Origin of the sequence: Actinomadura sp. NTSP31, from assembly GCF_041951385.1 — a bacterium.
Taxonomy (GTDB): domain Bacteria; phylum Actinomycetota; class Actinomycetes; order Streptosporangiales; family Streptosporangiaceae; genus Spirillospora; species Spirillospora napierensis.
Genome location: NZ_JBGNUT010000009.1, coordinates 1 through 112,073, shown reverse-complemented (window position 1 = coordinate 112,073; position 112,073 = coordinate 1). Strand labels below are relative to the sequence as shown.

The following is a 112,073-nucleotide window of genomic DNA, read 5'->3' as shown; positions in this document are numbered from 1 at the left end:
GCGCGACGCCTTCGGCGCGCACGCGGCGATCATGCCGCTGACGCTCACGCACCGGCACGACTCGCGGGGGTCGCTGTGCTGGGGGGAGACCGTCGCCGGCATCCTGCGCGACGCCGGCATCACCGGCCCCCGGGCCGCCATCGCGCTGCGGGCGGTGATCGCCTACATCATCGGCGCGATCCAGCTGGAGCACCTGGGCCCGCTGGAGGGGGAAGGGACCGTCGCCATCGCCGCCCTGCCCGCCGACGAGTTCCCCCACATGGCCGAGACCGCGCGGCACGCCCGCCACATCGGCCCCGACGAGGAGTTCCGCGGGGGACTGGCGGCCGTGCTGCGCGGCCTCGGAGGCGGCGGCGCGGGCTAGTGCACCAGCAGCGACTGCTGCGCGGTGATGGCGCCCACGGCCTGCTCGACGATCCCGTCGATCAGCTGGGCGCAGCTCGGCAGGTCGTCGATGACGCCGACGACCTGGCCCGACGCCATCACGCCGAGATCGGGACGGCCGTCCACCATCGCCGCCTTCAGCAGCATCGGGGTGTTGGCGGCCATGAGGACCTGCGACCAGGACAGGTCCTTGCCGTGCTTCATCGCCTTCCCGTCGGCGAGCATCGCGCGCCACGACATCCCGGACAGCTTCTTGAACCGGGCGCCGTTGCGCAGCGCCCGGACCAGCCCGCTGACCCGGCCGGACGACTCCAGCTCGTCCACCAGCTCGCTGCGCAGCACCCGGTGCGGCATCCCGTCGACCTGGCGGGTGACGATCGTCTCGCCGGTCCCGAGGTACACCTGCTTGACCGCGTCCGGCACCGAGCTGTCGGACGTCAGCAGGAACCGGGTGCCCATCGCCACGCCCGCCGCCCCGTAGGACAGCGCGGCGGCGAGCCCGCGACCGTCGAAGAAGCCGCCGGCCGCGATCACCGGAATGTCGACCGCGTCCACCACCTGCGGGAGCAGCAGCGTGGTGGCGACGGCGCCGGTGTGCCCGCCGCCCTCGCCGCCCTGCACCAGCACCGCGTCCGCGCCCCAGCCGGCGACCTTCTCGGCGTGGCGCCGCGCGCCCACCGACGGGATCACGACGAGGCCGGCGTCCTTGAGCTTGGCGATCAGCTCCTTCTTGGGCGCCAGCGCGAAGGAGGCGACCTTCACGCCCTCCTTGATCAGCAGGTCGATGCGGTCGCCCGCGTCCCCGGCGTCGGCCCGCAGGTTGACGCCGAACGGCGCGTCCGTGCGGTCCTTGACCTCGTGGATCGCGTCCGCGAGCTGGTCCAGCGTCATCGTGGCCGACGCCAGGATCCCGAGGCCGCCCGCGTTCGCCACGGCGGTGACCAGGCGCGGGCCGGCCACCCAGCCCATGCCCGTCTGGACGACCGGGTGCCGCACGCCGGTCAGGCGGGTCAGCGCGGTGTCGAGCAGCTGCTCCATCAGGCCGGGACCTCTCGCTCGCGCAGGCCCTTCGGGTCGAGCACCTCGCGCATCACCCGCAGCTCCTCGGCGTCGGGAAGGCGCGTCTGCGGCACCTCGTCGGGGACGACCAGCTCGAAGCCGGTGGCGGCCACGACGTCCTCGACCGTCACGCCCGGGTGCACCGAGCGCAGCCGCATCCGGTGGTCGGGGGTGTCGAAGTCGAGCACCGCCAGGTTGCTCACCACGGCGCGGATCTCGTGCGCGCCACGGTCCCAGCCGACCCCGCTGACGAAGTCGACCTTGCCGGTGAACACCCGCGTCGAATGCTTCGGCACCCAGTAGCTCGTCGGGTTCAGCAGCGTGTTGCCCGGCCCGCCGCGCGACCCGAGCAGCTGCCGCGACGGCCGCTCCCAGTCGCCGATGCACGAGATGTTGGTGTTGCCGTACCGGTCGATCTGCGACGGCCCCATCACCACGTGCCGGCGCGCGTTCAGCACCAGCCACAGGTGGTCGCGGAACGGCAGCCAGCCCTCCGCCACCTCGGCCGTGCGGCCCAGCGGGACGGGCTCGGCGCTCAGCGTCGGCCCGCCGTCGGTCGTCAGCAGGTCCGGCTCGAACGTGGCCCGCGCCAGCCGGGAGCCCAGCATCGGCACGAACCCGGCGACCGCCGCCGCGACGATCTCGCCGTCGCCCCGGAACAGCTCCGCGCAGGCGACCGCGCAGACCTCGGCCCTCGTCACGTCGCTCATCGAGCCTCCTCCTGCCAGGTGCGGACGGCGTCCTGGTACGCGGTCTCGTCGCCGGACAGGAACCGGTCGCGGAACGCCGCCCAGGCGTCCGGGTCGGCCGCCGACTTCGCGTACAGCTTCTGGAACGCCTCGTCGCGGCGGTGGTCGGGCTCGCAGTCGGTGAAGTGCGCGCCGTTCGGCGTCTCCACCACGCCCGCCACCTGCGTCCGGCTGATCAGCATCGACTGCGGCGGGCCCTCCTTGGCGAAGTCGGCGGTGTCCACCAGCCGCTCGCAGGAGACGTACGTCCGGTCCGCGGCCTTGGCGAACAGGTCGTCCATGTACGGGTCGGCGCCGAGGTACTGCGCGTTGCCGCGCGCGTCGGCGCGGTTCATGTGGATCAGTGACACGTCCATCGTCAGAGCCGGGACGGCCACGAGTTCCTGGCCGTCCTCGTACGGCGACCGGACCGTCTTCAGCTCCGGGTTGACGCGCATGATGTCCGAGCCGAGCCCGACGGGCGTGGGCAGGAACGGCAGGCGGTGCGCCGCCGCGTACAGCCCGAACATGAACATGCCCTCGTCGTACTCGGTCAGCTCGATCGACCCGGACTGGCGCGCCTGCCGGAAGTGCGGCTCCAGCGGGATCGAGTCCATGGTCACGAACGCGGTGACCAGCCGGCGGATCTTGCCGGCCGCGCACAGCAGCCCGACGTCCGGCCCGCCGTAGGTGACCACGGTCAGGTCGGTGACGTCGGAGCGGCACAGGGCCCGGACGAGGGCCATCGGCTTGCGCCGCGAGCCCCAGCCGCCGATCCCGATCGTCATGCCGCTCTCCAGCGACCCGACGATCTCCTCGATGGAGAGAACCTTGCTCACTCGGCCCCCTTCGCGACGAAGGCGTCGCGGTGCTCGTCGCCCGCGCCCATGAGGTTCAGCTCGAAGGTGAATCCCTGCTCGTAGCGGTAGCTGCGGCGGACGTCGACCGGGTCGATGCCGTTCAGCGACTCCTTGGCGCGGCGGATCACGTACTTGTCCTTCGCCGCGATGTTCCCGGCCACCTCCAGCGCCTTGGCGCGCAGTTCGTCCTTCGGGACGACCTCCAGCACCGAGCCGTGGTGGTGCAGCTCGGCCGCGGTCACGTTGCGGCACGTGTAGACCATCGCCCGCATCAGGTGCTGCGGGACGAGCCGGGCCAGGTGCGTCGCGGCGCCGAGCGCGCCCCGGTCGACCTCGGGCAGGCCGAAGAAGGCGTCGTCGGACGCCACGACGACGTCGGCGTTGCCCGCCAGGCCGATGCCGCCGCCCAGGCAGAAGCCGTGCACCGCGGCGACGACCGGCACCTCGCAGTCGTAGACGGCGGCGAACGCCGCGAAGCAGCCCCGGTTGGCCCCCACCAGCGCGGTGTGGCCGTCGGTGCGCTGCATCTCCTTGATGTCGACGCCCGCGTTGAAGCCCCGGCCCTCGGCCCGGAGCACGACGGCGCCGACCTGCGGGTCGCGGCCGGCCGCGAGCACCGCGTCGGCCAGTTCGAACCAGCCCGCGACGGTCAGTGCGTTGACCGGCGGCGCGTCCACGACGATCTCGGCGACCCCGTCCAGGGTCGTGGTGGAGACTCCCATGCGCTACCTTTCCACCAAACATTTGTTAGAACAGACCGTAGCAGAGGGCTCGGAGGAGGCGGGATGTCACTGACGCTGGACCTGGCGGGGAAGACCGTCGTGGTCACCGGGGGCGTGCGCGGTGTCGGCGCGGGGATCAGCCGCGCCTTCCTGGAGGCCGGCGCCGACGTGGTCGCGGTGGCCCGGCACGAGCCGGACGCGCTGCCCGAGGGCGGCGGCCGCACGGCGTCGTTCGCCTTGCTGGACGTGCGCGACGGCGACGCCGCCGAAGCGTTCGCCGCCGGCCTCGACCGGGTGGACGTGCTGGTCAACAACGCCGGCGGCGGGCCGTTCCTGCCGCTCACCGAGGGCCCGCTGCGCACCCATCTCAAGATCCTGGAACTGAACCTGACCGGGCCGCTGATCATGGCGCGGGCGCTGCGCCCGCTGATGCCGGACGGCGGCTCGGTGATCAACATCGGCAGCGTCAGCGGGGTCCGGCCGTCGCCCGGCACCGCCGCCTACGGCGCCGCCAAGGCCGGGCTGCACAGCCTCACCCGGTCGCTCGCCGTCGAGTGGGCGCCGCACGTGCGGGTCAACACGCTGATCCTCGGCATGATCCGCACCGAGCTGGCCCACCTGCACTACGGCGACGAGGCGGGCGTCGAGGCCGTCGCGAGGACCGTCCCGATGGGCCGCCTCGGCAGCCCCTTCGAGGTCGGCGCCGCCTGCGTCTACCTCGCCTCGGACCTGGCGTCCTACGTCACCGGGTCGGAGATGCTGATGCACGGCGGGGGAGAGCGCCCCGCGTTCCTGGACGCCGCCACCGCGAACAAGGAGGAGTCGCGATGATCTGCAAGGACCGCGTGGTCGCCGTCACCGGAGCCGGGCGAGGGCTCGGCCGCGCGCACGCGCTGGAGTTCGCCCGCCAGGGCGCCCTGGTCGTGGTGAACGACCTCGGCGTCGCCCGCGACGGCACCGGCGACGCCTCCGGCGGCCCCGCCCAGGACGTCGTCAAGGAGATCGAGGCGCTCGGCGGGCGCGCCGTCGCCAACACCGACGACATCGCCACCGACGCGGGCGCCGCCGCGCTCGTCGCCACCGCCGTCGAGGCCTTCGGCCGCCTGGACACCCTCGTCAACAACGCCGGGTTCCTGCGCGACCGGATGCTGATCAACCTGTCCGAGGACGAGTGGGACGCGGTGATGCGCGTCCACCTCAAGGGCCACTTCCTGCCGCTCAAGCACGCGGGGCAGTACTGGCGGACCGAGAGCAAGGCGGGCCGCCCGGTCGACGCCCGCGTGATCAACACCTCGTCCGGCGCGGGGCTGCTCGGCAGCGTCGGCCAGGGCAACTACTCGGCGGCCAAGGCCGGCATCGTCGGGCTCACCCTCGTGGCGTCCGCCGAACTCGGCCGGTACGGGGTCAACGTCAACGCGATCGCGCCCGCCGCCCGCACCCGGATGACCGAGGACGTCTTCGCGCAGACGATGGCCGCGCCCGCCGAGGGCGAGTTCGACGCGATGGCGCCGGAGAACGTCTCGCCGCTGGTGGTCTGGCTCGGCTCCGCGCAGTCCAAGGACGTCACCGGCCGGGTGTTCGAGGCCGAGGGCGGCAAGATCTGCGTGATGGACGCCTTCCGGCACGGCCCCACCGCCGACAAGGGCGCCCGCTGGGACCCGGCCGAGGTCGGCGAGGTCGTCTCCGGCCTCCTCGCCGAGGCCCCCGCGCCCGAACCGGTGTACGGCGCGGGCTGACCGCCCCCGCGCCCCCGCCCGCCCCACCGTCCCCGCCCGCGCCCGGCACGCGGCCGGTTCCGGACGCGACCTCGGTGAACCCGCCCTGACCTGCCACCATCCGGTTAACGGCGGGGACGGGGGACGGTCGTGTCACCGAACCGGTACGGGGTGAACACGCGTCGTAGTGACCGGGGGATTTCCCGGACGACGCGAAAGGCAGGGGGTGCCGCCATGGCTCCTGAGGGGCCGCCACCAGGGGACGCGCCGCGCCGCGGCCCCGCCCACGAGATGACCGGCGCGTTCCTCGCCGGGCCTGGCGGTCGCCCCCGGGCCGTACCGGCTCCGGCGGCGGTCGCATCGCCGCGGCGGGGACGGATCGGCGCACACCGGGGCCGCATCGCCGCGGGGGCCGCCGCGGCCGTCGCGGCGGGCGCCCTCCTCGGCCTGGCCGCCGCGTCCGGCGGGCCGGCGTCCGTGCTGCGCCCGGTCGGCCGGTTCCTCGACCTCTACTGCGGGGTCTTCGCGCTGGTCGCGCTGTCGCTGACGGTCATGATCGGGCTGCTGGCCACCGACCGTGCCCTCCTCGCCTCCCGGCACCGGCTGCGGGCCCAGGCGGTGCACCGGGCGACGGCGTTCCTCGCCGTGGCGATGCTGGCCGTCCACATCGCCTCGCAGCTCGCCCAGCACCGGGTCGGGATCGCCCAGGCGGTCCTGCCGCTGCCCGGCCGGCACGCCGCCGACTACAGCCTCGGTGTGATCGCCCTCTACCTGCTGCTCCTCGCCGTGGCCGGCGGTGTCGCGCGCGGCCGTTTCGCCGGCACGAAGCACCCGTGGGCCTGGCGGGCCACGCATCTCACCGCGTACGCGGCATGGCCGCTCGGGATCTGGCACGGCCTCACCTCCGGCCGCGCCCCCGCCGTGTGGGTGACGGCGGGTTACTTGCTGTGCGTCGCCGGGGTCGCCCTCGCGCTCGCCGCCCGTCCCGTCCTGCGGCCCCGGGAGAGGACGCCGTGACCGCGCTCGCCGTCCGGCACGTCGGCCCGGCGCGCCTCACCAAGGGGCTCGCCGACGGCGGGCGCCTCGGCTGGGACGCCCACCGCGCCCTGCACCCCGACCCGCGCCCCCTCACCACCGGCCAGCTCGTCGCGCTGTGCGAGGAAGGGCGGCTGCACGGCCGCGGCGGCGCCGCGTTCCCGTTCGCGCGCAAGGTGCGGGCGACCGCCGACAGCGCCGTCCGGCGCGGCAAGCGGACGATCGTGGTCGTCAACGGCACCGAGGGCGAGCCCGGCAGCGCCAAGGACAAGGCGCTGCTGCGCGGCGCGCCGCACCTGATCCTGGACGGCGCCGCCCTCGCCGCCACCGCGCTCGGCTCCCTGGAGATCATCATCGCCGTGACGGACGAGGCGGCCGCCGGGTCGGTGCGGGACGCCATCGCCGAACGCGACCTCGGCGGCCGGGCCCGCGTCGCGCTGCTGCCGGAACGGTTCGTCACCGGCGAGAGCGGCGCCCTGGTGCGCGGCATCAACGGCAAGCGCCCGATCCCGCCCGGCCGCAAGGGCCGCGCCTCGACCCGCGGCGTGGACGGCCTGCCCACCCTGCTGTCCAACGCCGAGACCTACGCCCAGCTCGCCGTCCTCGCCGGGCTCGGCCCGGCCGGGTACCGCAGGATCGGGACGCCCGACGAGCCCGGCACGGTGCTGCTGACCGTGACCGGCTCGGCGCGCTTCCCGGCCGTGGTGGAGACGCCCGCCGGGGCGCCGCTCGCCCACCTGCTCGACCTGTGCGGCGCGCGGGCGGGCGAGGGGGTGCTGGTCGGCGGCTACCACGGCGCCTGGCTGAAGGGCGAGGTCGCGACCCGCACCGCGGTGTCGCGCGCGGGGCTCGCGGCGGCGGGCGGCACGCTCGGCGCCGGGATCGTCATGCCGATCGGCCGCGGCACCTGCCCGCTCGGCGAATGCGCCCGCGTCGCCGGATACCTGGCCGCCGAGTCGGCCGGGCAGTGCGGGCCCTGCCGGCTCGGGCTGCCCGACATCGCCGGCGCCATCGCCGACATCGCCGCCGGCCGGGGCGTCGCGTCCGCCGCCGAGGCCGCCCGCCGCGCCGTCCGGATGGTCGACGGCCGCGGCGCGTGCGCCCACCCCGACGGCACCGGCCGGTTCGTGCTCTCCGCGCTGGAGGTCTTCGCCGCCGACATCGCCCGGCACGCCTCGGACGGCGGCTGCGGGCGGCCCGTCCTCGGGGTGCTGCCCGCCGCGGCCGAGGCGGCCGAGCTGCGGCTGGAGGTCGACTGGAGCCGCTGCGACGGCCACGGCCTGTGCGCCGACGTGCTGCGCGGCACCGTCCGGATGGACGAGTACAACTACCCGGTGATCCCCGCCGGGCCCATCCCGGCGCGGCTGGAGGCCGACGCGCGGCGCGCCGTCGCGATCTGCCCCGGCCTCGCCCTCCGGCTCGTCCCGCGGACGCCCCACGAGAAGGCCGGGCGGGCCTCCTAGCCGCGCAGGAATGCCGGGCGGGGCGGCGGGCGTTGTAACCGCCGGAAAATGGATCGCCCGGTGCGGGCCGATCCGGCTACGGTGCGAAGGTTTGAGGGTGAGCGGGGCCCTGCGGGCCTGGAACCCTATCCTTGTCGATGGTTATGAGGACGTCTGTGAGATCGCCGCTCGCCGACCTGCGTGCGCGCCTGCCCGAGCTGATGCTGCGCGACCAGCAGCGGCTCCGCCGCCGCATCGACGGCACCGAGAAGATGCGGGACGCGGCGCGCCGCGCGAAGGTCGCCGAGGAGATCACCGCCGACATCGAGGCCGCCGGACGGCGGGTCGAGCGGCGGCGCCGGGCCGTGCCCGCGATCACCTATCCGGAGCAGCTGCCGGTCTCCCAGAAGAAGGACGACATCCTCGCCGCGGTCCGCGACCACCAGGTCGTGATCGTCGCGGGGGAGACCGGGTCCGGCAAGACCACCCAGATCCCGAAGATCTGCCTGGAGCTCGGCCGGGGCGTGCTCGGCTCGATCGGGCACACCCAGCCGCGCCGGCTCGCCGCCCGCACCGTCGCCGACCGGATCGCCGAGGAACTCGGCACCGAGCTCGGCGAGGCCGTGGGCTACAAGGTCCGCTTCACCGACAGGTCGAGCGACGACACGCTCGTGAAGCTGATGACCGACGGCATCCTGCTCGCCGAGATCCAGACCGACCGGCTGCTGCGCCAGTACGACACGCTGATCATCGACGAGGCGCACGAGCGCAGCCTGAACATCGACTTCCTGCTCGGCTACCTCCGGGAGATCCTGCCGCGCCGGCCCGACCTCAAGGTGATCATCACCTCGGCGACGATCGACCCCGAGCGGTTCTCCCGGCACTTCGGCGACGCCCCGATCGTGGAGGTGTCCGGCCGCACGTACCCCGTGGAGGTGCGGTACCGGCCCGTCACCGACCCCGACGACCCGTCCGCCGACCCCGACCGCGACCAGATCCAGGCGATCATCGAGGCCGTGGACGAGCTGGGCCGCGAGGCCCCCGGCGACGTGCTGGTCTTCCTCAGCGGCGAGCGGGAGATCCGCGACACCGCCGACGCCCTCGCCAAGCACTTCACCCGCCACAGGCGCGACACCGAGGTGCTGCCGCTGTACGCGCGGCTGTCGGCCGCCGAGCAGCACCGGGTGTTCCAGGCGCACCGGGGGCGGCGCGTCGTCCTCGCGACGAACGTCGCGGAGACCTCGCTGACCGTCCCCGGCATCAAGTACGTCGTCGACCCCGGCACCGCCCGCATCTCCCGCTACAGCCACCGGCTGAAGGTGCAGCGGCTGCCGATCGAGCCGATCTCCCAGGCCTCGGCCAACCAGCGCAAGGGGCGCTGCGGCCGGGTGTCCGAGGGCGTGTGCATCCGGCTGTACTCCGAGGAGGACTTCGAGTCCCGCCCCGAGTTCACCGACCCGGAGATCCTGCGCACCAACCTCGCGTCGGTCATCCTGCAGATGACCTCGCTCGGCCTGGGCGACATCGCCGCGTTCCCGTTCGTGGAGCCGCCGGACCGCCGCAACGTCAAGGCGGGCGTCGACCTGCTGCACGAGCTCGGTGCGATCGACCCCGCCGAGAAGGACCCGCGCAAGCGGCTCACCCCGCTCGGCCGCCGGCTCGCCCAGCTGCCGGTCGACCCGCGGCTCGGCCGGATGGTGCTGGAGGCCGACCGCAACGGCTGCGTGCGGGAGGTCCTCGTCATCGCCGCCGCGCTGTCGATCCAGGACCCGCGCGAGCGCCCCGCCGAGCACCAGCAGGCCGCCGACGACAGGCACCGCCGGTTCGCCGATCCCACCTCCGACTTCCTGGCATACCTGAACCTGTGGAACTACCTGCGCGAGCAGCAGAAGGAGCTGTCGGGCAGCGCGTTCCGCCGCATGTGCAAGAACGAGTTCCTGCACTTCCTGCGCGTCCGCGAGTGGCAGGATCTGCACGGCCAGCTCAAGCAGGTCGCCAAGTCCCTCGGCGTCACGCTCAACACCGCCGACGCCCCGCCCGACCGCGTCCACGTCTCGTTGCTCGCCGGTCTGCTGTCCCACATCGGGCTCATGGACACCGACGGCGGCGAGAAGAAGGACGGCAGGCAGCGGCGCGGGCAGGAGTACCTCGGCGCGCGGGGCGCGAAGTTCGCCGTGTTCCCGGGGTCGGCGCTGTTCAAGAAGCCGCCGCGCTGGGTGATGTCGGCGGAGCTGGTCGAGACGTCCCGGCTCTGGGCGCGCGTCAACGCCAGGATCGAGCCGGACTGGATCGAGCCGCTGGCGCAGCACCTGGTCAAGCGCAACTACAGCGAGCCGCACTGGTCGAAGAAGCAGGCCGCCGTCATGGCGCACGAGAAGGTCACCCTGTACGGGGTGCCGATCGTCGCCGACCGGCGCGTCAACTACGGCTCCATCGACCCCGCGCTGGCGCGCGAGCTGTTCATCCGGCACGCGCTCGTCGAGGGCGACTGGGAGACCCACCACAAGTTCTTCCACGACAACCGGGCCCTGCTCGAAGAGGTGGAGGAACTGGAGCACCGCGCGCGCCGCCGCGACATCCTCGTGGACGACGAGACGCTGTTCGACTTCTACGACGAGCGGATACCCGAGGACGTCGTCTCCGGCCGGCACTTCGACGCCTGGTGGAAGACGGCGCGGCGCTCCGACCCCGACCTGCTCGGGTTCGAGAAGTCGATGCTCATCAACGAGACCGCCGGCGGCGTCAGCGAGGCCGACTACCCCGACGTGTGGAAGCAGGGGCCGCTGCGGCTGCGCCTGACCTACCAGTTCGAGCCCGGCACCGACGCCGACGGCGTCACCGTGCACGTCCCCGTCCAGGTCCTCAACCAGGTCCGGCCGGACGGGTTCGAGTGGCAGGTCCCGGGGCTGCGCACCGAGCTGCTCACCGAGCTGATCCGGTCGCTGCCGAAGCAGCTGCGCGTGAACTTCGTCCCGGCCCCCGACTACGCGCGCAAGGTGCTCGACCGCGTCGCGCCGCGCACCGAGCCGCTGCTGGACGCGTTGGAGCGCGAGCTGACCGCGATGACGGGCGTGCCGGTCGCGCGGGAGGCGTGGGACACCGCGCGGCTGCCCGCGCACCTGCGCATCACCTTCCGCGTCGTCGACGACCGCGGGCGCACCCTCGGCGAGGGCACCGACCTCGACGAGCTGAAACGCCGGCTCGCGGGCAAGGTGCGCGGGACGCTGTCGAAGGCGGCGTCGAGCGTCGAGCGGTCCGGCCTCACCGAGTGGACGATCGGCGAGCTGCCCCGCACCTACGAGCAGAAGCAGGCGGGCTACGACGTCAAGGCGTATCCGGCGCTCACCGACGAGGGGGAGAGCGTCGCCGTCCGGATGTACGAGACGGAGGCCGAGCAGCGCCGCGCCATGTGGCTCGGCACCCGCCGCCTCGTCCTGCTGAACGCGCCGTCGCCGGTGAAGCTCATCCAGGGCCGCCTGACGAACCAGGGCAAGCTGGCGCTCAGCCACAACCCGCACGGCTCCGTCGCCGCGCTGTTCGACGACTGCGTCACCGCCGCCGCCGACCGGCTCATCGCCGAGGCCGGCGGGCCCGCCTGGGACGAGGACGGGTTCCGCGCCCTGTACGACCGGGTCCGTGCCGACCTGCACGACGCCACCGTTCAGGTCGTCGCGCTGGTCGAGCGGATCCTCACCGAGTCCCACGAGCTGGACCGGCGGCTGCGCGGCACCACCAGCCTCACGCTCGTCCCGGCACTGACCGACATCCGCGCGCACCTGGCGGCGCTGGTCCACCCGGGGTTCGTCACCGAGACGGGCTGGGCGCGGCTCGCCGACCTGCCCCGCTACCTGCGCGCGCTGCGGGTCCGGCTGGACAGGCTTCCGGAGAACCCCGGACGCGACCGGATGCTCGCGCACCAGGTCGAGGTGCTGCGGCAGGAGTACGAGCAGACGCTCCAGCGGCTGCACCCGGCCCGCCGCGACGAGGAGCCGGCCCGGCAGATCCGCTGGATGCTGGAGGAACTGCGGGTCAGCCTGTTCGCCCAGCAGCTCGGCACCCGGTTCCCGGTGTCGGACAAGCGGATCCGCAAGGCGATGGCCCAGCTCTAGGCCGTGCGGGCCGACGGCGGGACGCCGCCGCGTCCCGACCATGATCGCTTGTCGGGTAGGACTGGGGTCATGGCCTTGAGGGTGTTCTATCCGGAGATCGAGCCCTACGACTCCGGGCTGCTGGACGTCGGCGACGGGAACCGGATCCACTGGGAGACCTGCGGGAACCCCGACGGCAAGCCCGCGGTGTTCCTGCACGGCGGGCCCGGCGGCGGGCTGCTGCCCGGCTTCCGGCGCTTCTTCGACCCCGCCGCGTACCGGATCGTGCTGTTCGACCAGCGCAACTGCGGACGGAGCCGGCCGCACGCCGGCGACCCGGGCGTCTCCCTCGCCGGCAACACGACGCCGCACCTGGTCGCCGACATGGAACGGCTGCGCGAGCACCTGTCGATCGACCGCTGGCTGGTGTTCGGCGGCAGCTGGGGGAGCACGCTCGCGCTCGCCTACGCGCAGGCCCATCCGGAGCGCGTCACGGAGATGGTGCTGCGCGGCGTGTACCTGGTCCGCCCGTCGGACGAGGCATGGGGGCTCACCCCGACCGGCGCCGCCCACCTGTTCCCCGCCGAGTGGGCCGCGTTCCGCGACGCGGTCCCGCCCGCCGAGCAGGACGACCTGATCGCCGCCTACGGCCGCCGCATCGAGGACCCGGACCCGGCCGTCCACCTGCCGGCGGCGCGGGCGTGGATGGGCTGGGAACTGAGCGCCAACACGCTGCTGCCCGTCGCGCCGCCCGACCTGGCCGACGCCGAGGTCCTCGCGTTCGCCCGCATCACCCACCACTACATCGCCAACGGCGGGTTCCTGCCCCGAGGCGGCCTGCTCGCGGGCGTCGACCGGATCCGGCACGTCCCGGCGGTGATCGTCAACGGCCGCTACGACATGAAGACCCCGCCGGACCAGGCGTGGGATCTGCACCTCGCCTGGCCCGAGGCGGAGTTCCACATCGTCGAGGACGCCGGGCACGGCGGGTCCGAGCCCGGCACCCTGGACCGGCTCATCGAGGCGACCGACCGGTTCGCCGGGCGCTGACGCGGGACCGCTCTACTCACTTCCGTACGACGTGGGAGGCCCCACATCTACCTCGCAAGTCACTGCAGTACCGCCTACTAGTGCGTATGGTTCATACCATGCCTAACAGCGAAGAGCGCGACAATAGCGGCCCCGAGGGGACGGCCGCGGCTCCCCAGGGCGCGGTCTCCGAGGGCGGGCGTCCGCGGGACGCCGCGCCCGGGGAGCAGCGCGACGGGGGCGGCGGGCAGGGCTCGCCGGGGCAGCAGGGGGCCATGCGGCAGGGCATGCCGCAGCAGGGGGCGCAGCAGCAGGGCGCGCCGGAGACGGGCGGCGACGTCACGAGGACCGCCGCACCGGAGACCGCGGTCGCCCGGATGGGCGACCCCGTCACGGTCTGGCCGTGCGCGAACTGCGGGCGTCCCGTCCCGCAGCCGGTCGGGGCCGTCCGCGCGGTCCGGTACTGCCAGGACAACGAGGGCGCCTGCGCGCGCGAGGCCCGCGACCGCCGCGAGCGGGGCCGGGACGCGCCGGGCCTCACCGGCCAGGTCGCCTCCACCTGGGAGATGGTGGAGCGGCTGGAGAAGGCCGCCGACCTGCTCGCCGACTCGCTGACCTCCGAGCTGAGCGTCGCCGGCGTCGAGCGGCGCGTCGCCGAGGTGCGGGCCGAGGCCGCCCGCGAGCTGGCCATCGCGCAGAGCGAGCGCGACGCCTCCCAGCGCAAGGCGGAGGAGGCCTGGCACGAGGCCTCGTCCGCGCGCACCCGCGCCGACGAGGCCGAGAGGGACGCCGCGGGCGCGCGCGAGGAGGCCCGGCTCGCCACCGCCAAGCGCGACGCCGCGCAGCAGGCGTGGGAGGAGGCGCACCAGATCGCGCAGCAGTCGATGACCGCCAAGCTCGCGGCCGAGAGCGAGCGCGACCGCATCGCCGCCCGCGAGACCGAGCTGCTCGCCGCGCTGGAGTCCGCCCGCGCCGAGATGGTCACCCTGCATGCCAAGCTCGCCGAGGCCGAGGGCTCCGCCGAGTCGCAGCGGGTCGAGGCCGCGGTCGCCAAGCAGGGCGCCGAGGACCTGCGCAACGCCATGCGCGACACCGAGGCGCAGCGGCAGCACGCCATGCAGGCCGCGAGCAAGGCCGAGGCCGAGCGCGCCACCGCGCTGCGCGCGCAGTCGGAGGCCGAGGCGGAGCTGGTCCGCGCCAACGCCCGCGCCGAGGAGGCCGCCAAGGACCGCGACGCCGCCCGGGCCCGGGCCGAGGCCGCCACCGGCGAGCGCGACGAGCTGAACGCCAAGATCAACGACCAGGCGGTGCAGCTGCGCCAGCTCTCCCAGTCGGTCGCCGAGCAGCAGGCCGCGCTGTCGGCCCTCGCCGAGGAGCGCGACGCCGCCCGCGCCGAGGCCGACCGCGCGCGCCGCCAGATAGACCAGCTCACCCACAACACCCTGTCGTCCAACATCCCGCCGGGCGGCCGGCTGTCGGGCGGGAGCCCGGTCCCGCCGCCGGGCTTCGCGCCCGCCGCGGGCGGCGGGCGGCCGCCGGCGGTGCCCACCGGACCCGTCGGCGGACCGGGCGTCCCGTTCGGCGCCCCCGTCCCGCCGATGGCGCAGGGACCCGGCGGAGCGCCGGGTGGTCAGCCGCCCGCGTCCGGGTCGTCGCACTCCGGCGGGCACGCGCTGCCGCCGCCCCCGGCCGGCGGTTCGCCGTCCGCCGCGGGAGCCCCGCCGGCGCAGGGCGGCCGGCTGAACGGCGCCGACCGGGAGGACCCGCTGTTCACCGGCCCCTGACGGCGGCTCAGCCGTACTTGACGACGATGACGAGCACGACCAGCGCCGTCGCGACGATCATGGTGGCCTGGCCGCGCTCGCGCACCACGGTCCGCCGGAGGGTGATCACTCTCCGGCGGCTGAGCCGCATGTCGGACGCGGCGCGCCGGGCGCGCTCCCAGTGCATGCCGGTGTACACCGCGAGCGCCGCCACCCCGAGGAGAAGTAAGGCCGTTCCGCTCATCTGACCCGCCTCTGCTGTCGCGGAAAGTCAGATTGAACAGCGTACGCCGGTGCCGAACCATGTCGCCTGACATATTTCCGGCATCCATGTGGAAACGGTCTGGCGGGCGGCGGTGCCGGATCACCGGCCCGCCGCCCGCCGGGACGATCAGCGCGCGAACGCCTCGGGATCGATCTCGATCCAGATCTGCTCGGAGCGGCCGAGCAGCCGCCCGTCCGCGCCGTACAGCGCGGACGCCGCGTGCATCTTGCGGCCCTCGCGGCTGCGCGCCAGGCCCATCACCACGCACTCCTCGCCGGCCGCGGGCACGTCGGTGACCTGCGCGGTCATCGTGCCGAGGACGGCCGGGCGGCCGGCGACGTCGAACGACCAGCCGCCGGGGCAGTCCAGCGCCGCCCACACCAGCGTCCGCTCCGGGACCCGCTCGGGCACCCACGGCGCCGCCACGGTGCCCTCGGCGACCTGCCCGGGTTCGAGCCGGAGCCCGTCGCCGGGCTCGCGCTCCGGCCCGCACACGAAGCAGCGCGGGAACGGATGGTTCTCGATCGCCCGGAACTTCTCCGCCGCCTCCCGCGCCGCCGCGAACGCGACCGGCGGCACCGGCGGCACCACGATCGCCCCCGCGAGCGCCTCCGCGACCAGCGTCTCCCCGTCCCACAACCGCGCGCTGTGCCCGCGCTCGTCCTCCAGGGTCACGGTCAGCTCGGTGTCCAGCGGCGGCGGCCGCCGCAGCGTCACCGTCACCGTGTCGATCGGCACCCGCCCCGCCAGCAGCCCCGCCGTGTACCCCCCGTTGCCCGACCCGTCCGGGCCGTGGAACCGCCTGTCGATGATCACTGGGTCCCCCGCAATCACATCCGCCGCACGAAAACGGCACCGATCATAATGAGCCGCACCGACACTCCGACCCGTCGCCCCCCGCCCTCCGACTCCAGGTCGCCGCCGGTGAGAGCCCCGGACCGGTGGCTTGAGCCGCAGCCGAACGGCTGGAACCTCAGCCCGGGACGCCCGTCACGTTGCGATCGCGAGCGAAGCCGAGTTCGAGCTTGCGAGAACTCGATCGCGCAGCGAGGCCCCCCAGGGCCCGACCGCCAAGGGCAATGCAAACTACAGCGCTTGGGAGGGCTGGGGGCGGCCCGGGCGGGTGGTGAAGAACACCGACAGGGAGCCGCGGATGCGGGCGCGGACGGTGTCCTCGTCGACGACGGCGTCGTCGGGCACGGGGGTGCGCTCCAGGGCGCGCGTGATGAGCACGTCGACCTTGCGGTCGGCGACCAGGACCGAGCAGGTGTCGCAGGCGTACCAGGGGTACAGCATGTTCAGCACGGCGACGGCGGTGTCGTCGTCGGACAGGTGCGTGGTGTCGAGCTCGACCTCGAACATGTCGGTGTCCTCGGGGTCGAGCGTGGGGTAGTAGAGCCACGTCGGCCCGGCGGCGCCGCAGAAGTCGCACGCCGGCTCGCCGGGGGACGGCTCGCCGACGGCGAGCTCCAGCTCGTGGTCCCACGGCTCCACCCGGCGGTTGTGCCGGTAGCCCACCCCGTCCAGCGAGCCCTCGCGGTTGTGGGTGACGTCGTGCACCTCGCCGCCGCAGCGGGCGCACATGAAGCCGATCTCCTCCATGTCCCTCCCCTGATCGCTGAGGCACCGGCTCTCACATTATCCGTCCGGGCACGTCCCTCGTACCGGGTGGCGCGAACGCTGGGGTACGTTGAAGATCTTCCGCCGCCCCCGGCGATCCCGGCCCGGCGCCCCGACGCATACCCCGCGCGCCTCTCCGCATGTCCACGGTGCTCCTTCGCGAGCCCGTCCCGCCGAGCCTTCGAAAGGGAGGTTCCCTTGTCCTTCCCCGCCCGCACCGACATCGTGCTCAACGCCGACAAGATCGACCTCGTCCGGGACCGGCGGCCCCTGCTCGACCAGGTCACCATGACGGTGCTGCGCGGCGAGCACTGGGCGCTGATCGGCCCGAACGGCGCCGGCAAGAGCACGCTGCTCGGCATCCTCGGCGCCTACACCCACCCGACGCGCGGCACGGCGGAGATCCTCGGCCGCCGGCTCGGCCGGGTGGACGTGCAGGAGCTGCGCAAGCTGATCGGGCAGGTCAACCCGCGGCACCCGCTGGAGTCGGCGCGGACCGTCCGGGAGATCGTGCTGACCGGCGTGACCGGCACCATCGAGCTGGTCCCGCGCTGGACGCCGAGCGAGGACGACCTGCGCCGCGCCGACGAGCTGATCGCGCTGCTGGGGCTGACGGCGCGCACCGACGCCCGCTGGCCGAACCTGTCGCAGGGGGAGCGGGGCCGGGCGCTGATCGCGCGGGCGCTGATGCCGGACCCGCCGCTGCTGCTGCTCGACGAGCCCGCCACCGGCCTGGACGTCGCCGCGCGCGAGCGGCTGCTGGCGAGCATCGACCAGCTGCGCGGTGAGCGCCCCGACCTGACGACGGTGCTGGTCACGCACCACCTGGAGGAGCTGCCGACCAGCACCAGCCACGCGCTGCTGCTGCGCGAGGGGCAGGTCCTGGCGTCGGGGCCGGCGGCCGAGGTGCTGACGACCGAGCTGGTCAGCGCCTGCTTCGACCACCCGATCACGATCACCCGGCACAACGGCCGCTGGGCCGCCACCGCAGGGCCCGCCTAGCCCGGGTCGCTACTCCGCCGCCACGCGGTGGCGCGCCAGGTGGGCGAGGACCGACTGGTTGGCCTCCCACCCGTCCGGGAACTTGACCGGCACGCCGAGGTGGACGGGTTCGGTGGACGGGTGGGCGTCCAGCAGTTCGGGGATGCCCGCCCGCGCCACCACGATGCAGGCGTGCCGGTGCCGGGACGCCAGGACGCACAGCCGCCCCGACTCCAGGTGGAAGGCGGTCGCGTCGCGGCGCCCGGACAGCGGGTGCAGCATCACGGTGACGTCGTACTCGCGTCCTTGCAGCCGGTTGGCGGTGTCGACGGTGATGCCCGCGCCGTGCTCGCCGAGCGCCGCGCGGATCGCGGTGACCTGGTCGCGGTGGGCGGCGCCGATCGCGACCCGGGTGGCGTCCACCGCCTTGGTGCCGAGTTCGGAGTGGGCGACCGGGCCGCGCTGCAGCAGCCGGACGGCCAGCACCGCCGTCGCCCGGACGGCCTCCGCGTCGGTGCGCAGCGTGTGCCGGGCGGGCAGCTCGTAGAGGGACCATCCGGTCGCGGCGGCCTCCTCCAGGGCGTGGTCGTAGCTGGTTCCCATGCCGCGCGCCCCGTACTCCAGCCGCCGGTCGCCCTCGCCCGTCCCGGCGCGGAAGCCGGTGAACGGGTAGAACGCCTCGGACACGACGGGCGCGGCGGACGCGGGCAGCCGCCACGACACCGGCAGCCGGTGGACGGGCAGCTCCGGGTTGTGCGCGAGCAGGACCGACACCGCACTGCGCATCGGGTCCCACGACAGGCCCGCCCAGCGCTCGACCTCGACGGTCGAGAACGGGTCGAGCTGCCCGGGGTCGCCCACGAACAGCGCCCGCTCGAAGCGGCCGGCGATGCGCAGCAGCATGTCCGAGCGCATCTGGTACGCCTCGTCGACGATCGCCCACGGCCACGACCCGTCCGGCAAGGTCGCCCACTTCGCCGCGGTCGCGATGACGATGGTGTGCTCGGCGAGGTCGTCGGCCTTCTGCGCGACCCGCACCGAGGGATGCGCCAGCACCCGCTCGGACGGCACGTACCCCGACGCCGACAGCCGGCCCAGCGTCAACTGCGGGTGCTTCGCCGCGATCCGCTCGATGAGGTCGTCGACCTGCTCGTTGGTCTGCGCCACGATCATCAGCCGCTCGCCCGCCTCCGCGAGGTGCGCGGCGGCGCGGACCACGAGCGTCGACTTGCCCGCGCCTGGCGGCGAGTCGACCACCACGCCGCGGTGGCCGCCGCCGAGGTCGGCGAGCACGCCGTCCACGACCCGCGCCGCGGCCACGGCGGGGGCGAGCGCGGGGGCGGGGGCCGGCTCCGGCTCGGTCAGCGCGACGAGACGGCGTTCGGTCATGACCAGTCCTCTTCGGCGTCCTCGTCGGTCGGCACGTACTCCTCGGGCGGCCCGCCGTGCGTCCAGGGCGTGTCCTCCCGGTCGGGGAACTTCGCCGCCCCGAACGAGCCCTCCGTGAGCGAGGTGAAGCACACCCGGTCGCCGACCTGCGGCACCGCGCCCGGCTCCGGGGTGAGCTTGCGGCCCATGCCGCCGGTCAGCTCCAGCAGCACGCCGCCGTCGCCGATCTCCACGATCCTCCCCTTCAGCGCCGGGCGCGCCGCGTTGCACACGGTCGTCCCGATGTCGAGCCGCACGGGGTCCTCGGTGCGGACCCGCAGCAGCGGGCGCAGCTTCGGCCGTTTGCCCGTCTCGTCCAGCCGGGCCGGGTCGCACTCGGTGACCGGCCCGCCGAACGCCTGCCCGGCCAGCCGGTGCTCGGCCATGACCAGGGGGTCGTCGAACGCCCGCTGCGCCTCGTAGGCGTCCTGGGCGCGTTCGAGATCGTGCAGCCGCCGCGCCGCCCGGACGGGCGGGTCGCGGCGCGCCTGAGGATACGCCTCGCCGAACGTCTGGTGGTAATAGGTGAAGGCGTCCCGGTCGCGCTCCCAGCGGCGCGGCACGCCGGCGCCCTCCGGCATCGCGCGCAGCAGCTCGACCGCCCGCCACATCAGGTCCCACGTCGGGGTCAGCTGCCCGGCGATGAGCGCGCGGAGCCGGTCGCCCGTGCGCGGGTCGCCGCCCGACCGGTCGTAGGCGGCGATCGCCGGGGCGAGCACCTCGTTGTCGAACGTCGGGTCGGTCGCGGGGCCGGCCGGCGGGCACGTCACCGGGTCCTCGGCGCGCGCCGCGGCGGCGGGGCCGTCCAGACCGTCCGGCGGGTCGATCCAGCCCATGAGCGCGGCGAGGTTGCCGTCCTCCAGGGAGCTCTGCCCGGTCGCCCAGTGCAGCCGCAGTACCTCCGTCATCGCGCGCAGCAGCGACGACCCGGGATGGTCGTGCCGGTCGGCGAACCACGTCAGCCACCGGCCGAGCACCGGCACCGCCGGGTCCACCGCGTAGGGGCCCTCGGTGCTGCGGAACCGCGTCGAGCGGCCCATCAGCCGCAGGAACGCCACCCCGCCCCGGTTCGGCACGAGCAGCTGCGGCGCGTTGCCGTACCGGATCCGCTCGTCGCCCTCCTTGCCCGGCGGCAGCTCCTCCACCTCGCCGCGGCTGGTCTCGATGTGGTTCAGCACCAGCTTGGCCAGCTCCGCCGCGAACGCGAACCGCAGGTCCCGGTTGCGCGGCTGCGGCACCACCAGCAGCGACGGGTCGTCCGGCGCCGCCCCGATCATGACGGCGAGCGGCGCCGCCGCCTCGCCCGCGAGCTTCAACGGCACCAGGACCAGCGGCGCCTCGGACACGTGGCAGTGCCGGACCGTGGCGACCGGCTGCGCGATCCCGGCCCGTACCGCCTCCAGGCGCGCCAGCGAACCGAGCGCGCTCACCGGGCCGTCACCCGGTCTCCGGGAGACGCGCCCCGAGGGCCTCGGCGCGCAGCCGGGCCGCGGCGCGCAACTGCTCCGCCGTCTCCGCGAGGTCGTCGGACGGGTCGATCGAACCGTCCGCGAGCCCCAGCGCCGTGCCGATCGAGTCGACGCCGCCGAGGTCGTCGCGGACGGCCCGGCCGAGCGCGCCGGTCGCCCCGCACGCGCGCGCCTCGTCCCGGCAGAACAGCGCCATCTCGCAGCCCGCCATGCACTCGGGCGCGTAGCGGGCCTCGACCGTGCGGACGGACTCGGCGAGGTGCTCGCCGGGCTCGAACGTCAGGTCCTCCGGAAGCGCGTCCAGGATCTGGTCGACGCGGGTCAGCCGCGCCAGCTGCCGTTCCAGCACGGCCAGCTGCGGGCGGACGTCCAGCGGCGTCGCGGTCGGCCGGTTGGAGAAGTTCTCCGGGCACACCAGGAACACCTCGTGCGACACCCGCTCCGGCTCGTGCCCGAGCTCGGCGACCAGCCGGCGCAGCGCCAGCACGTACACCGCCGACTGCCGGGCGGCCGCGGCGACCTGCTCCGGCTCGGCCTGCCCGTCCACCACCGCGAACGACTTGATCTCGATGACGTGCAGCCGGCCCGCGATCTGGAACGCGATGACGTCCGGTTCCAGGTAGGCGAGCCGCCCGCCGATCTCCAGCCGCAGCAGCGGATGGTCGAACAGGGTGCCCTCGCCGCTGTCGAGCGCGCGGGCGAGCAGCCGCCGGGTGCGGGTGTGCCGCAGCTCCCGGCCCTCGTTCCCGGCGACGACCTCCAGGTCGTCGTAGGCCACCTCCGACACCGCAAGGCCCATCCGGTCGCGCAGGAGCGTCAGCAGCTCCGCGCACCCGTCGGCCTTCACCTGCGCCTCGAACACGTTGCCCCGCGTGATCGCGAACTGCGACTGGCCGAACGGCGCGGGGAACCCGAGCGCGCGCGCCACCGCGTCCTTGTCGACGCCCGCCGCGTCCATCAGCCCGCGGCGGGCGCAACCGGGATTGGCGGTCAGCGCCGCGATCGTGCGGGCGTCGTGGTTGCGCGGCGGTGCGCTCCCGCGCAGCCGGTCCAGGTCCGGCGCGGTCTCGGTCATCGGTCCGTTTCTCCAGAGCTGGCACGTCGCCGTGCGGAATCCTGCAGGGCCCGCAGCCGGCTGCCGAACAGCCGTTCCGCGTCGTCGAGCTGGGCCCGGGCGCGCCCGGCGGCCGACGCGCGGCGCCGCCGGTCGGACTCCCGGTGGACGTCCAGCTCGGCCCGGGCGGCCTCGGCGAGCACGGCCGGATCGACTGTACCGACCGTACCGGCGACCGCACCGGGAATGTTGGAGGCGAACCGCCACAGCAGTCGCTGCGCGTCCGCGGAGGGCGCCGAGCGCCCGGCGTGCTCGGCGAGGCGGACCGCGGCGGCGAGGAAGTCGGTGCGCGGGCTCAGCGGCCCGACGATCCGCTGCTCCAGCGGCCACGTGCTCACCGTCAGCAGGCCCCGTGCGGGCGCGAGCAGGTCGGCGGTCAGCGCGGCGCACAGGTAGTACGGCCGCGCGTAGGGTGCGGTCCGGAACGAGCGCTCCTCGTCGCGGCGCAGGCTCGTCAGCCGCGTCCCGGGGATGTCGCCGGGGAAGAACGCCGCGTACACCGACCCGATGAGCTTCGGCGCCGAGGGCACCCCGAGCAGCGTCAGCGCCTGGTGGACCTGCTCGCGGACGGGCAGCAGACCGCGGCGCGCCTCGGGCGCGGCCGGGGCGGGCGCCTCCGGCTCGCCGGCGTCGCCGAGGACCGCGGTGTCCCAGTCCTGCTCGGCGCGGCGCAGGTCGGCGCGCAGCTCGCGGGCGGTCCGCCGGTCGCCGGACGCCATGGCGCGGCGCACGCCGGCGCGCAGCTCGGCGATGCGCGCCTCCAGCGCGTCGGGTGCCGGGACGCCGGGGGACGGGGGCATGCGGCAGACAGTACAGGAGCTTCCAGACAGTTCCAGCGTTTTCCAGTTTCGCCGGCGGGCGTTCCCGGTCAGCGCGGCCGGTGCCAGACGATGGAGTACCGCCAGAGCAGACGCCGGCGGAACACCGCGCCGGGCAGCAGGCGCAGCGCCTCGTCCCGCACCTCGCCCCAGGTCATGTCGGGGTCGGCGAGCGGCGCGCCCGGCTCACCGGCGTGCTTGCGCCTGAGGACGCGGCTGTACAGCAGGTGCGCGGGAACGCCCGCCGCTCCGTACACGAAATCCTTCGGCCCCGCGTTGTCGGCGAGGCCGATCACCACGAGCGCGCCGCCCGGCCGGACGGCGTCGCGCATCGCGGCCATGCCCGCGGTGAAGTCCATGTGGTGGATCGCGGCGACGCTGCAGACGAAGTCGTAGTGCTTCGCCGGGAGGTCGTACTCCAGCAGGCCGGCCTCGACGAAGTCGACGTTCCCGACGCCCTCGCTCAGCGTCTTGGCCTTGACGACCATCTCCGCCGAGCGGTCGAGCCCGGTGACGTGCCGGGCGCGCGGTGCCAGGCGGCGCGCGAGCAGCCCGTCCCCGCAGCCCACGTCCAGGGCCTCGCCGCAGCCGCCCGGCACATGGCGCAGGACGAGGCCGTGGTAGTGGGTGTTGTGGTTCCAGTACTCCGCCGGCGTCTCATGTGCGGTCATGGTCGGCTCCGTCATGAACGGGTGTCGCGGCGCAGGGGATGCCCCTCCGGGACCTCCACGATAACGATCTTCACGCCGTCGGGGTCCTCGATCCACATCTCCACCAGGCCCCACGGCTCCTCGCGCGGCTCGCGGGTGACGCGCGCGCCCGCCGCCGCGAGCCGCTCGTGCTCGGCCCGGACGTCGCGGACCTGCAGCCAGAGCATCGGTGACGGGCCCGCGCCGCCTGGCCCGTGTCCCGACACCTCCAGGAAGCCGGGACCGAGGAAGAACACGACACCGGGGGAGCCGGGCGGGCCGAACTCCCGGTACACCGCGAGGCCCAGCACGTCGCGGTAGAAGCGCTGGCTGCGCTCGAGGTCGGCGGGGCGCAGCAGGACGCGGCTGCTCAGTACCTCCATGGCACCATCCTCGCCCCGCGCCCGCCGCCGCCGTGCACCGCCACGCCCACGGCCGGGAGGATCAGCCGCCGAAGCTCGCGCGGTAGGTCGCGGCCATGTCCTCGTCGCCGTGCCCCTGGTCGATGACGCGGCGGAACCGGTCGCCCGCGGCGTCGTTGACGTCGACGCGGACGCCCGCCGACGCCGCCGCGTCGTGGATCAGCCGCGTGTTCTTCTCCGCGTTGCGGACCGCGAAGCTCGGCGTGAAGTCGTCGGCGAGCATCGCCTTCATCTTGGTCTGCAGGTAGGCGTTGTCGAGCGGGCCGCCGGTGAGCACCTCGCCGAGCAGGGACGGGTCGAGCCCGAGGCCCTCCGTCAGCGCCACCGACTCGGCGATGACGGAGGTGAGGGAGATGGCGTAGCTCACCGCCGCGAGCTTCAGCCGGGTCCCGGCGCCGCTCGCGCCGTCCTCGTCCAGCCAGAGGGTCCTGCTGCCGATCGCGCCGAACACCGGCTCCAGCGCCGTCCGGGCGTCCTGCGGCCCGGCGGCCAGGACGACGAGCTTGCCCTGCTCGGCGGGCTGCTTGGTGCCCTGGACGGGGGCGTCCACGAACGTCAGCCCCTGCTCGGCGGCGAACGTCGCGAGCTGCGGCACGTCCGCCACGCCGACCGTGCCCATCTGCGCCCAGACCTGCCCGGTCCGCAGCGCGGGCGCGGCGTCGCGCATCACCGCCAGGGCCGTGTCGCCGTCGTTGAGCATCGTCAGGACGACGTCGGCGCCCGCGACGGCCTCGGCGGGGGAGTCCGCGACGGTCGCGCCGTCGGCGGCCAGCGGCTCGGCGCGCTCGCGGGTGCGGTTCCAGGCGGCGACCCCGTGGCCGTTCTTCAGCAGGTTCCGCGCCATCGCGGCGCCCATGATCCCGGTGCCGAGCATTGCGATCCGCGTCATTTCCGGCTCCTCTTGGACTGATCGATACATATTGCCCGGGACAAGGCCGGCACACAGCCGCCCGGTGCGCATCCCGAAGGCACATTGTCCCTACCCGACGGCGGGCGCGGATCGCGGAGCCACGCCATTCGATCGGCGCACGGTGCGAGAAAGCGAGGCCTGGGCCGTGATCAGCCGTAGGCGGGGCTGTCGCCCGGAGCCTCGGTGTACGCGTCGGTGTAGGGGGTCGCGAACGCGTCGAGCGTGTACTCCAGGTGCGCCGACCACCAGGACACGAGCGCGGCCGCGCGCCGCTCGCCCGCACCCTCCTCGCCCAGGTACCGGTACCGCAGCGGCGCCACGTCGCAGAGCCGCTCCCACCACTCGCGGTGCACCGCCGACTGGATCTGCCCCGCGTCCAGCGGGAACGCCGCGCGGTGCCCCCGCACGAACGCCTGCACCCGGTCCAGGTCGAGGCCGCGCTCGTCCTCGCAGGCGAACAGCCGCGCCGCCGCCCGCACGACCTCCCCGGCGACGGGCCCGGTCGTCAGCGAGTCCCAGCCGAGCACCGCCGTCACGTTGCCCGCGCCCGCGTACCGCAGATGCCCCGCGTGGAAGGCGCCGTGCAGATGCCCGACCATGCTGACCTCGATCTCGGGCGGCTGGTGCCCGGCGAACTCGGCGAGCAGCGCGCGCCGCTCCCGCAGCCGGCGCCCGGTCAGCGCGTCGAAATCGGTGCCGCCGCCGGCCGGCACGGCCTCCAGCATCTCCTCCACGGTCGCCGCCGCGTCCGCGGCCCGCGGCGTCGGCACCAGCAGGCTCTGCTGCACCGGCGGCGTGATCCGCTCCAGCTCGGCGTGCAGCCGGCCGAGCAGCTCCCCGAGCTCCTCGCACTGCCGGAACGTCAGCTCGAGGCCACCGCGCTCGCGCCCGGCGACCCAGGGGTACAGCGCGTAGCCGTGCCCCGAGGCGGTCACGAGCGTGCGCCCGGTCCGCGCCGGCGACGGCGCGAGCACCGGGAGCCCCGCGGCGTCGAGCGCCCCGGTCACCTCGTGCTGGAACAGGACCCGCCGCCGGTCGGCCGGGGCGTACTCCTTCAGGAGGAACGGGCCCCCGGACGTGCGGACCCGCCAGCACCGGCCGCCGGACCCGCCGGCCAGCGCCTCGGGCACCTGCGTCGTGTCGAGCCCCCAGCGTTTCAGCAGGCGGGGCGGCGGCCCCTCCTGCGAGGGGCGCCCGCCGCCGTTCCCGCCCGCGGGCGGCGGGTCGGCGCTGTGCTTGCCGGCGCCGTGCTCGTCGGCGCTGCGGGACGTCGGCACCTTCGCACCTCGGTGGCCTCGGACGGACGGCGGTCGAACGGATGTTCCCACCCGACGCTACACGTCCGGGCGCCTCCGCGGAAGGGAACCGCCGGGGCGGGGCCGGTTCCGGGCCCGCCCGCCCGGCGGTCTCCGCCCGCTCAGACCCGCTCGAGGACGACCACGGGAATGTCGCGGTCGGTCTTCTGCTGGTACTCGTCGTAGGCCGGCCAGGTCGCCGCCATCTTCTTCCAGAGCGGGGGCTTCTCCTGCGCCGTGGCGGTGCGCGCCCGCGCGGTGAACCTGTCGCCCTTCACCTGCACCTTCACCTCCGGGTTCGCCTGGAGGTTCAGGTACCACTCCGGCGGCTCGTCCGCGCCGCCCTTGGACGCCACGATGAGGTAGGCGTCTCCCTCCGGCTGGTAGATGAGCGGCGTCGTGTACTCCTTGCCGCTGCGCCGGCCGGTCGTGGTGAGCAGCAGCGTCACCGTCCCCTGCCACTCGTGCCCCTCCGCGCCGTCGGTCTCCTGATAGCGCGCGACGTGCTCCTTGCCGTACAGCATCTGGTCCTCCTCCATCTGGCTTCGGCCGTACCACGGCCCGCCTGTTGAACCCGGCGACCCTGGATGACCTTCCCAAGGGCGAGGGTCCCAATGCCCTGACGCTCATTACCCTTGCACCGTGGACGACCCGGCGGGCCTGGCGCGGCGATGCGCCGAGAAGATGTACGCGGGCGACAAGGTCGCGCAGGACCTCGGCATGGTGATCGCCGACATCGCGCCCGGGCGGGCGGTGCTGCGCATGACCCTGGCCGCCGCGATGGTGAACGGGCATGGGATCGCCCACGGGGGCTACCTGTTCCTGCTCGCCGACTCGGCGTTCGCCTACGCGTGCAACACCCACGGCGCCGTGACGGTGGCGGCGTCGGCCGACGTCGTCTTCGTCGCGCCCGCCCGCGCGGGCGACGTGCTGGAGGCGACCGCCGTCGAACGCACCCGGTACGGGCGCAGCGGCGTCTACGACGTGACCGTCCGCCGCGTCCCGGACGGGGACGTCATCGCGGAGTTCCGGGGCGGCAGCCGCAGCCGGAACGAGCGCGTCCTGGCGGACGGGGACCCGGACCGGCCGCGGTAGCCCCGGCCGGAGGTCCGGTCAGAAGTCCTTGAGGATGCCGGTGAGCAGCCGCGCCGTGTCGTCGGGGCGCGCGGCGGTGATGCAGAGGTTGTTCATCGCGCGCATGTAGGTGTCGACGTCGGTCGGCTTGTCCAGGTACAGCGCGCTGGTGAGCTGCTCCAGGTAGACGACGTCGGACAGGCCCGGCTCGGCGAAGCGCAGGATCGTGAACGGGCCGCCGGCCGCCGCGTGCCCGCCCGCCCCGAACGGCACGATCTGCAGCGTGACGTTGGGCAGCTCCGACACGGCGATGAGGTGCTCGAGCTGGCGCCGCATGACCGCCCGGCCGCCGAGCGGGCGGCGCACGACCGCCTCGTCCAGGACGGCCCACAGCGTCGGCGCGCCGGGGGAGGTGAACCGCCGCTGCCGGTCGGTGCGGAGCTGGACGCGCCGCTCGACCTCCTCGTCGGAGGCGTCGGAGAAGCCGAGCCGGACGACGGCGTGCGCGTACTGCTCGGTCTGCAGCAGGCCCGGGACGAACTGCAGCTCGTAGGTGCGCAGCAGCGACGCGGCCTCCTCCAGCCCGAGGTAGACCTCGAACCAGCTCGGCAGGACGTCGCCGTAGCGGTGCCACCAGCCCGGGGTGTTGGCCTCCTTGGCCAGCTCGAGCAGCGGCGCGCGCTCCTCGGTGGCCTGGACGCCGTACAGCGTGAGCAGGTCGGAGACGTCGCGCTCCTTGAAGCCGACGCGGCCGAGCTCCATCCGGCTGATCTTGGAGTGCGAGCCGCGGATCTCGTACCCGGCCTGCTCGGTGGAGATGCCGCGCGCCTCGCGCAGCCGGCGCAGCTGGGCGCCGAGCAGGATGCGCAGCACCGTCGGTCCGCCGCGCCGGGGGTAGTCGATCAAGCTGCCGGCCTGATCGCCCTCGGCCGGAGGCGTGGGGGCGGCTGAATCCTGGGGCAAGGGGTCACCAGCCAGTCGACGGGTCTGTTCTGGGGCGGAACGGCACCGCCCTATGTTAGAGGATCGAACCACGTTTTTGGGAAGTATGAAAAAGCGCGTCTTCGGCAAATCGGTCCATCGGTGTTAGAGCGGCCGGGCTGGACGGTCCGTTCGCCGATCGGCGCGGGTGAGGATACCCCGGCCGCGCCCATTGATCGAATCCGGGACCGTGCCAACGGGGGCGGATCGGTGTTTGGAGCGTGACCACGGCCCGTGACCAGTGCCGTCGGTGGCCGTCCGGGTGCGGAACGTGGCGATGCGGTGACGATCGCGTTGACCGGGAGGTCATTTCCGTGGCGGCGAAGTCACTGCCGGCACATCAATTGCCTGGTGTTTCGCGCCCCCGCGCACGCCAATCGGCGTGCGCTTTCCGCCACCTCTTGTATGACGCGTAAATGACGGCGGTCACGTGGTTCGGTGAATATCGGCGGGCCGCCGGACGGCCCGCGCCGGGCCCGGCCGCCGGTGCCCGGACGGCCCGCCCGGACCCGGTTGACCGCCTCCGCCCCGGGAACAGCCGCACCTGTGCGCGGGTTCCGATCAACGAGCGCGGAAGCACCGCCCTATGAAGGAGGACGCCGATGAGCCAGCTGTCCGATGCGGCCAAGGAACTGCTGAACCGGCCGCTGCCCGCCTGGGCCACGACCGTCCGGCCGGACGGGTCGCTGCACAACACGGTCGTGTGGGTCGCCGTGGACGGGGACGACGTCGTCATCAACACCGCCGTCGGGCGCGCCAAGGAGCGTCACCTGAGCAAGGACGGCCGAGTGTCGGTCAGCGTCCTGGACCCCGACGACGCGTTCCACTGGGTGAGCGTCTCCGGCGAGGCGAAGCTGGAGACCGAGGGCGCGGACGCGGTCATCGACGCGCTGGCGAAGAAGTACCTCGGGCAGGACACCTACCCCTACCGCCAGGAGGGTGAGGTGCGCCTCACCGTCCGCATAACGCCTGATCACGTCGTCTACAGCGCCGGCGGGTGACCAAGCTCTCGTCGCCAACGGACGATCTCCCGGAGCGGGACGGCGTTCACTTGACGGGAGGGCGCCGCGCACCGCGGTGACGCGGCGCCCGGCACCGTCCCGGAGAACACACCGATCCATCCTGGGGGAACCATGAACGCGACCCTCGAGCGACCGGAGATCCGGTTTCTCACCTCGGGCAAGGTCACGGACGCCCAGCGCGCGGAGGCCGAGAGCGCCGTCCGCGAGGCGCTGGCCGGCACCGGGGCCGCGTCCGTGCACGTCACGCTGAGCGTCGTGGCCGACCCGTCGCTGCCCCGGCCGGCCCTCGCCAGGGCCGTCGCCGAGCTCGACGGCCGGCAGCTGCGCGCGCAGGCCGCCGCGCCGACCCTGGAGGAGGCCATCGGCCTGCTCCGGCACCGGCTCGCGGTCCGCACGTCCTACCGGCGGGCGGGCTGACCCGCACCGGCGGGCCCGCACGCGCGGGCGGCGGCGCTCCGAACGGGCGCCGCCGCCCCCGTGTTCCTCAAGCGTCCCGGCGGGCGAGCACGAGCCCGGCCGCCGCGAGCGGGACGAGAGCGTAGGCCACCAGCACCATCGCCGCCGCCGCCGGCGGCAACAGCCCTCCGTATATGGAGTGCTCCGCACCCCATCCCGCGATCTCGGCCGGCAGCCCGGACGGCATCACCGAACCGGCGCGCTCGTTCCACGGCTCCGGCAGGTGGAAGACCAGCAGCGGGATCACATGCCACAGCAGGACGACCGCGACGATCGCCCCGGCCGCCGACCGCAGCAGGACGCCGGCGGCCAGGCCGAGCAGCGCGAACACCGCCACCGCGGCGCCCGAGGCCGCGAACCCGGGCAGGTCGTGCGCGATGGACGCGCGCTGGTCGGGGAACGGCCGCCCCCCGACGACCAGCCGCGTGCCGAGCAGGCACCCGATCGCGACCGCCTCGCCCGCGACGAGCCCGGTGCCTGCCACGACCACGGCCTTCGCCGCCAGGAACCGCGTCCGGGACGGCACCGCGGTCAGGCTGGTCCGCACCATGCCGGTGCGGTACTCGGAGGTGGCGGCGAGCACCCCGAGCACGGCCAGGCACAGCTGGGCGACCCACCCGCCCAGCTCCTGAAGCGGCCGCAGCAAGAAACGGGCACGCTGCGCGGCGTCCAGCCCGTCCCAGACATGGGCCTGTTGGAAGGCCAGCAGCACGACGAAGAACACGAACCCCGCGGTGATCGAAAGGATCACGTAGGTCGACCGGACGGAGCGGAGCTTCCACCACTCGGCCGCGACGGCGTCGGTCATCACGCGTCCCTCTTCTCGAACACGCGGGCGCCCACGCCCAGCGCGACCGCCGTGTACGCAGCCAAGAGCAGGGCCGAGGCCAACGGCGGGAGGCCGTCCCGGCCGGGCGACGTGCCCGGCGCCGCGGCGATCTGGCCGGGAAGGCTCGCGGGCAGCACCGACCAGACCCGCTCGCCCCACCGGCCGGGCAGGAAGTTCGCGACGGGCGGCACCACGAACAGCACCGCCATCCCCGCCGTGATCGTCCCCGCGGTGGAGCGGAGCACCGCCGCCAGGCCGAACGTGACGAGCGTGATGGCCGCGGTCGCCGCCGCCATCGCGAGCACGTACGGGACATGGTCGGCGAGCGGGGCGTCGAACGCGCGCAGGGGACGGCCGTCCACGGCGGCCCTCCCCGCCAGGACGCCGGCGGCCAGGCTCACCAGCGCGGCCACGAGCATCGCGGCGCCGGGCACCACCGCCTTCGCCGCGAAGAGCGTCCGGCGGCGCGGCACCGCGGCCAGGCTCGTCCGGATCATCCCGGACGCGTACTCCGAGGTCAGGGGAAGCGCGCCCAGCACCACCGCGCAAACCGGCAGCGCGATCGACAGCGGCTGCTCCGGCGGCGCGACCCTGAACTTCGCCCGGCGCGCCGCCGACAGGCCGTCCCAGTAATGGGCCGCATAGAGCGACCACACCACGCACAACAGCGTGAACACCGCGACCGTGGCGAGCAAGGCGAACGTCGAGCGGACCGAGCGCAGCTTCCACCACTCCGCCGCCATCGCGTCGATCACGACGTCACCGTCCCGAACTCGGCGCTGCCCGCCGTCAGCTCCATGTACGCCTCCTCCAGCGACGCGCTGCGCGGCGTCACCTCGTGCAGCGGGATGCCGTGCGCGGCGGCGCGGTCGCCGATCTCCGCCACGTCCAGCCCCGTCACCGACAACCCGCCGCCCGGAGCCGCCTCGACGGCGCCGCCCGCGGCCGCCAGCACCCCGGTCAGCTCGCCCGCACGCGGCGACCGGACGAGCACCCCGCGCGCGAACCGTTCCGCCAGCTCCCGCACGGACGTGTCCGCGATCAGCCGGCCCCGCCCGACGACGACCAGCCGGTCGGCGGTCAGCTCCATCTCGCTCATCAGGTGGCTGGAGATCAGCACCGTCCGGCCCTCTGCCGCCAGCGCCCGCATCAGGCCGCGGATCCACCGCACCCCGTCCGGGTCCAGCCCGTTCACCGGCTCGTCGAACATCAGCACGCCCGGATCGCCGAGCAGCGCCGCCGCGATCCCGAGCCGCTGCCGCATCCCGAGCGAGAACCCGCCCACCCGCTTGCGCGCGACGCCCGCGAGACCGACCTGCTCCAGCACCTCGGCCACCCGCCGCGTCCCGATCCCGTTGCTGCGCGCCAGCCAGCCGAGATGGTCGAACGCGCGGCGGCCCCCGTGGACCGCTCCCGCGTCCAGCAGCGCCCCCACCTCGCGCATCGGCCGCCGCAGCGCACCGTACGGGCCGCCGTTCACCAGCGCCGCACCTGACGACGGCGCGTCCAGCCCCAGCAGGACGCGCATCGTCGTCGACTTCCCGGCCCCGTTCGGGCCGAGGAATCCCGTGACCGTCCCCGGGCGCACCTGGAACGACAGGCGGTCCACGGCGACCGTCCCACCGTAGCGCTTGGTCAGCTCCCTCACTTCGATCATGCCCGCAACGCTCTCGCCGGACGGCCCCCCGGCACATCGGAACCCGGTCGGGACCCGCCGCTCCGACCGTGCTCCGAGACCGGCCCGCCGCATCGGACCCAGGTCTGACGTCCGCCGGCACGACGCGCCCGGCCGCGCCGTCCGGCTACCGTCGTGACGTGCACGAATCCGAGCCGGCCTCCCCGTTCTCCCGCCGGAGCGGCCGCCGGCGGCTGATCCGCCTGGACGCCGCGGCGGCGGTCCTGTACACGCTGTTCCTGCTGGTCTCGTCCGGCGGTCACGAGGTGCCGGCGCTGCTCGCGGTGCCGGTCGCCGCCGCCATGGGGCTGCCCCTCGCCTTCCGGCGAATCCGGCCCGTCCCGGTCTTCGGCGCCGTCCTCGCCGCCTCCGCCCTGGCGCTCGTCCTCGGCCTGCCCTGGGACTTCTTCGCCGCCGCCGCGTACGCGCTCTATCCGCTCGCGCTGGCCCTGCCCCGCCGCCGCTGGATCCCGACGCGCGCCATCGGCGTGCTCAGCGCGATCGTCGTCTTCGGCGGCGCCCTGATCGGGCCCAAGAACTGGCATGCCGAACAACTCGGGCGCGTGCTCCTCGGCCTCGGCGTCCTCGGCGCGTCCTGGGCGCTCGGCCGCGCCGTCCGCGACCGCCGCGCCTACACCGCCCAGTCCGCCCGCCGGCTCGCCGAGACCGCCGTCGGCGAGGAACGCCTCCGCATCGCCCGCGAACTCCACGACATCGTCGCGCACAGCATGAGCCTCATCGCCGTCAAGGCCGGCGTCGCCGTCCACGTCGCCGAGGCCCGCCCGCAGGAGGCCCTCGACGCGCTGCGCGTCATCGAGTCCACCAGCCGCGGCACGCTCGCCGAAATGCGGCACCTGCTCGGCGTCCTGCGCGCCGACGAGCCCGGCCTCGCGCCCTCACCCGGCCTCGAATCCCTGCCGGGCCTGGTCGAACGGGCGGCCATGGCCGGTGTCCACGTCGACCTCGACGTCCGCGCGGGCGACCTGCCGGAGAGCGTCGCGCTGTCGGCCTACCGGATCGTCCAGGAGGCCGTCACCAACGTCGTCAAGCACGCCGCCCCCGCGCGCTGCCGCGTCCTGGTCGAGGCCGCCGGCGGCCGGGTCCGCATCGAGGTGGACGACGACGGCCCCGGCGAGCGCGTCCTCCCCGGCGCCCCCGGCCACGGACTCATCGGGATGCGCGAACGCGTCATGATGTACGGCGGCGACTTCACCGCCGGCCCCCGCCCGGACGGCGGCTTCGCCGTCGCCGCCGCCTTCCCCTACCGAGCCTAGGAATCCGTTGGAACTGCGCGTCCTCGTCGCCGACGACCAAGCCCTGCTGCGCGGCAGCTTCCGCGTCCTGATCGACACCGCGCCGGGCCTGCGCGCCGTCGGCGAGGCCGGCACCGGCGCCGAGGCCGTCGAACTGGCCGAACGCGAACGCCCCGACGTCGTGCTGATGGACGTCCGCATGCCCGAGATGGACGGCATCGAGGCGACCCGGCGGATCTGCCGCGACCTGCCGGACGTCCGGGTCCTCATCCTCACCACGTTCGACCTGGACTCCTACGTCTACTCGGCGCTGCGGGCCGGCGCCAGTGGCTTCCTGCTCAAGGACACCCCGCCCGCCGACCTGCTGTCGGCGGTCCGGGTCGTCGCCTCGGGGGAGTCGCTGCTCGCCCCGAGCATCACCCGCCGGCTGATCACCGAGTTCGTCCGCCGGCCCGCCCCGGTGCGGGCGGCGCCCGCCGGGCCCGACGGGGCGGACGGCCTCGACGGCCTCACCGGCCGCGAGCGCGAGGTCCTCGCCCTCATCGCCCGCGGCCTGTCCAACGCCGAACTGGCCGAGCACCTGCATCTCAGCCCCGCGACGGTGAAGACCCACATCGGCCACCTGCTGGCCAAGCTGCAGGCCCGCGACCGGGCCCAGTTGGTGATCGCCGCCTACGAGACCGGCCTGGTCCGTCCCGGCTGAACGCTTCGCGGAGTTTCGTGACGGTGGGCTCGATGCGCTCTACGCGTCCAGCAGGTACGGGGCGAGCCGCTCGAACTGGTCGGCGCACGAGGCCAGGTCCGGCTGGAACACCGACACGCACACATGGTCGGCCCCCGCGTCGAGGTGGGCGGCCACCCCCTTGGCGACCGCGGCCTCGTCGCCCCAGCTGAAGCAGGCGTCGATGACCGCGTCGGAACCGCCGTCCGCGACGTCCGCCTCCGAGTAGCCGAGGCCCCTGAGCGCCGGAATGTAGGGCGAGCCCGGGATCGTGAACGCCCCGGTCTGGCGGGCGATGCCGCGCGCCTTCTCCGGGTCCGTTTCGAGGATCACCGGCTGCAGGGCGATCAGCAGCTTGTCCGGGCCGAGCAGCTCCCGTGCCCGGCGCGTGTGCTCGACCGGCATCATCGCCGGCAGCATGCCGTCCGCGCGGTCGCGGGCCAGGCCCTGCATCTTCGGCCCCAGCGCCGCCAGCAGCCGCGGGAACGGCACGTCCGGCGACGGCGCGGCCTGCACCGCGGCGTCCATGCCGTCGAGGTACTCGCGCATCCGGGTGAGCGGGCTGCTCCATGTCTGCCCGCTCCGCTCGACGGCCGCGCCCATGCTGACGCCGACGCCGAGCGCGAGCCGTCCTGGATAGGCGTCGGCCAGCACCGACGCGGCCCCCTGCATCGCGGCCGGATGCCGCGCCCACAGGTTCGCGATCGCCGACCCGAACGCGATCCGCTCCGTGGCGGCGAGCATCACGCCGAGCTGCGCGAACACCTCCCGGCCGCCGATCGCCTCGTTCACCCAGACCGCCCCGTACCCGGCGTCCTCCACCCGGCGGGCCGCCCGCCGCCACTCGCCGGCCGGTGCGAGCGGAGTCATCAGCCCGACCCCGATCCGCCCCAGCCGCCGCCTCGCCTCGAGCACCGCGTCGCTTCCCATCGCCGTCTCCTTCGGTCGTACAATCGGAACCGCCAACCCGTTTACGACGTTACCGGAACGAACGCCCCGTTTGTCAACGGGGCCGCTTCGCCGGGGGAGAGGACGCCCGTGCCCGACACCCGCCGCACCGGCACCGGCACCGAGCCGAGGCGCGCCGACGCGCGCCGGAACCGGCAACGGATCCTGGAGGCCGCCCTGGAGGCGTTCGCCGCCGAGGGTCGCCTCGTCCCCCTCGACGACATCGCCCGCCGTGCCGGCGTCGGCGCCGGCACGGTCTACCGCAACTTCCCGACAAAGGAGGCCCTGTTCACAGCCGTCGTCACCGACCGCCTCCAGGAAATCGTGGACAAGGCAAAAGCCCTGGCCGCTCCGGTCACCCCCAACCGCACGCCCAACGCAACAGAAGGGGCCGACGCAGGCAACGGAGCCGACGCGCGCGGCACGGCCGAAGGGAGCGGCACGGGCGGTGCGGCCGAATGGAACGGCTCGGCCGAAGGGAGCGACACGACCGCCGCGAGCGACCTGGCAGACCCGACCAACCCGACCAACCCGACCAACCCGTCCGCCCCGACCAACCCGTCCGAAGCGGGCGACGCATCCGAAGTGGGCGACGCGGGCGAACGGTTCTACGGCTTCCTGACGTGGGTCGTCGAACGTGCGATGTTCAATCACGCCCTCTGCGACGCGCTGGCCCTGGAGGAGGGCCTCAAGGCGTTCGCCGCCGCCGGCGTCCAGGAGGAGTTCGACGCGGCTCTCGAGGTACTGCTCCGGCGGGCGCAGGCGGCGGGTCAAGTCCGCGCGGACGTCGACAGCCGGGACGTGCGCGCCCTGATGGCGGGCTGCATGGTCACCGAGCGGATGCGGCGCGCCGACGGGCCGCCCGGCCGCATGACCGCGCTGGCCTGCGATGCACTGCGACCCACCTCCGTAACGAAACTCGATAACGAAACTCGACTGCCGTCACGGAACGAAGGCCGCTGCGAGGTCTGCGGAACCCCGCTGACCGTCGCCCGCACCGGCCGTCCGGCCCGGTTCTGCGGCGCTGCGTGCCGCCAGAAGGCCCACCGCCGCAGGTCCGCGGCCTCGAAATCCGGTTGAACCGTGCGTCGGGCCTCCGGCACCGTGGTCGCATCATGCACACCCGTGAGATCCGCGCCCTCCACGACCGTGACTCGATCACGGTCTACCAGGCGTACACCCCGGAGATCGGTCGCCCGGCGGTACAACACGGGACCTTCGTACCGCCGTTCTCCCGTACCCGGATGACTTGGATCAAGCCGTCGTTCCTATGGCTGATGGCCCGCAGCAACTGGGCGCGCAAGCCAGGGCAGGAGGCGGTCCTCGCCGTTCGCATCACCCGCGCCGGCTGGGAGGAGGCCCTCGCCCAGGCCGTCCCCACCGACCCGGACCGCCGCGTCTTCCGCGACTCCGAGGAATGGCGCCGCCGTTTCGCCCAGGCGCTGGTCCACGTGCAGTGGGACCCCGAGCGTTCGATCGGCGGCGGGAAACTGGAGGCGCGGAGCATCCAGATCGGGCTGAGCCGCCACATCGTGGACCGCTACGTCGACGACTGGATCCTCGGCATCGAGGACCGCACCCCGCTGGCCCGCAAGATCCACGGGCTCCTCCAAGCCGGACGGAGGGCCCAGGCCAAAGCCCTCCTCCCCAAGGAGCGCCCCTACCCGCTGCCCCCTGCTCTCGCTCGGAACATAGGTGCGGACTAGCGGACGCCTCAGGCCCTCCCGTCGCAGCGCACACGAGCACAACCCCCAAGCCGCGTGAGGCCCCTGGGGCATCGACCAACTCCAACAGCCTCTGAAGGCGTCCTCCGTCCGGCGAAGCGAAGCGAGCGCACCACCTCTTCGCCCATGACCTGAGCCTGGCCAAGTCGCTCCACCGCGCCTCCCGCCCTGCGAGGGGACCACCATCTTGAGCAGGACGCCCACGGTCCCCGGTCTTCCTGCGCACAAGAACAGGGCGACGAGGCCGCCCATCGAGGGCGCCACCCGGACACCGCCGGTGCGGTCGCCGATGGCCCTCGACAACGGCGTCCGCTCCTGCCCAACTCGGTGGTCGACCTCACTCCGGAGGTGCTGGCGCAGCTCGTCGGCGCGTCCCGCGAGACAGTCAACGCGGCCCCCGCCGACTTCGCGCAGCGCAACCGGCTGCGGATCGAGCCTCTGGTCGCACGGGCTCTTTCGCGGGTTCACCAGATGCCATCGGACGGCCCGTCGCCTTTCATTCGAACGCTTGTTCGGGCTAAGGTCTGGTCTCGTGCTGATCGATGAACCCGTCTCCGCGGAGACCACCCCGGCGGGCCATCCGTCCCAGATCACCGGCGCGCGCGGTTGCTTCCGGGTCCGTCGCGTCCTGGAGCAGTGGCAGGAGCCCGGCGCGGCCCGTTTCTACCGGTTGCAGATCGCCACGCCGGACGGCCCTGCCATCGCCGAGGTCGTCGGACCGCCCACCGACTCCGCAGGCCCCTGGACCCTCCGCCGGATCTGGCCCTAACCCAGCGCCAAACCGCCAACCCCGCCACCCGTTCCGTCGGCTACTCCGTCGGTCACACCGCTGGCAACTCCATCGGCAGCACCGCTGGCTGCCTCGCCGGTCGCTCCGCTTGTCGCCCGCCGGCCGCGCGGCCGGTTACTCCGGCCGCCTGCCGGTTGTGCCCCCGCCCCGTCGATCCCCCGACAGCGCCGGAGACTGAGCCGCCGACCCGCCGACCCGCCGACCCGCCGACCCGCCGATCCGCCGATCCGCCGATCCGCCGACTCAGCCGCCGATCCGCCGACCGTGTTACCGACCCGCCGCCGACAGCGCCGCCGACCGTATGGCTGACCCGCCGCCGACCTGCCGCCGAGCGTGCTGCCCGTGGCGCTGAGAGCTCCGCTGGGCAGCACGTGGGCCGTGCGGCTGGCCACCCCGTCGGCAGCACCGCCGGTCAATCCGGCTACCTCGTCGTCGCCTCGCCGGTCGCGCCTCGCCGGTCGCGCCTCGCGGGTCGGGCCGCAGGCGGAGGCGGCGGGGTGCGCTTATGGTCGGAGTCGCAGGACGATTCGGTCGGAGAAGCCTCCTCTCTCCGCATGTTTGGCCGCGCGTTGTGCCTCCAGGTCGGCCGGTGTCATGTCGTGCAGTGCGGCGAGCGCGTGAACGACCTCCAGGATGTCGGCGAGTTCCGCGGGGTCGCCGGCGGCCGCGTACTCGCCGGCCTCTTCGTAGAGCTTGGCGCGCAGGAGGGACACGTACTCGCCGGGCTCGGCGACACGGGACTCCCGCCGCTCGCCGGCCTCCCGCAGGAGGTCGGGGATCCGGTCGCGGACCAGTTTCTCGGTGTGTCCACCGCCCTCCCCGGTGCGATGCCCGGTTGCGCCGTTCCGGCGGTCCAGCGACTGGATCCATTTCACCGCCACCGCCGCCGTCTGTACGAGCTCGTTCCGCAATGGAGCCGGTTCCGACTCGGCCAGCGCCTCGTGGAACTCTTCGGTGAGCACGTGACGCCAGGTCAGTTCCCCGCGCGACCACGCGGCGGCGCAGTCGGCCTTCGCCTTGTCGGCTTCTCCGGCGAACGCCGGCCCGCTGCCGTCGGGGAACTCCTGGACGCCCCACATGCGGTCCTGCGCGGCGCGTTCGGCGGCGATGTCCGCCAGGACCTTCGCCAGGGAGCCCGGTTCTCGTTCGTCGTGCATGCCGATCGACGCTAACGGTCGCGGCGCTCCCGTGCAGGTGCTCCGCCGTCGTCGCGGATGTCACCGGCCTTGCTCAGTCCGGGACGGCGCCGCCGGGTTCGCATCTCAGGAAGTGATGCAGGACGGGCGGTAGTTCGTCCCACAGCCATTCGTTCAGCGTGCCGGGGAAGTCCTCCGGCGCCCGGACGGCGAGGCGGCGGGGCCCCGTCCGCACGAGTCTCACAGGGACGGGGCCGTCGTCCCAGATCTGCTCGCGGATCCCCCAGAAGGCCGAGAAATCCGCACTCGTCAGTACCAGTTCCGAATGCAGGATGTGCTCACCCTGGTGCCTGCCGAGGGGAAGCAGGCGCTGGGCGGTGGTCCGGAGAATGTTGAGGGCGGCGAGATCATGCGGGCACGCCACACCGGTGATCTCCAGGTCAGGGAGGCCGAATCGGCGCAGCCCCCGGGTCGCGAGCCCGACGCAGGAGCAGCCGTCGATCTCGTCCTCGCCGGCGGTGCATCGGCCGTCGTTCCGGTACGGCGGGAGTGCGGTGCCCGTCCAGTCGTCGGCGAGGACGAACCCGTCGGGGCGGGATGTGGACGGCAAGACCTGGTTCGTGTCGAGGTCGACGGTGATGCCGCCGAGGGATTCGGCGAGGGCCTCGGCCGCCCCGCGTGCGATGTGCGGGCCGTGCGGAAGGTCGGAGACCGGCAGCACCGAGGTCACGCCGACATGCCAGGCGGCGCGGAGGGCCCGCTCGGCGTCGTCGCCGTCGGTGCTCGTCACCCGGCTCAGGTTCCAGGGCGACGTCGCGGCGCCGTGCGCGGTGACCATCAGAGCGGGTGTGCCGAGCCGCTCGGTCACCGCGGCGTCGAGCCCGCCGGCCGACGCCTGCCGGACGGCGGTGGCGACATCGCCGGGGGTCCGGTCGGCGGCGACGACGAACCGGGCGGTCGTCTCCTCGGGAACGGTGATGGTGATGGGCAAGGGTGCCTCCTCGAGCCGTGGCGAACCGCGTGATGTCGTCAAGACTCCGGGAGGTCGGAAGGCAACGGAACTGGAATGATGTTCTGTGGATAAAGGCGGTCAGATACTGCCTCAAAACAGGGTGAATAGTGCAGGGTGATTCTGAGGGACGGTTCGCTGAACGAGTCAGGGGTGCCCCGGCCGCTTCCTCGCTGCGGCCCGCGGCATGGGACGCTGAAAGGGTGAGCGCGATACGACGGCTGGGAATCGGCCTAGCAGCGGTGGGGCGGCCCGCCTACATCAACGTGGGCAGGACTGAGGAGTTGCCCCGCGATCGGGGTGTCGAGCAGTTGCGCGACGCGACCTGGCGCGTGCTGGACGCCGCCTATACGGCGGGGATCCGGTGGGTGGACACCGCGCGGTCATATGGACGCGCGGAAGAGTTCCTGAGCGAATGGCTCGCCGCCCGCACACCGGACGGTCTGACCGTGTCCAGCAAATGGGGCTACACCTACGTCGGCGAATGGAAGACGGACGCCCCGGTGCACGAGGTCAAGGACCACGGCCTCGACCGTTATCGCGCCCAGTACGCGGAGACGCGCGCTCTCCTGGGCGATCACCTTTCGGTCTACCAGGTGCACTCGCTCACGGAGGAGAGCCCGCTCTTCCACGACGCCGGGCTCCAGGCGGCACTCGCCGAAGCGGCGGCCGGGGGAGTGCGGGTCGGTTTCTCCACGTCCGGCCCCCGGCAGGCCGAGACGATCCGCCGCGCGATGGGGCTGGAGGTCTCGGGCCGGCGGCTCTTCGACACCGTCCAGTCGACCTGGAATCTCCTGGAGAGCTCCGCGGAGCCCGCACTAGAGGAGGCGCACCAGGCCGGTCTCCATGTCCTGCTCAAGGAAGTGCTGGCCAACGGTCGGCTGGCCGTACGGCCGCCAAACGCGCTGCGGGCCATGGCGGCCGAGGAGCGCGTCGGCGCGGACGCGCTCGCATTGGCCGCCGCACTGAGCCGGCCATGGGCGGACACCGTCCTCATCGGTGCCGTCAGCCCCGGCCAGTTGCAGGCGAACCTGGCGGCGACGCGGGTCTCCCTGGACGAACGGCAACTGGACCTGCTCGCCGGTCTGCGCATCGCGCCGGAACGCTACTGGCGGGAGCGCAGCGAGTTGCCTTGGACCTGAGCCCCGCTCAGGAGAGGCCCTCCACCAGCGCGTCCCAGAAGGCGGTCTCGTAGGCGTGAAGGAGCCGGGCGGCGCGGGAGGCGTCCGCGGGATCGTCACCGGAGGCCAGGCCGGCGGCGATGACGGCCAGAGCCTGCTCCTCGAAGCCGGGCGGCGACTCCGCGAAGTAGGAGAAGAACGCGACCGCCTCCTCGTCGAAGCCGTAGCGGGCACGGAGCGCCCTGGCGGTGCGGGCGCAGTAGGAGCCCCACTCCTCCAGATTGGCCAGCATGGCCAATGCCACCTCGGTTGACGTGCCGAAGGCGGCGCGCTGCGCCAGGTAGGCCGGATAGGCCTGTGCGAGCGGGTTGGGCTCGTGGGTCTTGAGATTCTTCTCACTCTCGCCGAGCGCGCCGGCGAAGCGATCCAGCAACGTCAGCGCCTGCGCCTCGCCCTGTGCCAGGCCCAGGAACATCCCGCCCGCCGGCGGGCCGGGGAAACGCGCCGCGAGCAGGGCGAAACTACGCTGATCGCTACTGACGATCCGATACTCCTCGGCAGCTAGCCAGACCAGGCGTTCTCGGGGCAACTCGCCCGCTTCGAGCAGGTCGAGGAAGCGATTCCCGCCCGCCCCCGCGATGTCTTCGCGCGCCCGCGCGACCAGCTCCGCAGCACTGTCGTCGGTCATGTACCCAGCGCAACATCCGGGCGGCCCCGGCGTCAACGAGATGGCCGCCGATCGGCCCATGTGATCACCTGGATACGATGAAGACCGGAACGTCTACGCAGGTGTGGACGGAGTTGGGAGCGAGCGCATATGTCGGATTTCGAACTCAACCACGCGGGCGGCCGGATGCCCCTCGAGGTGACGGAGTCGACCGAGGGGCCGTCGGGACTGCGGGTGGGAAGCCTGCTGAAGGAGACGGGGCACGTCACACTCGACCCCGGATTCACCAACACCGCGTCCACCACATCGGCGATCACCTATATCGACGGTGAGGCGGGCATCCTCCGCTACCGGGGTTACCCCATCGAGGAACTGGCGGAGAAATCGTCCTTCCTCGAGGTGGCCTACCTGCTGATCTACGGTGAGCTGCCTACCCCCGGGCAGCTGGAGGAGTTCACCGACAGCGTCCGCAACCACACGCTGCTGGACGAGAAGTTCCGGGCCTTCTTCTCCGCCTTCCCGCGTCGCGCCCACCCGATGGCGGTGCTGTCGTCCGCGGTCAGCGCGCTGTCGACCTTCTACCAGGACAGCCTGGACCCCTTCGACCCCGAGCAGGTCGACCAGTCCAGCATCCGGCTGATCGCCAAGCTGCCCACCATCGCGGCCTACGCGTACAAGACCTCCAACGGGCAGCCGCTGCTGTACCCGGACAACTCGCTCGGATACGTCGAGAACTTCCTGCGCATGACGTTCGGGCTGCCCACGCAGCCGTACGAGGTCGACCCGGAGATCGTGCGGGTGCTGGACATGCTCTTCGTCCTGCACGCCGACCACGAGCAGAACTGCTCCACCTCCACGGTGCGGCTGGTGGGCTCCAGCCAGGCGAACCTGTTCTCCTCCGTCTCGGCCGGCGTCGACGCCCTGTTCGGCCCGCTCCATGGCGGTGCCAACCAGGCCGTCCTGGAAATGTTGGAGCGCATCCACCAGAGCGGCGACGACATCGAATCGTTCGTCGAGCGGGTCAAGAAGAAGGAGCCCGGCGTCAAGCTCATGGGCTTCGGGCACCGCGTGTACCGCAACTACGACCCGCGTGCGGCGGTCGTGAAGAAGGCCACGGGCAAGGTGCTGGAGGCGCTCGGCAAGTCCGACCCGCTCCTCGACCTCGCGATGCGCCTCGAAGAGGTCGCGCTGAGCGACGACTACTTCGTCGAGCGGAAGCTCTACCCGAACGTCGACTTCTACACCGGCGTCATCTACAAGGCGATGGGCTTCCCCACCAACGCGTTCACCGTGCTGTTCGCGCTCGGCCGGCTCCCCGGCTGGATCGCCCAGTGGCGCGAGATGATGAACGACAACTCCACCAAGATCGGACGTCCGCGGCAGGTCTACGTGGGCCCGGGCGAGCGCCACTACGTGGAGTCCTCCGCCCGCTGACCGGCGGTTTCCGCTTCGTCCGGCGGCTCAGTGCGCAGCGGGCGGGCCCTCGGCCCGCCCGCGCGCGCTTGCGACACGGGTTCGTCGCGCCGCAGGAGCCGGGAACGGCCAACGGATCCCATTCCAGCGGGCGCGGGGTTAGCCTGTGGGCGGCGAGTCCCCCTGGCGGAAGGCGGCCTTGGTCGATGCCCTCCCTTGTCGAGCCCCGACTGTCCAGCCTCGACTTCTGGGCGAAGGCCCAGACGGAGCGCGACGAGGTGTTCGCGGGCCTGCGATCCGCCGCCGATCCCGTCTTCTGCCCCCTGCCCGATGAACCCGGCTTCTACGCGCTGACGCGGTACGCGCAGGTCGCCGAGGCCAGCCGCCGTCCCGAGGTGTTCAGCTCGGAACCCACGGCGGTCAGCCTCGTGGACCCGCCGCAGGAGATCGCCGAGTACTCCGGCTCGATGATCAGCCTCGACGACCCGCGGCACGCGCGGCTGCGGCGGATCGTGTCCCGCTCGTTCACCCCGCGCATGGTGGAGCGGTTCACCGGGGACGTCGCCGTCCTCGCCCGCCGGATCGTCGACGAACTGGCCGAGCGGGGCGCCTGCGACTTCGTCGAGCACGTCGCGATGCCGATGCCGCTGCGGATCATCTGCTCGATGATGGGCATCCCGGATGCGGAATACGACGGTGTCATCGACGCCACGAACATGATCCTGGGGATCGGCGACCCGGACTACGTCGGCCCGGCCGGCGAGGACCGCATCACCATGTTGCGCGAGAAGTTCGCCCACCTCCACGAGCTCATGGGGGATCTGGGGCGGCTGCGCCGCGAGCGGCCCGCCGACGACCTCGTGACCGCGTTGAGCCATGCGAACGTGGACGGGGAATCGCTCACGGCCGTCGAACTGGCCCGTTTCTTCACGCTGCTGGTCGTCGCGGGGAACGAGACGACGCGCAACGCGCTCTCGCATGCTCTCGCCCTGCTGACCGAGCACCCCGACCAGCGCGCGCTTCTCCTCGCCGACGTCGAGGGCCGCCTGCCGGACGCGGTGGAAGAGGTCGTCCGTTACGCGACACCGGTGACGTGGATGCGCCGCACCCTCTCCCGGGACTACGAACTGCACGGCCACATGTACCGGTCCGGCGAACGGGTGGTGCTCTACTACAACTCGGCCAACCGTGACGAGGCCGTGTTCGAGGACCCGCACGCGTTCGACATCACGCGCTCGCCGAACCCCCATGTCGGGTTCGGGGCGCCCGGACCGCACTTCTGTCTCGGCGCGCATCTCGCGCGCCGCGAGGTCACGGTTCTGCTCCGCGAGCTCTACACGCGCCTTCCCTGTCTGCGCGCCACCTCGACCCCGGTCCGGCAGCGCACCAGCTTCATCAACGGGATCAAGTCACTTCCCTGCGCCTTCTGAAGTCGCAAATAGGGACATTGGCCCCGAATTCCCTCGGCTTTATCCACAGAACCGCGTTCGACTATTGCCGGTGGGCGGCATGGACGAGGCTGTTGCGCGTCAGATCCTGCGCGACAGAAAGGCGCGACCATGCCCGCACAGACAGATCTCGGAGCGAACCAGCTCGCCGTCCGGCTCGGATTGGCCCGATGGCAACTGCGCGTCGGTCGGGAGCACGGCCTGCTCCCCGAACCCGACCTCGACGGCGAACGGTGGTCCGCCGGGCTCGTCGAGGAATGCGCGCACCGCTGCGGCCAGGTGGTCACGCGGTTCGGCGAGGAGCCGCCGATCGGCGCGATCCGCGCCGCCGCCCGGCTCGCCATGCGCACCGGCCTCGACGTCGAGCGCCGTGACGTCGAGGTGCTGGTAGCCCGGGACCACCTGGAGGTCGTCAGCAGCTTCCGCGGACATCCGCTCTACCTCCTGCGCGATCTCGACGCCCTCGATCCCGAGAAGGTCCGTGACGTCGTCGCGGCCCGGAAAGGCCCCTTGTTCGACACTGTCGAAGCCGGCGGGGCGGTGACCATCCTGGGCTGGCCCAGGAAGACGTTCGACCGCATCGCCGGAGAAAGGACCCTGGCGAAGGACCGGTTCGGACGCTACGCGCTCGCCGACATCCGCGCCCTGGCCGCCGATGACGAACTCGCGCGGGAGGTCCGGGAGGAGAAGCGCCGCCGGGCCCTGGCCAAGGCGAGACGGGCCGAGACCGACATCGAGGACGTCGTGCGCGGCTGGCTGCTGCGCTGCACCGCCTACGTCGACCGGGCCGTCGAAGAGCCGCCGGACCCCGCCCTCCTCGGCCGTGCGATCCGCGGCCTGGCAGGGACCAGAGCCGAGACCGCCAAATACGAGCAGGAGACCGGATGAGAGCCCCGCCCGAAGGCACCAAGGCACCAAGGCGCCAGGGCTGCCGTAGCGCCCGCACCGGCCGCCACCGCTCACCCCTGTTCGTGTGCCGGCGCTGCGGGTCGGGGCCGACGGGGCGTACCCGGCCGCGAGGCAGCGCGTCGGCCTGAGGGACCCCCTCGCGTGTGCCCGCCGCCAAGATCGGCGGGCGGCCACGCGCGGCGAGAGGGACGTGCGCCGGCCCGTGAAGGTGCCTCCCACGTCCCGAAATGACGCATGGAAGGACGGTCACGTTTGGCGAGGGGACGACGGACGTGCATTAGCCCCAGGGAAGGTGCCGCACGTGTCCTGAAGCGGGGATTCGGCGGGTGGTCATCCTCGGCGAGGGGGCGTGCGTCGGCCTGGGACGGGCGTCGGATACGTCCTGGCCGGGGAGCGGGCGGGTGGTCATGCGCGCCGGGGGGGGCGTGCGTTGGTCCAGGGACGGGGGCGTGCGTGCTCTGAAGCGGGGATTGGGCGGGGGGCATGCGCGGGCCTGGGACGGGTGTCGCATGCGTCCTGGGCGGGGATCGGGCGGGTGGTCATGTGCGGCAAGGGGGTGTACGTCGGCCTGGGACGGTGCTGCATGCGTCCTGGGCGGGAGCGGACGGGTGGTGAGGGAGCGTGCATCGCCACGTGAAGGGTGCCGCATGCGTCCTGAAGCGGGGAGCAGATGGGGGACACGTGTGGTGAGGGGATGTGCATCGGCTGGTGAAGGTGGGGCACCTCTCCCGAAACGACGAGCGGATCGGCGGTCACGTGCGGCGTGGGCCGGAGCGCCGGCCCGGCGGGCGCCTCCGGTCCTCGGTCTGGCGGGCGAGTGCGGCGTGGAGACGGTCCCGGGCTTCGGTCCGGGACATGGCCGGAAGCCGCTCGGGTAGATGGGCCGTCAGCCCGGGGGAGGCGTCGACCAGGCCTTCGTCGTCCACCAGGGCCCGGGCGCTCGTCCACGGGCCGAGAAGCACCGCGGAGAGCCCGCCGGGATGGCGGTCGAGGAGCGCGGCGATCCGCGCGGTCTCCTCCGCGCAGTCGGCGACCAGCAGGAGGCGGCGGTCGGGTGCAGCACCGGAGTTCCGCCGGATCGCCAGCTCGGTCTCCAGGTAGGCGAGCGCGGCATCGAGGTTGCCCGGAATGAACAGACCCGCGGCGCCGTCATCGAGCAGTTCGTCCTCGGCGAGACCGAAGAGCCTGGTGGCGTCGGGGCGGGGGATCACCACCAGGGAGCTGTCCCCATGCTCGTCGAGGGCGGACAGGGTGAGCACTCGCGCGCTGTCGACCGCGCCGGCGCCCGCCAGGCCCAGAGCCGGAACCGCGAAGGGGTCGAGGGAGGGACGGTAGGCGAAGGGAGCGGGCCGCGGGTCCGGGCCGGCGGCGGAAGCGGCGAGCACGGGCATTCCCGCGGTGGCCGCCGCGTAGATCCGGTGCCGGAACGGGTAGCAGAGCGCGGCGGCCGCCGGAAGGAGTAGGCCGAGCAGCAGCGCAGGCTGCACCGGCCGCGCCCGCGGCTCGTCGTCGGCCTGTTCCCGCAGGCGCACGGTGGTCTGTGCGCTGCCTCCGCCCCATCTGGTCACCGTCGGGACCGGTGTCGGGACCGGTGCCGGCGCGACGCCGGGCGGAGCCTGCGCCGCCGGCCGAGGACCCGGCCGGTCGAGCGGGCTCGCCGGCGCGGACCGCCGGCGCCCGGTCTTCGAGCTCCGCTCGAACCGTCCCCGCCTCCGGGCGGCGTCCCCGTGGCCCGCCGCCCTTTTCCGGCTGCTGCCGTACATGGCCACCCAGGCATCCCTGCACAGATACCCGGTGTACCAGTCGCCGTTGACGAAGGCGTGCCGGCAGGAGGCCGGCGCCGATCTTCGCGGTTCGGGCCGCGGTCCCGGTGCCGCGTCGGCCGGTGCCGCGCTGAAGGAGATCACGCCCGCCAGCGCGGTGCAGCCGAGCAGTCCGCAGGTGCAGCGGACGATTTCGCCGAATATGTCGGTCATCCTGGGATCTGCCAGGAAACGGGTCATCTTCGCCCCGGGGGATCGCGTTGGTCACCGTCGGAATGCCGATCGTAGTCAATTCGGCTACGGAGCGTTGACCATTGCTCGCACTCGATCGACCGATCGTCTCGCCGACGCCTTTGAAATGAGCCTCACATCCGTAATTATCCGGATATACCTACCGTCACCCGGCGCCCAGGACGAAGCCACACTTGACGGCCGGTAAGGCTCACCTAAGCAAGCCGGAAAGTAAGGTCCCTCCACTCCGCGCCGAAACAATCGTCAGAAACCTCTTATATGCCTTCACCGATCGAACCAGTCTCGAAGGCAGGCCCCCCGACCCCGGCCGACTTGTCTGGCTCCGCCATCCAAGTCCCGCTCTGATGGTCACCGCGCACGGCGCCGAGATGTCGCCCTGGAACCTGAGCCGGGTGACGAGCGCCGACGGTGACGACGCCGAACGGGCACGCCGCGCCGCCTGGCATGTCGGCGTGACCTCCCCTTCGCTCCAGCGCGCATGGCGGCACTCCCGGCCGGGATCTGGTCGGCTGGCCGGTGGCCCCGGCCCGTGAGCCGAGCCCGGAACTGCCCGGCAAGGATGGTCTGTTGAAGTCGACCGATCGACCCAGGAGTCGGCGAGCGGGGCGAGTTCACCGGCTATCGGGACCCGAACGGTCCGGGACGTCAGATGTTGAACTTCCATAACGGGCACCGGTCCGAGGTGGCCACCATCGAGGCTGGGCCGGTTGAGATCGACGAACAGCCGGATCGACGAACAGCCGGATCGACGAACAGCCGGATCGAGGTACAGCCGGATCGAGGTACAGCGGGGAGTGGGGAACGGGGAGCGGGGCGTCGGGTTCAAGCGGAAGACCGTCCGCAAGCAGGCGGGGGCACCTCGCAAGAACGCCATGGCCCAGGTCGGCGCGCCCGCGACTGGACCGGTCAATGCCGAGGGGCTCGTCGACCTCCCGGCCAAACCGAGGCCGGTGGCGACCGGCATCGGGCGGCCGAACACGGCGACAAGGCCCGCGACATGGATCCCAACGTCCGAGTCCCAATCGGCGCTCTGGACTAGCCAGGTGAACGGGGCCCTACTGGCGTGATTTGGCGCGGATCCCCGTCGGGCAGATTGGTCGCGGTGGCCGTGAGTACCACGTCGGGCGATGCCCCTGAGTTTTTGGTGGCTGGTGGGTGGTTGATCGAGGTGCCTGGAACGGTGTGTGGTCGGGCATGCGGATGATCGGGTTGGCGAGGGTGTCTCTGCGGAACTCGCGGATTTCCTGCGAGGGGTAGACGACGGCCGCCCGGTGAAGGTCGCTCCTTCCGTCTGCCGGGGATGCGGCGGCCGGGGCTTCTTGGTGTTGGCCAACGAGTTCGGAGCGGAACGCGAGTGACGCGGCTACGGAGCCCGTGCGTTCATCTCGGACAGTGAGGAGTACTGGAACGAGGAGTCCCGGGAGTACGACGAACCCGCTGCCGCCGGCCCGCCCGTGCGGTGGCGAGGAGTCCGAGGCTGCGGTGCCTTCTCGCTCGCCGACGAACGGATCCGTCCGCTGGGTGACCCTTGGCCTGCGATGGTCAAGGACGGATTCTCCGGCGTCTACGTCGACTGGAAGATTGACTACGGACCCATGGATCACCTGCTGACCATGGTCTAGGTCTGCGGAGGCTTGGGAGCCGGTCGTCGTTGCGGGGGAAGTGGGGCCCGGGCGATGGTGATCCCGTTTTGGCTTCCGCATCGATGGTGAGTGGCTTGGTGGCGTGGTCGGTGTTGTGGGCTCCGGGGCTTGGCCTGGTCGGAGCGGGGCGGTTGGGTCAGGCGGCTTGGGAGTGCGGAGGGTCGGCGGGGGAGTGGAGGACGTCGTACATGCCGAGCGGGAGGGTGTCGCCGCAGAGCCAGTCGTTGACGGTTCCGGTGATGTCGTCGGGCGGGGCCACGGCGAGGAGGCGGGGGGTGAGGAGGGCCAGGCGGATCTGGAAGGGGTTCGGGGGGACGAGGTGGACGCGGCGGGCGGTGCCCCAGAAGTCGCTGAAGTCGGACTCGGCGAGGGAGAGGGCGGCGTCGACCTCGCGGGTGCGGTCGGCGGGGCCGGTGGACAGCCACGACCAGTGGTCGGTCAGGAGGCGGCGGGCGGCGGTGCGCAGGACGTTGAGGGCGGCCAGGTCGTGCGGGCAGGCGACGTCGCCGATCTGCAGCTCGGGCAGGCCGAAGCGGCGCAGGCCGCGGGTGCGCAGGCGGACGCAGGAGCAGCCGTTCACGCCCTCGGGATCGCGGTCGGGATCGGGGGCGGTGCAGCGGCCGTTGGCGCGGAAGGGTGGCAGTTCGTCGCCCAGCCATTGGTCGGCCAGGACGAAGCGGGTCCGTTCCTCGGCGGGCGGCGTCAGGATGTGGCCGGTGACGAGGTCGGCGGGGACGCCGCCGGTCGCGGCGGCGAGGTGGAGCGCGGCGGCGCGGGCGACCTGCACGGCGCGGGGCTGGTCGGTGATCGGGGCGCAGGCGGTGACGACGGCGAACTCCGGGGCGTCCCGGAAGGCGCGTTCGCGCCGGCGGTCCTCGGGCCGCGGTGCCAAGATGCGGGCCGGGTCCCAGCGGAGGCGGGCGCCGTCCTCGCGGACGACCTCCAGGTGAGGTGACCCCAGGCGGCCGGCGATGTGGGCGGCGTACGGGCCGCCCGCGCCGCGGAGCAGGCCGGGGAGGTCGTGCGGGATGCGCTCGGCGGCCACGGCGAACCGGGACGTCGTGGTGGCGGGGACCGGGAAGGCGATCATGTTCTCTCCTCGCTGGCGGGTGCCGGACGTCCACCAGCCTGCGGCCCGGCCGGAACAGACGGAAGTCGAATCGCGTTCTGTGGATAACCAGGTCAACGCAGGGGAACCACCGCGTAAAATCGGGGCTCGGCGGCCACCGTCGACTGCCGAATCGTGATCCGGTGGTGTGCCGCGGCCGGGTGAGCCTCGCAGGCCCCTGCCCCCCGGGTCCGCCGAATCGAACGCGGATCCGCGACCGTCTGGCGAGAATCGCCAGACGCCCGATGCAACGTTGGGTAAAATCTCCATCACTCGTAGTTATGATCTTCTTTCCGTGCGGCCGGCCGGGGACCCGGGGCGCGGGGATCACCTCCCATATCGAAAGGCGAACGGCATGTGCCGACTGTTCGGAATGAGCACGGGCGGACCCCGGGTGCGGGCGGCCCACTGGCTGCTGGACGCGCCGTCCAGCCTGCGGGCGCAGAGCCACCGGATGCCGCACGGCGCCGGCCTCGGCTGGTTCTCGCTCGGCGGTGAGCCCGTGCGCGACCGGGCACCGCTGGCCGCCTTCGAGAACGCCGATTTCGATCTGCACGCCCGCAACGTCCCGTCCCACACGTTCGTCTCCCACGTGCGCGACGCGTCGGTCGGCGGCCTCACCGTGCACAACTGCCATCCGTTCGTCATGAACGACCGCTTGTTCGCGCACAACGGCGTGGTGAAGGGGCTCGACACGCTCCGGGCGTGGCTGACCGACGTCGAGCGGGCGCCCGTCGCGGGCGAGACCGACTCCGAGCTGGTGTTCGCCTATGTGACCGCGGAGATCCGGCGGCGCGGCGACACCACCGCCGGGATCGTCGAGGCGGTGCGGCGGATCGGGGCCGAGCTGCCGGTGTTCGCGGTCAACCTGCTGATCGCCGAGGCGGGGCGGCTGTGGGCGCTGCGCTACCCCGAGAGCAATGAGCTGTGGGTGCTGTCGCCGGACAAGGGTGGGGCGAGCGGTCCCGGCGACGCTGCCGGCGCGGACGGGCCGGTGCCCGCCGTGGTGATCGCCAGCGAGCCGATGGACGACCAGCCCGGCTGGCGGCTGCTCGAACCCGGTGAGCTGCTCGTCGTCGACGGGCTGACCGAGACCTCGCTGTTCCCGTTCGAGCCGCCCAGGCACCGGCTGCGCCGCTCCGACCTGTCCGCGCGCGAGGCCGCGTCCCAGCAGGCGGCGGCCGCCGAGCAGCTGGTGGTCGAGCACGCGGAGAGCGTGAAGGCCGCCGCGCTGCGGGCGGCCACGGCGGGCGCGGGACCGGCCGCGACGGCCGGCGTCGTTCCCCTCCGGGGCCCGTTCGCGCCGGCGATCCTGCGGACCGCGCAGCCGAAGGCGGTCCGGGGACCGTCTGTCTAGTTCCGACACGCCGTTGACCACGGAAAAGACCAGCTTCGGCCGATTTCGCGCCGAATGGTGCCGCATCAGGGGCGGATTCAGGGGGAATGTGTACGTTGGGTAGATCAACACTGCTGTGAGCTGCGGGGACGGTCTCGCGGCCCAGCTCTGGAACAGGAGGTCCCCGTGACCCGAACGCTGTCGAGGGGCACCCGCGTCACCGGTGCCGAACGCACGCAGCTCGCCGCCGAGCTCGCACCCCGCTACGCGGGCGGCGAGAGCATCCGCGACCTGGCCGCCGAGACCGGCCGGTCGTACGGGTTCATCTACAACGTCCTGAAGGAGGCGGGCGTCCCGCTGCGCGGCCGCGGCGGCAACACCCGGCGCAAGAAGGCCTGACCCGCTCCCGACGTACCGCACAGCCGAGCACGAGCAGAAGAACGGAACGGATGGCCGGACGTCCCCCTCGCCCCCCGGGGGGACCCCGCGCGCTAGGAGCGGCCGGACGCCCCGGAGACCTCCGAGCGCCCGTTCAGGCTGGCCAGGTCGGCCGCCGCGCGGCCGGCGACCCAGCCCTCGTAGTTGGACACCGATCCCGCCCGGCCCTTGGCCAGGTTGGGGAACATCGCGTCGACGGCCTTCTCGACGGCCAGGTCGCGCGCCGCGAGCACGGGAAGCAGATCCGTCCCGCCGGCGTCCGCGGCCGCCCGGTTCGCCGCCTCGCCGGCCGCGCCCCGGAGGCGCTCTCCGATCCTCGCCGCGTAGGCGTTGAGGAAGGCGTGGCGGAACGAACGGGTCCGTGACCGCCCCCGCGCGTCGCGCCTCGGCCCGGCGTGCACCATCGCCGCGGTCGCCTGGACCAGCAGCGACGTGAACAGCATCTCCACCGCCGCGAGATCGGCGGGGAACCCCAGGACCGTGGAGAACCCGAGTTCCCTGTGCCATACGGCGCGGCACCGGTTCGCCTCCGCCACCACGGTGAGCAGCACCGCCTTGGGCGCGTCGTAAGGGTTGTCCACCGCGACGCGGCGGCCCGCGGGCCCGCCCGGGTCGCCCGTTTCCGCGGCCAGCAGGGCGCGGTCGATGCTGTGCCGCGCTATCAGTTCCTGGGCGCGCGCGCTGAGCGCCTCCGCCTCCTCCGGGAACTCGGTCGACTCCGCCTTCGCCAGCAGGGCCCGGACCTTGCCGAGCATCCGCTGGTCGACGCCCTCGAACCCGTCGCGGACCGGGACCTCCCGCAGCGGTGTCCCGGGCGGCGGGCCGATGCTCGCCAGCCTCGGCAGGCTCTCCAGCAGCTGGACGAGCTCGACGGCGCAGGCGACGAAGTCCGTGCGGCCGACCCCCTCGCGCTCGCACCAGGCGTCGGGGTGCTCGTCGTCGTCCTCCCACCACACCTCGGCGCCGAGGAGGCTCAGCTGTTCGCGCCACTGCGCGGCCACGGTGGCGGCGGAGTAGGCGCGCATCTCGGCGGCGATCGCGTCGGTGGCCAGCCTGCCGTGCCTGGCGGTGCGGCGGCGGCCCGCGTACCGGACGACGTCGGCGGGCTGCCAGCCGCGGTCCCAGGCGAGGGTGACGCCGCGCCGCAGCCGCGCGGCGAGGCAGCGGCCGGAGGCGCGGGTCCAGCCGGGCACGTCCGGGCGGTCGGCCAGCTCGGCCACGAGGAGCCGGAACCCCGTGTCGTCGGCCCGCGCCAGCGCGGCGACCGCCTCGGACGTCAGCGTCTCGGCCTCGTCCGCGAGCGGCGGCGCGGTCCCGCCGGGCGCCGTCTCGGAAGAGGACTCAGCCTGCCGTGGCCGCCACCACGCCTTCCGCACCGGTACTCCCGTCGTCCGAGGCTCCGTCACCTGACCACGAGGCATACTGCCACGCGCGGGCGGGTGCCCGTGCGCGGACATCCGTGCGAAACGGGACTTTCATCTTCGATGCGCCGCGGCGTCGGCGCGCGTTACCTCCGCGGGTCCTCGGCGCGCATCTCCTCCACCACGACGCTCTGGTAGGCGCGGGTGGTGTCGGGGACGTAGCTCAGCCGCGCGAGGGCCTTGCCGTCGTGGTCCCTGATCTCGAAGTGGTAGCCCTCGCGGGTCTCGCCCACGTGCGCGGTGGCCTGGTCATGGCGGAGCCGGCACATGGTGTCGACCTTCTCCAGCGCCACCTTCAGGCTCCCCGCGTCGCTGATGAGCCGTGCCGGCTCACTCGTCTCCCAGATCTCGAACATGGTCGTGTCCTGTCGGCGGTCGGTCGGAAGGAACGGGCGGGGCATTCCAGACGTCGGGGACAGCTTGCGCTCATTTGATGGATCTTTCAATCAGTACAGGTATCGGATTGATCACTATTCGGAGCCGGGCACGGGCGCAGCGTCATGTTCCCATGTGAGGCCGGTGTCCGCTTTCGCGCGGACGGACCGGGTCGGTAGGGTCGGGCGCACAGAACCGAATTAGATTCGGAAGGGGCCGGAGTGGACTACCGCGTCGTGTCCATCGTCCGCGACCACGCCCGGGACCGGGGCTCGGCCCCCGCCCTCACGGGGGACGGCCGGACGATCGGCTACGCCGAGCTGCACGAGCGCTCCAGCCGCGCCGCCCGCGCCCTGCTGGCCGCCGGGCTCGGCGCCGGATCGCGGGTCGCCTACGTGGGCAAGAACGCGCCCGAGTTCTTCGACCTGCTGTTCGGCGCCGCGAAGATCGGCGCGGTGACGGCTCCGGTGAACTGGCGGCTGACCCCCGCCGAGATCGCCGCCGTCGTCGCGGACGCGCAGGCCCCGGTGACCGTGGTGGACGCCGAGTTCGAAGCCCTCGCGGACGGCCTGCCCGGGCGGGTCGTGGTGACCGGGGACGGCTTCGAGACCTGGTTGGCGGACCACCCGGCGGACGACCCCGGGTTCGTCGGCGAGCCCGGCGACATCGTCGTGCAGCTCTACACCTCCGGCACGACCGGCGTGCCCAAGGGCGTGCAGCTCAGCAACGCCAACTTCGAGGTGGGCGAGCGGATGGCGCGGCGCTGGCGGCTGGACGCCTCGGCGGTGAGCCTCGTGCCGATGCCGCTGTTCCACATCGGCGGCACCGGCTGGGCGCTGGCCGGCCTGTACGCCGGCTGCCGCCAGGTCCTGGTCCGCGACATCGACCCGGCCGCACTGGTCGACACGTTCGAGCGCGAGCGGATCAGCAACGCGTTCATCGTCCCGGCGGTCCTGCAGTTCATGTGCCAGGTGCCCGGCGCGGCGCAGCGCGACTACTCGGCGCTGCGCGCCATCACCTACGGGGCCTCGCCCATCACGAGCGAGGTCCTGCGCCGGTCGCTGCAGACGTTCCGGGCTCCGCTCTTCCAGCTGTACGGGATGACCGAGACGACCGGCGCCATCGTCCAGCTGGAACCCGAGGACCACGACCCGGACGGCCCGCGCGCCCACCTGATGCGCTCGGCGGGCCGCCCGTACGACTGGGTCGAAGTGAAGATCGTCGAGCCGGGCGGGGACGCCGTGCTGGCGCCGGGGGAGGTCGGCGAGGTGCTGGTCCGCTCCCCGCAGAACACTCCCGGCTACTGGAACCGGCCGGAGGAGACGGAACAGCTGCTGGCCGGGGACGGCTGGCTGCGCACCGGCGACGCCGGGTACCTCGACGCCGAGGGCTACCTGTTCCTCACCGACCGGATCAAGGACATGATCGTCACCGGCGCGGAGAACGTTTATCCGATCGAGGTCGAGGAGGTCCTCGCCGGCCATCCCGGGATCGCCGACGTCGCGGTCGTCGGCGTGCCCGACGAGCGCTGGGGCGAGACCGTCAAGGCCGTCGTCGTCCCGGCGCCGGGCGCCGCCCTGACCGAGGAGGAGGTGATCGGGTACGCCCGCGAGCGGCTGGCCGGCTTCAAGCGCCCGCGCTCGGTCGACTTCGTGGACGCGCTGCCGCGCAACCCCAGCGGGAAGATCCTCAAGAAGGACCTGCGCGCGCCCTACTGGGAGGGCCTCGGCCGGACGATCGCCTGACCGGCGCGGCGGTCAGTCCTCGGCGACGGTGACCACCGTGTCCTTGGCCGCGGGTTCGAGGAAGCGCAGCAGGGCCTCCCCTTCGGCGGTCAGTTCGTCGAGGGCGGCCGGGGAGAGGGCCTCGAAGGGGCGCAGTCGCAGGGTGGCGACCCGGCGCTTGTACTCGGTCTCCCAGATGCCGCGGGCGAACCCGTCGTGCAGGAAGACGGCGCGCACCCGGAGGTTCTTCGTGGTGAGCGACGGGCGGTGCGCGTCGGCGATGACGCGCCTGCGGTCGGCGTGGGCGAGGACCAGGCTGTCGAACTCGGGCAGGAACCGCGCCGGGGCCGGGACGTCCTCGCCCGGACGCGGCGCGTCGGGAAGGTCGAACAGCTTCCGGCCCTTGTCGTCGGTGAAGACCGCCAGGTCCGGACGCAGCCGTTCCAGTGCCTCGCCCACCGCGGACATGCCCGACCATGCCTGTGCATCGGCCGCGGACGCGGGGCCGTACGCCGCCAGGTACCGCAGGGCAAGATCATCGACGGCGGTGCCGGCGTCCGGGACGGCGCCCAGCCAGCCGCCGGCGGAGGCGAACTCGGCGGAGCGCGGGAACGCCCATCTGTCCTGGGTCGGGATCATGACCAGCGGCACGCACATGCGCACCGCGTAGCCCAGCGCGCGGTCGTTGACGTCCGGGAACTGTTCCTGCAGCAGGGCCCGCACCTCGTTGAACGTCCGCGGCTTCTCGTCGAGCAGGGCGCGGGCCGCCGGGACGACCTGGTCCAGGTCGAGTCCCTTGGCCCGGTCGCCCAGGACGCGCATCGCCCCGTCCAGCATCGGCTGCATCGGCGTCCGGAACGCGAGGTAGTCGGAGGCGGTCATCAGATGCAGGGTCGCGCGCATCATCGTGGCGCGGACGAGCGTCCGGTCGTGCAGGGCCGCGTGCAGATCCGATTCCTGGAAGCCATCCAGCCGCGTCCACAGCCCGGCGAACGGCGGCTTGGGCTCCTGCGCCTGCATCCCGAACAGCCGCCCGACGGCCTCCGCGACGGGGACGCGTTCCCGCGCGAGCAGGAGCTGCCGTGCCAGCGTGGCCCTGTTCAGGGCCCGGACGCTGAGAGTGTCCGCCATCGGTCCGCCTTCTCTCAGGCCCCGGCGCGGCCGGGGACGTTCCGGAGATGCCGACCCTACCGACGCGCCTGAGGCTCCCTCATGCCGGTGACGTCCGCGACGGTCTCGCGGACGCACCGCCGCAGCCATGCGTGGGCGGGGTCGGCGTCGTAGCGCGCATGCCAGGCCAGTGAAAGGTTCAGCGGCGGCATGGGGAAGGGGATCGGCACCCACACCAGGCCCAGCCGCTCCACCAGGGGCCTGTGCAGCCGCTCGGCGGCGAATCCCATCAGGTCGGTCTCCCGGACGACGAGCAGCGCGGCGGCGACCGTCGGGACCGTCCCGGCTACCCGCCGTGACCGGCCCATGCCGGCGAGGAGCTCGTCGATCGGCCCGGCGAGGCGGCCGCGGCGCGTGTTGGTCAGCTGCGTCGTGGCGCACCAGGCGTCCAGGGTCACCTCCCTGCCGGCGAGCGGATGCCCGGGGCGGACCACGGAGGAGAAGCGGTCCTCCAGCAGCGGCTCGAGCCTGGTGTCGGGCGCCGCGTCGGTGATCACGCCGATCTCCAGGTCGATCGACGCGCGCCGCAGCAGATGGGTGTCGCGCGGCCCCTCCCCGAGGAAGCGCAGGGTCACGCCTGGAGCGTCCCGTGCCATCCGCTCGAGAAGGGGGCCGGACAGGACGGAGGCGGTCCCCTCCTCCGCCTGCAGCGTGAAGGTGCCCTCCAGCATGCTCGGAGAAAAGGCGTCGTCCTCGGAGAACAGCATGTGGGCGCGCTGCACGAGTTCATGGACCTCCGCGCGTATCGCCAGCGCGCGCGGAGTAGGCACCATGCCGCGTCCCGACCGCACGAGGACGGGATCGCCGAGCGCCTTGCGGATCCGGCCGAGCGTCCGGCTCATCGCGGGGCCCGACAGGTGCAGACGCTCCGCCGCGCCGGTGACGCTGCCCTCCTCCAGCAGGGCGTCGAGGGCGACGAGCAGGTTGAGGTCCAGCCTGGATTGCATGAAACGCATTCCTCGTGTGCAAAAGATGCATTTGTAAGCAAGTCACCGCAAGCCTACGTTGAGATCGCGGAGGCGGCGAGCGCGGCCGGATCCCCGTCCCGCACCTTCCTGCTCAGCCCTTTCCGGCGCGCCCGAAGCGCGCCTCCGAGCGACTCCGAGGAACCCCTTCATGACGATCGATGCCGTCCGCGCCGCCGCGCCGCCGGACCGGGGACGCGCCGCCCGGCGCGCCATGCCGCCGCTGATGTCGGCATGCGTGGTCCTGGTCGTGGCGATGGTCGCGGCGATCAACCTCTCGATCCCCAAGCTGTCGGCGAGCGGCCTGCACCCGTCCGCGACCGGCCTGCTGTGGATCGTCGACTCCTATGTCCTGGTCTTCGGCTGCCTGCTGATCCCCGCGGGCGCCGCGGGCGACCGGTTCGGGCGCAAGGGCGCGCTGCTGGCCGGCCTCGGCGTCTTCGCCGCAGGCTGCCTGCTGTCGGCCGCCGCCTCCGCCGTCGCCGTGCTGCTGGCCGGGCGGCTGGTCACCGGCGTCGGCGCCGCGCTCATCATGCCCGCGACGCTGTCCCTGCTGCTGCAGGTCACCGAGCAGGCGCGGCGTCCGCAGGCCATCGCCGTCTGGACGGCGGCGACGGGAATCGCGGGCGCCGTCGGCAATCTCGCCGGGGGAGCGGTGCTGCAGTGGCTGCCCTGGCAGTGCCTGTTCGCGGCCGGCGCGGTCGCGGCCGGGGTGCTGGCCGTGCTGGTGGCCTGGGCGTCCCCCGCGGGCGAGCGGCACCGCGCCGACCTGGACATGCCGGGCGCCGTGCTGCTCACCGCGGCCCTGTTCGCGCTGTTGTTCGGGATCATCGAGGGCCCCGAGCGGGGCTGGACGTCCGCACCGGTACTGGCCGGGTTCGGCGGCGCCGCCGTCCTGCTGGCGGTCTTCGCCGTCCACGCGATGCGCGCCGCGCACCCGCTGCTCGATCCGCGGCTGTTCGCCGCGGCGCCGCTGCGCAGCGGCGTGCTGGGCATCGGGGCGGCGTTCTTCTGCCTGTTCGCGTTGTTCTTCGTCAATGCCCAGTACCTGCAGTACGCCAAGGGGTACTCGCCCCTGGTCACCGGTGCGGCGATCGCCCCGCTCGTCGTCGGCATGATCGCGGTGTCGCGGCGGAGCGTCGGCCTGGCCCTGCGGTTCGGGAACCGCCCGGTGATCACCGCGGGCCTGCTCGTGATCGCCGGCGGGCTCGTCCTGCTCTCGTTCGCGGACGCGTCCACGCCCTACCCGCTCTATGCGGCCGACCTGCTGGTCATGTCGATCGGCATGGGGTTGTGCGTGCCGCCGCTGTCGGTCGGCGTCATGTCCGCGCTCCCGGCCGAGCGGGCGGGGCTCGGGTCGGGGCTGAACAGCGCCGCCCGGGAGATCGGCAGCGCGCTGGGCGTCGCGGTCCTGGGGACGGTGCTGACCGGCCGGTTCGCGGACGGCCTGCCACCGGCGCTCGCCGGGCACGCCCACTCGGCGGGCGAGGCGATCGCCGCGGCGGACGGGGCCGGCGCCGGGCCGCAAGCGCACCAGCAGGTGATCGCCGCCTTCACCGGCGGGATGTCGGCGGGGTTCCGCGTGGTCGCGCTGATCGCCGGTGCGGCCGCGGTGCTCGTCGCGGTCGGGCTTCCGCGCCGGACCGGGGCGCGGGGGCCTGGCCGTGACGACGATTGAGATATATCGTGTCCATCCAATACGCGATATAACGCGAGTGAGAGGGGCGATCGTGACCGTGGAACCGAGCCCGCCCGCAGGCGGCGTCCGCGGCAGGCTGCTGGACCGGATGTTCGTCCGGGGCCGCGTCGAGGACGTCCGGCCGGCACCGGGACGCATGCGCTGGATCAGGATCGGCGGTGTCCCGGGCCTGGAGTGGCGGCCCGGCCAGCACGTCCGCCTGCACATGGTGGACATCACCTCCGCGCGGACGTGGATCAGCGGCAAAGTGCGCGACGCGCTGCGCACCTACTCCGTATGGGACTACGACGCGGCCTCCGGCGTGCTGGAACTGTGCGTCATGGACCATGAGGACGCCGGACCGGGCGCGCGGTGGGCGCGGACCGTCCGGCCGGGGGAGGAGGTCGTCTTCAACAAGCCCGAGGGCTCGTTCGTCTTGCGTCCTGCCGCGTACCACCTCTTCGCGGGTGAGGAGACGGCCTCGGTCACCTTCGGTGCGATGCTGCGCGCCGCAAGGCCCGACGAGCCCGTGTACGGCGCGGTGGAAGTCGCGGAGCCGGAGCACCGGCTCACGCTGCCGAGGGCGGAGGAACTGTCGTGGTGCCGGCGCGGGGACGCCTCCGCCGCGTCGTCGGAGATCCTCGTGGACGCCGTGCGTCGGCTGGATCTTCCCGCCGAGCCGGGGTGCGCCTACGTGGCCGGGGAAGCACGCACCGTGCAGGCCGTGCGCGCCCATCTGGTCCGCGAACGCGGCTGGCCGCGCAGATCCGTGCTGGTCAAGCCGTACTGGACGCCGGGCAGGCGGGGGATGGACTGATCGCGAACGAGCGTCGGGGGCCCGGGTTACGGGGCGATATTTCGTAAAATGCACGTGCATCAGCCCTTGCACCTGCACGCCATTCCTAGCAGGATTGCCCCGGACCCCCGCACGTGAACTCGCCCGGAGATCGCGATGACCGCACACTTGAGCGACAGTGACCGACAGGCGCTGCGGCTGGCCCAGGATCTCCGCGAGGAGATGCGGGCGGCGCTGCCCCGGCTCCCCGCAGCCCCCTCGGTCTCCCCGTTCGTCGACCAGGCAGGCACGCCCAGCGTCCTGCTCCGGATGGACGCCGACACCGCCCGCGCGCTGATGGCCGTCCTGGCCGAGCGCCGCACGGATCGGACGGCCCCGTCGGCGCCGGAACCGCGCCGCGCCGACGGCTCCCACGTACCGCCGCCGGTGCCCCCGCCGGGCGCTCCGCAGGCGGCTCCCGCGCCGTACCAGCCGATTGTGGCGGCCGCACAGTTCGCCCAGCCGGACTATGCGCAGTCCGCCTATGCGCAGCCGGCTTATGCGGAGTCCCCGTTCACCGAGGCGCCGGCCGTCAACCCGGTGTTCGCCGGCGGGACGGGTCCGACCCCGCTGGTGCCGTCGGTCTACCCGACGCGCTGACACCCGGACCGCCGCGTGCGGTCCGCGGCCCGGCGCCCGTCTCCGTCGCGGCCGCCGCCGGGCCGTTCTTCAGGTCGCCCTGTGCGCAGGGCCTGTTCGTGCATCCGCAGCCCGTCCGGACTCTCCGGACGGGCTTTCCGGCGTGCGCGGCGCGTCCGACGCGGCCCGCATAAAGATCGTTAATGTCGGATAAAGATCGTTCTTTAAGATCTTTTTGGTAAGGGTGTCGGGTGCCGCGCCCATCCGGATCCCTTGCGGGAAAGGCGATCCCGCCGACCGGCCGCGAAGAAGATCTACCTTCGCAAAGGTAAAGAAATCGCCCATTTGACTCACATGCGGCAATGCCGGATATAGTCAACGCCAGGTCGAGGTCAAAGCACCGTTGACCTGGCCAATCGCATAGCCGCCGCTTCCCGCCCGCCAGGCGGGATCCCTCCGCCGAACCACGGTCGTACCATGCACCGGCCGTGACCGTGCAGGGCCACCGAGCCCCCGGTCGGCATTCTTCCCGCTTCATCGAAGCCCGCGTCGCGCGCATGCCCGAGAACGGGCCCGCGCATCCGTACGCGAGCGCGGTCCGCCATGCCCGCGGGCCGATTCAACGCGGGTTCCTTTCCGCGGCGGCATTCCGAGTCCCGAGTCTCGGACCCCGTTCCGCATGCCCGGAAGCCCCCTGTGCGCCGGCGCCGGAACGGCAGCCCTGTACGCCGAACTAAGGATCCATATGCAGCAGCGGACGATCAATCGCGTGTTGACCGGTGTCACCGGCGCGGCTCTTGCCGGGATGCTGGTGGGCGGCGTGGCGGCCGCCAGCCACGACGACTCCGCTCCCCAGCCCGACAAGCTTCTGGCGCAGCAGCAGGACATGGCCGCGCAGGAGAGCAAGGCCCCCAAGAAGGACGCCTCCACCAAGACCCTGGCCGAGTCCCGCTCGAAGGCCGCGTCCAAGGACGAGAAGGCCAAGGCGGAGGACTCCAAGGCCAAGAAGAAGTCCGACGGCCCGAAGGCGATCCTCAGCGGCTCGACCACCGCGTCCTACTTCTGGGACGACGGCTCGGGCGTGAACGGCGACACCGGCGCCCCCGCCAGTGGCAAGCCCATGCAGAAGGGCCTGTTCGCCAGCCCGAGCTGGCCGCTGAACACCAAGGTCAAGGTCACCTACCACGGCCGCAGCGTCACCGGCTTCATCGGCGACCGCGGGCCCGGCGCGCCCTCGCACGACGGCGTCATGCTCGACCTCGACACCTACACCTTCCGCTACCTGCTCGACGGCGAGAAGCCGGACAGCAAGTACGACGCCGGCACCGGCGAGGGACACCTCCAGGGCGTCAAGTGGCAGGTCCTGTCGTGGGGCTCGGGCCCGGGCACCAAGGGCGACCCGCAGCCCCTCGGCTGACGCCGTGAGGCGCGTCCCGGCGATCATTCCGATCGCCGGGACGTCCTCATGCGTGCGGGCGCCGGCCCGCCCGCCCGCGTCACCCCGCGAAGCGCGGGCGGGCGGCCAGGAGCCGGTAGAGCGCCTCGGACGCGGCGTCGATGCGCGCGACCGAGCACGTCTCGTCCGTCACGTGCGCCTGCTCGGGGTCGCCGGGCCCGTAGACCACCACGTGCGGCCCGTCGAGCAGGCCCGCCAGGACCGACGCGTCGGTGAAGTACGTCGCGTACTCGGGCGTGGCGCCGGAGGAACCGGGCGCGAGCAGTTCCAGGACCTCCGGCATGCCGGGCGCGGCGGGGTCGGTGGCCACGCCGGGCAGGTCCACGAGCCGTTCGATGTCGACCTCCCCGCCGCACAGCCCGGAGATCACCGCGACCGCCTCGTCCGCGCCGAACCCGGGGACGGTGCGGACGTCCAGCCGCATCTCGGCGTGGTCGGGCACCAGGTTCGGCTGCACGCCGGAGTGGAAGGTGCCCACGTTGACCGTCGCGGGCCCGTGCGTGGCGCTCACCGGCCACCCCGTGTGCGCGTGGACGCGGGCGGCCGCGCCGGCCAGCGCGACGAGGGCGTTGCGGCCGAGTTCCGGCCGGGATCCGTGTGCGGACACGCCCCGCGCCGTGGCCTTCAGCCAGAGCGTGCCCTTGTGGCCGAGGACCGTCCGGTTCCCCGTCGGCTCGGCGACGACCAGCAGGTCCGTGGCCGCGAGCGCGGCCGGATCGAGGACCGCGGCCCCGTCGCAGCCGGTCTCCTCCCCGAACGTGAACACCAGCTGCGGAGCCGGCAGGCCGTCGCGGACCGCGCGGACGGCCGCCTCGATCTGGCAGGCGACGCCCGCCTTCATGTCGCTGCTTCCCCGCCCGAGCAGCCGCCCGTCGCGCACGTCGCCGCACAGCGGGTCGAACGACCAGCCGGACGGATCGGCGGGCACCGTGTCCAGATGCCCGGTGAACGTGACCGGGACCCGCGGCGCCGCGGGCCCGTGCCGGGCCACGACGTTCGCCCGGCCCTGCGCCGGCTCGTCCACGCGGACGTCGAAGCCGGCGGCGTCGAGCACGCCGGCGACCAGGTCGGCGGCCCGGCGCTCGCCGCCGCCCCGGGTGTCGATCCGCACCAGCCGCCGCGCGAGATCGAGCGCCTCGCCCATCTCCTGACCTCCTCTTCCGGGCCCGGCCGGCGGCCGGGACGTCTCAGGCCCGCGCCCGCGTGCTCTCCCTGATCACCAGGGTCGGGACGAGGGCGATGTGCGCCGAGGGCCCGCGGTCCCCGTCGGTCTCGCCGGCGGCGGCCGCCAGGAGCCGCACGGCCTCGGCGGCGATCCGCTCGCGCGGCTGGTCGACGGTGGTGAGCGCGGGCTCGCTGAGCCGCGAGAACTCGATGTTGTCGTACCCGGTGACCTGGACCCGGCCGGGGACGTCCACGCCGTGCGCGCGGCAGGCGCGGGTGACGCCGAGCGCGATCAGGTCGTCGGCGCACACGATGGCGTCGGGCAGGTCGCCCGCGGCGATCAGCCGCGCGGCGGCCGTCTCGCCCCATTCCACGCTGTAGTCGCCGAGCAGGATCCGGTCCGGGTCCACGGCGATGCCGAGGTCCTCCGCGCGGCGGCGGAACCCGGCGAAGCGCTGCTCGGTGGAGGAGTTGGTCAGCAGCGAGCCGGCGAACGCCGCCGACCGCGCCCCGCCCGCGTGCAGGTGGTCCATGACCTGGCGCATCGCGGCGACGTCGTCGACGCCCACCCAGTCGGTGCTGGTGCCGCCGACGAACCGGTCGAGTTGGACGAGCGGCAGCCGGCCGGCGGTCTCCTGGACGGCGGCGCCGCTCAGCGTGCCGTGGCTCGGGCTGACGATGATGCCGTCGACGTTGCGGGCGACGAGGGTCGACAGGCGCCTGGCCTCGACCTCGGGGTCGGAGCGCGCGTCGCAGAGCAGCAGTTCCTTGCCCTCGCGGCCGAGGGCGTGCTCGACGCTCTCCACCAGCGAGGTGAAGAACGGGTTGGAGATGCTCGGCACGACCATGCCGACGGTGTCGGTGCGGCTGTTGCGCAGCGCGCGGGCGATGGAGTTGACCTGGTATCCAAGCTCGTCGGCGGCCTTCCTGACCTTGCGCTGGACCCCGGCGGACACGGGCCCGCGGCCCGACAGCACGCGCGACACCGTGGCGGTGGAGACCCCGGCCCGCTCGGCGACCTGGGCGATCGTGACCCGCTGCAATCGTTTACCTCTCCGGCGTGGCGGAAGCCCGGTTGCTGGGCAGTGCGATGACGGCTGACCCGATCATAGCCCCTTGACGGCCTGCGCATCTCGTATCTACGGTGCAGGGCAACACGACTGCAATCGATTACACAGGAGGCGACATGGTGAGGGCGACGGGGAGCGAGCGGGCACTGGGCGTGTTCCCGCCGAAGCCGAACGCCGTCGAGGAGCTGTTCGGCACCCCCAAGGTCGTCATCGGCGCCGTGCACCTGCCGCCGCTGCCGGGCAGCCCGCACTACGAGGGCGTGCCGCTCGACGAGATCTGCACGTTCGCGATCGAGGAGGCACGGGCCTACCTGGACGGCGGCTCCCACGGCGTGATCGTCGAGAACCACTGGGACATCCCGTTCCTCAAGCCGGGCGAGCACGGCTACGAGACCGCCGCCGCCATGGCCGTGGTGACCGACCGGGTCCGGCACGCGACCGCCGGGCGGGTCGGCGTCAGCATCCTGTCGAACGCCGCCGAGTGCTCGATCGCGTCGGCCTGGTCGGGGGGCGCCGGCTTCGTCCGCGTCAACCAGTGGGCCAACGCCTACGTCGCCAACGAGGGGATCATCGAGGGCCAGGCCGCGCACGCCACCCGCTACCGCAGCCGGATCGGCGCGAACCCCGTCAAGATCTTCGCGGACGTGCACGTCAAGCACGGCGCGCACGCGATCGTCGCCGACCGCACCCTCGCCGAGCAGACCGAGGACGCCGAGTTCTTCGGCGCCGACGTGCTGATCGCCACCGGCTCGCGGACCGGCGACGCGGCCGCGCTGGACGAGGTCGAGGGCATCGCCGCGCACACCACGCTGCCGGTCGTCATCGGCTCGGGGATCAGTGCGGGCAACGTCGGGGAACTGCTGCCGGCCTGCGACGGGGTGATCGTCGCGTCCTCGGTCAAGGACAACGGCCGCTGGTGGGGCCGGGTCGACGCCGCCAAGGTGCGGGAGCTGACCGCCGCCGCGGCGAAGGCGGGCGTGGTCCTGCCATGATCGTCTTCTGCGGCTACGCCAACGCCGACCTCACGGTCGCCGTCCCCGTGCTGCCGGGGCCCGCCGCCCGCGTCCAGGCCACCGCGGTCCGCCGCGGCGAGGGCGGGATGGGGGCGAACGCGGCGGTGGCGGCCGCGCGGATGGGCGCCGACGCGCGCTTCGCGGGCGTCGTCGGGCCGGACGCGGCGAGCACCGCGTTCCTCGACGCGCTCGCCGCCGACGGGGTCGGCACCGAGTGGACGTCGCACACCGGCGTCCTCACCACGGCCGTCGTCCTGCTGACCCCCGACGGGGAACGTTCCATCATCAGCCAGGACGACCGGGTCACCACCGAGCACGTCGCCGCCGTCGCCGCGAAGGCCCGCGCGGCGGGCGCGGACTGGCTCTACCTCGACGGGTACCGCTTCCCGGCCGCGGCCGGCGTGCTCGGCGAGGGACCGCCGGGAGTCGTCGTCGACCTCGACGGCTGCGACGGCGCCGAGGCGGCGCGGGCCGCGCTCGCCGCCGCCGACCACGCGATCGTCGGGCGCGCGCAGGCCGCCGCGTTCCTCGGCGACGACGCCGCGTTCGCGTCGGCCGCCGCCCGGCATCGGGTAAACCTGGTGGTCACGGATGGTTCCCGGGGCTGGACGCTGTTCACGCCGGACGGCGCCCGGCACGCCGGCGCGGCGATCGAGGTGACCGCCGTGGACGCCACCGGCGCCGGGGACTGCTTCGCCGGCTCCTACTGCGCGGAGCTGGACCGGGGCGCCGGCCCGCTGGAGGCGGCACGGGTCGCCGCCGTCGCCGCGGGCCTGTCGTGCACCCGTCCGGGGGCGCGCGCCGGGCTGCCGCACCGCGAGGCCGTCCTCGCCTACATCGACTCCGCCGGAGCGGACCCCGCCCGGGCGAACACAACTCGAGCACACCCGGCCAAGGAAACAGCCGGCACCGGAACCGGTCCGGAAGCGCCCTCCGCGCTCGCGCGGCGCCAGGGAGAGGAGACATGATGCGACGCACGGTGTCCGCCGCGGTCGCGCTCGGCCTGCTGCTGACGGCGACGACCGCCTGCGACGTGCAGGCCCGCAAGGAGATCGCGGCCGAGAAGAAGGCCACCGAGCAGGGGCCGCCGCCGCCCAAGAGGATCGCGCAGTCCTGCAAGGTGCAGGGGCGCACGCCCAAGATCGGGCTCGTCCCGATCAACCTCCAGGCGCTGTTCTTCAACCAGATCAACACGGGTGCCAAGGCCGTCGCGGCGAAGGCGGGCGCGCAGGTGCAGGTCGTCAACGGCAACGACGACTCGACCACGCAGGCCAACGCCATCGACGACATGGTCGCCGGCCACTACGACGCGATCATCGTGGACGCGGTGGACACCGAGGGCATCAAGCCCGCGGTCCGCCGCGCCCAGGCCGCCGGCATCCCGGTCGTGGCGGTGGACGCCACGGTCGACGACCCGGCGGTCTCGACGCAGGTCGGCACCGCCAACGCCGAGGGCGGCAAGCAGCTCGCCGACGCGCTGCTGAAGATCTCCGGCGGCAAGGGCGACATCGGCGTGGTCGGCGCGCTCAACAGCACAATCCAGAACGAGCGGCAGAAGGGCTTCACCGACGAGGTCACCGGGCACGGCATGAAGATCAAGAACGTCGTGGACGGCCGCAACATCCAGGAGAACGCGCAGACCGCCGCGGAGAACCTGCTGACCGGCAACCCGGACCTGCCCTACGCCTACGCCACCGGCGAGCCCGCCCTGATCGGCCTGGCCGCCGCCGTCGTCAGCCAGCAGCGCACCAAGGACCTCCAGGTCGTCGGCTGGGACCTGTCCAGCCAGGCGGTGGACGGGCTGAAGGCCGGCTGGATCAAGGGCGTCGTCCAGCAGAACACCTTCCAGTTCGGCTACGACGCGATGAACGCCGCGATCGACCTGGCGTGCAAGCGCCCGGCGCCGAAGGACGTCCCCGTCCCGACCCAGATCGTCACCCCCGCCAACGTCGGGGACTACCTGTACTACCTGGAGAAGTGATCATGGGCGAGCAACCGCTGGTCACGCTGAAGGGCATCACCAAGTCGTTCGGCGCGGTGCAGTCGCTGCGCGGCGTCGACCTGACGCTGGCGCCCGGCGAGGTCCTCGGCCTCGTCGGCGACAACGGCGCCGGCAAGTCCACGCTGATGAAGGTGCTGGCCGGCGCGGTCCAGCACGACTCCGGACAGATCACGATCGACGGCCGGGAGGTGCGGTTCGCCAGCCCGGCGGACGCGCGCCGCGAGCGCATCGGCATCGTCTACCAGGACCTCGCGCTCTGCGACACCCTCGACGTCGCGAGCAACCTGTTCCTCGGCCGGGAACCGCGCAAGGGCCCGTTCATCGACCGGCGCGCCATGCACGAGAAGGCCGCCGAGACCCTGTCGGACCTGCACGTCCGGGTGAAGTCGACCTACCAGGAGATCGGGCACCTGTCCGGCGGGCAGCGGCAGGCCGTGGCGATCGCCCGCGCCGTGTCGTTCAAGCCGCGGGTGCTGATCCTGGACGAGCCGACCGCCGCGCTCGCGGTCGCCGAGGTCCGCCAGGTGCTCGCCATGATCAAGGACGTCGCGGCGCAGGGCGTCGGGGTCATCCTGATCACCCACCGGCTGCAGGACCTGTTCGAGGTCTGCGACCGCATCACCGTCATGTACGAGGGGCGCAGCGTCGAGGACGAGCCGGTGGCCGCGCTGGACATCGAGCGGCTCGTCGCCATGATCACCCGTTCCGGCACCGAGCACACCGAGGAGGTGGCCTGATGAGCGTGCAGGCCCCGCCCGCCCCGACCGTCCTGGCGAAGACCCCGAGCCGCTGGGAGCGCGCCAACAAGGCGACGCTGGCGATGCTCGGCGTCACCGTCGCGCTGTTCGTCGGCTTCGGCATCGGCGCCGACAACTTCCTGAGCTTCGACAACATGTCGAACCTCGCCACCCAGGTGGCGATCACCCTGATCGTCGCGGTGGCGATGACCTTCGTGATCACCACCGGGCAGATCGACCTGTCGGTGGGCTCCACGGTCGCGTTCGTCGCGGTCGGCACGGCGGAGATGCTGAAGGCCGGCTGGGACTCCTCGATCGTGATCGTCGCGGCCCTGGTGACCGGGCTGTTCTGGGGCGCCGTCAACGGCTGGCTGGCCGCCTACCAGCGGATCCCTCCGTTCATCGTCACGCTGGCGACGATGTCGGTGATCCGCGGACTCGCGCAGCTGTGGACCAAGGGGTTCTCCGTGCCGATCGACCGGCGGCTGTACGTCGCCAAGATCGGTGAGGCGAAGTTCCTCGGCTTCTCCGCGCTGGCGTGGATCGCGCTGGCCACCGTGGTGATCGGCGGGATCCTGCTGGCCCGGACCCGGTTCGGCAACTACGTCAACGGCATCGGCTCGCAGGAGGAGTCGGTGCGCCGCGCGGGCGTCAACACCGCCCGGATCAAGATGATCACCCTGATGCTGGCCGGGCTCGCCGCGGGCGTCGCCGGGCTGCTCACCGCGGCGCGGCTCGGCTCCGGCTCGGCCAACTCCGGGCAGGGCTTCGAGCTGACCGTGATCGCCGCGGTCGTGCTCGGCGGCACCGACCTGTTCGGCGGCCGCGGCACCATGATCGGCAGCATCATCGGCGCGGTGATCACCGGCGTGATCGCCAACGGGCTGACGCTGCTCGGGGTGAGCCCGTTCCTCACCCCGATCGTCACCGGCCTGGTGCTGCTCGCCGCGATCTGGCTGAACCTGCGCGGCCGCTCGATCTCCGAGCTGGGCGCCCGGCTGCTGGGACGGACATGACCGTCCCGCGGACCCGGCCGGGCACCGTGCCCGTGATGACGGTGGCCGGGCCCGTTCCCAGCGACGGGCTCGGGCTCACCCTGACCCACGAGCACCTGCGCAACGACGTCCGCAAGGCGGTGAAGCCGGCCACCGACCCGGCGCTGGCGTTCCTGCGCGACGCCCGGACGACGCCGGGCCTGGCGTGGCTGCTGCGCGAACGTCCCTACGACTGCCTCGACCACTGCACGCTCGACGACGACGCCGCGATGCTGTCGGACCTGCGGGCGTTCGCCGCGACGGGCGGCGGAACGGTCGTCGACGTCACGCCCGGCGGCCTCGGCCGCGACCCCGAGGTCCTGCGCTCGTTCGCCGAGCGCAGCGGTCTGCGGATCGTCATGGGCTCCGGCTGGTACCTGGAGCAGTACCACCCGGCGCACCTGGCGTCGGCCGGCGAGGAGCGGATGGCGGCCGAGCTGGTCGCCGAGTTCGCGGACGGCGTCGACGGCACGGGGGTCCGCCCCGGCGTGATCGGGGAGATCGGGGTGTCGCCCGACTTCACCCCGGCCGAGCACGTCGCGCTGCGCGCCGCCGCCCGCGCGCAGCGCGAGACCGGCGTCCCGCTGTACGTCCATCTGCCGGGCTGGCAGCGCCGCGCCCACGAGGTGCTCGACATCGTCCTGGACGGGTACGGCGTGCCGCCGGGCGCGGTGGTGCTGTGCCACATGGACCCGTCCGGCGGCGACCCCGGCTACCAGCACTCGGTCGCCGACCGGGGCGTGTGGCTGGAGTTCGACATGATCGGCATGCCGTTCCTGTATCCGGGCGAGGGGCAATCGCCCGCGCCGGACGAGACGGCCGGCGCCGTCGCCGGGCTGATCGCGCGCGGCCACGGCGGGCGCCTGCTGCTCAGCCATGACGTGTTCCTCAAGAGCATGCTCACCACCTACGGCGGCAACGGCTTCCAGTACGTGCCGGTGCTGTTCGCGCGGCGGCTGGCCGCGCTCGGCGTCGCCCCGGAGGCCGTCGACGGCCTCCTGCGCGGCAATCCGGCCCGGCTGTTCGAAGCCGCCGCCTGACCGCGGGCCGCCCGGCCCGCCGTCCCCACGAGTTCCCATCCAAGAGAGAGGATCGATAGTGAGCCGCGTCCTGATCGCCGGCGAGAGCTGGGTCACCCAGTCCACCCACATCAAGGGGGTGGACTCGTTCACCACCAGCTCGTACGTGACCGGTGTCGAGCCGCTGCGCCGCGCCCTGGAGAGCCGGGGCCACGAGGTCGAGCACATGCCCGCCCATCTGGTGCCGGCCGAGTTCCCCGGGGACGCGGACGCGCTCGGACGCTACGACGTGGTCGTGCTGTCCGACATCGGCGCGAACTCCATCCAGCTCGCCCCGGGAGTGTTCGAGCAGGCCGAGCCCGGTGCGGACCGGCTCGGCGCGCTGCGCGCCTGGGTCGCGGACGGCGGCGGGCTGCTGATGGTCGGCGGGTACCTGTCGTTCACCGGCTTCGAGGCCAAGGCCGCCTTCCGCAACACGGTGCTGCACGAAGTGCTGCCGGTCGAGCTGCTCCCCGAGGACGACCGCGTCGAACTGCCTGCGGGTGCGAACGCCGAGGTCACCGGCACCGACCACGCCGCGCTCGGCGGGGTGGCCGGCGACTGGCCCGCACTGCTCGGCTACAACCGGGTGCGCGCCCGGGAGAACACCGACGTCCTCGCCACGCTCAACGGCGATCCGCTGGTCGCCGTCGCGGGGTACGGGAAGGGACGGTCCGCGGTGTTCACCTCCGACTGCTCCCCGCACTGGGCGCCCCGGCCGTTCTGCGAGGAATGGGACGGCTACGCCCGCGTCTTCGGCGGCCTCGTCGAGTGGCTCGCGCAGTGACCCGTTCGCGGCGGCTCCTCGACGCCTGTTCCGCGACGATGGACCGGGCGCTGGCCATGCGGTTCGCCGAGGAGGTCGGCTCGGGGACCATCGGCACCCAGGAGTACGCCGACTACCTGGAGATCGAGGCGTCGTTCGTGGCGACGGCGGCCCGACTGCACGGCCTCGCCGTGTGGGACGCCCCGGACTGGACGGCGATGGAGCGCAACGCGCGGGCCGTCCACGCGCTGACCACCGAGCAGGCGGACTACTTCCGCGCCGCGCTCGCGGCCTGGCCGGTCCGGGCGCGTCCGGGCGTGGCCGAGCGCGCCCGCGTCCTGTCCGACTTCGCCCTCGCCGCGGCTCGCGAAGGCGGGTACGGGGCGGTGACGACCGTGCTCTTCGCGGCCGAGAGCCTGTATCTCGCCTGGTGCACCCGTGCCCGCCAGGAGGGCGGCGCACCGCCCGGCCCGATCGCCGACTGGGTCGCGCTGCACGCGAACGAGGCGTTCCGCGAGGGCGTGGACGCGCTGGCCCGGCAGGTCGACGCCCTCCCCGGGACCGTCCCCGACGACCTGCTCGTCCGCTGGTTCGGCGGGATGCTGGAGGCCGAGATCGCCTTCCACGACGCGGTCTACGCCTGACGGCGGGACCAGGCCCCCGGCGCGCCGCGCCGGGGGCTTCGCCGTCCCGGAATGGCGCTCAGCGTTCTCTTATCTTTCTCTTCGCCGCGATTCAGTCGGGCTTGTGAATGGTCATCGGATCGGCCCGTAAGTTCATTTCTGCAAGGCCGCGAACGCGGCGAGGAGAAACCGAAGGGAAGCCGAGATGAGCTTCAAGAAGATCGCTCCCAAGCCCCGCAAGCGCCCGGTCAAGCCGGTTCCGCCGAAGAAGAAGCACCGCCGCAAGCCCGCCCCGCGGACGCACGCCAAGTAACGGGCGACAGCTGAGCCGGGCGGGAGCCGGCGGGCGAGCGAGCGGACTCGCCCGGCCGGCTCCCGTCCTTTTTCGTGCGCGGGAACGCGCGGGAACGAGGGGAGGGGACGTGGCCCGCACATCGGTTTCCGAGGCCGCGCCCGTCGTGTCGGTTCGCACGACGTTTCGGCATTTCTGGCCGCTCATGCGCGGGGACCGGAGGCTGCTGCTGCTCGGCGGCGCCCTCGCGGTCGCGGCGGCGGCCTGCGAGGTGGCGGCGATCGCGCTGTTCGGCGTCATCACCGACCGGGCGCTGGCCGCCCGCGACCTGGCCGCCTTCTGGGCGCCGGCCGCCGGGTGGCTCGGCATCGCGCTGGTCGCCGCGCTGATGACCTTCGTGGGCGAGTACGCGACGGCGCTGGCGGGCGAGCGGTTCCTGCTGCGGCTGCGCGACCGCGTGTTCGCGCACGTCCAGACGCTGTCGCCGGAGTTCTTCGACCGGGGGCGGCTCGGGGACCTGATGGCCCGGCTGACCGACGACATCGAGGCGATCGAGGAGTTGGTGGCCTCCGGCCTGGTCCGGCTGGTGACCGCGGTCGTCAGCGCCGTGTTCTTCGTGTCCGCCGCGTTCGCCGTCCGGTGGGACCTGGCGCTCGTCGCGTGCGCGCTCGTCCCGGTCTTCCTGCTGGTGACCCGCGGGTTCACCGGACGGTTCCGGACGGCGGCCGGGCGCGAGCGGCGCAGCAACGGCGCGATGGCCGGCACCGTCGAGGAGAGCCTGTCGAACCAGCCGCTCGTCCAGGCCTACAACCGGCAGGAGGCGCAGGCGCGGCGGCTGCACGCCGAGGGCCGCACCTGGCTGGCGGCGAAGATGGCCGAGACCCGGCTGTCCAGCCTGTACGGGCCGCTGGTCGAGGTCGTCGAGACCGTGTGCGTGCTGGTCGTGCTCGGGGTCGGGGCGTGGGAGCTGCAGGCGCACCGGATCACCCTCGGCGGCCTGCTGGCGTTCGCCGCCTACCTCGGCTACCTGTACCCGAACGTGCAGGGCCTCGGCGAGATCGCGCTCACCGCGTCCGAGGCGGCGGCGGGCGCCGACCGCGTCCAGGAGGTGCTGCGGACCCAGCCCGCCGTCGTCGAGCATCCGGCGGCCCGGACGCGGGTCGCGCGGCGCGGGCGCATCGCCTTCGACCACGTCACCTTCCGCTATCCGGGCGCCGCACATCCCGTCATCGAGGACCTGTGCTTCCGCGCCGGGCCGGGAGAGCTGGTGATGCTGACCGGGCCGAGCGGCGCCGGGAAGTCGACGGTCACCAAGCTGCTGCTGCGCTTCTACGATCCCGAGTCCGGCGGCATCCGGCTGGACGGGATCCCACTGCGGGAGCTGTCGCTCGCCACCCTCCGCGACACCGTCACGGTGCTGCAGCAGGAGACGCTGATGTTCTCGGGAAGCGTCCGGGACAACATCGCCTACGGCCGGCCCGGCGCCACGGAAGCCGAGATCGTCGCCGCGGCGGTCGCCGCCGACGCCCACGACTTCGTCACCGCGCTCCCGGACGGCTACGACACCGAGATCGGGCAGCGGGGACGGCTGCTGTCGGGCGGCCAGCGGCAGCGGATCGGCATCGCCCGCGCCATGGTGCGGGACGCGCCCGTCCTCGTGCTGGACGAGCCCACCACCGGCCTCGACGCCCGGACGGCCCGCAACGTCCTCGGACCGCTGCGCCGGCTGATGGCCGGCCGGACGACCATCCTGATCACCCATGACCTGCACCTGGCGCCGGAGGCCGACCGGGTCGTCAGGCTCGGGCCGGCCGGTCCGCGGGCCCTTCCGGCGTTCCGGGAAGGCGCAGGCGCATGAGCGCGCCGCCCTCGGGGCGGTTGCACGCCGACACCGTGCCGCCGTGCTGCTCGGCGGTGTGCCGGACGATCGCCAGCCCGAGCCCGGAACCGGGCAGCGCCCGGGCCTCCGGGGCGCGGTAGAAGCGCTCGAACACGTGCGGGAGCGTCGCCTCGGGAATGCCGGGGCCCTCGTCGGCGACGAGCAGTTCCCCGCCGCGCAGGGCGATCCGGACGGTGCCGTCCGGCGGGCTGAACTTCACCGCGTTGTCCAGCAGGTTCGTGACCGCGCGGACGAGCGCCGGCTCCGAGCCGCGCACCAGCCACGGCTCCAGCCGCGTCTCGAACGTCGCCGCCGGCGCCCGCAGCCGGACCCGTTGCACCGCGAGCGGGACGACCCGGTCCAGCCGCACCTCGGTCCGGACCGCGGCCTGCTCGTCGTCGCGGGCCAGCTCGACCAGGTCCCCGACGAGGTTCGTCAGCTCCCGCAGCTGCGCCTTCACGTCGCCGAGGAGCGCGTCCATGCTGCCGTGCGGCAGGGTGCGCTCGGGATGGGCGCGGGCCTGGATCAGCAGGTCGATGTTGGTGCGCAGGCTGGTCAGCGGGGTGCGCAGCTCGTGCCCGGCGTCGGCGACGAGGCGCCGCTGCCGCTCCCGGGACCGGTTGAGCGCGGCGAGCATCGCGTTGAAGCCTCCCGCCAGCCGGCTGATCTCGTCGTCGCCCGACACCCGGATCGGCTCGGTGTTCAGGTCCTGGGTGCGGGCGATCGCGGCGACCGCCCGGGTGAGCCGGCGCACCGGCTGCAGCCCGGCGCCCGCCACCGCGATGCCCGCGCCGGCCGCCAGCACCGCCGCGCCCGCCCCGACCATGATCGTCATGTACTGGAAGCCGGTGACGGTCTCGTCGACCATCGTCAGCGAGCGGCCCAGCACGATCACCGTCCCGTCCTGCGCGCGCACGGTGATGACCCGCATGTGCACGCCGCCCGACTCGCCGTCCGCCAGCACGAACCGGGGACCGCCAGGCGAGGAGACCCGCTTCACCGCCGCCGCGTCGACCGGCGGCGGCGTCCGGGTGCCCGGCGGCGAGACCGTCCGGCCGTCCCGGACCGTCGCGACGCTCATGTCCAGCGCCGCGAGCAGGTCGCCGTCGTGCCGGTCGCCGGGACGGCCGTTCACGTTGTCCGCGAGCGTCTGCGCCTGGCCGATGAGGTTCTGGTCGATCTCGTTGCGCAGCCGCCCGGTGAACATCGTGAACGACACCACCGACGTCACCACGATCGCCGCGACGACCGTCCCGGCGGCCAGCAGCGCCACCCGCGCCCGCAGCGACAGCCCGTGCCACCGCCATCCGCGCGGACGCAGCCTCATACCGGGTCCTCGCGCAGCGCGTACCCGACGCCCCGCACCGTGTGGATCAGCCGGGACTCGCCGTGCTCCTCGGTCTTGCGGCGCAGGTAGCCGATGTAGACGTGCAGCGAGTTGGACGAGCGGCCGAAGTCGAAGCCCCACACCTCCTCGTGGATCCGGGCCCGCTCCAGCACCCGGCGCGGCGACCGCATCAGCAGCTCCAGCAGGTCGAACTCGGTGCGCGTCAGGCGCAGCGGGCGGTCGCCCCGCCGCACCTGCCGGGTGTCGACGTTCATCACCAGGTCCGCGAACCGCAGCACCTCGTCGCCGCCGGGCTCCGCGCCGAAGCCGCGCGAGCGGCGCAGCAGCGCGCGCAGCCGCGCCGTGAGCTCCTCCAGCTCGAACGGCTTGGCGATGTAGTCGTCGGCGCCCGCGTCGAGCCCGGCGATGCGGTCGTCCAGCCCGTCCCGCGCGGTCAGCAGCAGCACCGGGAGGTCGTCGCCGCGCCCGCGCAGCATCCGGCAGGTGCCGAGCCCGTCCAGGTTCGGCATCATCCAGTCCAGCACGACCGCGTCCGGGGCGGCCCGGTCGATCGCCTCCAGCGTCTCGAGCCCGTCCGCCGCGAGCTCCACCTCGTAGCCGTTGAAGCGCAGCACGCGCTCCAGCGCCGAACGCACCGCCGGATCGTCGTCGGCCACCAGGATCCGCGGTGCGCCCGCGTCCGCCTCCGTCATCTCGCCCCCTCGCTCCGTCGTCGCCACCACTGTGCGCCACGGACTCTGAGCGGACCGTGAGAGGACGCTTAGACGCCCCTCAGGACGTTCTTAACCGCGGCAGCGGCGGCGGGCCCGCGCCGTCGCGGGCCAGTTCGCGCGACAGCGACAGCGCGGCGGTCCGGACGGCCGGGGCGAGGCGGTCCAGGTCGAGCCGGCACACGTTGCCGGTGATGGAGAGGGCGGCGATCACCCGGCGGTGGCGGTCGAGGATGGGCGCGGCGACGGCGGACACCCCCGCCTCCGACTCCTCCCGGTTCACCGCGTAGCCGCGGTCGGCGGTGCGGGCCAGCTCCCGCCGCAGCAGCCCCGGCATGACGATGGTGTGCGGGGTGTGGCGGGCGAGCCCGGCCGCCAGCACCCGGTCCAGCCGCTCCCGCGGCCCGAGCGCGAGGAAGAGCTTGCCGGTCGCGGTGCAGTACGCGGGCAGCCGGCCGCCCACCCGGGAGATGATCGGCATGGACCGGTGGCCGCTGACCTTCTCCAGGAACAGCGTGTCGATCCCGTCCAGGACGGCGAGGTGGATGTTCTCGTGCGTCGCCTCGTACAGGTCCTCCATGTGGGGCAGCGCGGCTTCACGGAACCCGCGGGGCCGGGGCGCCCGCTGGCCCAGCACGAACAGCCGCATGCTCAGCCGGTAGCCGGCCGCGGTCCGCTCGACGCCGCCCCACCGCACCAGCTCGGCCAGCAGCCGGTGCGCGGTCGGCTTGGGCAGCCCCGTGCGCGCGGCCAGCTCGGTCAGCGTCAGCTCGGTGTCGGCGGAGCCGAAGGCGTCCAGCAGGCTGAGGCCGCGCGCCAGCACCGACCTCGGCGGCCCCGGCTCCGGCGGGTCGGTTCCGGGGGCGGGTGCGTCCATGTCCCGATCGTCACCGTGATCGCGCGTCCCGGCAAGGGGCCGCGGCGCGCCGTTCACCGCGAGCCCGGAGGCCGGCCGCCGGACGAGGAGGCGTGCCCGGCGACCGGGGCCTCGATCAGCAGCGGCGCCTCCAGGTCCTTCACCGCGGCGACCGCCTCCGCCAGCTCCGCCGCCGACCCGGCGCGCACCGAGGCGATGCCGAACAGCCGCGCCGCCGCCTGCCAGTCCAGCGCCGGCGGCGCGAGGTCCATGCCGACGTAGCGGCCGTGCTCGGCGGACGCGCCGCCGCTCTCGTCGAGGGTCTCCTTGAGGGTGCGGTACTCGCCGTTGTCCATCACGGCGAACGCGACCGGGACCCGGTAGCGGGCGGCGCTCCACAGGCCCTGCACGCCGAACATCGCGCAGCCGTCCCCGAGCACCGCGACCACCGGGCGATCGCCGCAGCCCATCCGGGTGCCGATGGCCGCGCCGATGCCCCAGCCGAGCCCGCCGCCCACCGTGTGCACGTACGAGCCCGGCCGGTCCTGTCGCAGCACGGCGCGCAGCTTCAACCCGGTCGTGATCGCCTCCTCCACCACGATCGCGTCATCGGGCAGCGCGGCGGCGACCGCGTGCGCGGCGGCGCCCGGGTCCATCGGCGCGGGCCCGTAGGCGGCGACCGCCCGGTCCTCCGTCTCCGCGCGGGCGCGGGCGTGCGCGGCGCCGAGCCGTTCGATCCGCTCCCGCGCGGACGGCACCCGGCCGTCCAGCGCGGCGGCGAGCGCGCGCAGCGTCCCGGCGAGGTCCCCGGTCAGGCCGTGCCGGACGGCGAAGTTGCGGCCGATCTCCGCCGGGTCCGCGTCGATCTGCACGATCGCGAGACCGTCCGGGACCGCCGGCCCGGGCGTGTAGTGGTGCGGCATGAACGCGTGGCATCCGGCGATCAGCGCGGCGTCGTGCGCGGCGAGCGTCTCCCGGACGACCGCGTTGCGCGGCGGCAGCATCCCCGCGTACAGCGGATGGCCGGTGGGGAAGTCGACGCCGTCGTTCATCGGCTGGTGGTGGACGGCCGCGCCGAGCCGCTCGGCGACCGCGACCAGCTCCGCCACGGCGCCCGCCCGCCCCACCCCGTCGCCGGCGACCACGACGGGACGCTCGGCCGCCGCGAGCAGCGCCGCCGCGTCCGCGACGTCCGCCGGTCCCGGGCCGGTCACGGGGGAGCGGGCCGGGACCGCGACGTCGCGGTCCTCCTCCAGCAGGTCCATCGGTACCGACACCAGCACCGGACCCGCCGGCGGGCGCGCCGCGAGCGCGAACGCGCGCCGCAGCACGATCGGCAGGTCCCGGGCGTGCTGCACCTCGACCGCCCACTTCGTCGCCGCCGACGCCAGCCCCACCAGATCGCCCGACAGCATCGGGTCCTGGACGAGGTGCCGGCGGTCCTGCTGGCCCGCGACCACCACCATCGGGGTCCGCGACCGCAGCGCGTTCAGCATCCCGATCAGCCCGTTCGCGACGCCCGCCGCGACGTGCAGGCTGACCATCGACGTGCGGCGCGCGGCGCGGGCGTGCCCGTCCGCCATCGCGACCACCGACGCCTCCTGCAACCCCAGCACGTACTGCAGGTCGGGCGCCTCGACTAGCGCGTCCATCAGCGGCAGCTCGGTGGTGCCGGGATTTCCGAAGATGCGCGTGACGCCCTCGTCCCGCGCGATCTCCAGCAGCGCCTCGATCGGCCTCATGCCGTGCCTTCCTGGATGTCAGTGCTTGGCGGAGCCGCCGTCGACGTTGATGGTCTGCCCGGTGAGGAAGCCGCTGCCCTCGTCCACCACGTACAGCAGCGTGGAGACCAGGTCGCGCGGCTCCTCGACCGCCGGGACCACCTGCAGGCTCCGGACCCGCTCGAAGCCGCCGTCCGCGCCCGTCGTGCGGGCGGCGGTCGCGGTGCGGGTGAGGCCGGGCGCGATCGCGTTCACGGTGATCCCGTCGGACCCGACCGCGCTCGCCAGCGCCCGCGTGAAGCCGACCAGACCCGCCTTGGACGTGGTGTAGGCGACCAGGTCGGGCGGGCCGAGGAACACCACGGCCGAGACGATGTTCACGATCCGGCCCCATCCGGCCGAGCGCAGATGGGGAAGCGCGGCGCGCGACACCAGGAACGGGCCGTCCAGGTTCACCCGCATGATCCGGCGCCAGTCCTCCAGCGTCGTCTTCTCGAACGGGATCGGCGGATAGATCCCGGCGTTGTTGACCACGATGTGCAGGGCGCCGAACCGGGCGGCGGCCTCCTCCACCGCCGCCTCCACCTCGTCCGGGTCGGTCACGTCCGCGCGGACCGGAAGGAAGCGGTCGCCCGGGACGCGGTCCGCGGTGTCCGACATATCGGCCAGGTCCAACCCCGCGACCCGGTGCCCGCGCGCGGCGAGCGCGATGGCGAACTCCCGGCCCAGCCTGCCCGCGGCGCCGGTGACGAGCGCGACCCGCGGCGTTCCGTTCGACGACGGCGTCTCGGTCATGGACGGCAGCGTGCGCCACCGCGGCGACCCCGACAAGGCGGCGTTTTCACTCACCGAAACGGCGTCCTTGTCGCGGGGAGCGGCCGGTCACATGCTCGCCGCATGTCAGTTCCACGGCCCTCGGCCACCGCGCCGACGGCGAACGAAGACGACGAGGCCGGCGCCCGGCGCCGGACGCGCCGCCCGGTCCCGGACGAGGCCGGCGTCGTCGGCGTGCTGGTCCTGCTGGTGCTCGGCGTCGGGCTGTTCGAGCCGGACTTCCTGCGCACCGGCAACCTGCTCACGACCGCGCACAACTCGGTCTACGTCGGGCTGATGGCGCTCGGCATGGTGTTCGCGCTGGCGATGCGGGAGGTCGACCTGTCGGTCGGCGGGATGTACGCGATGGGCGTCGTCGTCGGCGCGCTGCTGATCCGCGACGGCTGGAACACCTGGCTGTCGGCGCTGGCCGTGCTGGCGCTGTCGGCGCTGGTCGGGGCGCTCAACGGCGCGGTGACGACGTACCTGCGGCTGCCGTCGTTCATCGTCACGCTCGCCACCGCGATGCTGCTGCGCGGCGTGGGGCTGGCGCTCGCCGAGGGCAAGCAGATCACCGACCTGCCGCAGGGCGACGCGCTGTTCCGCGTCCTCGGCGGCGGCGAGCTGCTCGGCGTGCCGAACGCGGTGTGGGTGTTCGTGCTCGCCGTCGTGGTGCTGAGCGTGCTGTTCACCCGGACGAGGTTCGGTGCGCGGGTCAGGGCGATCGGCTCCAACCCGGAGGCCGCCGAGTTCGGCGGACTGCCCGTCACGCGGACGCGGATCGCGGCGCTGGCGCTGTCCGGGCTCATGGCGGGACTGGCGGCGGTGCTGGCGCTGGCGTTCTTCATCGCCGGCGACCCCACGATCGGGCAGGGCTACGAGCTCACCGCCATCGCCGCGGCCATCATCGGCGGCACCCCGCTGAAGGGCGGCACCGGCTCCGTCCTCGGTGCCGCGGCGGGCACGCTCATCCTCGGCGCCGTCACCGCGGCGCTGGTGTTCTTCGAGGTCCCCATCAACTGGACGACCTTCGCGACCGGCGGCGTCATCCTCGTCGCCGTCGGCGCCGCGCCGCTGCTGCGCCGCGTCCGTGCCCTGCGCCGCGTCCACGACCCGAGCGGTGTCCGCGACCCGCGCCCACCTGGGAGGAACCCATGATCCCGCGTCCCCGCGGACCGCTCGCCGCCGCCGCGGCGCTGCTGCTCGGCGCCGCTCTGACCACCGCGTCCTGCGGCGACGGCGGGTCGGGCGGCAAGAGCGGCCGGCTGAAGATGGGCATCGCCGTCGCCAACTACAGCCTCAACTTCGCCCGCGAGATGTACGAGGGCGCCACCGAGGCGTCCAAGCGCGCCGGGAACGTCGACTTCAAGGTCGTCGGCCCGCCCAACACCGACGGGCCCGCCGAGCAGCAGCTGTTCCAGAACCTCACCGTCACCCACCCGGACGGGATCGTCCTGGAGAACCTCGACCCGCCGATCTTCACCCGCCCGGCGGCGCAGGCCGTCGGCAAGGGCATCCCGATCGTCGCGCTGGACACCGCCCCCACCGACGGGAGCAAGGTCGGCTTCTACGTCGGCAACGACAACTACGAACTCGGCGGGCTGCTCGCGCAGGCCACGGTGAAGAAGCTCGGCAAGGACGCCAGGGGCACCGTCGTCATCGGCGTCCCGAACCCGGGCACCCCGGTCCTCGACAGCCGTGCGAAGGGCATCGAGGACACCCTCGCGCAGCAGGCCCCGGGCATCCGCGTCCTCGGCCCGTTCCAGACCTACAGCGACCCGGCGCAGAGCTACGGCGCCTGGCAGGCGCAGGTGAACGCCCACCCCGACGCGCTGGCGTTCCTCGGCGTCGGCGACGCCGACAGCTACAACCTCGCCCGCCTCAAGGAGCAGCGGCACGGCGCATACCTGACCGCGGGCTTCGACGTCGACCCGAAGACGCTGGACGCCATCAAGCGCGGCACCAACTTCGCCGGCATCGACCCCGAGCACTACCTGAAGGGCTACCTCGCGACCGCGCTGCTGATCAAGGCGGTCCGCGACGGCGAGGGCAAGCTGCCGTCCGGCTGGTTCAAGACGCCCGGCCTGGTGATGGACTCCGGCAACATCGACGAGATCCGCCAGCGGCAGCAGTCGGTGCGGAACGCCTACGCCTGGTACAAGCCGCAGCTGGACAGGCTGCTCGCGGACCCGACCGCGAGCATCCGGCCGCTCAAGGAGGCCCGCTGACATGCTCGTCGCCTCCGGCCTGGTCAAGCACTACGGCGGCGTCACCGCGCTGGACGGCGTCGGCATCACCCTGGACGCGGGGGAGGTGCACGCGCTCGTCGGCGAGAACGGCGCGGGCAAGTCCACCCTCGTGAAGATCATCTCCGGGGTGGTGCGGCCCGAGGGCGGCACCATCGAACTGGACGGCGCGCCGGTCCGGTTCTCGGACGCCCGGCAGGCCGCCGCGCAGGGCGTCGCGATCGTCTCGCAGGAGCTGATGACCTACGACGAGCTGACCGTGCTGGAGAACCTCTTCCCCTACGGCGCGCCCCGCCGCCGCGGCCTGGTCAGCACCCGCGAGATGCGGCGGCTCGCCCGGCCCGTCCTGGACGAGCTCGGCATCGACCCGCCGCCGCACGCCAGGGCCGGGGACCTGCCGCTCGCCGACCGGCAGCTGCTGGAGATCTCCCGCGCGCTCCTGCAGGAGCCGCGGGTGCTGATCCTGGACGAGCCGACCTCCGCGCTGCCCCGGGCCGCCGCCGCCCGGCTCGCCGACGTCACCTGGCGCCTCGCCGAGCGCGGCCTGGCCGTCCTCTACATCTCGCATTTCCTGGAGGAGGTCATGCGGATCGCGACGCGGGTGACCGTGCTGCGCGACGGACGCGTCGTGCTGCCGGGCGCCGAGGCCGCGGACGTCGACCTGGACTCCCTGGTCACCGCGATGCTCGGCCGGCCTCCGGGTGGCCCGGCCGGACCCGCCCCCGTACCCGCCGCCGCCCCGCGCCGCCCCGGCGGGGCGGCGGTCTCCCTCACCGGAGTCACCGTGCCCGGCCGGCTGCGGGACGTCTCGCTGACGGCGGCGGGCGGCGAGATCGTCGGGCTGGCCGGGCTGCAGGGCGCCGGCCATCTCGCGGTCCTGGACGCCGTGTGCGGGCGCGCCCGCCCGTCGTCGGGCTCCGTGCGGCTGCCGGACGGGCGGTCGCCCCGGTCGGCGCGGCACGCCGTCATGGCGGGCGTCGCCTACATCTCCGGCGACCGCAAGGGCCGCGGGCTGATGCTCGACAAGGCGCTGTGGGAGAACGTCACGTCGGTGAGCTGGCTCGGCCAGGGACGCGGCGGCTTCCTGCCCCGCCGCTCCCGCCTCGTCGACCGGTCCCGCGGCCACCTGGAACGGCTGCGCGTCCGCGGCGACGCGCGCGCCCGCGCGGGCGACCTGTCGGGCGGCAACCAGCAGAAGGCCGTCCTCGCCAAATGGCTGGACGCCGACCCGTCCGTCCTGGCGCTGGACGATCCGACGCGCGGTGTCGACGTCGGCGCCCGCGCCGAACTGCACGGCATCGTGCGGGACCTCGCCGCGAAGGGGAAGGTGGTGCTGATCGCGTCCTCGGACTTGGCCGAGCTGGTCGAGCTCTGCCATCGCGTCGTGGTGTTCCAGCACGGCCGCGTCGTCGGGTCGCTGAGCGGCGGCCGGCTCACCGAGCCGGAGCTGAGCCTCGCCATGAACGCGGGGTTCGCCGGCTCCGCGCGCTGACGCGCCTCACGCCAGGTGCGCGATGACGGGCGCGAAGGCGTCCATGGCCGCGTCGGGCACCTGGTAGTAGGTGAAGCCGTAGCGGTCGCGCCGGGCGAGCATCTGCTCGGCGATGTGCTCGGGCGGCCCGACGAACTGCGACGGCATCTCCAGCACCAGGTCGGTGGACGCGGTGCCCCAGCCGCGCGTGACCGCGACCTTGGCGGCGGCGCGGCGCGGGTCCGGCCCGAACGTGGGCGTCACCAGCATGCTCAGCTCGACGTCGCGCCCGGCGGCGGCCTCCCGCACCCAGCCGACCTTGCGCTCGATGGCGTCCGGGAGCCGCTCGGTGATCTCCTCGGAGATCGTCCCGTCGGGCAGGGCGCGCGGCAGGATCCCGACGGTGTCGGCGAGCCGCCCGGCGATGCCGAGCATGCGGCGGCTGCCCGCGCCGACCGCGAGGGGCGGGCGGCGCTCCGGACGCGGGAAGACCGTCAGGCCGTCGACCCGGTAGTGCTCTCCCGCGAAGGTCGTCTTGTCGCCCGACAGCAGGCTCCGCAGGATCCGCAGCGACTCCTCCAGGCGGCCCACCCGCACGCCCGCGGCCTCGAACGGCATCCCGGCGGACTCGTACTCCTCGCGGAGCCATCCGGCGCCGACGCCCAGCTCGAAGCGGCCGCCCGACAGATGGTCGAGCGTGGCCGCCTCCTTCGCCAGCATCACCGGATGCCGGTAGTCGTTGCAGAGCACCATCGTGCCGACCCGTAGCGTGCTCGTCGCGGCGGCGGCCGACGCGAGCGCGACCATCGGGGCGAGCTGGTCGCCGAACGGCTCGGCCGCGAAGTGGTCGCGCAGGACCAGCGCCGAGTACCCGAGGTCCTCGGCGCGCCGCGCCGTCGCCGCCAGCTCCGCCCCGGAGCGGATCGACTCCCCGACCACACCGAAACGGAACGCGCGGCGGGCCCGGCCGGTGCGGGCCGGAGCCGTGCGGGCCTGATCCGTACCGGCCTGATCCGTACGGCCCTGTCCCGTGCGTGCTTCGTCCATGACCCGAGCATGCCGTGCGCGTGGACCGCTCCGCTGGCAGGAAAACGACACCCGGCTTCGACTTGGTCAACAAATCGCCCGGGGGCTGGTGCCCGCGGTTCGAAGATCGCAATATTGCGGGGGCGACATTCGCCCCGGCCGCTCGTTCCCCCGGCCCTGGAGGTCAGTCCGTGAGTGAAACGTCCCCCGCCCCCGAACCCCCGCCCCGCACGTCCGCGGCCCGCAAGGCGGTCGCGGGCGTCCTGCTGGTGGCGCCCTTCGTCGTGTACCTGGCCGTGCCGACCTACGCCAAGGACGGCCCGCACCTGGCCGGCTTCCCGTTCTTCTACTGGTGGCAGCTGCTGTGGGTGGTGCTCACGGCCGTCTGCATCGGCGGCGCCCACCTGCTGACCCGGAAGCGGGGTGCGGCGAAGTGAAGGACGTCAACGGCGTCGAGCTGACCATCTTCGTCGTCTTCTTCGCGGTGGTGACCGCGGTCGGCTTCGCCGCCGCGCGCTGGCGCCGCGGCCAGACGATCATGCACCTGGACGAGTGGGGCCTCGGCGGGCGGAGCTTCGGCACGTTCGTCACCTGGTTCCTGCTCGGCGGCGACCTCTACAGCGCCTACACCTTCGTCGCCGTGCCCTCCGCCGTGTTCGCGGGCGGGGCGATGGGCTTCTGGGCCGTTCCGTACGGGGCGATCGCCTACCCGATCGTGTTCCTGATCGGCCCGCGGCTGTGGTCGGTCGCGCACCGGCACGGCTACGTGACCGCCGCCGACTTCGTCCGCGGCCGGTACGGCTCGCGGTCGCTCGGTCTCGCCATCGCGCTCACCGGGATCCTGGCGATGATGCCGTACATCGCGCTGCAGCTCGTCGGCATCCAGGCCGTCCTGACGGTGATGGGCGTGTCCGGCTCCGGCTGGGCCAAGGACCTGCCGCTGTTCATCGCGTTCGCGCTGCTCGCCGCCTACACCTACACCTCGGGGCTGCGGGCGCCCGCGCTGATCTCGTTCGTCAAGGACGCGCTGATCTACATCGTCATCATCGTCGCGATCGTCTACATCCCGACCAAGCTCGGCGGCTGGGACGGCATCTTCGACAAGTCCGCCGCGGCCCTCGCCAAGCCGAATCCGGCGACGGGCAAGCCGTCCGGGTCCCTGTTCACCAACGACATGACGCACTGGGCGTACGGGACGCTGGCGCTCGGGTCGTCGCTGGCGCTGTTCATCTACCCGCACAGCGTGACCGGTGCGCTCGCCGCCGGGCGCCGCGACGTCATCCGGCGCAACGCGGCGCTGCTGCCGGCGTACTCGCTGCTGCTCGGCCTGCTCGCGCTGCTCGGCTACATGGCGCTCGCCCACCCCGGCGTCGTCGCCGCCGTCAAGCACGCCGGCAACCCGCAGCTCGCGGTGCCGGAGCTGTTCGACCAGGTGTTCCCGGACTGGTTCGCCGGCGTCGCGTTCGCCGCGATCGGGGTCGGCGCGCTGGTGCCCGCCGCGATCATGTCGATCGCCGCGTCCAACCTGTTCACCCGCAACGTCTACACCGCCTACATCCGGCCGGACGCCTCGCCCGAGGAGGAGACCCGGGTGTCGCAGCTGGTGTCGCTGCTGGTGAAGCTGGGCGCGCTGGTCTTCGTGCTCGGCTTCGACAAGTCGCTCGCCATCAACCTGCAGCTGCTCGGCGGCATCTGGGTCGTGCAGACGTTCCCCGCCATCGGCATCGGCCTGTACACCCGGTGGCTGGACCGCTGGGGCCTGCTGGCCGGCTGGGCCGCGGGCATGGCGTACGGGACGTACACCGCCTACGACCAGTCGTCGGCGACGCAGAGCCACTTCGGGTCGCCGCTCGCCGACATCCCGTTCGTCGGCCACACCGGCTACATCGCGCTGACCGCCTTCGTGCTCAACATGGTCGTCGCGGTCGCGGTCACGCTGGTCGTGCGGGCGCTGAAGGTGCCGGCCGGCCAGGACGAGACGAGCGCCGACGACTACACCGCCGACGCGGGCGACAGGCTGGCCGCGCCGGAGGACCCGGCGGGCGAGCTCACCGGCAGTTCCGCCTGAGGGAACGGCGCGGCCGGAGGGCCGCGCAGACCGGTGGGACGGGGCGAGCGGCTCGGTCGCCGTCCGTGCGGCGTAAGGGCGTCACCGACTGCCCCGCTCCCACCGGTCCCTTCCAGACTGCGCCCCGCCCGCCGCGATCCGCAAGGCGGGCGGGGATCAGCCCGCGGCGTCGACGCGCTGGGCGAGCAGCCGCCCGGGCCAGTCGCCGACCTCGAACTCGGCGACCGTCTCGAACCCTTGCCGCCGGTAGTACTCGACGAGCCGCCCGTCCCCGCCGCCGTAGCAGTCGACGCGCAGCAGCCCGGCGCCCCGCGCCCGCGCCAGCCGTTTCGCCTCGCCGATCAGCGTTGACCCGACGCCCCGCCCGGCGAACGCCCGGTCGGTGACCAGCAGCGTGATGTACAGCTCCGGTTCGCCGGCCTCGCCGATGTAGGACGGCGGGCGCGGGGCGACCGCCATGACCCCGGCGGGGCGGCCGTCCGCCTCCGCCACCAGGATCTCGTCGTCGCGGGCGATGCCGGCGATCCGGTCGACCCGGCGCGGGTCGCCCGACCACGGCTCGGCGCCCCACTGGCCCGTCCGCCCGTCGCTCGCCAGCCACGCGACGGCGCCGTCCAGCATCGCCATGATCACGGGCGCGTCGTCCGGCCCGCCCTTGCGGATCTCCATCGCGGCACCTCCCACCCGTGATCATCCCATCAGCGGGGGACGGTCAGGAGGCGATGAACGCCTGCGCCCGCCGGAACAGCCCGAGCGTGATCGAGTGCAGCAGGTCGCCGGTCTCCTTCGGCGCCTTGCCCGCGAACGCGCGGGCGTGCGTGCCCTCCAGCACGATGCCGAGCTTGAAGCAGGCGAGCACCGCGTACCAGGTGATCGACGACAGGTCGCGGCCCGCCACGGCCGCGGCACGCCCGGCGTAGGCCTCGACCAGCTCGTCCGTCGCCGGCAGGCCCCCGGCGGCGCCCAGCGGCCCGGCCAGCAGCGCGCTCTCGTCGCCGAGCCGCGGCCAGGTGGCCAGCAGCCAGCCGAGGTCGAGCAGCGGGTCGCCGACCGTGCACATCTCCCAGTCGACGATGGCCGCGACCTCCGGCCCGCCGAACGCGTACATCAGGTTGGCCAGGTGGTAGTCGCCGTGCAGGATGCCGGGCCGCCACGTCGTCGGGCGGCGATCCTCCAGCCAGCGCGCCACGTCGTCCACGCCCGGGATCTGCGGGCCCGGGTAGCCGTCCAGCGCGCTGTAGGAGTCCAGCTCCGACAGCCACCGGCTGACCTGCCGCTCCAGGAAGCCCTCCGGCTTGCCGAAGTCGCCCAGGCCCGCCGCCTCGTGGTCGACCGCGCCCAGCGCCGACAGGGCCCGCGCCGCGTTCAGGCCCATCTCGTGCCGGACGGACGCGTCGCCGGCGTGCAGGTCCGGCAGCGTCACCGACGCGTTGAAGCCCTCGACCGGCGTCATCAGGTAGAACACCGCGCCGTTCATGACGGACTCGTCCGGGCAGGCCGCGATCAGGCGCGGCGCGGGCACGTCGGTGCCGTCCAGCGCCGCCAGCACGCGCGCCTCGCGGCGCAGCACGTCGTTGGTCCGGGCGCGCAGGTGCGCGGGACCGCGCCGCAGCACGTAGTCCCGGCCGCCGCGGCGGAAGCGGACCAGCGTGTTCTGCGTCCCGCCGGTCAGCGGCTCGACGTCCTCGAACGCGCCGCCCGGCAGCCCCTGACCGTCCATCCACCCGGCCAGGACGGCGAAGTCCACGAGGGCGGGGTCGATCTGCTCAGGCTGCACGGCGGTTCCCTTCGGGCACGGTGGTCTACCGGAGAGTAACAGTCATGCACTTGCATTATTCATTGAGACGGCCCGATTATTCGGGGGACGGAGCGCACCGACCGCAGGAGGCTCGCGATGGCCTGGGACTTCGAGACCGACCCCGCCTACCAGGAACTTCTCGACTGGGCGGACGCGTTCGTCCGCGACGAGGTCGAACCCCTCGACCTCGTGCTGGGCGACCCGTACGACAAGTCCGACCCCCGCTACAAGACGATCGTCCGGCCTTTGCAGGACCAGGTCCGCGAAAAGGGCCTGTGGGCCTGCCACCTCGGCCCCGAACTCGGCGGGCAGGGGTACGGGCAGGTGAAGCTGGCCCTGCTGAACGAGATCCTCGGACGGTCCCGCTGGGCGCCGTCGGTGTTCGGCTGCCAGGCGCCCGACTCCGGCAACGCCGAGATCATCGCCCACTTCGGCACGCCCGAGCAGAAGGAGCGCTACCTGCGCCCGCTGCTGGACGGCGAGATCTCCTCCTCGTACTCGATGACCGAGCCGCACGGCGGCGCCGACCCGACCCTGTTCACCACCCACGCCGTCCGCGACGGGGACGGCTGGGTCATCAACGGCGAGAAGTGGTTCTCCTCCAACGCCCGGCACGCCGAGTTCCTCATCGTCATGGCCGTCACGAACCCCGACGTGTCCGCCTACGAGGGCATGTCGATGTTCATCGTCCCCGCCGGGACGCCCGGCCTGACCACCGTCCGCAACGTCGGCGTCGGCGGCGAGCGCGAGGGCTCGCACGGCTACCTGCGCTACGAGAACGTCCGCGTCCCGGCCGAGAACCTCCTCGGCGAGGAGGGCGGCGCGTTCGTCATCGCGCAGACGCGTCTCGGCGGCGGCCGCATCCACCACGCCATGCGCACGATCGCGCAGGTCCGCAAGGCGTTCGACATGATGTGCGAGCGCGCCGTGTCCCGGCAGACCCGGTTCGGCCCGCTGGCGAAGATGCAGATGACCCAGGAGAAGATCGCCGACAGCTGGATCGAGATCGAGCAGTTCCGGCTGCTGGTGCTGCGCACCGCCTGGCTGATCGACAAGCACAAGGACTACAAGAAGGTCCGCAAGGACATCGCCGCGGTCAAGGCCGCGATGCCGAAGGTGTACCACGACGTCGTCCAGCGGGCCATGCACCTGCACGGCGCGCTCGGCGTGTCGAACGAAATGCCGTTCGCCGCCATGATGCTCGGCGCGGAGGCGATGGGCATCGCCGACGGCCCCACCGAGGTCCACAAGATCACCGTGGCGCGGCAGCTGCTGCGCGACGTCGAGCCCGTCGAGGGCCTGTGGCCGTCCGGGCACCTGCCGACCCGCCGCGAGGCGGCCCGCGCCCGCTTCGCCGACGCTCTGGAACACGCTATAGGTAACGAATGAACGAGACGCGGGAGCGACTGCTGGACGCGGCCGAGCGGCTCTACGCCGAGCGGGGGATCGACGCCGTCAGCCTGCGCGAGATCGTGCAGGCGGCCGGCGCCCGCAACGCCACGGCCGTGCAGTACCACTTCGGCGACCGGGCGGGGATCGTGCGCGCGATCCACGCCCGGCACGCCCCGGAGGTCGAGGCGCGCCGGCACGCCCTGCTCGACGCCTACGAGGCGGACGGCGAGCGCGACCGGCGCGCGCTCGCCGCCGCCCTCGTCCGCCCCATGGCCGTCTGCCTGCGCGACGAGTCGGGGCGGGCGTTCCTGCAGATCTGGGCGGACGGGCTGAACCGGCTGCGCCCCGTCGCCGACGACGCGGCCGACGCGGCCGACAGCCTGCACCGGTGGCGCAGGCTCGTCGAGCCCGTCCTGGAGGAGGACGCGGCGCGGCTGCACCGCCGGTTCACCGCGATCCTGTACGCCGCGACCGAGCTGGCCCGCCGCGCCCGCACCGGCCCCCGCACCGACGACCGGCTGTTCACCAGCTACCTGATCGACGTCGTCGCCGCGATCCTGAGCGCGCCCGTCTCCGAGGAGACGCGCCGCCTCGCCGACGAGCGCGACGCCGCCCGCCGCTGACCCCGCCCGTCCCGCGGCTCCCATTCGTCCAAGACGCGCCGGGGAGGCGGCGCGGAGACTGGGCATGCCATCGGACGACCAGGGAGGATGACATGACCAGTGAGATCCGGCGGACGTTCTACCCGCTGATCGCGACCGCGGACCCGCAGAAGTCGATGGAGTGGCTGGAGAAGGCGTTCGGCTTCGTCCCGCACGAGGTCTACCGGAACGACGGCGGCGACATCGTGCACGCCGAGATGCGCTACGACACCGGGATCTTCATGTTCGGCGCCGGCGTGCAGGTCAAGGCGGCGGTCTACGTCGCGGTCGACGACCCGGACGCCCACCACGACCGCGCGAAGGCGGCCGGCGCCGAGATCTTCCGCGGCCTCGCCGACACCGACTACGGCTCGCGCGACTACGCCGCCCGCGACCTGGACGGCAACGAATGGTACTTCGGCACCTACCGCCCCTGACACGAAAAACGCGGAGCCCGCCCCCGTATCGCGGTGTTACGGTGCGGGGGCCGGCCGCGGGACTCCGGTGCGACTTCCGGAACTTGCCTTTCACGCGATGATTCGCAGCTCGCGCCTCCCTTCCCCGGCCGGCACCCCGAACCCCCGGCCACCGTTGGGAAGCGATGAGCGAGACGTTCGCGGACCTGATCGCCTGCGAGGACGCGCTGATGTTCGTCAACGCGGCGATCACCTCCACCGGGCAGCGGGAGTTCCACCACCACCCGGGCGAGCAGCACCTCTCCCTCGAATTCCTGCACGCCTACATGCTGGAGAACTACCGCGAGATCTACGCCGCGGCGCTGGCGCTCGACGTGAACGACCACAACGCGGCGATCATCGTCCGCAACCTGCTGGTGCGGGCGGGCGGCGCCGGCGCGGAGCAGCGCCGGCTGGAGGGACGGCTGATCGCGCGGCGGCTGAAGCTGATGCCGCGGCAGCGTGTGTACCGGCTGATCCGCGAGCTGCGCCGGCTGAAGGTCAACAACCGGCGGACGCGCGCGATCATCCGCGACTGGCTGGCCGGCCGCGCCGACCCCGCGTTCGACGCGGTCAAGTACCGCGCGGGCGTCAAGACCGCGATCCGCCACGCCCACGTCGAGCCGGACGGCGAGCTGCGCGACTTCCTGTTCGCCCCGCACCGCGTCAAGGCCTACGAGACGCCGATCTTCGAGCGGTGGCGCCGCGCGCACTACGAGAAGGCCGCGCTGTACGAGCTGCCCTACACGGTCGCCGAGGGGTTCGCCGCCAAGCACGGCGTCCCCCGCGAGGTGTTCCTGGAGCGGATCGCGCCGCGCCTGACACGCCTGGAGCGGCTGCGCCTGCAGGAGAGCGCGCGGGAGGCGAAGGCCGGTGCGGTCGCCGCGGACCTGACCGTGATGCCGCTGACCCGGCTGGCCTCCTACGTGCTGTCGCTCCCGCTCGACGACCGCGCCGACCGCCGCGCGGAGCTGACCGAGGCGCTGCGGACGGCGGCCCGGCGCGTGGCCGGCGCCGCCCGCGGCTCGTGGGGCAGGGTCGCTGCCGTGCTGGACGACAGCCACTCCTCGACCGGCTCCGGGCAGAAGCGGCGCCGCCCGCTGGCGGTCGCGCTCGCCGCGCACTACCTCCTGGAGGCGCTGGCGAAGGAGTACGTCCCGCTGTGGACGTCGGGGCGCACCGACGAGCTGCTGGTCTACCCGTTCGGGCCCACTCCGCTGGGCGAGCGGATCCTCGACGCGCTGGAGGCCCGGCCCGAGCGGCTCATCATCATCTCCGACGGCTGGGACAACGCGCCGCCCGGCCTGGCCGCGGACGTCCTGCGGATCTGGCGGACGCGCCTGGACACCGGCCACCGGCTCGCAGCCGGGCAGCGGGTCCTGATCGCCCACCTCAACCCGGTGTACGACGCCGACGACTTCGACGTGCGGCGGCTGTCGCCGTCCGTGCCGACCGCCGGGATCCGCGACGCCGAGGACCTGCCGACGCTGGTCGAGCTGGCCCGGTTCGCCGAGGGGCGGGTCGGCCTGGCCGGCCTGCGGGCCCACCTGGACGACCGGACGGCCCGCTTCCTGGGGGAGAGCGCATGACGTTCACGCTGGACGGCCTGGAGACCAGGCCCGCTCAGGCCTGGGGTTCGATCCGGCTCGTCCCGCTCGTCCGGGACGAGCCCGTCCCGCACCTGCGGCTGCACCGGAAGGCCTACGAGGAGCCGGTGTCGGTCGTGGACGTCGGCGACGGGACCGCCTACGTCGCGTTCGTCCCGCACGCCTTCGTCGCGGACTGGAGCGACGGCGACCCGACCCGTTCCGCGGCGTACGGGACGCGCCTGCTGGAGCGGGACACCGCCGCCGCCCCGCCGCGCATGCCCGTCCGCTTCACCCGGCGCATGGCGCGGAAGGCCGGCAAGGACCGGCTCCGCTTCCTGCCCCTGCACCTCGCCGTCGAGGGCTACCTCGCGCTGCACTTCGGCGGCCCCGAGATCGTCTGGGAGGAGTGGTCGAGGCGGGCGGTGGCGCGCGGCCTGTCGCCGCGGTGCGAGGAGACCTACCTCGGGCTGCGGGTGCGCGGGCTGGAGGACGCGCTGCGGATCTTCGAGATCCACCCGGGGCAGTGCGGCGTGCTCGTCTACGTGGCGGACGCCCTGGCGAGCGCGTTCGTCGTGCCCCATCCGGGCGACTACCGGGCCCTGCACGCGACGCTGGTCGAGGACCTGTTCGGCGAGCTGATCTACAAGTACGGCCTGCTCGGCGCGCCGGCCGGCGACCTGTCCGCGCCGATCGACGGCGCCGGCATCACCTCGATCCACGACCTGCGCGCCGCCGCGTCCTGCCGCCGCGAGGAATGGGCGGCGTTCCACGACGCGGTCATGGCCGGCGACCTGTTCGACGAGGAGGGATCGACGCAGCCCGTGCAGCGGATGTACGGGTTCCGGCTGTCACGGTTCCTGCCGTCGTTCGGGCTGCGCAAGGAGAACCACATCGGCGAGACGATCACGGACGATGAGGGCCGCGTCGCCTACCTGAAGACGTTCCGGCTCTCGGACACGCAGGTGCGCCGCGGCTACCTGCTCAAGCGGCTGGCCGGGAACCGGTGGCGGCTGGACGCGACGGCCGCCGCCCTCGGCATCGGCGGGGCCGCCCTGGCGCTGCGGCTGGAACGGGCGGGCTTCGCCTCCCTGCTGCGCCAGGACGTCCTCGACCACTACCGGGCTCAGGCGCGGCGCGCGGCCCCCGCCTGAGCCCGCCGCCCGGGCCCGCGGCGCTCGGCGTCAGCGCAGGCCTGCGAAGAGGTCGTCCTCGGTGGCGGGGGCGGCGTCGACGCGGTTGAAGTGCCGGATGAACGTCTCGTTCGAGAAGACCATGTGCTGGACCTCCTCGGGCAGGCGCAGGAAGAAGATGTTCTCGCCCTGGCTCGCGTGCGCCTGCAGGGCCTTGACCTTGCGCGCGGCGTAGGGGGAGACGTCCACGGCACTGGTGATCATCTCGTCCGGGACGCCGAAGTCGTCCGGGGGCTCGAAGCCCAGGTCGAGCCCCGCCGACTTCGCGACCTCGAACATCCGCGCGACACCGGACCGGGGGATCGCGGTGTAGTACAGCTTGTCCGGGATGCCGGTCTTCTCGGTGGCCGCGACGGCGATGCGGTGCGCCTGGATGTGGTCGGGGTGCCCGTAGCCGCCGTTCTCGTCGTAGGTGACGACGACCTGCGGGCGGTAGCGCTCCATCAGCTCGGCCAGGCGCCCGGCGGACTCCTCCAGCGGGACGTTCGCGAAGGCGCGCGGGTCCTCGTTGGTGGACCAGCCCTCCATGCCGGAGTCGCGGTAGCCGAGCAGCTCCAGATGCTTCACCGCGAGGATCTCCGCCGACTCGCGCACCTCGGCGAGCCGGCGCTGCGCGACCTCCTCGGCGTCGTGGCCGGGCTCGCCCGGCTTCACGCCGCCCGAGTCGTCGCCCTGCTCGCCGTTGGTGCAGGTGACCAGCACCGTCCGGATCCCCTCGGCGGCGCACCGCGCGAGCAGCCCGCCGGTGCTGAGGACCTCGTCGTCCGGGTGGGCGTGGACCGCCATCAGGGTGAGTTCGTGCTCCATTGCTCCGGGACTCCTCAAGGGCGCTCGTCCGACCCGGTCAACCCTACGTGCCCGCGGGTGAAGCGGATCACGTCTGGGACGTGGCCTCGGTCACCGAGAGATCGTCGGGGGTCACCCGGTGGGCGGGCCGGTCGAACGGGAACAGCGAGGTGGCGGTCGAGCCCTCCGCGACCAGCAGCTCGCCGGGCTCCAGCAGCCGCCAGCCGGGATCGTCGTCCATCCGCTCGCTGGCCAGGACGTGGGCGGCCGCGCGCTCGCGGTGCGCCGCCACGTGCACCCGGCCGGGCTCGCGGCCGGACGACAGGTGGCAGGCCGCCTCGTCCTCCTCGAGTTCCTGCTCCAGCACCCACAGCTCATGGGTGTCGGGGTAGCGCAGCGCCCACAGCCGCCCCGACTCGGCGAGCAGGATGTTCAGCGCGAAGACCGGCACCTCGGCGGCGATGCGACGGACGGCGGCGATCAGGCCCGCGGCGGTGTCGCCGTGCCGCCGGATCTCCGCCGTCACGTAGGCGAAGACCAGCTCCGAATCGGTGTGCCCCTGCACCGGGGCGCGCTCCACGTCGGTGAGCCAGGAGCGGATCACATCGAGGCCGCGGACCATCCCGTTGTGCGCGAACAGCCGGTCGTCCATGACGAACGGGTGCGAGTTGTGCACCTCGGGCCTGCCCGTCGAGGCGTACCGGACGTGCGACATGAACGTGTGGGAGACGATCTCGCGGGCCTCGGCGTTGAAGTCGGCGTCCTCGAACGCCGCGATGGGCGCGCGGTCGCGGACGGGCTCCCCGCCGAGCGAGAACCAGCCGAGGCCCGTCCCGTCGGGCATCCGGCGGCTCTGGGAGTTCAGGCTGTCGGGGGCGTCCAGCAGCCAGAACGTGGCGTGCACGCGGGGCCCGCCGGTCGTCATCCCGAACAGTCGGCACATGCCCCCACGATGCCCGCCCGGCCGGGGGCGAACCGGCCGCGGCGGGTCAGGGATCGGTCATTCTTCCGCCGGGGCCCCCGCGCGGGACGCCCGGACGGCCGCGATGCGGCCCCGCGCGCAGAACCAGCCGGCCACCAGCGCGGCGATGATCAACGGGACGGCCAGCACGGTGTTGTGCCCCTCGCCGTCGCGGTCGAACCACATCAGCACGACCACCGAGGCGAGGAAGACGAGCGTGACGATCTCGGTGACCGGCGAGCCGGGCAGCCGGTAGGACGGCCGGCGGAGCGCCCCCTCGCGGGTCCGCCGGACGAACAGCAGGTGCGCGATCATGATCATGGCCCAGGTGCCGAGGACGCCGATCGCCGCGAAGTTCAGCACGATCTCGAAGGCGTCCTTGGGGACCCACGCGTTGAGCCCGACGCCGAGCACGCAGATCGCCGTGGTCAGCAGGATGCCGCCGTAGGGCACCTGCGACCTGCTCATGGCCGTGGTGAAGCGGGGCGCCGAGCCGGCCGCGCCGAGGGAGCGCAGGATCCGGCCGGTGGAGTACAGCCCGGAGTTGAGGCTGGACAGCGCCGCGGTGAGCACGATCAGGTTCATCACGCCGCCCGCGGCGGGCACGCCCAGCTTGCCCAGCACGGTGACGAACGGGCTCTCGCCGTCCTTGTAGGCGCTCCAGGGCAGCAGCATCGTGAGCAGCAGCACCGACCCCACGTAGAACACCAGGATCCGCCAGACGATCGAGTTGATCGCCTTCGGCATGACCTTCTCGGGGTTCTCGGTCTCGCCGGCGGCGACGCCGACCAGCTCGGTCGAGGCGTAGGCGAACACGACGCCCTGGACGACCACGAGCATCGGCAGCACGCCCTTGGGGAAGACGCCGCCGTGGTCGAACATCATCATCGGCCCGGCGTCCTGCGCGCCGACCTTGTGGCCGGTGACCACCAGCACGATGCCGACGCACATGAACGCCACGAGCGCGCCCACCTTGACGATGGAGAACCAGAACTCCATCTCGCCGAAGATCCGCACCGAGATCAGATTGATGGTGACGACCACCGCGAGCGCGATCAGCGCCAGCACCCACTGCGGGATGCTCGTGAACATCTTCCAGTAATGGATGTACAGCGCGATCGCGGTGATGTCGACGATGCCGGTCGTGGACCAGTTGAGGAAGTGCATCCAGCCGGCGACGAAGGCCCCCTTCTCGCCCATGAACTCGCGCGAGTAGGAGACGAACGACCCCGACGAGGGGCGGTGCAGGACCAGCTCGCCCAGCGCCCGCACGACCATGAACGAGAAGAACCCGCAGACCGCGTAGGCGATGGCCAGCGACGGGCCGGCGCTGGCCAGCCGCCCGCCGGCGCCGAGGAACAGCCCGGTGCCGATGGCCCCGCCGATCGCGATCATGTTGACGTGGCGGGTCTTGAGGGACTTGCGGTAGCCGGCGTCCCCGGCGTCGACGTGCGACGTCCCGGCCGGCGCCGTCCTCAAATCCTGGTCGCTCACGCCTCGTTACCGCCTCTCCACAGGGTGTCGCCTCGATGGGCCCGGTGCAGTTTCGGTCATGGAGCCAAAACTGTCAAAACGCTGCCCGAAATGACCTTGATGTAACTTCCCTTCCGCATGCCGTAGGTTCTCGGGTATGGGGTCGCCGCTGGTGCTGCTGGACGTTGACGGAGTGCTCAATCCGTTCGAAAGGCCGCACCGGGGCTACAAGCGGCACCGGTGTTCGCCCAACGGCGTCACCTACCGCCTGTGGCTGAACGCCGCGCACGGCCCGTCCCTGCTCGAACTGGCCGAATCCACCGGGGCCGAGCTGGCCTGGGCGAGCTACTGGTGCGACAACGCCAACGAGTGGATCTCGCCCCGGATCGGGCTGCCCGAACTGCCGTTCGTGCCCATCCCGCGGTTCCCCGGCATCGAGGAGGGGCGCACACTCGGCGCCTGGAAGGCCCGGCACGTCGCGGCGTGGGCCGAGCGGCGGCCGTTCATCTGGTTCGAGGACGAACCGGACGCGACGGAATGCATCGCCGCCGAGGAGGGCGCGGGCGAGCACCTCCTCGTCGCCGTCGACCCGCTGGTGGGCCTCACCGACGACGACCTCGAAACCGGCGCCGCCTGGCTGCGCGCTCGCGCCCGCTGAGGCGCAGACCAGTACGTCACCCGCAGGTCGGTGGGGTCTCCACATCGCCGGGCCACAACCGGGAGGGCAGCTCTTGTCAGGGCCCGCTTACGTCGGCGGACGGCCGGCGGGCAGGATGGTGCTCCGCGTTCCGCGACCTGACGAAGGAGTGTCCATGAGTTCTCTCGCCGGCCGTACCGCCCTGGTCACCGGGGGCAGCCGGGGGATCGGCCGCGCCATCGCGCTGGCCCTGGCCGCCGACGGCGCCCGGGTCGCGATCGCCTACCGGCGCGACGAGGAGGCGGCCCGCAAGACCGTCGCCGACATCGAGGCCGCCGGGGCGGCGGGGCACGCCGTCCAGGCGTCCGTCGACTCGCTCGACGACTGCCGGGCGCTCGCCGCAGCGGTCGAGGAGGCGTTCGGCGCACTGGACATCCTCGTGCACAGCGCCGGGATCGCCAGCCGCGGCGCCACCGTGGCCGACACCGACCCGGCCGAACTGGAGCGGGTGCTGCGCGTGCACGCCTTCGGCCCCCACCACCTCAGCCAGGCGCTGATCCCGCTGATGCGGCGCGCGGACCGCAGCGACATCGTGTTCGTGTCCAGCGTGGTCACCGACCTGTTGCACGCGTCCTCGGGCCCCTACGCGATGGGCAAGGCCGCCCAGGAGGCGCTGGCGCAGGTCCTCGCGAAGGAGGAGCGCGCCAACGGCATGCACGTCAACGTGGTCGCGCCCGGCGTCGTGGACACCGACATGGGGCGGCGGCTGGTGCGCGCCACGATGGGGGTCGACGACATCCGGCAGGTGGACGCCACGTTCCCCTACGGGCACGTCTGCACACCCGAGGAGGTCGCCGACGTCGTCCGGTTCCTGGTGTCGGACGGCGCGTCCTACGTGACGGGGCAGCGCATCGTCATCGACGGCGGCACGTTCTAGCCCGCCGGGCCGGCGGCCGCCCGGCTGGATCCCGCTAGTTGCGGGTCCAGTCGGGCTGGGCGAAGTCCGCCACCCTGGCCCGGCGCCCGAGCAGCACCACCTCCCGGAACTGCCACAGCATGGCGCCGGTCGGGGCGTGCACCCGCCAGTTCGGCCCGAGCCACATCTGCAGCAGGCTGCCGCCGTCCGGCAGCGGCACCCACTTCGGGGTGTCGTCGTCGGCGAGCCTGCGCAGGCTCGTGTAATGGACGGAATGGACCTCGTCCGCGTTCGGCGCGAGCGGCCCCGGATCCTCCAGGACGACCACGACCGGGGTGATCGCGAAACCGGACGTGGCGGGGAAGTCGTCCAGCCGGCCGATCACGTCGCCCGGGCCCGCGCGCAGGCCGATCTCCTCGTGCAGCTCTCGCAGCGCCGCCTCCTCGGCGGTCTCGCCGTCCTCCAACCGGCCGCCGGGCAGCCCCCACTGGCCGGCGTTGCGGCCCCGGTACGCGCGCTTGATCAGGATCACCGACGGGACGCCGCCGTCCTCCACCGCGCACAGCACGACCCCCGCGCGGCGCAGGCCGGGCGCGTCCGGGACGGTGGTGTGCTCGAACCCGGCCAGCCGCTCCGCGGCGAGCCGGTGGAAGGCCGTCAGGTCATCGAGGGGGCCGGGGGCCGGGCGGGGGTCCGTCATGTCCCGATCCTGCCAGCCCCTCCTCCCGCGCGTACCGGGCGGGGGAGGTGCCGACCGCGGCGGTGAAGTCGCGGGTGAAGTGGGCCTGGTCGGCGTAGCCCAGCTCGGCGGCGAGCCCGGCCCAGTCGACCCGCGTGCCCGCCGCGGCCCGCTCGGCCGCCTCCATCATCCGGAACCTGCCGATCACCCATTTCGGGCCGATTCCCACGTACTCGTGGAACAGCCGCTGCAGGGCGCGCGGGCTCATGCCCTCGTCCCGGGCCACCTCGCCGACGCGGACGACGCCCGGCCGGTCCGCGATCCGCGCGACGATCGCGGCGGCCCGCTCGGCGGACGGGTCGGGCTCGGGCCGCAGGCCGGCGAGGAACTCCTCCAGCCGGGCGACGGCGTCCCCGTCGCCCGGCGTCGCGAAGATCTCCGCGGCGAGGGCCCGGCCCGGCTCGCCGAACACCTCGTCCACCGCCGCGAACCGGCCGGTCAGTGCGGACACCGGCCCGTCCAGGAACGGCCGGAACCCGCCCGGGCGGAACGCGGCGCCGATCACCCGGCCCTCGCCCGCGATCTCCTCCACGAAGTCGTCGCGGACCACCCCGGCGATCCGCGCCCGCGTCGCGCCGCTCGTCAGGTAGCTGGTGAAGGTCACGTGGACCGACGGCCGGGTCAGCACCCGCTGCCGGTGCGGCGGACGGCCCCTCAGATCCCAGCGCAGCACCCACATGTGCGCCACGAAGGGGGCCAGCGCCGGGGGAGGCGCCGTCCGCTCGACCCGGAAACGCTCCAGGCCCGTCCGCGCGTGCAGGATTCCGCGTGTCCCGCCGGGTAGGGATCGGCCCATCGGCCCAGGCTAACGGTGTCGCGTTTTTTCAAGACCGCGCGCCGCCGCCCGGCCTAGCGTGGACGCATGTTCGAACTGATGAGCGAAGGAGTCGTCATGGACGTCCGGAGCCAGCTGCGGCCGGCCGCGGACGCCGCCGCGCGGATCGTCCTGGAGATCCCGCAGGACCGGCTGGGCGATCCCACGCCGTGCCCGGGCTGGGACATTCGCGCGCTGGTCAACCACCTGATCCTGTGGAACGCGCGGGGCGAGACCGCGGCGCGCAAGGAGCCCTCCACCGGGCCCGGCGAGGACCACGACTTCACCGCCGAGCCCGGCTGGGCCGAGCGGTTCGAGGAGCAGGCCCGCAGGACCGCCGGCGCCTGGAGCGATCCCGCCGCCTGGGAGGGCAACACCAGCCTCACCGGCAACAAGGAGGGCATGCCCGCCGCGTTCATCGCCGGGATCGTCCTCGGCGAGTGCGTCGTGCACGGCTGGGACCTCGCCATCGCCACCGGCCGCGACCCCGCCTTCCCGCCGGAGGTCGTCGAGGCGGCCTGGGAGCAGCTCGTCCCGACCGCCGAGATGAGCCGCCGGTACGGCGCGTTCGGGCCCGAGATCCAGGTCCCCGAGGACGCGCCGCTGCTCGACCGCGTCCTCGGGCTGGCCGGCCGCGACCCGCGCTGGAAGCCCTGACCGTAGCGCCCGGCGGGCGTCCCGGCCCGGGCGGGGGACGCCACGCCGGGCGGCGCGTCCTCATCGGGGCGCGAGCGGCCCCCCGCGCGCTCTACCCTGGGGGGCATGTCTTCGAGCTCTTCGATCCGGGTACGTTTCGCGCCCTCGCCGACCGGCATGTTCCACGTCGGCGGCGCCCGCTCCGCGCTGTTCAACTGGGTGATGGCGGCCCAGTCGGGCGGCACGCTCGTACTGCGGATCGAGGACACCGACGCCTCCCGGAACAGCCCCGAGTGGACCGAGGGCATCATCCGCGCCCTGGCCTGGCTCGGCATGGACGGCGAGCAGTACGAGGGCCCCTACTTCCAGTCCGCCAACGCCGACCGGCACGCCGAGGCCGCCCGGACGCTGCGGGAGCAGGGCCGCGCCTACTACTGCGACTGCACCCGCGAGGCCGTCATCGCGCGCACCGGCGACCAGCACAAGGGTTACGACGGGTTCTGCCGCGACCGCGGCCTGGAGGCCGGTCCCGGGCGCGCCCTGCGCTTCCGCACCCCCGACGAGGGCCAGACCACCGTCGTGGACCTGCTGCGCGGCAAGCCCGTCTTCGACAACGCCGTCCTGGAGGACTTCGTCATCGCCCGCGCCGACGGGTCGGTCACGTTCCTGCTGGCCAACGCCGTCGACGACATGAGCCAGGGCATCACCCACGTCGTGCGCGGCGAGGAGCACCTGTCCAACGCGCCCAAGCAGCAGCTGCTGTGGGAGGCGCTCGGCGGCGAGCCGCCGGTGTGGGCGCACGTCCCGGTGATCGTCAACGAGAAGCGGCAGAAGCTGTCCAAGCGCCGCGACAAGGTCGCCCTGGAGGACTACCGGGCCGAGGGGTACCTCGCCGAGGCGATGCGCAACTACCTGATGCTGCTCGGCTGGGCCCCGTCCGACGACCGCGAGATCGTTCCGTGGGACGTGATCGTCGACGAGTTCCGGATCGAGGACGTCAACTCCTCGCCGGCCTTCTTCGACGTCAAGAAGCTGCGCGCGATCAACGGCGAGTACATCCGGGCGCTGCCGGAGCAGAAGTTCATCGCCGAGTGCCTGCCGTTCCTGCAGGAGGCGCCGTTCGACGTGGACGTCGCGGTGTTCGCCGAGCTGGCGCCGCTCGCGCAGACCCGCGTCGCGCTGCTGTCGGAGATCGTGCAGATGATCGACTTCGCGTTCCTGGACGAGCCGCCGCAGGACGAGCAGTCCTGGACCAAGGCGATGAAGGAGCCGGCCGCCGCGATCCTCGCCGCCGCCGAGGCCGCCTACCAGGACGCGCCGTGGAACGCCGCCGAGCTGAAGGACCGGCTCGAGCGCATCGGCACCGAGCACGGCCTCAAGCTCGGCAAGACCCAGGCGCCCGTCCGCGTCGCCGTCACCGGCCGCACCGTGGGCCTGCCGCTGTTCGAGTCCCTGGAGATCCTCGGCCGGGACCGGACCCTCGCCCGCATCGCCGCCGCCCGCGCGAAGCTCGCCGCGTCGTCCTGACCCGCCCGCCGCGGGTCAGCGGAACGTGACCGCCCCGGGGTAGTGGCCGGACGCGCACATGAAGCGCATCCGGCCCGGCTCCGGGGCGCCGAGATCGACCCGCGTCTCGCCGGTCGCCGGCAGGTACACGTCCCTGTCGCGGCTCGGGATGGTGAACACCCGCATGTGCCCGGACGTGTGCCGGGTCCGCAGCACGAGGACGGTGTGCACGCGGGCCCGCGCGGTCAGCAGCGCGGGCCGGTAGCCCCGGTCGAGCGCCCACACCGTCACGAACTGGGTGCCCGACCCGTCCGTCCGGACGAACCGCGCCGAGTCGGCCGCCGCCGTCCCGCCGCCGCCCGGCAGCCAGCCGCCGAGCCGCAGGCCCGACAGCAGCGTCCAGCCGGACGCCGCGAGCAGCGCCACGGCGAGCAGCGCGGTCAGCCGTCCCCGCAGCAGCGCCATCGCCCGCCCGACCGTGACGCCGATCAGCCCGAACAGCGGCGCCGTGCCCAGCACGAACGCGCCCATCACCACGGCCCCGCCCAGCACCGACCGCGACGTCACGGCCAGCAGCTCCGCCGACAGCGTCAGCCCGCATGGGACCAGCACCGTGGCCGCCCCCAGCACCACGGGCCGCCGCGACCGCCCGCCCCGCGGCACGTGGCAGCGGCCGTCCGGCTCTTCGGGGTCCGGTGCGGAGCCCCTGCGCCGCCGCAGCAGCCGGCGCGCCGGGCCGAAGCCGAGCAGATCCAGCGCGAACAGCGCCAGGACCAGCGCGGCGGCCGCCAGCAGCGCCCCCCGCAGGCGCGGCCCCGGCTGCACCGCGCCGCCCACCAGCCCGAGCAGCGCGCCCAGCGCCACGTGCGAGACCAGCTTCGCCGCCAGGAACACCGACACCTGACGCACCGGCCGCGCCGCCCGCGCACCGGTACCGGCAGCACCGTCCGGGGCTCCGCCGACCGCGCCGGTCAGCAGGCCGAGCTGCGTCGCCGCGCACGTGGTGCCGCCCGCCAGCAGACCCGCCCCCGCGCCCGCGAGGAACAGCCCGGCGACGTCCACGGCCCCACCTCCCGGCGGAACCCTCCCCGGCGCCGCGGGCAGCGAAGCGTCACTGACCGGACACGGCCAGTCGATCGACCGCGGCCGGCCGCCGCCGCGCGGTAACGCGGCCTCAGCCGCCGTCCAGAGCCTCCCGCAGCGCGGCCAGGCGCCGCTCCAGCTCGTCGTACTCGCCTTGCAGAGCGGGCGGCAGGTGCTTGCCGACCGTCTCGGCCTGCTCCACCACCTCGGCCAGCCGGTCGGCGGCCCGCGGGCCGGCCTCACCGTCGCCCTCGGCCGCCCCATCGTCCCTGGCCGCCCCCGCGTCCCGCGCCTTCAGCAGCGTCGACTGCTCCCGCAGCAGCGCGGCCTGCTCGCGCAGCAGGGCCGTCTGGTCGCGCAGCTGCCTGTTCTTGGTGTGCAGCTCCACGAACACCGACACCTTCGCGCGCAGCACCCACGGATCGAACGGCTTGGAGATGAAGTCCACCGCGCCCGCCGCGTAGCCGCGGAACGCGTAGTCCGGGTCGCTGTTCACCGCCGTCAGGAAGATGATCGGCAGGTCGCGGGTCTTCTTGCGGCGCTTGATGTCGCGGGCCGTCTCGAACCCGTCCATCCCCGGCATGACGACGTCCAGCAGGATGACCGCGTACTCGTCGGTGAGCAGGGCCTTCAGCGCCTCCTCGCCGGACCGCGCCCGGACCAGATCCTGATCGAGCGAGCTGAGGATGGCCTCCAGCGCGATCAGGTTCTCCTCGCGGTCGTCCACGAGCAGGATCTTCGCCTTGTCGTCCACGCGTCGTCTCTCCGATTCCGGTCCGGCCCCCGCCGTACGGCCGCGCCCGCGCTCCCGCGCCCGCGGCCGTGCTCCTGCCCCCACGGCGACCCTACCTGCCGGACGACTCCTCTCCTCAGCGGACGATGGAGGGTTGCAGCCAGTTCCTCATGACGTCAAGGAGATGATCCACGTCGACGGGCTTCGGCACATAGTCCGACGCGCCCGATTCGAGGCTCTTCTCGCGATCGCCCTTCATCACCTTCGCGGTGATCACGATGATCGGCAGCTCGGCGAACTGCGGCATCCGCCGGATCGCCGCCGTCGTCGCGTAGCCGTCCAGGCCGGGCATCATCACGTCCATCAGCACGATCGCCACGTCCGGGTTGCGGTGCAGCAGGTCGATCCCGGCCTGCCCGTCCTCGGCGTACAGGACCTCCATCCCGTAGCCCTCCAGGACGGAGGTCAGCGCGAACACGTTGCGGACGTCGTCGTCGACGATCAGCACCTTGCGGCCCGACAGCACGGTGTCGACGAAGTCCGCGGGCGGCTCGGCGAGCACCCCGTTCAGCGCGGGCTCCGCCCGCCCCGGACGCTCGGGCCTCCGCCGCCCTGCTGGCGCGCCGTTCTCGCGGCCGGCGCCGACCGCCGCGCGCGGCGCGCCGTCCTCGTCCGCGGCGCGGCCCGCCGGCAGGGCCGGCGCGGCCTGCGGCTCCCCGTCCGCCTCGTCCGGCGCCGCGGACCGGCGCCGGGCCTCGGGCTCGCTGTACTGGGCCGGGAGGTACAGCGAGAACACGCTGCCGCGGCCGGGCTGGCTCTCCGCCTGGATCTCCCCGCCCAGCAGCCGGGCGATGTTCCGGCTGATCGACAGGCCCAGCCCGGTGCCGCCGTAGCGGCGGCTGGTGGTCCCGTCGGCCTGCTGGAACGGCTCGAAGATCTCCTGCAGCTTGTCCGCGCTCACCCCGATGCCGGTGTCGATCACCCGGAAGGCGATCACGTCCGGGGTGTTCCACAGCGCCGGCAGCGTGAAGTCGATGTCCCCGGCCCGCTCGATCACCAGCCGGACCTCGCCGTCGGCGGTGAACTTCACCGCGTTCGACAGCAGGTTGCGCAGCACCTGCTGCAGCCGCTGCTCGTCGGTGTTCAGCGTCGCCGGCACGTCCGGCGCGACCTCCACCCCGAACTGCAGGCCCTTGTCCAGCGACAGCGGGCGGAACGTGGCGTCGACGTAGTCGACCAGCGCCGGCACCGACAGCCGCTGCGGGTGCGCCTCCATCTTCCCGGCCTCCACCTTGGCCAGGTCGAGGATGTCGTTGATCAGCTCCAGCAGGTCGGTGCCGGACTCGTGGATCGTCCGGGCGAACTCGACCTGCTTGTCGGTGAGGTTGCCGCCCTGGTTCTCCGACAGCAGCTTGGCCAGCACCAGCAGGCTGTTCAGCGGCGTGCGCAGCTCGTGCGACATGTTCGCCAGGAACTCCGACTTGTACCGCGAGGAGATCGCCAGCTGCTCGGCGCGCTCCTCCAGCGTCCGCCGCGCCTGCTCGATCTGGAAGTTCTGGATCTCGATCGCGCGGTTCTGCTGGGCCAGCAGCGCCGCCTTCTCCTCCAGCTCGGTGTTGGAGTGCCGCAGCTCGCCCTGCTGGCGCTGCAGCTCGTCGGAGCGCTCCTGCAGCTCCTGCGCGAGCCGCTGCGACTCGCCGAGCAGCGCCTCGGTCCGGGTGTTGGCGCGGATCGCGTTCAGCGTCACCCCGATCGTCTCGATCAGCTGGCTGAAGAACGCCAGGTGGACGTCCGTGAACCGGCCGAACGAGGCCAGCTCGATCGCGCCGAGCACCTCGTCCTCGAACACGATCGGCAGCACGATGATGTTGACCGGGGACGACTCGCCCAGCCCCGACCCGATCCGGACGTAGTCGGCCGGCGCGTCGTTGATCAGCAGCGGCCGGCGCTCCTGCGCCGCCTGCCCGACCAGGCCCTCGCCGAGCGCGAACCGGACCGTGCCGATCCGGCTGCGCCGCGTCCCGTACCCGGCGATCAGCACCAGCTCGGCGTCCTCGCCGCCCTCGGCCAGGTAGAACGCGCCGTACTGGGCGCTCGCCGTCGGGGTCAGCTCGCGCATGATCAGCTCGGCGACCTGCATCAGGTCGCGGTGCCCCTGCATGAGCCCGCCGATCCGGGCCAGGTTGGTCTTCAGCCAGTCCTGCTCCTCGTTGGCGCGGGTCGTCTCGCGCAGGGTGGCGACCATCAGGTTGACGTTGTCGGACAGCTCGGCGACCTCGCCGCGCGCCTCCACGGTGATCGTCCGGGTCAGGTCGCCGGTGGCGACCGCGCTGGCCACCGCGCCGATCGCGCGGACCTGCGTGGTCAGGTTGCGGGCCAGCTCGTTCACGCTCTCGGTCAGCCGCTTCCAGGTGCCCGAGACGCCCTCGACCTCGGCCTGCCCGCCGAGCCGCCCCTCGCTGCCGACCTCGCGGGCGACGCGGGTGACCTCGGAGGCGAACGACGACAGCGTGTCCACCATCGTGTTCAGCGTCGTCTTCAGCTCGAGGATCTCGCCCTGCGCGTTGACGTCGATGCGGCGGGTCAGGTCGCCGTGCGCGACCGCCGTCGCGACCTGCGCGATGTTGCGGACCTGGTAGGTCAGGTTGGACGCCATGCCGTTGACGTTGTCGGTCAGGTCCTTCCACATGCCGCCGGCGCCGGGCACGTGCGCCTGGCCGCCGAGGCGGCCCTCGGTGCCGACCTCGCGGGCGACCCGGCTGACCTCGTCGGCGAACGCCGACAGCGTGTCGACCATGGTGTTGAGGGTGTCCTTGAGCTGCAGGATCTCGCCCTGCGCGTCCACCGCGATCTTGCGGGTCAGGTCGCCCTGCGCGACCGCCGTCGTGACCTGGGCGATCCCGCGGACCTGCATGGTCAGGTTGTTCGCCATCGAGTTGACGTTGTCGGTCAGGTCCTTCCAGACGCCGCTGACGCCGGGCACGTTGGCCTGGCCGCCGAGGCGTCCTTCGGTGCCGACCTCGCGGGCGACGCGGGTGACCTCGTCGGCGAAGGCCGACAGGGTGTCGACCATGGTGTTGACGGTGTCCTTGAGCTCCAGGATCTCGCCCTGCGCGTCGACCGTGATCTTCTTGCTGAGGTCGCCCTCGGCGACGGCGGTGGTGACCTGCGCGATGTTGCGGACCTGGTAGGTCAGGTTGTTCGCCATCGCGTTGACGTTGTCGGTCAGGTTCTTCCAGACCCCGCTCACGCCCCGCACGTTGGCCTGGCCGCCGAGGCGGCCCTCGGTGCCGACCTCGCGGGCGACGCGGGTCACCTCGTCGGCGAACGCCGAGAGCTGGTCGACCATCTGGTTGACGGTGAGCTTCAGCTCCTGCAGCTCACCGGTCGCCTCGACCGTCACCTTCCGGGTCAGGTCGCCCTGCGCCACCGCCGTGGTGACCTCCGCGATGTCGCGGACCTGGGACGTCAGCCGCCCCGCCATCACGTTCACCGCCGCCGTCACGTCCCGCCAGCGGCCGGTCATGCCGCGCGCCGGGGCCTGCCCGCCGAGCCGCCCCTCCGTGCCGACCTCGCGGGCGAACTGGGTGACCTCCCAGGTGAACTGGTCCAGCAGCTCCACCATGCCGTTCACCGACTTGGCCATCCGCAGCAGCTCGCCGCGCATCGGCCTGCCGCGGACCCGCAGCTCGACCCGCTGGCTCAGGTCGCCGGCCGCCACCGCCTCCACCACCCGGTGCATCCCGGTGGCGAGGTCGGTCAGCTTGTCGATGATCGCGTTGGCGTCCTCCACGGCCGTCGCCCACGTCCCGCGCAGCGGCCCGGGGGCCAGCCGGCCCCGCAGCTGGCCCTCGCGGCCGATCTCGCGCCGCACCCGGGCCAGCCCGGTGGCGAGGTCGTGGCCGTTGCGCCGGATCTCCTCGAGGATCCCCGCGGCCTCGGCCACGGCGCCCTCGCCGGGCACGTTCAGCTCGGCGCCCGTCCTGCCGTCGCGGACGGCGGCCAGCGCCTTCAGCAGCGGTTCGAGATCGGCGTCGCTGTAACGCGGCGTGGTGTCGCGAGACCCGCCCGCGGGGCGGGCACGGGACGCTGTACGCGGCATGCTCTTCATCCTCCTGGCCCGCGGTCGCCGGGGTGCCCGGCACGGGGAGCGGTCGTTCGGGACCGCCTCCCGGCCGCATCTGTACTCTACGTTGCCGGCCGTTCCCCGACCCGAATCGCACGCCGACGGGGGACACGCGGCTTAGGTCGCGGATCGGGGCCCGTAGTCTTCGTGTTACGGTCTGTCGTGTTGTGGCGGGGGCGCTCACCAGGTCAGAGACGTTCCGCGGCCCCGGTTCACGACTCTCGTGGCCGGGTGGCCGGACAGTCTGCCACGATGGCCAGACCCGGGTAATCAGGCTTCGAACGAGGGACGGCAGTTGGATCGGCAGACGGCGTCGGCGACGTTCCCGTCCGCCGCCGCGGCGGTGGCGGACGCGCGCCGCTTCGTCCGGAAGGTGCTCGCCGACTGGGGCATGGAGGAGGCGGCCGACGACGCGGTGCTGGCCACCAGCGAGCTCGCCACCAACGCGGTCGCCTACGCCGGCACGTCCTTCGAGGTCTCCTGCCGCCTGGAGGACGGCGACATCGAGATCGAGGTCCGCGACCGGCACCCCACCCGGGGCATCGAGATGCCGGGCGTCACCGCCTCCAGCGGCCGCGGGCTGCCGTCGATCGCCCGGCTGGCCGCATCCTGGGGCGTCTCCTACGACCGCCGCACCAAGGGCGTGTGGTTCCGGCTGCCGCGCCCCGGCGCCGACGCCGGCGCGGCCCCCGGCGAGGCCGCCGAGGCCGGGCCCGCCGAAGAGGCACCGGCCCCGGGCGGCCCCGCCCCCGAACAGGCCCCGCCCGACCTCGACGAGCTCGCCGAGCTCGACGCGGCCGCCGAGGCCGGGCTCGGCGCCGCCGCCCCCGGCGGGCGGACCCGTGACGACCGGCTCGACGCCGAGCGGCTCGACACCGACGGGATGGCCGAGCCGCCCGCCGCCGGCGACCGGCTGCTGCGCTCCCCGGCCGCGGTCGAGGCCATGGACGACGCCGTCGCGGCCGTCCGGGAGGTCCTCGGCGCCGACGGCGCGGCCGTGCTGCTGACCGAGCGCGACGGACGGCTGATCATGGGCGCGTCGAGCGGCACCGCAGCGGAGATGCCGCTCGGCGGCCTGACGGTCGGCGGCCTCGCCCCGGCCGTCCGCGCCGGCACGCCGTGGGTCGCCCCCGGCGCCGACGATCCGGCCGCCGCCGCGCTGCGGGCGGGCTCCCTGGCCGCCGCGCCGCTGGAGTCGCAGGGCCGCCTCACCGGCCTGCTGGTGGCCGTCGCCTCGGCCCCCGGCCGGTTCGGGGAGTCCGACGGCGCCCGCCTCGGCCGGCTCGCCGACGAGATATCGCTGTCCCTGGAGAAGGCCAGGGTGGGCGAGCTGGAACGGTCCTGGCGCGGCTGGCTCAGCTTCGTCGCCGAGGCCAGCGACCTGCTCGCCGGCACCCTCGACCAGGAGCGGACGATGGCGCTGGTCGCCCAGCTCGTCGTGCCGCGGCTGGCCACCTGGTGCGCCGTCTACACCGTCACCGAGGCCGAACCCGCGCGGCTGGCCTACGTCTGGCACGCCGACGAGACCCGCGCCGACGGCCTGCGCGACCTGCTGGAGCAGGCCGGCTCCGCACCCCCGATGGACGCCCCCGGACCGTGGAACGGACCGGCCGGAGCGCCGCGGGAGGTCCGCGCCGCCGCCGGCGGCACCGCCGACGACCAGGTCTACGCCTTCCCGCTGATCGCCCGGGGCCGGCGCATCGGCAGCATCGTCATCGGCCGCCCGGCCGCCGACCGGTTCCAGCGCAGCGCCATCGAGCTGGCCGAGGAGCTCAGCCGCCGCGCCGCCCTCGCCGTCGACAACGCCCGCCTGTTCTCCGCGCAGACCGCCATGAGCAGCGCCCTGCAGCGCAGCCTGCTGCCGCCGGGCATCCCCGAGATCCCCGGCCTCGAGGTCGCGGTGGTGTACGAGCCGGCCGGCGAGGGCAGCGAGGTCGGCGGCGACTTCTACGACGTGTTCGAGTCCGGCGCCCGGCCCGGCGGCCCGCAGCCCGCGTCCCGCTGGCGGTTCGCCATCGGCGACGTGTGCGGCACCGGCCCGGAGGCCGCCGCCGTCACGGGCCTGGCCCGGCACGCGCTGCGCATCCTCGCCGCCGAGGACATGTCGGTGCCGGCCGTGCTGACCCGGCTCAACCGGCTGATCCTGGGCGAGGGGGAGCGCGGCCGGCTGCTCACCCTGCTGCACGGCGAGATCGCGGCGCGCCGCCGCCGCGACGGCGTGACGATCAGGCTGACCAGCGCGGGACACCCGCTCCCGCTGGTGCTCGACCCGGAGGGCGGCGTCCGCGAGGCCGCCTCGCCCCAGCCGCTCCTCGGCGTGTTCGACGGCGTGGAGTTCCACACCGACACCGTGGAGCTGCGCCGCGGCGAGGTGCTGCTGTGCGTGACCGACGGAGTCACCGAGCGCCGCTCGGGCAGCCGGCTGCTCGGCGACGGCCACGGCCTGGAACGGCTGCTGGCCGGCTGTACCGGGCTCAGCGCTGGGGCGGTGGCCGCCCGCATCCAGCGCGCGGTCCGCGACTTCGGCCCCGAGCCCTCGAACGACGACGTTGCCCTCATCGTTCTGCGGGCGTCATGATGGAGACCAACAATCGGTAAGGTGGGGTGGCGTGGGGCTTGCCTTGCACACGACACGACAGGACGGCCGCGCGACGATCGCCGCGCGCGGCTCCATCGACCTGCATTCGTCCGATGAGCTGCGGGCCCGGCTGGCCGAGCTCGTGGACGCCGGCGAGCGCGTCGTCGTCGTCGACCTCACCGCCGTCGACTTCTGCGACTCCTCCGGGCTCAACGTCCTGGTCCGCGCCTACAAGCACGCGCGGGCGCAGAACGCCGTGCTCACCGTCACCGGCGCCTACGGCCGCGTCGAGAACGTGCTGCGCACCACCGGCCTCGACCGCTTCCTGATCGAGGACACGGCGGAGGGGGCGTCCGCCGATGGGCGCTGACACCGCGCCGCCCGGCCCCGGGCGGCCGGATCTGACGGGACGGACCACGATGCGGAACGGCGAGCGGGCGGAGTGACCGATCCCATGACGGAGACCACGTTGCGCGCGGCGCCCCAGACGGAGGCCGTCGAGTACGCGCGCCGCCTCGCCGCCCGCACCATGCGCACCTGGGCGCTGATGGAACGCGAGGAGCTCGTCACCGCGATCGTCGCCGAGCTGGTCGCCAACGCCGTCCGGCACGCGGGCACCGCTCTGGAGCTGCGCCTGCTCCGCGGGGCCGGGCGCGTCCGCGTCGAGGTCCGCGACCGTGCCGCGCAGCTGCCCCGGCTGACCGTCCCGGGACCTCTCGACGAGTCGCACCGCGGCCTGTTCATCGTCGACCGGTTCGCCACCTCGTGGGGCGCCGACCCGGTCACCGGCGGCAAGGTCGTCTGGGCCGAGGTCAGCATCTGACGCCGCGTCCCCGAGGGAACGCGACGGACCGGAGATCTTCCTTCACGGACCACGTCTTCACGGACCCACGCCGTCGCGGCGCGCGCCCGCGCGTGACCGCGGGCGCGCCCTTCGCGGACGGGTGTCAGGACGACTTGCGGTACAGCTCCGCGACCATGAACGCCAGGTCCAGCGACTGGCCGCGGTTGAGCCGCGGGTCGCACGCCGTCTCGTACCGCTGGTGCAGGTCGCCCTCGACGAGGCCGTGGCCGCCGCCGGTGCACTCGGTCACGTCGTCGCCGGTGAACTCGATGTGGATGCCGCCCGGGTGCGTGCCGAGCGCCCGGTGCACCTCGAAGAACCCGGCGACCTCGTCCAGCACGTCGTCGAGCCGCCGGGTCTTGTGCCCGCTCGGCGCCTCGTAGGTGTTGCCGTGCATCGGGTCGCAGATCCACGCGACGGGGGCGCCGCTCTGGTGCACCTTCTCGATCAGCGACGGCAGGGCCTCGCGGATCCGGCCCGCGCCCATCCGGGTGATGAACGTCAGCCGGCCCGGCTCCCGCTCCGGGTTCAGCTTGTCGATCAGCGCCAGCGCGTCGTCGGCGGTCGTCGTGGGCCCGAGCTTCACCCCGATCGGGTTGCGGATGTGCCGCAGGAACTCCACGTGCGCCCCGTCCAGCTGGCGGGTCCGCTCGCCGATCCACAGGAAGTGCCCGGACACGTCGTAGGGCAGGCCGCTGAGGTGGTCGATGCGGGTCAGCGCCCGCTCGTACTCCAGCAGCAGTGCCTCGTGGCTGGAGTAGAACTCCACGCTGTGGAACTCCTCGGGGCTCGCCCCGCACGCCTTCATGAACGTCAGCGCCCGGTCGATCTCCCCGGCGAGCTGCTCGTACCGGCGCCCCGACGGGCTCGTCGCCACGAAGTCCTGGTTCCAGGCGTGCACCTGCCGCAGGTCGGCGTAGCCGCCCTTGGTGAACGCCCGGCAGAGGTTCAGCGTCACCGCCGCGCAGTGGTAGGCCCGCAGCAGCCGGTGCGGGTCGTTGCGGCGGGACTCGGCGTCGAACGCCAGGCCGTTCACCGCGTCGCCCCGGTAGGCGGGCAGCTCCACGCCGTCGCGCACCTCCGACGGCTTCGAGCGCGGCTTGGCGAACTGCCCCGCCATCCGGCCGATCTTCACCACCGGCACGCTGGCGGCGTACGTGAGCACCACCGCCATCTGCAGCAGCGTCTTCAGCTTGTTCTTGACCGCGTCGGCGTTCGACCCCTCGAACGTCTCGGCGCAGTCACCGCCCTGCAGGACGAACGCCTCGCCCCGCGCGACCTCCGCGAGGCGCGCCTTGAGCTGGTCGCACTCGCCGGCGAAGACGAGCGGGGGCTGCGCGGCGAGTTCGGCGGCGACGGCGCGGATCTCGGCCGGGTCGTCCCATTCGGGCTGCTGGAGGGCGGGGAGGTCGCGCCAGGCGTCGAGCGCCCCCGAGACGCTGGAAGTACTCACGCGCAAAGGTTATAGGGCGCCGCGCGCGCTCGACGCGCCGTCCGGGACCGGTCGGGCGCTCTGTGCGGATT

104 protein-coding genes and 1 pseudogene (1 of these 105 running past the window's edge) are annotated in these 112,073 nt (G+C 73.4%); 56 read left to right on the top strand and 49 right to left on the bottom strand.

All coding sequences use genetic code 11. The annotated features are described in order from the left end of the window. On the top strand, positions 1 to 364 hold the 3' portion of the coding sequence (locus ACA514_RS17420; protein ID WP_375042189.1) for a TetR/AcrR family transcriptional regulator. The gene continues 260 nt to the left of window position 1, outside the view; the window shows 364 of its 624 coding nt (coding positions 261–624); its start codon lies off the left edge, out of view; it ends in the stop codon at positions 362 to 364. On the opposite strand, the gene ACA514_RS17415 is transcribed toward ACA514_RS17420, so the two are convergent. From ACA514_RS17415 to ACA514_RS17400, 4 genes are read right to left on the bottom strand one after another with little or no spacing between them, the layout of a single operon-like run. Further along, complete coding sequence (locus ACA514_RS17415) at positions 361 to 1,422, bottom strand: NAD(P)H-dependent flavin oxidoreductase (protein WP_375042188.1); 1,062 nt, start codon at positions 1,420 to 1,422, stop codon at positions 361 to 363. The two genes, ACA514_RS17420 and ACA514_RS17415, sit on opposite strands and share 4 nt — an antisense overlap. Further along, entirely contained in the window at positions 1,422 to 2,153 is a 732-nt protein-coding gene (locus ACA514_RS17410) for a CoA-transferase subunit beta (RefSeq protein ID WP_375042187.1), read from the bottom strand. Before ACA514_RS17410 ends, ACA514_RS17415 begins: the two co-directional genes overlap by 1 nt. After that, a complete protein-coding gene (locus ACA514_RS17405; protein WP_375042186.1) occupies positions 2,150 to 3,010 on the bottom strand; it encodes a CoA transferase subunit A in 861 nt (286 codons plus the stop codon). The genes ACA514_RS17410 and ACA514_RS17405 overlap by 4 nt, the downstream gene beginning before the upstream one ends. Then, complete coding sequence (locus ACA514_RS17400) at positions 3,007 to 3,753, bottom strand: enoyl-CoA hydratase family protein (RefSeq protein ID WP_375042185.1); 747 nt, start codon at positions 3,751 to 3,753, stop codon at positions 3,007 to 3,009. The genes ACA514_RS17405 and ACA514_RS17400 overlap by 4 nt, the downstream gene beginning before the upstream one ends. A gap of 63 nt (positions 3,754 to 3,816) precedes the next feature. Between ACA514_RS17400 and ACA514_RS17395 the strand changes: the two genes are divergently transcribed. The 7 genes from ACA514_RS17395 to ACA514_RS17365 all read left to right on the top strand — a co-directional run bounded on the left by ACA514_RS17395 (position 3,817) and on the right by ACA514_RS17365 (position 14,846). Further along, positions 3,817 to 4,584, top strand: coding sequence for an SDR family oxidoreductase (locus ACA514_RS17395; protein ID WP_375042184.1), 768 nt, complete (start codon positions 3,817 to 3,819; stop codon positions 4,582 to 4,584). Further along, positions 4,581 to 5,489, top strand: coding sequence for an SDR family oxidoreductase (locus tag ACA514_RS17390; protein WP_375042183.1), 909 nt, complete (start codon positions 4,581 to 4,583; stop codon positions 5,487 to 5,489). Before ACA514_RS17395 ends, ACA514_RS17390 begins: the two co-directional genes overlap by 4 nt. Before the next feature lie 213 nt (positions 5,490 to 5,702). Then, positions 5,703 to 6,485 (top strand): hypothetical protein, encoded by a 783-nt coding sequence (locus ACA514_RS17385; protein ID WP_375042182.1) that lies wholly within the window; start codon positions 5,703 to 5,705, stop codon positions 6,483 to 6,485. Continuing rightward, positions 6,482 to 7,966, top strand: coding sequence for an NADH-ubiquinone oxidoreductase-F iron-sulfur binding region domain-containing protein (locus ACA514_RS17380; RefSeq protein WP_375042181.1), 1,485 nt, complete (start codon positions 6,482 to 6,484; stop codon positions 7,964 to 7,966). Before ACA514_RS17385 ends, ACA514_RS17380 begins: the two co-directional genes overlap by 4 nt. A gap of 143 nt (positions 7,967 to 8,109) precedes the next feature. Beyond that, positions 8,110 to 12,054 carry an ATP-dependent RNA helicase HrpA gene (gene hrpA, locus ACA514_RS17375; protein ID WP_375042180.1) on the top strand — a complete coding sequence of 1,315 codons (3,945 nt, stop codon included), beginning with the start codon at positions 8,110 to 8,112 and terminating at the stop codon, positions 12,052 to 12,054. A 69-nt stretch (positions 12,055 to 12,123) separates the two neighbouring features. Beyond that, positions 12,124 to 13,083 carry a prolyl aminopeptidase gene (gene pip, locus ACA514_RS17370; protein ID WP_375042179.1) on the top strand — a complete coding sequence of 320 codons (960 nt, stop codon included), beginning with the start codon at positions 12,124 to 12,126 and terminating at the stop codon, positions 13,081 to 13,083. 98 nt (positions 13,084 to 13,181) lie between these two features. Beyond that, a complete protein-coding gene (locus ACA514_RS17365) occupies positions 13,182 to 14,846 on the top strand; it encodes a chromosome segregation ATPase (RefSeq protein ID WP_375042178.1) in 1,665 nt (554 codons plus the stop codon). A 7-nt stretch (positions 14,847 to 14,853) separates the two neighbouring features. On the opposite strand, the gene ACA514_RS17360 is transcribed toward ACA514_RS17365, so the two are convergent. The 3 genes from ACA514_RS17360 to ACA514_RS17350 all read right to left on the bottom strand — a co-directional run bounded on the left by ACA514_RS17360 (position 14,854) and on the right by ACA514_RS17350 (position 16,692). Continuing rightward, positions 14,854 to 15,069 carry a hypothetical protein gene (locus tag ACA514_RS17360; RefSeq protein WP_344262244.1) on the bottom strand — a complete coding sequence of 72 codons (216 nt, stop codon included), beginning with the start codon at positions 15,067 to 15,069 and terminating at the stop codon, positions 14,854 to 14,856. 147 nt (positions 15,070 to 15,216) lie between these two features. Then, on the bottom strand, positions 15,217 to 15,906 hold the full coding sequence (locus ACA514_RS17355; RefSeq protein WP_375042177.1) for a hypothetical protein: 690 nt from the start codon (positions 15,904 to 15,906) through the stop codon (positions 15,217 to 15,219). 270 nt (positions 15,907 to 16,176) lie between these two features. Then, positions 16,177 to 16,692: a hypothetical protein gene (locus ACA514_RS17350; RefSeq protein ID WP_375042176.1), complete on the bottom strand. Its 516-nt coding sequence runs from the start codon at positions 16,690 to 16,692 to the stop codon at positions 16,177 to 16,179. Between the two features lie 216 nt (positions 16,693 to 16,908). On the opposite strand from ACA514_RS17350, the gene ACA514_RS17345 reads away from it, so the two are divergent. After that, a complete protein-coding gene (locus ACA514_RS17345; RefSeq protein ID WP_375042175.1) occupies positions 16,909 to 17,712 on the top strand; it encodes an ABC transporter ATP-binding protein in 804 nt (267 codons plus the stop codon). 9 nt (positions 17,713 to 17,721) lie between these two features. Here ACA514_RS17345 and ACA514_RS17340 read toward each other — a convergent pair whose 3' ends face one another. The 9 genes from ACA514_RS17340 to ACA514_RS17300 form a co-directional block, all read right to left on the bottom strand. Beyond that, on the bottom strand, positions 17,722 to 19,080 hold the full coding sequence (locus ACA514_RS17340; protein WP_375042174.1) for an AAA family ATPase: 1,359 nt from the start codon (positions 19,078 to 19,080) through the stop codon (positions 17,722 to 17,724). After that, on the bottom strand, positions 19,077 to 20,549 hold the full coding sequence (locus ACA514_RS17335; protein WP_375042173.1) for a hypothetical protein: 1,473 nt from the start codon (positions 20,547 to 20,549) through the stop codon (positions 19,077 to 19,079). Before ACA514_RS17335 ends, ACA514_RS17340 begins: the two co-directional genes overlap by 4 nt. 7 nt (positions 20,550 to 20,556) lie before the next feature. After that, positions 20,557 to 21,663 carry a hypothetical protein gene (locus tag ACA514_RS17330; RefSeq protein WP_375042172.1) on the bottom strand — a complete coding sequence of 369 codons (1,107 nt, stop codon included), beginning with the start codon at positions 21,661 to 21,663 and terminating at the stop codon, positions 20,557 to 20,559. Further along, positions 21,660 to 22,502 carry a hypothetical protein gene (locus ACA514_RS17325; protein WP_375042171.1) on the bottom strand — a complete coding sequence of 281 codons (843 nt, stop codon included), beginning with the start codon at positions 22,500 to 22,502 and terminating at the stop codon, positions 21,660 to 21,662. The genes ACA514_RS17330 and ACA514_RS17325 overlap by 4 nt, the downstream gene beginning before the upstream one ends. Before the next feature lie 68 nt (positions 22,503 to 22,570). After that, on the bottom strand, positions 22,571 to 23,191 hold the full coding sequence (locus ACA514_RS17320; protein ID WP_375042170.1) for a class I SAM-dependent methyltransferase: 621 nt from the start codon (positions 23,189 to 23,191) through the stop codon (positions 22,571 to 22,573). A gap of 11 nt (positions 23,192 to 23,202) precedes the next feature. Then, on the bottom strand, positions 23,203 to 23,592 hold the full coding sequence (locus ACA514_RS17315; RefSeq protein WP_375042169.1) for a VOC family protein: 390 nt from the start codon (positions 23,590 to 23,592) through the stop codon (positions 23,203 to 23,205). A gap of 61 nt (positions 23,593 to 23,653) precedes the next feature. Beyond that, positions 23,654 to 24,520: an NAD(P)-dependent oxidoreductase gene (locus tag ACA514_RS17310; protein WP_375042168.1), complete on the bottom strand. Its 867-nt coding sequence runs from the start codon at positions 24,518 to 24,520 to the stop codon at positions 23,654 to 23,656. A gap of 170 nt (positions 24,521 to 24,690) precedes the next feature. Then, complete coding sequence (locus ACA514_RS17305; RefSeq protein WP_375042167.1) at positions 24,691 to 25,818, bottom strand: phosphotransferase enzyme family protein; 1,128 nt, start codon at positions 25,816 to 25,818, stop codon at positions 24,691 to 24,693. A gap of 140 nt (positions 25,819 to 25,958) precedes the next feature. Beyond that, on the bottom strand, positions 25,959 to 26,360 hold the full coding sequence (locus tag ACA514_RS17300; protein ID WP_375042166.1) for a nitroreductase family deazaflavin-dependent oxidoreductase: 402 nt from the start codon (positions 26,358 to 26,360) through the stop codon (positions 25,959 to 25,961). A gap of 160 nt (positions 26,361 to 26,520) precedes the next feature. On the opposite strand from ACA514_RS17300, the gene paaI reads away from it, so the two are divergent. Beyond that, positions 26,521 to 26,931 (top strand): hydroxyphenylacetyl-CoA thioesterase PaaI, encoded by a 411-nt coding sequence (paaI, locus tag ACA514_RS17295; RefSeq protein ID WP_375042364.1) that lies wholly within the window; start codon positions 26,521 to 26,523, stop codon positions 26,929 to 26,931. An 18-nt stretch (positions 26,932 to 26,949) separates the two neighbouring features. Here paaI and ACA514_RS17290 read toward each other — a convergent pair whose 3' ends face one another. Next, entirely contained in the window at positions 26,950 to 27,816 is an 867-nt protein-coding gene (locus tag ACA514_RS17290; RefSeq protein ID WP_375042165.1) for a helix-turn-helix domain-containing protein, read from the bottom strand. 677 nt (positions 27,817 to 28,493) lie between these two features. Between ACA514_RS17290 and ACA514_RS17285 the strand changes: the two genes are divergently transcribed. Further along, positions 28,494 to 28,892, top strand: coding sequence for a PPOX class F420-dependent oxidoreductase (locus tag ACA514_RS17285; protein WP_375042164.1), 399 nt, complete (start codon positions 28,494 to 28,496; stop codon positions 28,890 to 28,892). A gap of 132 nt (positions 28,893 to 29,024) precedes the next feature. Next, positions 29,025 to 29,330 (top strand): hypothetical protein, encoded by a 306-nt coding sequence (locus tag ACA514_RS17280; RefSeq protein WP_375042163.1) that lies wholly within the window; start codon positions 29,025 to 29,027, stop codon positions 29,328 to 29,330. 67 nt (positions 29,331 to 29,397) lie between these two features. Here ACA514_RS17280 and ACA514_RS17275 read toward each other — a convergent pair whose 3' ends face one another. The 3 genes from ACA514_RS17275 to ACA514_RS17265 are packed head-to-tail and all read right to left on the bottom strand — an operon-like array spanning position 29,398 to position 31,855. Next, positions 29,398 to 30,177: an ABC transporter permease gene (locus ACA514_RS17275; protein WP_375042162.1), complete on the bottom strand. Its 780-nt coding sequence runs from the start codon at positions 30,175 to 30,177 to the stop codon at positions 29,398 to 29,400. Further along, positions 30,177 to 30,953 (bottom strand): ABC transporter permease subunit, encoded by a 777-nt coding sequence (locus tag ACA514_RS17270; protein ID WP_375042161.1) that lies wholly within the window; start codon positions 30,951 to 30,953, stop codon positions 30,177 to 30,179. The genes ACA514_RS17275 and ACA514_RS17270 overlap by 1 nt, the downstream gene beginning before the upstream one ends. Next, complete coding sequence (locus ACA514_RS17265; RefSeq protein ID WP_375042160.1) at positions 30,950 to 31,855, bottom strand: ABC transporter ATP-binding protein; 906 nt, start codon at positions 31,853 to 31,855, stop codon at positions 30,950 to 30,952. The genes ACA514_RS17270 and ACA514_RS17265 overlap by 4 nt, the downstream gene beginning before the upstream one ends. Positions 31,856 to 32,013: 158 nt before the next feature. Between ACA514_RS17265 and ACA514_RS17260 the strand changes: the two genes are divergently transcribed. Both ACA514_RS17260 and ACA514_RS17255 read left to right on the top strand, forming a co-directional pair. After that, positions 32,014 to 33,147 carry a sensor histidine kinase gene (locus ACA514_RS17260; protein ID WP_375042159.1) on the top strand — a complete coding sequence of 378 codons (1,134 nt, stop codon included), beginning with the start codon at positions 32,014 to 32,016 and terminating at the stop codon, positions 33,145 to 33,147. Positions 33,148 to 33,154: 7 nt separating this feature from the next. Beyond that, positions 33,155 to 33,829 (top strand): response regulator, encoded by a 675-nt coding sequence (locus ACA514_RS17255; protein WP_375042158.1) that lies wholly within the window; start codon positions 33,155 to 33,157, stop codon positions 33,827 to 33,829. Positions 33,830 to 33,868: 39 nt separating this feature from the next. On the opposite strand, the gene ACA514_RS17250 is transcribed toward ACA514_RS17255, so the two are convergent. Continuing rightward, positions 33,869 to 34,777 (bottom strand): TIGR03620 family F420-dependent LLM class oxidoreductase, encoded by a 909-nt coding sequence (locus ACA514_RS17250; RefSeq protein ID WP_375042157.1) that lies wholly within the window; start codon positions 34,775 to 34,777, stop codon positions 33,869 to 33,871. A gap of 108 nt (positions 34,778 to 34,885) precedes the next feature. On the opposite strand from ACA514_RS17250, the gene ACA514_RS17245 reads away from it, so the two are divergent. The 4 genes and pseudogenes from ACA514_RS17245 (at position 34,886) to ACA514_RS17230 (ending at position 37,288) form a co-directional block, all read left to right on the top strand. Then, positions 34,886 to 35,875 carry a TetR/AcrR family transcriptional regulator gene (locus ACA514_RS17245; protein WP_375042156.1) on the top strand — a complete coding sequence of 330 codons (990 nt, stop codon included), beginning with the start codon at positions 34,886 to 34,888 and terminating at the stop codon, positions 35,873 to 35,875. Positions 35,876 to 35,910: 35 nt separating this feature from the next. Then, the gene (locus ACA514_RS17240) at positions 35,911 to 36,501 is read left to right on the top strand and encodes a DUF4291 domain-containing protein (protein WP_375042155.1); all 591 of its coding nucleotides are present in this window, start codon (positions 35,911 to 35,913) and stop codon (positions 36,499 to 36,501) included. Positions 36,502 to 36,852: 351 nt separating this feature from the next. Further along, a pseudogene (locus tag ACA514_RS17235) lies at positions 36,853 to 36,954 on the top strand (Crp/Fnr family transcriptional regulator); the annotation flags it as partial. Between the two features lie 97 nt (positions 36,955 to 37,051). Next, positions 37,052 to 37,288, top strand: a complete 237-nt coding sequence (locus ACA514_RS17230; RefSeq protein ID WP_375042154.1) for a hypothetical protein — start codon at positions 37,052 to 37,054, stop codon at positions 37,286 to 37,288. A 524-nt stretch (positions 37,289 to 37,812) separates the two neighbouring features. Here the strand turns inward: ACA514_RS17230 and ACA514_RS17225 are convergent. Continuing rightward, positions 37,813 to 38,466, bottom strand: a complete 654-nt coding sequence (locus ACA514_RS17225) for a hypothetical protein (RefSeq protein WP_375042153.1) — start codon at positions 38,464 to 38,466, stop codon at positions 37,813 to 37,815. 73 nt (positions 38,467 to 38,539) lie between these two features. Then, positions 38,540 to 39,436, bottom strand: coding sequence for a hypothetical protein (locus tag ACA514_RS17220; RefSeq protein ID WP_375042152.1), 897 nt, complete (start codon positions 39,434 to 39,436; stop codon positions 38,540 to 38,542). 221 nt (positions 39,437 to 39,657) lie between these two features. On the opposite strand from ACA514_RS17220, the gene ACA514_RS17215 reads away from it, so the two are divergent. Next, positions 39,658 to 40,596 (top strand): aldo/keto reductase, encoded by a 939-nt coding sequence (locus ACA514_RS17215; protein WP_375042151.1) that lies wholly within the window; start codon positions 39,658 to 39,660, stop codon positions 40,594 to 40,596. Positions 40,597 to 40,603: 7 nt separating this feature from the next. Here ACA514_RS17215 and ACA514_RS17210 read toward each other — a convergent pair whose 3' ends face one another. Next, positions 40,604 to 41,263 carry a hypothetical protein gene (locus tag ACA514_RS17210; RefSeq protein ID WP_375042150.1) on the bottom strand — a complete coding sequence of 220 codons (660 nt, stop codon included), beginning with the start codon at positions 41,261 to 41,263 and terminating at the stop codon, positions 40,604 to 40,606. A gap of 129 nt (positions 41,264 to 41,392) precedes the next feature. Here ACA514_RS17210 and ACA514_RS17205 point away from each other — a divergent pair, with 129 nt between their 5' ends. The 3 genes from ACA514_RS17205 (at position 41,393) to ACA514_RS17195 (ending at position 44,991) form a co-directional block, all read left to right on the top strand. Next, on the top strand, positions 41,393 to 42,676 hold the full coding sequence (locus ACA514_RS17205) for a citrate synthase (protein ID WP_375042149.1): 1,284 nt from the start codon (positions 41,393 to 41,395) through the stop codon (positions 42,674 to 42,676). 185 nt (positions 42,677 to 42,861) lie between these two features. Further along, positions 42,862 to 44,085 (top strand): cytochrome P450, encoded by a 1,224-nt coding sequence (locus ACA514_RS17200; protein WP_375042148.1) that lies wholly within the window; start codon positions 42,862 to 42,864, stop codon positions 44,083 to 44,085. A 129-nt stretch (positions 44,086 to 44,214) separates the two neighbouring features. Further along, positions 44,215 to 44,991, top strand: a complete 777-nt coding sequence (locus ACA514_RS17195; protein ID WP_375042147.1) for a hypothetical protein — start codon at positions 44,215 to 44,217, stop codon at positions 44,989 to 44,991. Positions 44,992 to 45,764: 773 nt separating this feature from the next. Here the strand turns inward: ACA514_RS17195 and ACA514_RS17190 are convergent. After that, positions 45,765 to 46,544, bottom strand: a complete 780-nt coding sequence (locus ACA514_RS17190; RefSeq protein ID WP_375042146.1) for a hypothetical protein — start codon at positions 46,542 to 46,544, stop codon at positions 45,765 to 45,767. Positions 46,545 to 46,773: 229 nt separating this feature from the next. Here ACA514_RS17190 and ACA514_RS17185 point away from each other — a divergent pair, with 229 nt between their 5' ends. After that, entirely contained in the window at positions 46,774 to 47,214 is a 441-nt protein-coding gene (locus ACA514_RS17185; RefSeq protein WP_375042145.1) for a hypothetical protein, read from the top strand. A 1,592-nt stretch (positions 47,215 to 48,806) separates the two neighbouring features. Here the strand turns inward: ACA514_RS17185 and ACA514_RS17180 are convergent. Then, on the bottom strand, positions 48,807 to 49,760 hold the full coding sequence (locus ACA514_RS17180) for a hypothetical protein (RefSeq protein ID WP_375042144.1): 954 nt from the start codon (positions 49,758 to 49,760) through the stop codon (positions 48,807 to 48,809). A gap of 373 nt (positions 49,761 to 50,133) precedes the next feature. Between ACA514_RS17180 and ACA514_RS17175 the strand changes: the two genes are divergently transcribed. Both ACA514_RS17175 and ACA514_RS17170 read left to right on the top strand, forming a co-directional pair. Next, the gene (locus tag ACA514_RS17175) at positions 50,134 to 51,135 is read left to right on the top strand and encodes a class II glutamine amidotransferase (RefSeq protein ID WP_375042143.1); all 1,002 of its coding nucleotides are present in this window, start codon (positions 50,134 to 50,136) and stop codon (positions 51,133 to 51,135) included. Between the two features lie 165 nt (positions 51,136 to 51,300). Beyond that, entirely contained in the window at positions 51,301 to 51,513 is a 213-nt protein-coding gene (locus ACA514_RS17170) for a helix-turn-helix domain-containing protein (protein ID WP_344262163.1), read from the top strand. Between the two features lie 92 nt (positions 51,514 to 51,605). Here ACA514_RS17170 and ACA514_RS17165 read toward each other — a convergent pair whose 3' ends face one another. Together ACA514_RS17165 and ACA514_RS17160 are read right to left on the bottom strand one after the other, a co-directional pair. Next, positions 51,606 to 52,928 (bottom strand): DUF2786 domain-containing protein, encoded by a 1,323-nt coding sequence (locus ACA514_RS17165; RefSeq protein WP_375042142.1) that lies wholly within the window; start codon positions 52,926 to 52,928, stop codon positions 51,606 to 51,608. 131 nt (positions 52,929 to 53,059) lie between these two features. Then, the gene (locus tag ACA514_RS17160; protein WP_375042141.1) at positions 53,060 to 53,329 is read right to left on the bottom strand and encodes a hypothetical protein; all 270 of its coding nucleotides are present in this window, start codon (positions 53,327 to 53,329) and stop codon (positions 53,060 to 53,062) included. 240 nt (positions 53,330 to 53,569) lie between these two features. Here ACA514_RS17160 and ACA514_RS17155 point away from each other — a divergent pair, with 240 nt between their 5' ends. Beyond that, on the top strand, positions 53,570 to 55,093 hold the full coding sequence (locus ACA514_RS17155) for a long-chain-fatty-acid--CoA ligase (RefSeq protein WP_375042140.1): 1,524 nt from the start codon (positions 53,570 to 53,572) through the stop codon (positions 55,091 to 55,093). 12 nt (positions 55,094 to 55,105) lie between these two features. Here the strand turns inward: ACA514_RS17155 and ACA514_RS17150 are convergent, their stop codons facing one another. Further along, positions 55,106 to 56,203 (bottom strand): winged helix DNA-binding domain-containing protein, encoded by a 1,098-nt coding sequence (locus tag ACA514_RS17150; RefSeq protein ID WP_375042139.1) that lies wholly within the window; start codon positions 56,201 to 56,203, stop codon positions 55,106 to 55,108. Between the two features lie 56 nt (positions 56,204 to 56,259). Next, a complete protein-coding gene (locus ACA514_RS17145) occupies positions 56,260 to 57,189 on the bottom strand; it encodes a LysR family transcriptional regulator (protein ID WP_375042138.1) in 930 nt (309 codons plus the stop codon). A 169-nt stretch (positions 57,190 to 57,358) separates the two neighbouring features. Here ACA514_RS17145 and ACA514_RS17140 point away from each other — a divergent pair, with 169 nt between their 5' ends. The 4 genes from ACA514_RS17140 (at position 57,359) to ACA514_RS17125 (ending at position 61,716) form a co-directional block, all read left to right on the top strand. Next, positions 57,359 to 58,885: an MFS transporter gene (locus ACA514_RS17140; protein ID WP_375042137.1), complete on the top strand. Its 1,527-nt coding sequence runs from the start codon at positions 57,359 to 57,361 to the stop codon at positions 58,883 to 58,885. A gap of 52 nt (positions 58,886 to 58,937) precedes the next feature. Next, positions 58,938 to 59,702, top strand: coding sequence for a siderophore-interacting protein (locus ACA514_RS17135; protein ID WP_375042136.1), 765 nt, complete (start codon positions 58,938 to 58,940; stop codon positions 59,700 to 59,702). 147 nt (positions 59,703 to 59,849) lie between these two features. Continuing rightward, on the top strand, positions 59,850 to 60,320 hold the full coding sequence (locus tag ACA514_RS17130) for a hypothetical protein (RefSeq protein ID WP_375042135.1): 471 nt from the start codon (positions 59,850 to 59,852) through the stop codon (positions 60,318 to 60,320). Positions 60,321 to 61,068: 748 nt separating this feature from the next. Then, positions 61,069 to 61,716, top strand: coding sequence for a hypothetical protein (locus ACA514_RS17125; protein WP_375042134.1), 648 nt, complete (start codon positions 61,069 to 61,071; stop codon positions 61,714 to 61,716). A gap of 79 nt (positions 61,717 to 61,795) precedes the next feature. On the opposite strand, the gene ACA514_RS17120 is transcribed toward ACA514_RS17125, so the two are convergent. Both ACA514_RS17120 and ACA514_RS17115 read right to left on the bottom strand, forming a co-directional pair. Further along, complete coding sequence (locus ACA514_RS17120; RefSeq protein WP_375042133.1) at positions 61,796 to 62,899, bottom strand: M20 family metallopeptidase; 1,104 nt, start codon at positions 62,897 to 62,899, stop codon at positions 61,796 to 61,798. Positions 62,900 to 62,942: 43 nt separating this feature from the next. Next, the gene (locus tag ACA514_RS17115) at positions 62,943 to 63,962 is read right to left on the bottom strand and encodes a LacI family DNA-binding transcriptional regulator (protein ID WP_375042132.1); all 1,020 of its coding nucleotides are present in this window, start codon (positions 63,960 to 63,962) and stop codon (positions 62,943 to 62,945) included. A gap of 143 nt (positions 63,963 to 64,105) precedes the next feature. On the opposite strand from ACA514_RS17115, the gene ACA514_RS17110 reads away from it, so the two are divergent. The 9 genes from ACA514_RS17110 to ACA514_RS17070 all read left to right on the top strand — a co-directional run bounded on the left by ACA514_RS17110 (position 64,106) and on the right by ACA514_RS17070 (position 73,372). Continuing rightward, on the top strand, positions 64,106 to 64,981 hold the full coding sequence (locus ACA514_RS17110) for a BtpA/SgcQ family protein (RefSeq protein WP_375042131.1): 876 nt from the start codon (positions 64,106 to 64,108) through the stop codon (positions 64,979 to 64,981). Next, a complete protein-coding gene (locus ACA514_RS17105; protein WP_375042130.1) occupies positions 64,978 to 65,970 on the top strand; it encodes a carbohydrate kinase family protein in 993 nt (330 codons plus the stop codon). The genes ACA514_RS17110 and ACA514_RS17105 overlap by 4 nt, the downstream gene beginning before the upstream one ends. Continuing rightward, positions 65,967 to 66,983, top strand: coding sequence for a substrate-binding domain-containing protein (locus ACA514_RS17100; RefSeq protein WP_375042129.1), 1,017 nt, complete (start codon positions 65,967 to 65,969; stop codon positions 66,981 to 66,983). The genes ACA514_RS17105 and ACA514_RS17100 overlap by 4 nt, the downstream gene beginning before the upstream one ends. Positions 66,984 to 66,985: 2 nt before the next feature. Continuing rightward, the gene (locus ACA514_RS17095; protein ID WP_375042128.1) at positions 66,986 to 67,741 is read left to right on the top strand and encodes an ATP-binding cassette domain-containing protein; all 756 of its coding nucleotides are present in this window, start codon (positions 66,986 to 66,988) and stop codon (positions 67,739 to 67,741) included. Beyond that, positions 67,741 to 68,757, top strand: coding sequence for an ABC transporter permease (locus ACA514_RS17090; RefSeq protein WP_375042127.1), 1,017 nt, complete (start codon positions 67,741 to 67,743; stop codon positions 68,755 to 68,757). Before ACA514_RS17095 ends, ACA514_RS17090 begins: the two co-directional genes overlap by 1 nt. Continuing rightward, the gene (locus ACA514_RS17085) at positions 68,754 to 69,815 is read left to right on the top strand and encodes a phosphotriesterase (RefSeq protein ID WP_375042126.1); all 1,062 of its coding nucleotides are present in this window, start codon (positions 68,754 to 68,756) and stop codon (positions 69,813 to 69,815) included. Before ACA514_RS17090 ends, ACA514_RS17085 begins: the two co-directional genes overlap by 4 nt. 58 nt (positions 69,816 to 69,873) lie before the next feature. Next, a complete protein-coding gene (locus ACA514_RS17080) occupies positions 69,874 to 70,620 on the top strand; it encodes a glutamine amidotransferase (protein WP_375042125.1) in 747 nt (248 codons plus the stop codon). Continuing rightward, positions 70,617 to 71,243 carry a TenA family protein gene (locus tag ACA514_RS17075; RefSeq protein ID WP_375042124.1) on the top strand — a complete coding sequence of 209 codons (627 nt, stop codon included), beginning with the start codon at positions 70,617 to 70,619 and terminating at the stop codon, positions 71,241 to 71,243. Before ACA514_RS17080 ends, ACA514_RS17075 begins: the two co-directional genes overlap by 4 nt. Positions 71,244 to 71,719: 476 nt before the next feature. Then, positions 71,720 to 73,372, top strand: a complete 1,653-nt coding sequence (locus ACA514_RS17070) for an ABC transporter ATP-binding protein (protein ID WP_375042123.1) — start codon at positions 71,720 to 71,722, stop codon at positions 73,370 to 73,372. Here ACA514_RS17070 and ACA514_RS17065 read toward each other — a convergent pair. The 5 genes from ACA514_RS17065 to ACA514_RS17045 form a co-directional block, all read right to left on the bottom strand. Beyond that, on the bottom strand, positions 73,311 to 74,720 hold the full coding sequence (locus ACA514_RS17065) for an ATP-binding protein (protein WP_375042122.1): 1,410 nt from the start codon (positions 74,718 to 74,720) through the stop codon (positions 73,311 to 73,313). The two genes, ACA514_RS17070 and ACA514_RS17065, sit on opposite strands and share 62 nt — an antisense overlap. Next, positions 74,717 to 75,433, bottom strand: a complete 717-nt coding sequence (locus ACA514_RS17060; RefSeq protein ID WP_375042121.1) for a response regulator transcription factor — start codon at positions 75,431 to 75,433, stop codon at positions 74,717 to 74,719. Before ACA514_RS17060 ends, ACA514_RS17065 begins: the two co-directional genes overlap by 4 nt. A 79-nt stretch (positions 75,434 to 75,512) precedes the next feature. Further along, a complete protein-coding gene (locus ACA514_RS17055; protein WP_375042120.1) occupies positions 75,513 to 76,328 on the bottom strand; it encodes an IclR family transcriptional regulator in 816 nt (271 codons plus the stop codon). A gap of 53 nt (positions 76,329 to 76,381) precedes the next feature. Beyond that, the gene (locus ACA514_RS17050; protein WP_375042119.1) at positions 76,382 to 78,049 is read right to left on the bottom strand and encodes a thiamine pyrophosphate-binding protein; all 1,668 of its coding nucleotides are present in this window, start codon (positions 78,047 to 78,049) and stop codon (positions 76,382 to 76,384) included. Between the two features lie 18 nt (positions 78,050 to 78,067). After that, positions 78,068 to 78,823: an SDR family NAD(P)-dependent oxidoreductase gene (locus tag ACA514_RS17045; protein ID WP_375042118.1), complete on the bottom strand. Its 756-nt coding sequence runs from the start codon at positions 78,821 to 78,823 to the stop codon at positions 78,068 to 78,070. Positions 78,824 to 78,925: 102 nt separating this feature from the next. Here ACA514_RS17045 and ACA514_RS17040 point away from each other — a divergent pair, with 102 nt between their 5' ends. From ACA514_RS17040 to ACA514_RS17030, 3 genes are read left to right on the top strand one after another with little or no spacing between them, the layout of a single operon-like run. After that, a complete protein-coding gene (locus ACA514_RS17040; RefSeq protein ID WP_375042117.1) occupies positions 78,926 to 79,999 on the top strand; it encodes an ABC transporter permease in 1,074 nt (357 codons plus the stop codon). Continuing rightward, positions 79,996 to 81,069 (top strand): sugar ABC transporter substrate-binding protein, encoded by a 1,074-nt coding sequence (locus tag ACA514_RS17035; RefSeq protein WP_375042116.1) that lies wholly within the window; start codon positions 79,996 to 79,998, stop codon positions 81,067 to 81,069. The genes ACA514_RS17040 and ACA514_RS17035 overlap by 4 nt, the downstream gene beginning before the upstream one ends. Before the next feature lies 1 nt (position 81,070). Beyond that, positions 81,071 to 82,579 (top strand): sugar ABC transporter ATP-binding protein, encoded by a 1,509-nt coding sequence (locus ACA514_RS17030; protein WP_375042115.1) that lies wholly within the window; start codon positions 81,071 to 81,073, stop codon positions 82,577 to 82,579. 6 nt (positions 82,580 to 82,585) lie between these two features. On the opposite strand, the gene ACA514_RS17025 is transcribed toward ACA514_RS17030, so the two are convergent. Next, positions 82,586 to 83,605: a TIGR03621 family F420-dependent LLM class oxidoreductase gene (locus ACA514_RS17025; protein WP_375042114.1), complete on the bottom strand. Its 1,020-nt coding sequence runs from the start codon at positions 83,603 to 83,605 to the stop codon at positions 82,586 to 82,588. A gap of 170 nt (positions 83,606 to 83,775) precedes the next feature. Between ACA514_RS17025 and ACA514_RS17020 the strand changes: the two genes are divergently transcribed. Continuing rightward, positions 83,776 to 84,021: a DUF3311 domain-containing protein gene (locus ACA514_RS17020; RefSeq protein WP_375042113.1), complete on the top strand. Its 246-nt coding sequence runs from the start codon at positions 83,776 to 83,778 to the stop codon at positions 84,019 to 84,021. Next, positions 84,018 to 85,652 carry a monocarboxylate uptake permease MctP gene (gene mctP / locus ACA514_RS17015; protein WP_375042112.1) on the top strand — a complete coding sequence of 545 codons (1,635 nt, stop codon included), beginning with the start codon at positions 84,018 to 84,020 and terminating at the stop codon, positions 85,650 to 85,652. Before ACA514_RS17020 ends, mctP begins: the two co-directional genes overlap by 4 nt. Before the next feature lie 156 nt (positions 85,653 to 85,808). Here the strand turns inward: mctP and ACA514_RS17010 are convergent, their stop codons facing one another. Next, a complete protein-coding gene (locus ACA514_RS17010; protein WP_375042111.1) occupies positions 85,809 to 86,321 on the bottom strand; it encodes a GNAT family N-acetyltransferase in 513 nt (170 codons plus the stop codon). A gap of 43 nt (positions 86,322 to 86,364) precedes the next feature. Continuing rightward, positions 86,365 to 87,429 (bottom strand): phosphotransferase family protein, encoded by a 1,065-nt coding sequence (locus tag ACA514_RS17005; RefSeq protein ID WP_375042110.1) that lies wholly within the window; start codon positions 87,427 to 87,429, stop codon positions 86,365 to 86,367. 117 nt (positions 87,430 to 87,546) lie between these two features. Here ACA514_RS17005 and ACA514_RS17000 point away from each other — a divergent pair, with 117 nt between their 5' ends. From ACA514_RS17000 to ACA514_RS16980, 5 genes are all read left to right on the top strand, one after another. Next, a complete protein-coding gene (locus ACA514_RS17000; protein ID WP_375042109.1) occupies positions 87,547 to 88,839 on the top strand; it encodes an acyl-CoA dehydrogenase family protein in 1,293 nt (430 codons plus the stop codon). Continuing rightward, a complete protein-coding gene (locus ACA514_RS16995) occupies positions 88,836 to 89,465 on the top strand; it encodes a helix-turn-helix domain-containing protein (RefSeq protein WP_375042108.1) in 630 nt (209 codons plus the stop codon). Before ACA514_RS17000 ends, ACA514_RS16995 begins: the two co-directional genes overlap by 4 nt. A gap of 92 nt (positions 89,466 to 89,557) precedes the next feature. Beyond that, positions 89,558 to 89,920 carry a VOC family protein gene (locus ACA514_RS16990; RefSeq protein ID WP_375042107.1) on the top strand — a complete coding sequence of 121 codons (363 nt, stop codon included), beginning with the start codon at positions 89,558 to 89,560 and terminating at the stop codon, positions 89,918 to 89,920. A 164-nt stretch (positions 89,921 to 90,084) separates the two neighbouring features. Next, positions 90,085 to 91,527 (top strand): hypothetical protein, encoded by a 1,443-nt coding sequence (locus tag ACA514_RS16985; RefSeq protein ID WP_375042106.1) that lies wholly within the window; start codon positions 90,085 to 90,087, stop codon positions 91,525 to 91,527. Then, positions 91,524 to 92,678, top strand: coding sequence for a hypothetical protein (locus ACA514_RS16980; protein WP_375042105.1), 1,155 nt, complete (start codon positions 91,524 to 91,526; stop codon positions 92,676 to 92,678). The genes ACA514_RS16985 and ACA514_RS16980 overlap by 4 nt, the downstream gene beginning before the upstream one ends. Before the next feature lie 30 nt (positions 92,679 to 92,708). On the opposite strand, the gene ACA514_RS16975 is transcribed toward ACA514_RS16980, so the two are convergent. From ACA514_RS16975 to ACA514_RS16965, 3 genes are all read right to left on the bottom strand, one after another. Next, positions 92,709 to 93,524: a PIG-L family deacetylase gene (locus ACA514_RS16975; RefSeq protein WP_375042104.1), complete on the bottom strand. Its 816-nt coding sequence runs from the start codon at positions 93,522 to 93,524 to the stop codon at positions 92,709 to 92,711. 67 nt (positions 93,525 to 93,591) lie between these two features. Beyond that, positions 93,592 to 94,446: a class II glutamine amidotransferase gene (locus tag ACA514_RS16970; RefSeq protein ID WP_375042103.1), complete on the bottom strand. Its 855-nt coding sequence runs from the start codon at positions 94,444 to 94,446 to the stop codon at positions 93,592 to 93,594. A gap of 57 nt (positions 94,447 to 94,503) precedes the next feature. Continuing rightward, positions 94,504 to 95,958 carry an amino acid permease gene (locus ACA514_RS16965; RefSeq protein WP_375042102.1) on the bottom strand — a complete coding sequence of 485 codons (1,455 nt, stop codon included), beginning with the start codon at positions 95,956 to 95,958 and terminating at the stop codon, positions 94,504 to 94,506. 136 nt (positions 95,959 to 96,094) lie between these two features. Between ACA514_RS16965 and ACA514_RS16960 the strand changes: the two genes are divergently transcribed. Then, a complete protein-coding gene (locus ACA514_RS16960; RefSeq protein WP_375042101.1) occupies positions 96,095 to 96,595 on the top strand; it encodes an HAD domain-containing protein in 501 nt (166 codons plus the stop codon). A 154-nt stretch (positions 96,596 to 96,749) separates the two neighbouring features. After that, positions 96,750 to 97,511: an SDR family NAD(P)-dependent oxidoreductase gene (locus tag ACA514_RS16955; RefSeq protein ID WP_375042100.1), complete on the top strand. Its 762-nt coding sequence runs from the start codon at positions 96,750 to 96,752 to the stop codon at positions 97,509 to 97,511. Between the two features lie 34 nt (positions 97,512 to 97,545). Here ACA514_RS16955 and ACA514_RS16950 read toward each other — a convergent pair whose 3' ends face one another. Continuing rightward, positions 97,546 to 98,190, bottom strand: a complete 645-nt coding sequence (locus ACA514_RS16950) for an NUDIX hydrolase (RefSeq protein WP_375042099.1) — start codon at positions 98,188 to 98,190, stop codon at positions 97,546 to 97,548. After that, entirely contained in the window at positions 98,153 to 99,025 is an 873-nt protein-coding gene (locus tag ACA514_RS16945) for a DUF6597 domain-containing transcriptional factor (protein WP_375042098.1), read from the bottom strand. Before ACA514_RS16945 ends, ACA514_RS16950 begins: the two co-directional genes overlap by 38 nt. A 66-nt stretch (positions 99,026 to 99,091) precedes the next feature. Here ACA514_RS16945 and ACA514_RS16940 point away from each other — a divergent pair, with 66 nt between their 5' ends. Both ACA514_RS16940 and gltX read left to right on the top strand, forming a co-directional pair. Next, the gene (locus tag ACA514_RS16940) at positions 99,092 to 99,700 is read left to right on the top strand and encodes a TIGR03086 family metal-binding protein (protein ID WP_375042097.1); all 609 of its coding nucleotides are present in this window, start codon (positions 99,092 to 99,094) and stop codon (positions 99,698 to 99,700) included. Between the two features lie 105 nt (positions 99,701 to 99,805). Continuing rightward, a complete protein-coding gene (gene gltX / locus ACA514_RS16935) occupies positions 99,806 to 101,206 on the top strand; it encodes a glutamate--tRNA ligase (protein ID WP_375042096.1) in 1,401 nt (466 codons plus the stop codon). Positions 101,207 to 101,221: 15 nt separating this feature from the next. Here the strand turns inward: gltX and ACA514_RS16930 are convergent, their stop codons facing one another. The 3 genes from ACA514_RS16930 to ACA514_RS16920 all read right to left on the bottom strand — a co-directional run bounded on the left by ACA514_RS16930 (position 101,222) and on the right by ACA514_RS16920 (position 107,103). Next, positions 101,222 to 102,247, bottom strand: a complete 1,026-nt coding sequence (locus ACA514_RS16930) for a sulfite exporter TauE/SafE family protein (protein WP_375042095.1) — start codon at positions 102,245 to 102,247, stop codon at positions 101,222 to 101,224. A 112-nt stretch (positions 102,248 to 102,359) separates the two neighbouring features. Next, complete coding sequence (locus ACA514_RS16925) at positions 102,360 to 103,022, bottom strand: two-component system response regulator (protein ID WP_375042094.1); 663 nt, start codon at positions 103,020 to 103,022, stop codon at positions 102,360 to 102,362. A 115-nt stretch (positions 103,023 to 103,137) separates the two neighbouring features. After that, positions 103,138 to 107,103: a HAMP domain-containing protein gene (locus ACA514_RS16920; protein ID WP_375042093.1), complete on the bottom strand. Its 3,966-nt coding sequence runs from the start codon at positions 107,101 to 107,103 to the stop codon at positions 103,138 to 103,140. 319 nt (positions 107,104 to 107,422) lie between these two features. On the opposite strand from ACA514_RS16920, the gene ACA514_RS16915 reads away from it, so the two are divergent. The 3 genes from ACA514_RS16915 to ACA514_RS16905 all read left to right on the top strand — a co-directional run bounded on the left by ACA514_RS16915 (position 107,423) and on the right by ACA514_RS16905 (position 110,528). Further along, the gene (locus ACA514_RS16915; RefSeq protein WP_375042092.1) at positions 107,423 to 109,705 is read left to right on the top strand and encodes a SpoIIE family protein phosphatase; all 2,283 of its coding nucleotides are present in this window, start codon (positions 107,423 to 107,425) and stop codon (positions 109,703 to 109,705) included. A 31-nt stretch (positions 109,706 to 109,736) separates the two neighbouring features. Then, positions 109,737 to 110,075 carry an STAS domain-containing protein gene (locus tag ACA514_RS16910; RefSeq protein WP_375042091.1) on the top strand — a complete coding sequence of 113 codons (339 nt, stop codon included), beginning with the start codon at positions 109,737 to 109,739 and terminating at the stop codon, positions 110,073 to 110,075. An 84-nt stretch (positions 110,076 to 110,159) separates the two neighbouring features. Next, positions 110,160 to 110,528, top strand: a complete 369-nt coding sequence (locus tag ACA514_RS16905) for an ATP-binding protein (protein WP_034517645.1) — start codon at positions 110,160 to 110,162, stop codon at positions 110,526 to 110,528. Between the two features lie 124 nt (positions 110,529 to 110,652). On the opposite strand, the gene ACA514_RS16900 is transcribed toward ACA514_RS16905, so the two are convergent. Next, positions 110,653 to 112,002: a class II 3-deoxy-7-phosphoheptulonate synthase gene (locus tag ACA514_RS16900; RefSeq protein ID WP_375042090.1), complete on the bottom strand. Its 1,350-nt coding sequence runs from the start codon at positions 112,000 to 112,002 to the stop codon at positions 110,653 to 110,655. Between the last annotated feature and the right edge of the window lie 71 nt (positions 112,003 to 112,073).

Coding starts and splice junctions, on each gene's coding strand:
- ACA514_RS17185 (WP_375042145.1), top strand. CDS start 46,774: ATGGCCACCCAGGCATCCCTGCACAGATACCCGGTGTACCAGTCGCCG.
- ACA514_RS17340 (WP_375042174.1), bottom strand. CDS start 19,080: ATGACCGAACGCCGTCTCGTCGCGCTGACCGAGCCGGAGCCGGCCCCC.
- ACA514_RS17120 (WP_375042133.1), bottom strand. CDS start 62,899: ATGGGCGAGGCGCTCGATCTCGCGCGGCGGCTGGTGCGGATCGACACC.
- ACA514_RS16955 (WP_375042100.1), top strand. CDS start 96,750: ATGAGTTCTCTCGCCGGCCGTACCGCCCTGGTCACCGGGGGCAGCCGG.
- ACA514_RS17045 (WP_375042118.1), bottom strand. CDS start 78,823: ATGACCGAGACGCCGTCGTCGAACGGAACGCCGCGGGTCGCGCTCGTC.
- ACA514_RS17110 (WP_375042131.1), top strand. CDS start 64,106: ATGGTGAGGGCGACGGGGAGCGAGCGGGCACTGGGCGTGTTCCCGCCG.
- ACA514_RS16975 (WP_375042104.1), bottom strand. CDS start 93,524: ATGGAGCACGAACTCACCCTGATGGCGGTCCACGCCCACCCGGACGAC.
- ACA514_RS17385 (WP_375042182.1), top strand. CDS start 5,703: ATGGCTCCTGAGGGGCCGCCACCAGGGGACGCGCCGCGCCGCGGCCCC.
- ACA514_RS16990 (WP_375042107.1), top strand. CDS start 89,558: ATGACCAGTGAGATCCGGCGGACGTTCTACCCGCTGATCGCGACCGCG.
- ACA514_RS17395 (WP_375042184.1), top strand. CDS start 3,817: ATGTCACTGACGCTGGACCTGGCGGGGAAGACCGTCGTGGTCACCGGG.
- ACA514_RS17415 (WP_375042188.1), bottom strand. CDS start 1,422: ATGGAGCAGCTGCTCGACACCGCGCTGACCCGCCTGACCGGCGTGCGG.
- hrpA (WP_375042180.1), top strand. CDS start 8,110: ATGAGGACGTCTGTGAGATCGCCGCTCGCCGACCTGCGTGCGCGCCTG.
- ACA514_RS17250 (WP_375042157.1), bottom strand. CDS start 34,777: ATGGGAAGCGACGCGGTGCTCGAGGCGAGGCGGCGGCTGGGGCGGATC.
- ACA514_RS17390 (WP_375042183.1), top strand. CDS start 4,581: ATGATCTGCAAGGACCGCGTGGTCGCCGTCACCGGAGCCGGGCGAGGG.
- ACA514_RS17150 (WP_375042139.1), bottom strand. CDS start 56,203: ATGGCGGACACTCTCAGCGTCCGGGCCCTGAACAGGGCCACGCTGGCA.
- ACA514_RS17160 (WP_375042141.1), bottom strand. CDS start 53,329: ATGTTCGAGATCTGGGAGACGAGTGAGCCGGCACGGCTCATCAGCGAC.
- ACA514_RS17240 (WP_375042155.1), top strand. CDS start 35,911: ATGCACACCCGTGAGATCCGCGCCCTCCACGACCGTGACTCGATCACG.
- ACA514_RS16940 (WP_375042097.1), top strand. CDS start 99,092: ATGTTCGAACTGATGAGCGAAGGAGTCGTCATGGACGTCCGGAGCCAG.
- ACA514_RS17300 (WP_375042166.1), bottom strand. CDS start 26,360: ATGCTGTACGGCAAGGAGCACGTCGCGCGCTATCAGGAGACCGACGGC.
- ACA514_RS16945 (WP_375042098.1), bottom strand. CDS start 99,025: ATGGGCCGATCCCTACCCGGCGGGACACGCGGAATCCTGCACGCGCGG.
- ACA514_RS17265 (WP_375042160.1), bottom strand. CDS start 31,855: ATGATCGAAGTGAGGGAGCTGACCAAGCGCTACGGTGGGACGGTCGCC.
- ACA514_RS17105 (WP_375042130.1), top strand. CDS start 64,978: ATGATCGTCTTCTGCGGCTACGCCAACGCCGACCTCACGGTCGCCGTC.
- ACA514_RS17350 (WP_375042176.1), bottom strand. CDS start 16,692: ATGGAGGAGATCGGCTTCATGTGCGCCCGCTGCGGCGGCGAGGTGCAC.
- ACA514_RS17140 (WP_375042137.1), top strand. CDS start 57,359: ATGACGATCGATGCCGTCCGCGCCGCCGCGCCGCCGGACCGGGGACGC.
- paaI (WP_375042364.1), top strand. CDS start 26,521: ATGTACGCGGGCGACAAGGTCGCGCAGGACCTCGGCATGGTGATCGCC.
- ACA514_RS17210 (WP_375042150.1), bottom strand. CDS start 41,263: ATGACCGACGACAGTGCTGCGGAGCTGGTCGCGCGGGCGCGCGAAGAC.
- ACA514_RS17280 (WP_375042163.1), top strand. CDS start 29,025: ATGAACGCGACCCTCGAGCGACCGGAGATCCGGTTTCTCACCTCGGGC.
- ACA514_RS16950 (WP_375042099.1), bottom strand. CDS start 98,190: ATGACGGACCCCCGCCCGGCCCCCGGCCCCCTCGATGACCTGACGGCC.
- ACA514_RS17095 (WP_375042128.1), top strand. CDS start 66,986: ATGGGCGAGCAACCGCTGGTCACGCTGAAGGGCATCACCAAGTCGTTC.
- ACA514_RS17050 (WP_375042119.1), bottom strand. CDS start 78,049: ATGAGGCCGATCGAGGCGCTGCTGGAGATCGCGCGGGACGAGGGCGTC.
- pip (WP_375042179.1), top strand. CDS start 12,124: ATGGCCTTGAGGGTGTTCTATCCGGAGATCGAGCCCTACGACTCCGGG.
- ACA514_RS17195 (WP_375042147.1), top strand. CDS start 44,215: ATGCCCGCACAGACAGATCTCGGAGCGAACCAGCTCGCCGTCCGGCTC.
- ACA514_RS17410 (WP_375042187.1), bottom strand. CDS start 2,153: ATGAGCGACGTGACGAGGGCCGAGGTCTGCGCGGTCGCCTGCGCGGAG.
- ACA514_RS17320 (WP_375042170.1), bottom strand. CDS start 23,191: ATGACCGCACATGAGACGCCGGCGGAGTACTGGAACCACAACACCCAC.
- ACA514_RS17070 (WP_375042123.1), top strand. CDS start 71,720: ATGCGCGGGGACCGGAGGCTGCTGCTGCTCGGCGGCGCCCTCGCGGTC.
- ACA514_RS17200 (WP_375042148.1), top strand. CDS start 42,862: ATGCCCTCCCTTGTCGAGCCCCGACTGTCCAGCCTCGACTTCTGGGCG.
- ACA514_RS17035 (WP_375042116.1), top strand. CDS start 79,996: ATGATCCCGCGTCCCCGCGGACCGCTCGCCGCCGCCGCGGCGCTGCTG.
- ACA514_RS17040 (WP_375042117.1), top strand. CDS start 78,926: ATGTCAGTTCCACGGCCCTCGGCCACCGCGCCGACGGCGAACGAAGAC.
- ACA514_RS16980 (WP_375042105.1), top strand. CDS start 91,524: ATGACGTTCACGCTGGACGGCCTGGAGACCAGGCCCGCTCAGGCCTGG.
- ACA514_RS17055 (WP_375042120.1), bottom strand. CDS start 76,328: ATGGACGCACCCGCCCCCGGAACCGACCCGCCGGAGCCGGGGCCGCCG.
- ACA514_RS16985 (WP_375042106.1), top strand. CDS start 90,085: ATGAGCGAGACGTTCGCGGACCTGATCGCCTGCGAGGACGCGCTGATG.
- ACA514_RS17100 (WP_375042129.1), top strand. CDS start 65,967: ATGATGCGACGCACGGTGTCCGCCGCGGTCGCGCTCGGCCTGCTGCTG.
- ACA514_RS17330 (WP_375042172.1), bottom strand. CDS start 21,663: ATGACCGAGACCGCGCCGGACCTGGACCGGCTGCGCGGGAGCGCACCG.
- ACA514_RS17025 (WP_375042114.1), bottom strand. CDS start 83,605: ATGGACGAAGCACGCACGGGACAGGGCCGTACGGATCAGGCCGGTACG.
- ACA514_RS17400 (WP_375042185.1), bottom strand. CDS start 3,753: ATGGGAGTCTCCACCACGACCCTGGACGGGGTCGCCGAGATCGTCGTG.
- ACA514_RS17145 (WP_375042138.1), bottom strand. CDS start 57,189: ATGCAATCCAGGCTGGACCTCAACCTGCTCGTCGCCCTCGACGCCCTG.
- ACA514_RS17360 (WP_344262244.1), bottom strand. CDS start 15,069: ATGAGCGGAACGGCCTTACTTCTCCTCGGGGTGGCGGCGCTCGCGGTG.
- ACA514_RS17225 (WP_375042153.1), bottom strand. CDS start 38,466: ATGCACGACGAACGAGAACCGGGCTCCCTGGCGAAGGTCCTGGCGGAC.
- ACA514_RS17325 (WP_375042171.1), bottom strand. CDS start 22,502: ATGCCCCCGTCCCCCGGCGTCCCGGCACCCGACGCGCTGGAGGCGCGC.
- ACA514_RS17315 (WP_375042169.1), bottom strand. CDS start 23,592: ATGGAGGTACTGAGCAGCCGCGTCCTGCTGCGCCCCGCCGACCTCGAG.
- ACA514_RS17090 (WP_375042127.1), top strand. CDS start 67,741: ATGAGCGTGCAGGCCCCGCCCGCCCCGACCGTCCTGGCGAAGACCCCG.
- ACA514_RS16960 (WP_375042101.1), top strand. CDS start 96,095: ATGGGGTCGCCGCTGGTGCTGCTGGACGTTGACGGAGTGCTCAATCCG.
- ACA514_RS17365 (WP_375042178.1), top strand. CDS start 13,182: ATGCCTAACAGCGAAGAGCGCGACAATAGCGGCCCCGAGGGGACGGCC.
- ACA514_RS17065 (WP_375042122.1), bottom strand. CDS start 74,720: ATGAGGCTGCGTCCGCGCGGATGGCGGTGGCACGGGCTGTCGCTGCGG.
- ACA514_RS16970 (WP_375042103.1), bottom strand. CDS start 94,446: ATGTGCCGACTGTTCGGGATGACGACCGGCGGGCCCCGCGTGCACGCC.
- ACA514_RS16905 (WP_034517645.1), top strand. CDS start 110,160: ATGACGGAGACCACGTTGCGCGCGGCGCCCCAGACGGAGGCCGTCGAG.
- ACA514_RS16920 (WP_375042093.1), bottom strand. CDS start 107,103: ATGCCGCGTACAGCGTCCCGTGCCCGCCCCGCGGGCGGGTCTCGCGAC.
- ACA514_RS17010 (WP_375042111.1), bottom strand. CDS start 86,321: ATGGAGATCCGCAAGGGCGGGCCGGACGACGCGCCCGTGATCATGGCG.
- ACA514_RS17310 (WP_375042168.1), bottom strand. CDS start 24,520: ATGACGCGGATCGCAATGCTCGGCACCGGGATCATGGGCGCCGCGATG.
- ACA514_RS17000 (WP_375042109.1), top strand. CDS start 87,547: ATGGCCTGGGACTTCGAGACCGACCCCGCCTACCAGGAACTTCTCGAC.
- ACA514_RS17285 (WP_375042164.1), top strand. CDS start 28,494: ATGAGCCAGCTGTCCGATGCGGCCAAGGAACTGCTGAACCGGCCGCTG.
- ACA514_RS17060 (WP_375042121.1), bottom strand. CDS start 75,433: ATGACGGAGGCGGACGCGGGCGCACCGCGGATCCTGGTGGCCGACGAC.
- ACA514_RS17205 (WP_375042149.1), top strand. CDS start 41,393: ATGTCGGATTTCGAACTCAACCACGCGGGCGGCCGGATGCCCCTCGAG.
- ACA514_RS17085 (WP_375042126.1), top strand. CDS start 68,754: ATGACCGTCCCGCGGACCCGGCCGGGCACCGTGCCCGTGATGACGGTG.
- ACA514_RS17175 (WP_375042143.1), top strand. CDS start 50,134: ATGTGCCGACTGTTCGGAATGAGCACGGGCGGACCCCGGGTGCGGGCG.
- ACA514_RS17180 (WP_375042144.1), bottom strand. CDS start 49,760: ATGATCGCCTTCCCGGTCCCCGCCACCACGACGTCCCGGTTCGCCGTG.
- ACA514_RS17275 (WP_375042162.1), bottom strand. CDS start 30,177: ATGACCGACGCCGTCGCGGCCGAGTGGTGGAAGCTCCGCTCCGTCCGG.
- gltX (WP_375042096.1), top strand. CDS start 99,806: ATGTCTTCGAGCTCTTCGATCCGGGTACGTTTCGCGCCCTCGCCGACC.
- ACA514_RS17030 (WP_375042115.1), top strand. CDS start 81,071: ATGCTCGTCGCCTCCGGCCTGGTCAAGCACTACGGCGGCGTCACCGCG.
- ACA514_RS16995 (WP_375042108.1), top strand. CDS start 88,836: ATGAACGAGACGCGGGAGCGACTGCTGGACGCGGCCGAGCGGCTCTAC.